Raw genomic sequence first — 109,958 nt, 5'->3', positions numbered from 1 at the left:
GCTGCTCTCCGGGCTCAACACCGTTGAAGGGGCCGTGTGCCATCCCGGTGTTGCCCGGGCCCTCGATGTGCCGCCGCGCCACCCCATGGCCTGCCTGCGCTAAGCAACGTGAATTAACGGCTGCTGAGGGGAAAGAAGAGATTCATCGCATCGTTCTGGCTTGGCCAAATCTCTGGATACACCAGGCGAGCACCCCGCCCGGCGCCCGTGGCCTTTCATCAAGCGGTGATTCCAACGCCCAGCGAAGATCTGGCGATTGATGTTCTAAAAGCCGCTGGCCTGAGTCCGGAATACCACCCGCAACTGCCCACCTTGATCTACGCGAGCGAAAGCTTTCGCCGCGGACTCAAGCCCAACCAATACGTCACGGTGATCTGCGACTGCTCCGATGCCGACAACCTGGGGGAATCTCTCCTGCAGGTGCGCAGCCATGAATTAATGGCCCAACGCAACACCCGCTGCGAGCAGATCTTCAACCAACTGCTGACGCACCTCAGCCCGCGCTGAGCGGCCGCATCAACGCCCGGGGGTCCAGTCCCTCGCGCCAAGCCAACACCAATCCAGCCGCGGAGCTGTAATCAGCCGCTGGCACCACATCAAGATCCAAGGCAGCGCCATCCACCTGCAACAGGCTGGAGTTGCTGCGCACCGCAACGATCGGGATGCCGCGATCGGCGCAGGCCAACACGGTTTCCCCGCCCAGGGCACCAGCGGGGGCCACCACCGCGCCCACCTGATCAATCGCCAGCTCCTGCGGGCGCCAGGGATCAGAGGCAGCGCAGAGATCAGGCGCCCGGCTCAGCCCCACCAGCACGCAGGGCAAAAAGGTGTGGCCCAACTCCTCAGCAGCAGCGCGCGAATCGAGCTCGGTCATGGGCTCGAGCGGCGCCAGGGCGGGGGCATGGGCACACGGGATCTGCAGCTCCCGCACTAGCAAATGACTGATCACCGCCTCAGCCCCAGCCAACGCATCCACACCACTGCCGCTGCGGTAGGCCTGCAGGGCATCGCTGCCGTTGTCATCAGGGAAACGCGCCACCACCGCAATCGCTGTGGCGCCCGCTTGCTTCAGGCGTGAACCAGCCCGCAGCAGCGCACCAGGCTGCTCGAGCTGGCCCCAGCTGCTGCCGCTGGAGGCCTGGCTGAGCCTGACGCCGAGGGGCTGATCGCTCACCAGCTCTGGGCCGATCTCCAAGCCCAAGGTGGCCCGTGCACCATCCAGCACCTGGCGATGGCGCAACAGCAGCTCGGGTTCAATGCCGGCATCGAACAGCACCCCAATGCGCTGGCGGCGCTGGGGCCGCAGCCGCAGCGAGCCCTTGGCGAAGGCATCCAGGCTCCAACCCTCCACGTAGTGGATGCGGGGGTCACTCCAATAGAGCGCCGCCCCATTCATCACATTGGGATGGGTGATCAGGCAGTCGCTGGCGGCAGCCAGCAGCCGCGCCACGGGCAAGGCATCACCCGCGAAGCCCCCCTGCTCGCAGCCGATTCCTGTGGGAATCACCAGCAGCGTGGGCAGCGGTTCGCTCACACCAGCAGCACGGCTTCCAGCCGCAACCATTGCCCCTCAGGGCGCTGCTCAGCCGCTGTGATCGCCCAACGCAAGGGCTCACCATGGGCAGCCAAGGCCTGGCGGCACGCCGCCACACGCCCTTGCTGCCAGCGCTGCGGCTCGATCACCAGTTCCAGCTCAAACGGCTGCAACCTCACTTTTGGTATTGACCAAATTGCGCCTCATAGAGCGCATCTTCCTGTCCGGCCAGCAGCTGCACATCACTGCGGGGCTGCGCCACACACAGCAAGGCAAATCCCCTCTGCCGCAGCTCCTCTTTGACACCCATGGCATCGGGCTGGTGCAACTCACCGGAACGAATGCTGGCGGCGCAAGTAGTGCACACGCCCGCACAACAGGAGCTGGGCAAAGTCAGATTGGCGGCCTCAGCCGCGGCCAAGACGGTCTGATCGCTTTGGCAAGGGAAGGTGTGCATTTGGCCTTCCAATTCCAATTGCACCTGAAAGGTGTCCGCCATCGCCATCAGTTGCTCAGCGGACCATCTTGACGCAACGAATCCCACTGGCTGGGGTGGGGCGCCAAATACTCCGGCGGAACGTCGCCCTGTGGTGCGGTGAGAGCCAAATCAAAGGCGACCGAAAGGCGTTCTTCATCGCTGCTGGTGTTGGCGGTCACCGCATGGTCGAGGGCAGCCGGGAACAGCAGCAACAAGCCAGCGGTTGGCGGAATATCGATCCAAGGGGCGTTCCAGTGTTGGGCGGCTGTTGAGTGCTGCTGCAACGGGCCGCCATGACCCACCGATAAACCCGGCACCAGCTCATTGAGGCTGTGGGGGGCAAACAAGCGCAGGCAACCACTGGCGCCAGTGCCATCGCCGGTGAGATAAACAATCGCGCTGAGATGGGCATTGGGGTGGTGATGCCGGCCAATGGCTTGCTCTGGCCCGCTCACCACAGGCCAGCTGCGTTGAATATGCAGCTCCACCTGGCTGTGATCAAAGCCCAGGGCGGCCACATAGGCGCGGGCGTGCTCAGCAACGGCAGCCACCAAGGGAGCAAACGCCTGGTGCTGGTGCAGTTGCCAGAGGCCATTGATGTCGCCGGTCCAGGCACAACCTGGTTCGGGATTGCCTTGCGCCTGGCCCCGCAGCTGGATCAGCTCCTGCATCCACTGGGCCAACTGCAACGGATCGAGCTGCAGCTGCACCCGGGCCAGGGCCAAGGGGAAAAGAGCTTGAAGATCCACGCCGGTGCTGAGCAAGCAGAGAGCAACCACAAAAAAACCGGCCCCAAGGGGCCGGTTTCAGCATGACGTGTTGGCTGAAGGTCAAGCCATGGCCGAAGCACCGCCCACCACTTCAAGGATTTCTTGAGTAATGGCCGCTTGGCGAGCCTTGTTGTAATCAAGGGTCAAGGCCTTGGCGAGGGCTTTGGCGTTGTCACTGGCGTTGTTCATGGCCGTCATCCGGCTGGCCAGTTCACTGGCAGCGGACTCCTGCAATGAGCGCAACACCTGGTTCTGCAGATACAGGGGCAGCAGCACATCCAGCAGCTGGCTGGGGCTCTGTTCAAACACCAGGTCCGACTTCAGCTTGTCCTCCTGGTTGGCGGCGCTGCTGCGCTCGACACCCAGTTCGCCTTCTTTGGTGACGAAACGGAAAATCTCGTCGTCAGCGCTGGCAATGCCCTGGGGATCCAGCGGCAGCAGGGTCTGGGACACGGGCTTGGTGCTGACCAAGTTGATGAACTTGGTGTAGATCAGCTCAACGCGATCGGTGGCACCACCAAGGAATTCAGCCTGAACCGCATCGGAAACCTGCAGGGCATCGGTGGAGGTGGGCAACTGATCCAAACCGGTGAAACTCGCCGTAATCGGGTAGTTGCGGTTTTGGAAGTAAGTGTCGACCTTGCGGCCAACCGTGATCAGAGCCACCTCATAACCCGAGGCCTTGAGCTCAGCGAAGCGCTGTTCGGTGCGCTTGATGATGTTGGCGTTGAAGCCACCGCAGAGACCGCGGTCGCCCGTCATCGCCACCAAGGTGATGTGACGGGGATCGCGCGCTTGAAGCAGAGGAGTGTCTGCCGACTCCAGGGCAATGCGGCTTTGCAGGCTTTCCAGCACGCGGGCCAGGCGGTCTGCGAAGGGGCGACTCCGCAGCACCAGGTCCTGGGCACGGCGCACCTTTGCCGCAGCCACCAGGCGCATGGCCTCGGTGATCTTGCGGGTGTTCTTGACCGATTTGATCCGGTCGCGGATCTCCTTCAGGTTCGCCATTGATCCGACCTCAGGCTGCGACCAGCAGTCCGGAGACCACCTGCTTGATGGCGTCCTTGAGGATGGCCTCAGAGGATTCGCTCATCACCTTCTCGGTCTGGATGGCGTTGATGAACTCAGGCTTGCTGGTCTTGAGGTAATCACGCAGTTCGCGGACGAACTCGGTGACCTTCTCAACGGGCAGCTCATCAAGGAAGCCCTTGGTGCCGGCGTAAACGATGGCCACCTGCTCAGCAAGCAGCAGCGGGCTGAATTGGGCTTGCTTGAGCAGCTCGCGCAGACGCTTACCGCGACCCAGCTGGGCTTGGGTAGCAGCGTCGAGATCGGAAGCGAACTGGGAGAAGGCCGCCAGTTCATCGAACTGAGCCAGCTCCAGCTTCAAGGTGCCAGCAATCTTCTTGATCGCCTTGGTCTGGGCAGCACCACCCACCCGGCTCACGGAGATACCCACGTTGATGGCAGGGCGCAGACCGGAGTTGAACAGGTCGGAGCTGAGGAACACCTGACCATCGGTGATGGAGATCACGTTGGTGGGGATGTAAGCCGACACGTCACCGGCTTGGGTTTCGATGATCGGCAGGGCCGTCATGCTGCCTTTGCCCATGGCATCGGAGAGCTTGGCGGCACGCTCCAGCAGGCGGCTGTGGCAATAGAAGACGTCGCCGGGATAGGCCTCACGGCCGGGCGGGCGACGCAGCAGCAGAGACATCTGGCGGTATGCCTGGGCCTGCTTGGTGAGGTCGTCGTAGATCACCAGGGTGGCCTTGCCCTGGTACATGAAGTGCTCAGCAATGGCGGCGCCGGTGTAGGGAGCCAGGTATTGCAGTGAGGCGGCTTCCGAGGCGCCAGCGGCCACGATCACGGTGTAGTCGAGAGCGCCACGCTCACGTAGCACTTCGGTGACCTGAGCCACGGAAGCGGCTTTCTGGCCAATGGCCACGTAGACGCAAACCACGTCTTCGGACTTCTGGTTGATGATCGTGTCGATCGCGATCGCGGTTTTGCCGGTCTGGCGGTCACCAATGATCAACTCGCGCTGGCCACGACCGATGGGGATCATCGCGTCGATGGCGGTGATGCCTGTCTGCATCGGCTCGTGAACCGATTTGCGCTGAATGATTCCAGGCGCGGGGTTTTCGATCAGGCGGGTATCGGTGCTGGCGATCTCACCCTTGCCGTCCATGGGCTGACCCAGGGGATTGACCACGCGGCCAAGCATGGCTTCACCAACGGGCACCGAGGCGATCTTGCCGGTGGCCTTCACGGTGCTGCCTTCCTGGATCCCGTAGCCCTCACCCATCAGCACGACACCCACGTTGTCGTCTTCGAGGTTCAGGGCGAGGCCTTCAGTGCCGTCTTCAAAGACCACAAGCTCACCGGCCATGACCTTGTCGAGGCCATAGACGCGAGCGATGCCGTCACCCACCTGAAGCACGGTGCCGACGTTACTGACAGAGACCGACTTGTCGTAATCCTCAATTTGCTGCTTGAGGATGGCGCTGATCTCGTCGGGACGGATGGAAACCATGGCTTGGAAGCGGTGAAGGGGGAAGGGGGAAGGGGATGGGGGTGATCAGGCCCGTGCCAGGGACAGGCCGAGTTGCCGCACCTGACCTCGCAGGCTGGCGTCGATCACTTGTGAGCCAAGGCGCACCACGAAACCGCCGATCAAATCGGGGTCAACGGACAGATCGATGTCTACCGCTGTGGTGCCGGCCACGGTCTTCACCTTCTCGGTGAGTTTGTCCTGTTGCTGCTCGCTCAGAGCAGTGGCCGAGGTGACGTAGGCCAGGGTGATGCCACGAAGCTCTCGGTAGAGCTCCAGGAATCGCTCCAGGACAGCGTCGAGCATGCCGATCCGCTGACGGTCGGCAAGCAGTTTGAGGAGATTGAGCATCGCCGGGCTGATGCTCTCGCTGAACAGGCTGTTCAACGCTTGTTTCTTGCCCTCGACAGAGAGCACCGGAGAGCGCATGGCGTCCTGCAGCTCCTGGCTGGATGACCAGGCGCTGAGCAGGGCTTTGGCTTCATCAGCCAGAGCATCGCTCTCTTTGCGGGATTCACCCACCTGCAACAAGGCGTCGGCGTAGGGGGTGGCAAGGGTGTTGAGCAGGGGCATGGCCTTATCCGAGTGCCTCGATGGAACGGTCAATCAGTTCGGCCCGCTTCGCATCGTTGAGACGCTTGGGCAGGGCAGCCAATGCCTTATCGATGGCCGTCCGCGCCGTTTCAGCGCGCAGGGCTTCAATCACACGGGCGGCTTCGGCGTTGAGGTTGGCGTTGGCATCTTGTTTGATGCGGGCCATCTCTTCGACCGTGCGCTTCTCGCCGTCCTCGCGGATCAGCTGAGCGCGCTGCTTGGCTTCGGCCAAGATTTTTTCAGCGGTGGACTTGGCTTGAGCCAGTTCACGCTGACCCTCTTCCAGGGCCTTGCTGGCGGTGACCAGACGCTCTTCAGCATCTTTGAGGTCCGCGAGGATCGCCTCGCGGCGACGCTCAAGGATGCCGCCGAGGAATCCCTTGAGGAAATACACCAGCAACGCGATCACGAGGACCAGGTTGATGAGGTTGGTCTCAAAGACGTTGAAGTTCAGGGCAAACCCGTGATTCGCCAGAACGAGAGGAAGTGACGTGGTCATCAGGCGGCCAGCAAACGGTCAACGATCAGGGAGCTGAGCTTGTCGGCTTGAGCATCGATGCCGGAGAAGGCCTTGGCCTTTTCGGCATCCACCTCGCCGCGAGCTTTCTCACGCACGCTGTTGGCTTCGCTTTGGGCAACAGCCAAGGCTTCACGGAAGAGGCGATCCACCTCTTCTTCGGCTTGTTGAATAACCGCAACCGATTGCTTGCGGGCATCCAGGAGCTGGGCCTTGAGCTCAGCCTCTAAACGCTCGGCCTGGGCCAATTTTTCTTTGGCCTGGGCGCGGCTGGTGCTGATGTAACCCTCACGGTCCTCCACTGCTTTGCCGACTGGGCGGAAAAACAGGGCGTTGAGGACGAAGGTGAGCACCACCACCTGGACCGCCATGAGGGGCAGGGTGGCATCGAGATCAAACAGACCACCCTTGGGGGTAGCTGCTTCGGCCAGCAGAAGCCAGCTGTGCATGGAACCTGAGGCGCTGGGACAGAGGAAAGGAAAGGGGATGGGGAGCGCTAGGGCGCTCCCAAGTCCTCAGATCAGCCGGCGAAGGGGTTGGCGAACAGGAGCACCAGTGCCACCACCAGGCCGTAGATGGTCAGCGATTCCATGAATGCCAGGGAGAGCAGCAGAGTGCCGCGAATCTTGCCTTCGGCTTCGGGCTGACGGGCGATGCCCTCAACAGCGCCGCCGGATGCGGTGCCCTGACCGATACCGGGGCCAATAGCGGCGAGGCCGACAGCCAGACCAGCGGCCACAACGGAAGCAGCGGAGGTAATGGAATCCATGTTGAGAGGAGTTATGGGGGGCGCTGCGGGAGCGCTGAGTGGGCGATGGGTGGGGTTTGTGACCCCATGGGCGCCTGGGACAACCCTTGAATCAGGGAAGGGCCCGGTCAGCAGCCGGACCTGCGCGCGAAGTGTTTAGCAGATCGCCGGGTTAGGGCGAAAGCCAAAGGGCTTAGTGAGCTTCCTCGTGAACGGCCTCACCGATGTAGAAGGCGGCGAGGGTCGCGAAGATCAAAGCCTGGATGGCACTGGTAAACAGGCCAAGGAGCATGACCGGCAGGGGCACAAGCAGGGGCACCAAGGAGGCCAGAACGGCCACTGCCAATTCGTCGGCAAGGATGTTGCCAAACAGACGGAAGGACAGGGACAGGGGCTTGGTGAATTCCTCGATGATCTTGAACGGGAGCATGATTGGAGTCGGCTCCACGTAGTACTCGAAGAACTTCAGACCCTTGTTGCTCAGGCCGGCATAGAAGAACGCCAAGGACACCAGCAGGGCCATGGCCACGGTGGTGTTGATGTCAGCCGTGGGCGCACCAAGTTCGCCGCTCGGCAGATGAACGATGCGCCAGGGGATCAGAGCGCCGCCCCAGTTGCTGACAAAAATGAACAGGAACAGGGTGCCGATAAATGGCAGCCAATCGCGGTAGACCTTTTCACCGATCTGATCACGGGCCAGATCACGCAGGTAGTCCCAGAGGAACTCCAGCAGGTTCTGGACTCCGCGCGGATCACGCTCCATCTTGCGGGTGCCAAGGACAACCACAGCAAGCAGGGCGCCAATAACGATCCAGGAGCTAAGAAAAACCTGACCGTGAATATTCAGATTGCCGATCTGCCAGTAGAGGTGGTGACCCACCTCGAGTTCGGCAAGGGGAAGGTGTAAGAGCACCGGGTCCTAGGCGTTTGAGGGCTTGGGATTGGATCGAAGATCCAAAGCGGTGGTGATGATCACCGCGGGTTTGTAGATCAGAAAACCGATCAGGGCTGGCAGCAGCTCAAGCAACGGCCAGCGGGTGGAGAGCAACACCAGAACCACGGGAACAAGCAATTGGGCTTTGCCCAATGACCTGCTCTGGGTTCCCAACTTCTCAACAGCACGGGAGAGAAGCAGGAGGTAGAGCCAACCAGCCGTGCAGCCAACCGCAACGCTCAACACGGTGGTTCCTGAGAACCAAACCGCACTGATCAGCACAGCGAAGGCTGCCAAGACCAGGGACATCAGCAGCGACCAACGTTGAAGACGTCGGTAGTCCGCCATGGGGTCAATGGTCATGGCCAAGGAAGCAACAACGCACCTGAGGAATGTGATCTCAAGGGTGTTGACGCCGCCAAGAGCCCGCGGAATCTATCACGTGAGTTCAGCGTCCCTTGGCGAGCAAAAGCACGCCTGCGGCATGCATCTCCCGAGCTGCTTTACAACGCTGCTGCGGCGTCAGTGTCAGCTCAAGGGTCCCCAGGTTCTGCTCAGGATTAACCGCCTGCATCAGGGCCAATTGCGCCTCACTGAGCTGCAGTGGCGCCATGTTGCGATCGAACAAATTCGGGCTTGGCCAGCCCCAGAGGCAGCGGCTACGCGTTCCGATGGCCGCCAGGAGCTCTTGTTCATCCGTCCACCCCTGGCGGGCGAGGGGCTGGTTGGAAAGGAAAAACTCCCAGTGGCTGATCTCGGGATCCAACGCCTCCATCAACAACCACTGCTGCTCTTGGGGCAACGCCTGGGCGCGCTCGAGCAGTTCACCCTGCAGCAAACGCCCGAGCTGCCACTGCTCTGGATTGCTGAAACCAAGGAAATGCAAATCAGCGGCGGCAACGAAGTCCCAGAGCCGGCGCAGGTCGTAACTGGTCTCCTGCGGATGCAAGTACATGTCCGCGAAATTGGGGTCGTGGGCGGTATCGATGGCCCAACGGGATTCATGGCGTTGGCGCAGGCGGTTGTCTTCGGGCAGCTCGCTCAAGAGAGCGCGTCCCAAACGCAGTCCGTCCTCGCCATAGCCAGCACCGAGCAAGCCCAAGGCGCGCTGCACCCGGTGGATCTCCCAGCGGCCGGCATCGGCATACAGAAATAGATGCAAGATGCCGCCTGGGGCGAGCAACGGCGCCAAGGCCTTCAATCCGGCCTGGGGATTATCGAGGTGATGCAGCACCCCAACGCTGTTGATGTGATCGAAGGGGCCTTCACCAGCTAGATCCAACAGGCTGCGCTGTTGAAACCGCACCGCGGCCTGCTCGATGGCGCCTGAGCGCTGGCAGCGCTCTTGGGCCATGGCCAGGGTTCCGGCACTGATATCGATGGCCAAAATCTCGGCACCTGGATTGAGGTGGGCGAGGTAATCGGTGCTGACCCCTGTTCCACAGCCCGCATCGAGGATCCGCAGGGTTTGGCGCTGGGGAGGCAACACGCCAGCACAGGAGCTGTAGGCATCGGCGTGGCTCCAGCGCCAGTTGTATCCAGGCGGTGGACCGTCTTGGATCGGATCGGCGGGGTAGGGGAAACGGTCGTAGAAGGCACTCACCACGGGGGTGGCGGAATCCGTGGGGTGGGGGCCTGGAGTCAACAGCCTGAGATCGGGCGCTTGGTGAGCCTCTCATCGCCGGCCTATCGACTGGATCAAGGCTGCAAACATTTGTTCATGCAGCCGGCAACGCCTACGAACTCAGCCGTAACCTGCACTGGCCCCGGCCGTGGCCGGTTGCCAGAGGAGCTTTTAAATGTCTGTGACCGCGAGTAGTGGCAGCCCAAGGGTCAGCCCCCAGCTGTACGACACCCTGCCCCTCTCGAGCGTCCGTCAGGCCGAGCAACAGGACCGCTTCCCCGACCGAGGTGAGCTGGACAACCTGATCAATTTTTTCCAAAGCGGTCAGAGCCGAGTTCAGGCCTCGAGGGTTCTGAGTGCCAACGCTCAGCTGATCGTGGGTCGTGCCGCCAACCGCATCTTTGTTGGCGGTACGCCGCTCTCCTACCTGGATGAGCCTTTGGCTCCGGTCACCAGCCAACAGGGTGAAGAGCGTCTAGCTGCTGACCAACAAGCCTTTGCAAGCTCTGTTCAAACCTTTGTTCAAGGCAGTGGCGGCAGTGGCTTCCTTGGCCGGATCCGCGAAGGCTTTTCAACCCCTGCCGACGTCAGGGTCCTGATTCCGGCAGGTTTTACTCCGATCAATATTTCCCGCTATGGCAACGAGCGGATGCGCAAATCCGTTCGGGATCTGGGCTGGTTCGTTCGCTACGTGGGCTACGCCTTGGTGGCGGGGGATCCCAGCATCCTGCGCGTCAACGCCAGGGGCCTACGGGACATCCTCGAAAAGGGTTGCTCGCTGCCGGCCACCAACCTGGCGCTTCAGGAAATGCGCGCCGCTGCAGCGGCCCTCTTTGAGGTGGGCAGCGAGGAGCGCAACCTTGTGATTGCCTGCTTCAACGTGCTGATTGAGGAGCTCGCAGTGGCGACCCCATCTGCCCGGCAGCGTCCTGGCAATCCGCAGCAACAGGGTCTACAACTGCCTGCCATCTATGCCTTGGCATCGGAGGGGCCGCAGCGCTTTGTGATCAAGCCCAACCTCTCCGGTGTGGAGAAGGCCGAGATCATCCGTGCCGCCTACCGCCAGGTGTTTCAGCGCGACATCGCCAAGGCATATTCCCAGGCTCCCTGCCCAGTGGAGGCCTCCCAGGTGGCCCAGGGCCAAATCTCGATGCGCGAGTTCATTCGTGCCCTGGGCCGCAGCAAGGAGTACCGCCAGCAATTCTTCAGCCGTTTTGCCAACACCCGCGCTGTTGAGCTGGCCTTCCGCCATTTCCTGGGTCGCGGCATCAGCTCCCTGGAGGAGTTCCGCAAGTATTTCTCGATCGTCAGCGAGCAGGGCCTCAATGGCCTGGTGGATTCCCTGGTCAACTCCATGGAATATGCCCGCGTCTTTGGCGAGGAAACCGTTCCCTACCTGCGTGATCTCGGTGAAGAAGCGCAGGAGAGTGCGGGTTGGGGTTCCAACCGCAAGCTGTTCCGCTTCAGCGCACCATTTGATGGGGCGCCCCAGTACCTCACCCTTTACGCCTCCTACCGCCAGCCTCTCGCTGACCAGCACGCCTATGGCGGCGGCAATGATCCGCTCGCACTGGGCTACGGAGCCATCTTCCCTTCACCCACGGCCTCGGTGAGGACTCGTCCAGCCCCCTATGGCTACAGCGCCCGCCGCTTGATGGTGGGCAACGGCCTGAACCTTTCCGGCCAGATCAATGGCCCCACGTTCAACTCCACCAAGCCCCGCAAGGTGGGCCCCAGAGTGGTGTCGATGCCCGCCACGGCCAATGAAGGCCGGCGCCCTGAGGTCAACGAAACCGCCAAAACCGTTCAAGCGGTGATCCGCGCGGCCTATACGCAAGTCATTGGCAACAGCGGTTACGCCGGCGAACAGCAGCGCTCCGCTGAATCGCGCCTGGCCAACGGCGAGATCTGCCTCAAGGAGTTTATCCGGCAGCTCGCCCGCTCGAAAGCCTTCCAAAAGCGCTATTGGGATGGCCTGTACATCACCAAAGCCATCGAGGTGATGCACCGGCGCCTGCTGGGACGCCCCACCTTTGGCCGCTGGGAAATCGACTCCTATTTCGACACCGCAGCGCGCAAAGGCTTCTTTGGCGTGGTGGACGCCCTGATCGACAGCGAGGAATACCAAACCGCTTTTGGCGACGACACCGTTCCCTTCGAGCGGTTCATCACGGCGTTTGACGTCAATAGCCGCAGGGTCCCCTCCTTCCGGCCAACCCTGGATACCGCCTCCCTTCCCACTGGAGCAAGATTCAGCACTACGGCCCGGCCCGAACCCTCGAAAAAAGCCGAACTGCGTACTCCCGGCAGCACCGTTCAGCGGAACTTGCAGAGCCGAGATAGCAGCGCAAATTTCGGGGCTCTGCCGCAAAACAGAACCACTGGCTTCCAGCCCGTCCGTCTTCGCGCAGGTGTCGATAGCAACGACGGTCCCACCTCTCAAGCCACGATGAAGCGGGTGCTCTCGGGCAGCAAGCCCGAAGCCCTGAGCCGGCGTGAGTCTGTGGGCTACGTGCCCTTGGAGCTATCAGACAACGCCACAGAGTCAGAACTGCAGGCCGTGATCGAAGCGGTCTACCGGCAGCTGCTCAACCGGATGCCCTTTGACGCGGAACGTTGCAGCGAGATCGAATCTCAACTGCGCAACGGTTCCCTAACAGTCTCTGGCTTTGTTGCCGGTGTAGCGGCTTCCGAGACCTACCAACAACGCTTAACCAACCTGCCGCCATTGCTAGCCGCGGCTACCGCCCACCTCACGCTGCTGGGCCGCTCACCCAAGCCTGAAGAAATCAGCAGTTTCATTCGCCAGCGCGCGGAACAAGGGCAACGGGCGGCCACCAACGCTCTGCTCGAATCCATCGATTACAACGATGCCTTCGGCAGGCAAACGGTTCCCTATCCCATTGGCCTACAAACCCAAGGTGGGTACCCCCTGCAGAGCCTCAACAGCACCGCTTCCTTGGTGCAGCCCAATGCCGGGCAGACCCCACCGCAACGCCCCGTCATCAGCACAAGGGGGCAACGCAACCGTGTTGGCCAAGAGGGCGCCAGTTCCGGTAGTCCCGCTGAAGCCAGTGGCTCACAACCCAGCCCCAGCCTCCAAGGGCGTAAACCAACTTTCAGCACACCACTCAGCCAATTCCGGAGTCAACAGGCAAGGGCAACCCGCTCTGGCGTTGGGATGGCCATAGGCGCTGATCTTCGCCTCAAAGCCCCCACCAGTGCCAACACCATGCTGGGGCTGATGGGCGGAGCTACTCCAAAAGCCCTGAGGGCTGGTGCCGCCGAGCTGCCTGCTCCGCTCAAATTGGTCGACAGTCCCAGTGAGTCCGAGCTGCAGGAAGTCATCGCGGCGACCTACCAGCAACTCATCGATCGAATCCCCTCCGACAGCGAGCGCCTGCTGGAAGCGGAAGCCCAGTTGCGCTCTGGAACAACAGGTGTTGTCGACTTCGTTGCTGAGATTGCATCCAGCGATCTCTTCCAAAAGCGCCTCTATGCCCTCCCTCCTCTGCAAGCAGCTGCGGCCGCCCATCTCGCCTTATTGGGGCGCGCCCCTCTGCCGGAGGAGATCAGCGTGTTTGTGATCAATCGCGCCGAGAATGGTCAAGTCCAGGCGGTTGCTGCTCTCATCGAATCAGACACCTACAGCAACAGCTTTGGGCGCAATGTCGTGCCGGGACCCATCGGCGTAACAAGCCAAGCTGGCGTTCCCTTGGTCACCCTGACCCAAACAGCACGCATGAGCCAAGGCAAAGCCGGCCTCAACCCAGCGCCGAGCAATACGGCCATCTGAGCCCACCAGCTGAGAGGTCAACGCTTCTGCGCAAAAATCACTCGAAATCACTAGCGCCGCCCAAATCGGCGCTAACTACTTATACTTTTTGCCGGCATATTGCAGTTTTAAGCAAAATAATTTTCTTGAACAGTTACTAACACCCACTCCTCTGAAACCCCTGTCGTGCAAAGGGATTCTTAAAACCTCTTAGGGGTAAAGAACTGTTACTGCAAAGCAGAGAGCATGAGCCCCCTGCCGCAGAATGACCCAGCGATCAGCCAGACTGATCCAGCCAAAGGGCTTGCCCTGCGGCAACACGCACCCAAGATTCCCCGGTCACCTCTCTGGCGGCCGCCTGTCCTCGAGGCCGAACTGCATGAGCATCGTCTCCAACTCGATCATCAACGCCGACGCCGAAGCTCGTTATCTCAGCCCTGGCGAGCTTGATCAGATCAAGGCCTTCGCAACTGGCGGGCAACGCCGTCTGCGTGTGGCCCAAATCCTTTCCGAAGGCCGCGAGCGGATCGTCAAACAAGCCGGCAGCGCGCTGTTCCAGCGCCGCCCTGACGTTGTCTCCCCAGGCGGCAACGCCTACGGCGACGAGATGACCGCCACCTGCCTGCGCGACATGGATTACTACCTGCGCCTGGTGACCTATGGCGTGGTCGCCGGCGATGTCACTCCGATCGAGGAGATCGGTGTGATCGGCGCCAAGGAGCTCTACCGCTCCCTCGGCACCAACCTGGAAGCCATGGCCCTCTCAGTGCGCGAGATGAAGAACGTGGCCATGGGTCTGCTGAGCGGCGAAGACGCTGAAGAAGCAGGCTTCTACTTCGACTATGTGATCGGCGCCCTCTCCTGAGGCCCGAAACAGAACCCACTCACCAACCCTCAGGAATCCATGCAAGACGCGATCACCAACGTCATCAACCAGTCCGACGTTCAGGGCCTCTACCTGGACACCAGTTCGATGGGCCGGCTGGAGCAGTACTTCGCCAGCGGCGAGCTGCGGGTCCGGGCCGCTGCCACCATCAGCGCCAACGCCTCCAACATCATTCGTGATGCGGTCGCCAAGGCACTGCTGTACTCCGACATCACCCGCCCCGGCGGGAACATGTACACCACCCGTCGCTATGCAGCCTGCATCCGCGACATGGACTACTACCTGCGGTATTCCACCTACGCCATGCTGGCCGGCGACACCTCCATCCTTGATGAGCGTGTGCTGAATGGTCTCAAGGAGACCTACAACTCCCTGGGCGTGCCCATCGGTGCCACCGTTCAGGCCATCCAAGCCATGAAGGAAGCCACCGCCGCTCTGGTGGGTGCTGATGCCGGTCGCGAAATGGCCGTCTACTTCGACTACATCTGCTCAGGCCTCGGCAACTGAGCCAGGAGCTCCCCTCCAACTAAGGAGCCCCATGCGCCTCTTCAAAGTCACCGCCTGCATCCCGAGTCCGGAGAAAATCCAGACTCAACGGGAAATCCAGAACACCTTCTTCACCAAGTGGGTGCCCTATAACAGCTGGTTCGCTGAGCAGCAGCGGATCATGAAACAGGGCGGAAAAATCATCAAGGTTGAGCTGGTCACCGGTCGCCGGCAAGCCAATGTCGGCAATTAGCTGTTGATCGCTCAAACGTCCTTCGCCCGGCCCAGTGCCGGGCTTTTTTTTGTCCTTGACCAGGTGCTTGCCAAGCCGCCACACGGCTCAATAGGCCATTAGGAGACTTGGCATGGCCCGGGGGACCCAGGGGCTCCTGACCCTTCCAATCAACCTCTGGCCCGCGGAAACCAGACTGCTGCTGGGCCTGATTGCGACTTGGAGTGTGTTCGGCCTGCTGGTGCTGGCCTCTGCCAGTTGGTGGGTGTCGCAGCAAGAACTCGGCGATGCCCTCTACACGATCAAACGGCAACTGATCTGGATGCTGGCCGGCTGGTCCCTGTTCTTTGTTGTGGTGCGCACGCCGCTCAAGCGCTGGCTGCAGCTGGCCGCACCGGCCCTATTGATCGGCACAGGACTGGTTGCCCTCACCTTGATCATCGGCACCACCGTGAATGGGGCCAGCCGTTGGTTGGTGTTGGGGCCGATTCAGATCCAGCCCACCGAACTGATCAAACCCTTCATCGTTTTGCAAGGGGCGGTGTTGTTCTCCCAGTGGCGGCGTCTGGCCCTGGATCAGCGGGTGCTGTGGATGGCAATTCTGGGCGGCATCATCCTCTTGATCCTCAAGCAACCCAACCTCAGCACCGCCTCGCTCACCGGACTGGTGCTGTGGCTGATGGCCCTGGCGTCGGGGCTTCCCTTGCACTGGCTGGTGGGCATTGCAGGGCTTGGGCTCACAGCCGGCACCACCAGCATTTTGATCAATGACTACCAGCGGCTGCGGGTCACCTCGTTCCTCGATCCCTGGCAAGACCCACTCGGTAACGGCTACCAGCTGGTGCAAAGCCTGCTGGCCATCGGATCAGGCGGATTGAGCGGCAGTGGCTACGGGCTCAGTACCCAAAAGCTGATGTACCTGCCGATCCAAACCACTGATTTCATCTTTGCCGTTTACGCCGAGGAATTTGGCTTTGTGGGCTCGGTGGTGGTGCTGCTGTTTTTGGCTGTCTTTGCCCTGATGGGCTTGCGGGTGGCGCTGCGATCAAGGGGGAATCAGTTGCGCCTTGTCGCGATTGGTTGCACCACGATCTTGGTGGGCCAGTCGATAATGAACATCGCTGTGGCCAGCGGTGCCATGCCCACCACCGGCCTGCCCTTGCCGCTGGTGAGCTATGGCGGCAATTCGCTGTTGGCCAGCCTGTTCATTGCCGGTCTGCTTGTTCGATGTTCGCTGGAATCCGCCGATCCTCTTTCGCTCTCCTCACAGGTCTCGCGCTCCTAACGGCCTGCGGCGCCGGGCGTCAAAGCGAAGCCATTGGCCAGGAGCCGCAGCCTCCACAGACCCAATACCCAGCCGGTGTGGTGGCCCCCAATGGCCGCAGTTACCCGAGCGTGCCCAAGGCCGCTATGCCGCTGGGTGAGCAGCTCAACCGCGTGGAAGACCAGCTCGCTGGGATGAACCCCAGTGCTGCCGGCTTTGCATCGTTGGCCCACCGCCAGCAGGTGCTCTACCGGCAGTGGTCACACCATCCCGACTGGGATGCCGCGGTGCTGCAACAAGTCAGCCCTGAGCTGCGGTCGGTGGCCCAACGCCAGGTGCAGGCGCGGCGTGAGTTTTTAGCGATGCACCGCAACAGCCCAGCTCCGGCCCAACTGCCGGCCTGGCGCATCAGCCCGCCAATCAGCGCCGATGCCTTGCTTGAGCACTACAAGCAGGCGGAACAAGACACCGGCATCGACTGGGCCACCCTGGCTGCCATCAACCTGGTGGAAACCGGGATGGGCCGGCTGCAGGGTCTCTCGGTGGCTGGGGCCCGCGGCCCCATGCAGTTTTTGCCCAGCACCTGGGCTGAGCCCGGCATCGGTGCTGGCTCGATTGATGATCCAGGCGATGCCATCGCCGCAGCGGCCCGTTACCTGGTGCGCCGGGGCGGACCGGAGAACATGCCCCAGGCGATCTGGGGATACAACAACAGCTGGAACTATGTGCGCGCCGTGCAGACCTACGCGGATTTGATGCGGGAGGACCCCAAGCGCCTGGCCCAATTCCATCAATGGCAAATCCACTACGCCTCGCCCAACGGAGACCTTTGGTTACACGAGGGGTATGAGCGCCAGCAAGCGATCCCTGTGGAGGCCTATCTGCAGCAGGCCCCATGGAGTGCCCCTCCTGCTCGATAGGGTGCACCGGTGAGCCTGTCTTTTTCGCTTGCCGACCTGGCCCAAGCCAGTGAACAGCTGCTGCGCAGCGGCCTGGAACACCCCACGCCCCTCACCTTGGTGCTGGTGTTCGCCGGCGGCTTACTCACCAGCCTTGGCCCCTGCAGTTTGTCGCTGCTGCCAGTGAGCGTGGCGTATTTGGCCGGCTTTGGAGAGGGTCCAGCCTGGCAGCGCAGTGCTGGCTTCTGCTCCGGTGTGGTGGGGGCCCTGGTGATCCTGGGCACCGCCAGCGCCATGCTCGGGCGCCTCTACGGGCAAACACCTGAAGGGATCTCCGTGGCGGTCGCCATCTTGGCGGTGCTGATGGGGCTGAATTTGCTTGGGCTGCTGCCGTTACGGCTGCCGGCCGGTCCCGACCCTGAGCGCTGGCGCAAATTTGCTCCGGCGGGCTTGGGGCCACCGGCCGCTGGTTTGGCCTTTGGCCTAGCCGCCTCTCCCTGCACAACCCCGGTGCTGGCGGTGCTGTTGGCCTGGATTTCGCAAAGCGGCAAACCGTTGGTGGGCATGGTGTTGCTCAGCTGCTTTGGCGCTGGTCAGGTGTTGCCGCTTCTGCTGGCTGGCAGCCTGGCCGCTTCGATCCCCAAGCTGCTGGCGCTGCGCGCTGTGAGCCAATGGATTCCTCCGATTAGTGGCGCTGTTTTGGTCGTCATCGGCGGCCTCAGCCTGGTCTCGCGCCTGACATGAAGAGCCTGGTTCTCAAAGCCGCGGCCTGGTTGTCCGACCTGCGCGTCGCCATCGTGCTGCTGCTGCTGATTGCGGCCTGCAGCGGCTTGGGCACAGCGATCCCGCAAGGAGAGCCGGCGGCCTTCTATCACGAGCGTTATGACGCCGCCCCCTGGCTGGGGGTGGTCAATGGCGATCAACTGCTCAACTGGGAGCTCGATCACCTCTACACAAGCAACTGGTTTTTACTGCTGCTGGCCTGGCTTGGCTTGGCCCTGCTGCTCTGCAGCCTGCGGCGCCAATGGCCGGCGCTGCGGGCCAGCCTGCGCTGGCTCGATTACACCAAGCCCAGACAGCTGAGCAAATTGGCTGTCGCCACCAGCCTGGACACCAGCGATTCAGCTGCAGCCATCGATGCACTGGAACAGCAGCTACAGCAACAGGGCTGGGCGGTGCGGCGTCAGCAGAACCGGCTAGCCGCCCGCCGCGGTGTGATCGGCCGGGTGGGGCCCTTGCTGGTGCACACCGGCCTGATCGTGTTCATGGTGGGCGCTGTAGTGGGAGCCTTTGGCGGCCAGCGGCTGGAGCGCTTCTTGGCGCCAGGACGCTCGCTGGAACTGCTCAACCCCCAAGGCGACACCCGACTGGAATTGCAACTCGATTCCTTTGCGATCCAACGGGATCCAGCTGGCCGGCCCGAACAGTTCTCCTCCCAGCTGCTGCTGGGCGATGGCACCGGTGCTCCAGCCGAGCCGGCGGCCGTGAGCGTGAATCACCCGCTGCGGCATCGCGGCATCACCGTTTATCAAGCCGACTGGGGCCTGGCGGCTGTGACGCTGCAACTGGGCCAAAGCCCCCTGCTGCAGCTGCCGCTGCAAACCTTCCCCGAACTCGGCGAGCAGGTTTGGGGCCTGGTGCTGCCCACCCGCCCCGATGGCAGCGATCCTGTGCTGCTGGCGCTGCAGAGCGAGCTGGGGCCAGCGGAGGTCTACGGCGCCGATAGCCAACAACTGGGCCTGCTCACCGTTGGCGGCGAAAGCCAGGAGATCCTGGGGCTGCCGCTGCGCATCGCCGATGTGATGCCAGCCAGCGGCCTTCTGATCAAGCGCGATCCTGGCGTGCCCCTGGTGTACGCCGGCTTTGCCATCACCCTGCTGGGTGGGGGCCTCAGCCTGATCGCCACCCGTCAGCTGTGGGCAATCAGCGAATCAGGCCGGCTCCACATCGCAGGGCTTTGCAACCGCAATTTGGTGGCCTTTGCCGATGAGCTGCCCAAGTTGGGCAGCGCCGCCATCACTGGCGCTCTCCATGACGCACGGTGATCACCGTGTGAACGTTGCCGCGGGGATTGAAATCCGCCACCAATTCCATCCACTGCGGTGCAGCGGCAGCCACCAAGTCATCCAGGATGCGGTTCACCACCTCCTCGTGGGAGATGGACTGATCACGCCAACTGTTGACGTAGAGCTTGAGCGCCTTGAGCTCAAGAACGCGGGGGCCGGGTTGATAGGTGAGCTGCAACTTGGCGAAATCGGGATACCCCGAAAACGGGCACTTGCAGGTGAACTCGGGCAGGGAAATCGCCACGTCGTAGGGGCGCCCCTGACGCGGGTTGTCGAAGCAGATCAGCTCCGCCTCAGCGATGGCCCGCTCGCCATAGGCGGGACGTTGGGTGCTGCTTGAAGAGGTCACAGGTGATCGATCGAAGGGCAGAGCCCAGACACTGAAAGACCGTAACGACCGTTACGCCTTCCCCAGGACTCGCTCGATGGAATGAGCCGGGGCCATAATCCTGTCAAAGGCCGCGCAGACCATGAAGAAAGTCGAGGCAATCATTCGCCCCTTCAAGCTGGACGACGTGAAAATGGCGCTGGTGAATGCCGGCATCGTGGGCATGACCGTCACCGAGGTGCGCGGTTTTGGACGCCAAAAAGGGCAGGTGGAGCGCTACCGCGGTTCGGAGTACACCGTCGAATTCCTGCAGAAACTCAAGCTCGAAATCGTCGTTGACGAGCCTCAAGTCGAAACGGTGGTCAATGCCGTGCAAGAAGCCGCCCGCACCGGCGAGATCGGCGACGGCAAGATCTTTGTTTCCCCAGTGGATTCGGTGGTGCGCATCCGCACCGGCGATCGCGACAACACCGCGATCTGAAGCCCTCAGGCATTGGTGCTCTGCACCACTTGCTCAATCAAAGCTGAGAAGGCGCTGGAGCCCAGCTCGGCTGTGGGGCCCAGCCACAGCAGGTATTCGTGATTGCCAGCGGCACCGGTAATTGGTGATCCCACCAGCCCCTGCGGGAACCACTGCAGGGGCTTTGCTGCGTCTGCCACCAAGGCAATGGCATCGGCGTGGGCTTTGGGGTCGCGCACGACGCCTCCTTTGCCCACCCGCTCGCGGCCCACTTCAAACTGCGGCTTCACCAGCAGCACCGCTTCGGCCTGCGGGCCGCCAGCCAGCAGCCCCTGCATGGGCTCCAGCACCCGCGAGAGGGAGATAAACGAGAGATCGGCCACCGCTAGATCAGGCTGCGGATCACCCGGGCCATAGAGATCCTCTGGCGTGAGGTGGCGCAGGTTGGTGCGCTCGCGCAACACCACTCGGGGGTCTTGGCGCAGGCTCCAAGCGGTTTGGCCGTAGCCCACATCAATCCCATAGATGCGGCTGGCGCCGTGCTGCAGCAAGCAATCACTGAAGCCACCGGTGGAGATGCCGGCATCGAGGCAGCAGCGCCCGTCCACTTGCACCGGCAAAGCCTCCAGGGCTGCCGCCAACTTCTCTCCACCCCGTGAGACAAACCGAGGCGGCAACGTCACCTCGGGAACCGCCTCCAGTGGAATCTCATGGCCGGGCTTATCGAGCACCGCATCACCGAGACGCACCTTGCCGGCGCGAATCAGCTGCTGGGCCTTCTGGCGGCTGGCCACCAGGCCCAATTCCACCAGCCGTAGATCAAGCCGCTGCCGACGTGCCATTTGCTGATTCCATCACAGATCGCAACACCAAATCCGAGGAAATCCAGACGGTCACCTGCCAGCTGAAAAATTCCGACGAAGATCAATTCGTTGCAGAGAGTCGATGGCTGATCCACTCCGCAAACTTGATGACGCCGGAGCCGTGGTGGCCTTCCCGGAGCGGCTTCTGCCGGGCAGTTTTGTGAAGCTGGACCAACACCCCACCGACTTGCCGGCCTTTGAACTTATTCGCTGCCAAGGGCGGCGCTGCTGGGTGCGTCAGCAGGCCTGGGGCCCAGCGATCCAATGGGAAGTGGCCCGTCGCAGTCTGAGCCCCGGGTAATTTGGTCGATTGGCCGAGCAAAACCCTTGATCGAGCGCTACACCCTGCCGGAGATGGGCGGGATCTGGACCGAAGACGCCAAATTCCAAAGCTGGCTGGACGTTGAAATCGCTGTTTGCGAAGCCCAGTCCGAGCTGGGCCGCGTGCCCGCTGAAGCACTCGCCACGATCAAGGACAAAGCAGCCTTCAGCCGCGAGCGGATCCTCGAGATCGAGGCCGAGGTGCGCCACGACGTGATCGCCTTCCTCACCAACGTGAACGAACACGTGGGGGATGCCGGGCGCTACATCCACGTGGGCATGACCAGCTCCGATGTGCTCGACACCGGCCTGGCCCTGCAGCTCAAGGCCTCGGTGAAGCTGCTGCGCAGCGAACTCGACAAGCTCGCAGAAGCCATTCGCGTGCAAGCACGGGCCCACAAAAACACCGTGATGATCGGCCGCTCCCACGCCATCCACGGTGAGCCGATCACCTTTGGCTTCAAGCTGGCCGGCTGGCTGGCTGAGACCGAGCGCAACATCAAACGCCTCAAGCGACTGCAGAAGGCCGTCAGCGTGGGCCAGATCAGTGGCGCCATGGGCAACTACGCCAACACCGAACCCCAGATCGAAGAACGGGCCTGTGAGCTGCTGGGGCTGCGGCCCGATCCAGCCAGCACCCAGGTGATCAGCCGCGATCGCCACGCTGATTACGTGCAGACCCTGGCCCTGGTGGGCACCGCCCTTGAGCGCTTCTCCACCGAAATCCGCAACCTGCAGCGCAGCGATGTGCTCGAGGTGGAAGAGGCCTTCGCCAAGGGGCAAAAGGGCAGCTCGGCCATGCCCCACAAACGCAACCCGATCCGCAGTGAGCGCATCAGCGGCTTGGCGCGGGTACTGCGCAGCTACACCGTGGCAGCTCTGGAAAACGTGGCCCTGTGGCACGAGCGCGACATCAGCCATAGCTCGGTGGAGCGCATGATGCTTCCCGATGTGAGCGCCACCCTGCATTTCATGCTGCGGGAGATGACGAAAGTCGTGAGCGGTTTGCAGGTGTACCCCGACACCATGGAGCGCAACATGAACCGCTACGGAGGTGTGGTGTTTAGCCAAACGGTGTTGCTGGCCCTGGTTGAAAGCGGCATGAGCCGGGAAGACGCCTACCGGCTGGTGCAGGGCCATGCCCATGCCGCTTGGAATGTGGAAGGCGGCAACTTCCGCAAGGCGCTCGAAAACGATCCCGCCGTCACCGATCGCATCAGCGCTGAGCGCTTGGCCGATTGCTTCAGCACCGATCGGCATCAAGCCCAGCTCGACACCATCTACGCCCGCTTGGCGATCTGATCAGTCGTTATTAGCCCGTTGGGTCGCCGGATTCAGCGAGTCATCCACAACGCCTTCCACCACCGCTTCCTTCACGGGGAAGCGGTTGATCATCTGCAAAGCGCGGCGGCCATTGCTGCGCAACTCCTCACTCACCGCTGGGCAATAGGGAAGCTGCGCCAACAGATCCACCGTGCGCCGCAGCAACCGCACCACATCGCCTTCATCCAGTGAGGTGTTGGCGATCAGATCGCTCCAACTCTCGCCCTCAGCCCAAGCTTTCACCAAACCCATTAGATCCGGCTCCCACCACACAGGGAACACCACTGCATGGATCTCCTGCTGGCGCAGCAACTCGCGGCGAAGTCCCCGCAGGTCGTGGAGTGTTTCTTCCGCCTGGGGCGGCGGCGGGTAGGCGCTCCAAAGATCCGGACGGCTCACCTCCGTCGAGATGGCCTCAAGCACGGCGGCTAAATCAGCCGGCGGCAGCTCATCGCAATGGCCGCTCATCAGCGACAGGCCGAGCCAGAGCTCGTTGTCACCGCGCAAGGCCGCCACAGTGCGGCCCACTTCGGTGGGTTCGAGCTCATCAAGGCAGCCAAAGTGCTGCAGGATTTCAATCAGAGATAGGAAGGTCTCCCAGTGGCGGTTGGCCCGCCGGTGCAACAGCTGCTGGCGCTCGGCGATCTCTTCCTCCAGCTCCTCCATGCGGCGGCGCTGTTTTTTGAGTTGCTTGCGGTCGCCCCAGCGGTGGGCTGGGTGCAACTCCAACTCCTCCTCCAGCCCATGAACCAACTCGGCCTGATCGCGCACTTCCCCAGCCAAGTCGTACTGGGGGGTGTGCATGTCATGGCGCTTGGCCATGGCGGCAACCGCCAAGGCCAAACCTCCGCTGGGCTGATCGCCATGGCGAAGCTCACCGGGCCGCTCCATGTCGGGGCTAGCCACATCGTTGACCTGCAGGCAGCTGAGTTCGGCATGCAGGCCAACAACCGCATTGCAGGGCACCACGATCCAAACGTTGTCTTCCGTGAGGCACTGCAACAGGGGAAATTGCCCCGGGCCATCGAGCTTGTCGACGATCACCGCAGCTGCCACTCCACCGCGCAGTTGCGGTGCCTTCAAGCTCACCAACGTGCCGGGGCTGGCGAACTGCAAAGCCAAGGTGAGCTCATGGGCCAGGGTTTCCTCAGCCTGTTGCTGCAGGATCCGCAGCAAACGGCGCTCCTCGCGCAAACGGCCGCGCTGCTTCTCGTAGTCCTCAAAGTCTTCCCACGGAACATCGGGGACGGTTTCCCCCAGCAGCTCCAGCTGCTGCCGCAATTCAGCGATACGGCTTTGATCTTCCGCCAGATCAAGGGTGGCCAGATAACGACCAAAGCTGCGCTCCACCAGCTCTTTGGCCTTGTAGAGCTCGTAGCGCTGCAGCAGGTTCAGCACCATGCCGTAGCTGGGCGTGAACTGGCTCACCAGAGGATCGGGCGGGCTGGTGGCGAGCTGGCCCGCTTCCCGCACGCCTTCAAAGCGGCTCTGCATCGTGACCACATAGCCCTGGGTGTCGAGACCGCGGCGGCCAGCGCGGCCGGCCATCTGCAGAAACTCACTGGCCATCAACGGCCGGTGGCCGTTTTCGGTGCGCTTGGAGAGCGCTGAAATCACCGTGGTTCGCGCCGGCATGTTGATCCCAGCCGCCAGGGTTTCGGTGGCAAACACCACCTTCACAAGTCCCCGCTGGAAGAGCTGTTCAATCAGTTCTTTCCAGGCCGGCAGCACCCCGGCGTGGTGGGCGGCCACACCGCGCAACAAGGCTTCGGCATGGATGCCATCGCGCACCGCTTCTGGAGAGGTTTGCGCAAACTCTTCGAGCGCCAAGCGCAATTCACGCGCTTCCTGCTCATTCACCAAGCTGGCCTTGATCAGATCGCGCACGGCCTTATCGCAGCCGCGGCGGCTGAACAGGAAAACGATGGCCGGCACCATCTGGCGCTCCACCAGCTGGGCCACCATGAAGCCCATCGAGGGCGGCTCTGGCTGGGGCGGCTTGGGGCTTTTGCCGCGGCGGTGATGCCCCTTGGGTGCGCGCCAAACCTTGCAGTTGGGATGCAAACCGGTGCCCTTGTCATTGAGCAGCGGGTGCAGGCCTTTGGCGCTGCAAAAGCTGAACTGCAGCGGCACCGGCCGGAAGTCGCTAACGATCAGATCGGCCGGGCCATGGACCTGTTCAATCCAGTCGGTGAGCTGCCCGGCATTGGCCACCGTGGCGGAGAGGCCCACCAGCTGAATCGCCGGAGGGCAGTGAATGATCGATTCCTCCCACACGGTGCCCCGCTGGGAATCATTCATGTAATGGCACTCATCGAGCACCACGGCTTCCACCCCTTCGAGGGGGTCATCACCGTCTTCGATCTCCGCATAGAGCATGTTGCGGAAGATCTCGGTGGTCATCACCACGATCGGGGCTTCGCGGTTGGCGGTGAGATCCCCCGTCATCAAGCCCACGCGATCAGCGCCGAACTGCTCGCGGAAATCCCGCAACTTTTGGTTCGACAGCGCCTTGAGCGGGGTGGTGTAAAAAACACGTTGGCCATGGGCCAAGGCGCGATGGATGGCGTACTCGCCAATCAAGGTTTTGCCCGATCCAGTGGGGGCACTCACCACCACCGAATGCCCCTGGTTCAAGGCGGCGACGGCTTCCAACTGGAAGTCATCAAGGGGAAACGAAAACAGCGCCGCCGGATCCAGTCCGTTGTTCGAGCTCAGAGCGACTCCACCATCCTGGGAGTCTGCAGTGGCGGCATTCATCGTTAGATCTTATGGGTGACCAGCCACCACAGCGAGTTCGGCGGCTGCGCACGTTCCAACTGGAGCAGCCCGGTCAGCTGCGCAGCAGCGCTGATCAGGCCCTGCTGGATCTGGCTAGCAACGACACCTTGGGGTTGCTGGGTCACCCAGATCTCAATGCCGCAGCCCAAGCGGCCATTGCCTCCAGCGGCGTTGGCAGCGGTGCTTCCCGGCTGATCAGCGGCAGCCGGCCGGAGCACGCGGAACTGGAGCACGGCTTAGCCCAATGGCTGGGGCGCGGCCGCGTGCTGCTATTCCCCAGCGGCTTTCAGGCCAACATCGCCGCCCTGCAGTTGCTGGCCGATCGCCACACGGTGGTGCTGGCCGACCGGCGGATCCACCACTCGTTATTGGTGGGCGTGCGGGCCTGCGGCGCCAAGCTCGAGCGCTTTGCCCACAACGACCTCCAAGACCTCGAGCAGCGTCTGCAACAGCGCAAAGGCAGCCGCTGCGTGGTGCTGAGCGAGAGCCTGTTTTCGATGGAAGGCAGCAGCCCCGATGTGGACGCACTGGCTGCGCTCTGCCAGCGCCACAGCGCCCCCTTGCTGCTGGATGAAGCCCATGCCCTCGGTGTTCTGGGCCCCGGCGGGCGCGGGCTGGGCCATGGGCTTGATGGGGTGAGCCTGCTGTGCGGCACCTTCGGCAAGGCCTTTGCCAGCGGCGGAGCGTTTTTGGCCTGCGGCGAATCGCTGGGGGAGGAGCTGCTGCAAACCAGCGGCGCCTTTCGCTACACCACAGCCCTGGCCCCACCGCTGGCTGCCGCGGCCGCCGCGGCCTTGCAATTGATTGCCTCCTCGGAAGGCGATCAGCGGCGCCAGCAACTGAACCAGCACGCCCAACAGTGGCGCGATTCCCTAGCCAGTGCTGGTTGGCCGCGCCCAGCCGGCGTTGGCCCGATCGTGGCGGTGAAGCTGGGGGATGACGGGCGAGCCTTAGAGGCCGCAGCAGCTCTGGAAGATCAGGGCGTGCTGGTGGTCGCCATCCGCCCGCCCACCGTGCCCGAGGGGGAGGCGATGCTCCGCTTCAGCCTGCGGCCGCACTTGCCCGAGCAGGCGCTGAGCCGGGTTCTGAAAACGCTGGAGGCCTTCAAACGGCCGTGATCAAAGATGGATTCCACACCGCATTGATGCGCCGTTGGGTTCTTCTTGGCAGCTGATCGGCATGCACGGCTGGGGCAGCGACCAGCGCAACTGGGACGCGTTTGAGCCCCACTGCCAGCAGCGGGGCTGGCCGCTGCAACGCCTCGATCGCGGCTACGGCCGCTTCCCAGAGCAAAGCGGCAGCTGGTTGCCGCAAGGCCGGCGCGCCCTGCTGGTGAGCTCTCTCGGCAGCCAGCTGGTGCCCAAGGACCTGCTTCAGCAAGCCGAGGCGGTGGTGCTGCTGGCCAGCTTTGGCCGCTTTGTGCCCAAAGGAGCAGCGGGGCGGCCCTTGCAGCAGGCCTTGCGGCTGATGGATGAACGACTGGGCGCTGGCGATCTGCTGGGCCTGTTTGCCGACTTCCGCGTCAAGGTGGCCGAACCCCAGCCCGTGGAGCACCTGCCCCCTGGCATCGAAGACGGCACGGTATCGGACCAGGGGATGCAGCGCTTGCGCCAAGACCTGGAGCTGTTGGGCTGCTGCGACGGCCTGCCCGATGCCTTCCCCAAGCAAGCGGCCGTGCTGATTGTCGAAGCGATGGCCGACACCATCGTTCACCCCAAAAGCCGCGCGGCCCTGCGCCAGGAATTGCCCCAGGCCGAGCTGATGGAGTTAGCCGGCGTTGGCCACGGGCTGCTGAGCCCTGGGTTATGCGAGCAGGTGCTGGGCTGGCTCGACGCGCTGCCTTGAACGCCTTTGCCCGAGGAGCGAGCTGCTACGCCCGCGACGCCCGACTGCAACAGGCTGTGGCCTGGCGCCTGGCCCGCCATTGCCGCGGCCTCCCCTTACCTGAGGGGCCCGTGGTGGATCTCGGTGCCGGCTCAGGCAATTTGAGCCGGGCCCTCACCGGCCAACGGCCAGGGCTCGACCCCCTGCTGGTGGACAACTGCCCGGAACTGCTGGGGGAGGCCGCCGCCCCGGCAAGCCGCTGCCGGCGGTGGGATCTCAACGCCGGGCTCCCGCCAGAAGCCCGAGAGGCAGCGCTCCTACTGAGCAGCTTTGCCTTGCATTGGCTCCAAGCACCCGAGCAGCAATTGCGGCACTGGTGCGAGCAGTTGCGGCCCGGTGGCTGGCTGGCGCTGGCGGTGCCGCTCGAGGGCAGCTTCGCCAGTTGGCATCAAGCCGCCGAGCGCGCTGATGTGGCGTGCTCCGCCCTGCCCTTGCCGCGCCAAGGGGATCTGCTGGCAGCACTGCCGCCGCAGTGCCGGCCGCAGCGGCAGCAGCGGCTGCGCTTCAGCTGCCGCTATCCCTCAGCGATGGCCTTCCTCGCTGAGCTCAAACGCCATGGCGTTAATGGCAGCGCCAGCGCCCAGCTCAGCCCCAGCGAACTGCGCCGGCTGCTCAAGCACTGGCCCATGCAGGAGCAGGATCAAGGGGTGAGCCTGAACTGGGATCTCTTGCTGCTGCTCGCCCGTCGTGATGACTCCTAAGCCTCGCCATCCCCATCAGCTGGTGGTGGTGGGCACTGACACCGATGTAGGCAAAACCGTGATCAGCGCCCTGGTGGTGCATGGGCTCGGCGCCCACTACTGGAAGCCGGTGCAGTGCGGTGATCTCGAGATCGGCGGCGACACAGGCCGTGTGGCCAACCTCTGCGGGTTGAGCGCAGAGCAACAGCAGCAGCGGCTTCTCCCTGAGGCCTACCGGCTCAAAGCACCGGCATCCCCCAACCAAGCCGCAAGAGAGGAAGGCTTTGCCGTTGATCCAGCGCAATTGAGCCTGCCGCCGGTTGATGGGCCTTTGGTGGTGGAAACAGCGGGCGGGCTTTTGGTGCCCCTGCGGGATGACTACCTGCAGATTCAACAGATCCAGCAATGGCAACTGCCGGTGCTGCTCGTGGCCCGCAGCGGCCTGGGCACTCTCAACCACACGCTGCTGTCACTGGAAGCCTTGCAGCGCCGCCAGATCCCGGTGTTGGGGTTGATCCTCAATGGCCCGCGCCATAGCGCCAACCACCAAACCCTCTCCGCCATGAGCGGCACCGCGGTGCTGGCGGAAGTGGAACCGCAGCCAACGCTGGATCAGCAGGTGTTGAGCCACCTGTGGAGCAGCAGCGGCCTATCCAAACACCTGCCAGCAGCCCTAGAGGCCCGGGCTTGACTGCATGATGCCGCCGTCGGCAAAGATGCTGGTGGCGGTGATGTAGCTGGCTCCATCGCTGGCCACAAAGGCCGCCACAGAGGCGATTTCTTGGGGCTCCGCCATGCGGCCGAGGGGAATCGCAGCATCCAATTTGTCCAGCAAGGTCTTGTTGCCGGCGTAGGAGGCATTGATCGGCGTATCAACGGCGCCAGGGCCAATGTTGACCATGGTGATGCCGTGGGGAGCCAACTCCACACCCGCGGTGCGGGTCAGCATGCGAACGCCTCCTTTGGAGAGGCAATAGGCGGTGTTGTTCGGCATGGGCCAGTCCTCATGCACCGAAGAGATATTGATGATGCGGCCGCCACCGCCTTGTTTGATCATCTGCTTGGCGGCGAACTGGGTGCCAAAAAAGGCACTTTTGAGGTTCACATCGAGAACCTTGTCGTAATCCTCTGGGCTGGTGTCGAGCACAGAGGTGCGCGTTTCCAAGCCAGCGTTATTCACCATGATGTCGAGCCGGCCGTAGCTGGAAACGGCCTGATCAACGACCGCTTGGAGTTGATCGAGATGGGTGACATCAGCTTGAGCGCCCATGGCCTCACCACCAGCGGCCTTGATGGCGCTGATCATCTCGTCGGTGCGCTCGGGATGGGAGCGGTAATTGACGACAACTTTGGCGCCGCGCTTGGCTAATTCTTCGGCAATGGCTTTACCAATGCCGGTGTTGGCACCGGTGACGATGGCCACCTTGCCGCTGAGGAATTGTTCAACCATGCGTCAACCGGTGGGAGTGATTCCCTAAGCCTGGAGGCTGCCGGCAATCAACAGGTTATCGAGAGAGAAAAAGCCACCACCACAAAACATCAACACCAGGCACATCACCACATACATCGAGGCTTTCTCCCAGCTCGGAGGTTCACCAACCCCCATGGGACCGGCGTAATCCCCCTCGGGAATTTGATAAGGGTCAGGGGCAATGAAGGGGGTACCGGCGCGAATTTCCAGCACCACGGCGTAGGCCATCGAGGTGAGGATCGCGAAGGCCGCCAAGGGAGTTAGAAGGCCCAACAGCAGGGCGATTCCAGAGGCCCACATCGAGAAGGCCGAGAGGAAACACAACCAGGCTGGGGTGTTCATCGCCGTGGACCAAGTCTTGAGATTGCGCAACTTCGGCCAGCCATGGCGGATGAAGCAAACACCCATGAACAAACGCAGAAGCAACAGGGTTGCTTCGGTAAAGGTGGAAGGCCCAGAAGGCAGCAAGATCTCAACTACAGAAAGGTCCACCGGCGTGCGATCGCAGATATCAAAAACGTAGCCATCGCCCCAAACAGTGCCAACAGACTGTCAAGCCCTCACAAATCACCCATCACGATCAAGCCATGGCCATCGGGGTCACGCACCGTGAAGGCCATCGGCGCACCCAGCAACGAAGGGGCGATGGCAACCAACGCAGAGCAGTGGTTGCTGGCTTGATCAGCCATCAGTTGCTGATGCAAGGCGCGCAGGTTGGAGCTTTTCAGCAGCAGCTTGCGATCACAAAGATCACTCCACAGGGGCTGCTGGCGATCACGTCCCCCACCGGGTGACTGGTAGTTGAGGAATTCAATGCCCATCGCACCAGCGCTGGGGCCGATTGCCGTGATGGCAACGCGGGTCTGCTGCAGACCATCCATGCGGTCTTGCTCAATGCCTGAATTCACCCCTTGGCCTTTGAGCGCAAAGCCCAACACATCGCGGTAGAACGCAAGGCTCAACTCGGTGTTGGCGATGCTGATAGCGGAATGATCAAACCCTTTGGGCTGGCCCGATGGAACCTGCACCTGGTGCCAGCGGGGATCGCCTTTATCAGCGGGGAACTGCAGCAACTCAAGCGGGTGCCCATCGGGATCTTTGAACTTGAAGGCTTGAATGCCAGCCGCCGCTGGATTCCAATCCGGCAACGTCTGCGGGGCAGTGGAGATCACCCCGAGCCGATCGGGGGCGATCGCCTCCACTTGAGCCGTGAGGTTGTCGCTCACCAGGCAAATGTGCTGGAACCAGCGGTCGTTGCCGCCCCAGGAATCGGGATAGGGGGCGCAGGCCCCAGCGGGCCATCCCCAGATTTGCAGCGTCTCCTCACCAAGCCGCAGGATCCAGCGCTGCAGGCTGGTGGACTCGGGCCACTGAAACAGCGCCGCGAGCTCTGGGCCTGTGAGCACATCGCTGGCGCTGCAAACAAAACCAAGCCGGGATTGATACCAAGCAACGGCGGCCTCGGCCGCCATTGAGTTTTGAATCACCGCCTCAACGGATTGAACAGCCATGGGTTTTCCTGTGGTGATGGGGCAGTGGGTCAGCCCAAGCGCTCAACCAGGTGCTCCGACACCCGGATGGCATTAGCAATCGCGGTGAGCGATGGATTCACCGCACTGATGCTCGGCATGAAGCTGGTATCGACCACATAGAGGTTGTCGAGGTCGTGGGCCTTGCAATTCACATCGAGCACAGAGGTGCGTGGATCATCACCAAAGCGGCAGGTGCCGGCCTGATGCCCCACGGCCTCAATCCCCATGGCCGAGCCGAAATAGATCTCCCGCTCAGCGAAGTGATGGATCCCGTAGTTCTTGTCGAGCACCGATTCCAGCCGGTGCTGCAGCTCCGCTGAAGCCCGCACATTGGTGGCGGTGTAGTTCAAGGTGATTTGGCCTTGGCCGTCGACGGTGACCCGGTTCTGGGCCAGCGGCAGATCTTCGGTTTGCAGCCAAAAATCCATCGAATGGGCCGCGATCTTGTCCATGCTCCAGCTGGGAGCCAGAGCGGTGAGGCGCGGCTTGTAGCCCTTCATCATCGCCCCATTGGTTTTGCCGGTGAGCTGCACATGGCCCATCGGAAAATCAAAGTTGGCATCACCGAAATACCAATCGTTTACTGCCGGCGTTTTCTGAAATACCGTGGGGTTCGGCTCATGGGTAACCGCCACCACAGCCTTGCTGTAGTGGAACATGTAGTTGCGGCCCACCTGATCAGAGCTGTTCGCCAAGCCACGCGGATGGTGATCATTGGCCGACATCAACAGCAACTTGGCGGAGTTGGCCGCACCACAGCTGATCACAACAAGATCAGCGCTGAACTCCAGCAACTCACCATCGCGCTCCACCAGCACCGAGGCGATGCGCCGGCCACTGGCATCGGTTTTGAGCTGCTTCACCATCGAGCGGGTCAGCAAGCTCATGCGTGAACCAGCCGCGGCCAGTGCCGGGCGAATCCCCATCGCCTCGCCATCGCCTTTGGCGGTGAGCACACAGGGGTAGCCATCACAGCGGTTGCACTTCACGCACGCGCTCTGGGGCAAATCGTTTTCCGTGAGGTTCACCCCCACCGGCATGTGAAAGGGATGCAGACCGGCCTGGCTGAACACATCCACCAGCTGCTGCATGCGCGGCTCATGGGCCACCGGCGGATGGGGGTAGGGACCGCTGGCGGGCGGTTCGGTGGGATCTTCCCCCCGCAACCCGTGGACGTGATACATCGCCTCGGCCTTGGTGTAGTACGGCTCGAAGTCGCCGTAGCGCACAGGCCAAGCTGGAGAGAGGCCATCGACATGCACCATCTCCTCAAAATCCCGCTCCCGAAAGCGGAAGTGCGCCGCGCCATACATCTTTGAGGCGCCGCCAACGAAGTAATGGCTCCCCGGCTGAAACGTTTTGCCGTGTTTGTCTTTCCAGAGATCGCTCGAGACGTAACGCCCCTGCTGAAAGACCGCCTCAGGCTCCCAGTTCTGCGGTTCACGAGGAAGCCAATCACCCCGCTCGAGCACCAACACCTCGCGGCCGGCTTCAGCAAGGCAACGGGCCAAGGTGCCACCACCGGCACCACTGCCGATGATCAACACTTCAACGTGTTTATCCATGGTTGGGCCTGGCGGTGAGCAGCAGCGCTACGGGGTGGAGTAACGCTGCAGTTGGGTGAGCAATTTGATGACCATGGCGGTCCATCCGGTCTGATGGCTAGCGCCAACCCCGGAGCCGTTATCGCCGTGGAAGTACTCGTTGAAGAGCAGCAGATCCTTCCAATGGGGATCGCTTTGAAACAGCTCCACCGCGCCATTGAATGGACGCTGGCCAGCCTCATTGCGGCGGAACAGCCCCACCAGGCGTTTCTCCAGTTCCAATGAGGCATCCCAGAGGGTGATCCAATTCCCAGAACGGGTGGGGAATTCCACCTTGAGGCTGTCGCCGTAGTAGTGACCAAACTTCTGCAGGGCTTCAATCAGCAGATAGTTGAACGGCATCCACACCGGCCCGCGCCAGTTGGAGTTGCCGCCGAACATCGCCACCGGGCTATCGGCTGGGCTGTAGGCGAGCGTTGCGGACGCTTCTCCTTCACAGAAGCTGTAGGGGTTCTTCTCGTAGTACTTGGAGAGCGAACGAATCCCGTGGGGAGAGAGGAATTCCTCCTCATCAAAGAGGTATTCACAAATGCGGCGCAGGTTCTCTTCCGGCACGGCGGCAAACAGGGTGCGGTCGTTGTGCCAAAGGCCGAAATGCTTGGTCAGCCAGGTGGGCTGAACACGTTCGCTGCTCAGCCACTTGAGATCTTCTTTGACATTGAGAACCGGCAACTTCTCAACCGTGTCCACCGAAAAGCTGGCCACCGCCAGCAGCGGGACCAACCCAGCGATCGAGCGGCTACGGAGGTATTCCCAGGAGCCATCGGGCCGCTTGATGACGTCGTAATAAAAGCCATCCTCCTCATCCCAGTTCTTGTAGCTGCGCAGCACCTTGGCCTTGGAATCAATCACCGCCTCGGTGTTCAACGTGGTGGCCAACTGCACGAAGTCGTAGAGGAAACGCTCGGCGATATCGGTGTACTCAGGCTCTTCCCGAGCCAGGGACACACTCATCTGCAGCAAGTTGAGGCTGAGGGTGGCCATCCAAGCGGTGCCGTCGCACTGCTCAATGCGGCTGCCATCGGGCAAGGGGTAGCGGCGATCAAAGACGCCGATGTTGTCGAGCCCCAGGAAGCCCCCCTCAAACACGCTGTCGCCGGAGCGATCGTTGCGGTTGGCCCACCAGCCGTACTCGAGGATGAGTTTGCGCATGGCGCTGCGCAGGAAGGGCAGATCACCAAAGCCCTTCTCGTTGCGTTCGATCTGAAAAATGCGCAAGGCCGCCCAAGCGCCGATGGGCGGATTGGGGTCCGACAGCGCCCACTCATAGGCCGGAGTTTGAGCATTGGGGGCGGTGTACCAGGGGCTGCGCAGCAACATGCTCTGCTGCTTGGCCATCCCCGGATCAATGCAGGCAAAGGCCACCGCGTGGAACATCAAGTCCCACTGGCAGAAGTAGGGATACTCCCAGCTGTCGGGCATGGAGATCACATCATCGGCATGCATCCGCCGCCAGTAGGCGTTCTCTGATTTCAGTCGCTCCGGTGGCGGTGAGGGATGGTTGGGATCACCACTGAGCCAGCGCACCACCGTCCAGCGGTAAAACTTTTTGCACCACAGCAGTCCACTGGCTGCCGAGCGAAAAATAAGGGCGTCATCGGCGCTGAGGCCAGGGGCGCAGGAGTCGAAATAATCCAGACATTCCTGTTCGCGCTGTTGCAACAGCTGTTCAAAGGAATCATCGAAAGGATCGGCTGGCAGCTGGCGGGCCAGCCGCAAATCAACCACCCACTCCTCGCCGCCAGCGATGCGCTGCTGCAACAACAACCCGGCTTTGGTGCCTTCTTGCGCCGGATTGACCGCCTCCTGCTCGCCATTCACCACATAGCGGTGGAAGGCATCTTTCACATAGGGCTGCTGGTTGGGCTGTTGATAGAGCCGCTCAGTGTTGGTGGCGTTTTCGGTGAACAGCCAGGTGCCCTGCTGACGGCAGGCCAATTGGTAGCTGCCAATGCCGTGAACATCAGGCGTTTTGATGCCATCGCCATCGCGGCAAATCGGTGAGCGTTGGCGCCAGTCCTCCTTGTAACCCCAGTCCCACAGATTGCGCAGCCAGAGCGTGGGAATCAGGCTGAGCTCCGCCTCATCGGATCCGCGGTTGACCACACGAATGCGGATCAGCAGGTCTTCCGGGCTGGCTTTGGCGTAATCAACAAAAACGTCGAAGTAGCGGTTGTCATCAAAGATGCCGGTCTCCACCAGCTCGTATTCGGGCTGATCACGGCCACGGCGGCCGTTCTCCTCCACCAGGTGCTGGTAGGGGAATTCCTGCTGCGGGTACTTGTACAACCCCCGCATGAAGCTGTGGGTTGGGGTGTTGAGCTGATGAAAGAAATAGTCCTTGAGGTCTTCGCCATGGTTGCCCTCGCCGTTGGCCAAGCCAAAGGGGCGCTCTTTCAAGATGGGATCACGGCCATTCCAAAGGGCGAGGCCAAAGCAGAGCAACCCCTTCTCATCGCTGATGCCGAGCAGACCGTCTTCTCCCCAGCGGTAGCAACGCATGCGGGCGTGCTCATGGGGGAAGGAACTCCAGGCATTGCCATCGGCGGAATAGTCCTCACGGACGGTTCCCCATTGGCGATCACTCAGGTAGCTGCCCCAACGCGACCACGGCTGATGGCCTTCATCGCGCTCGGCCATGCGCCGGTGTTCGCTGCTGATGGCATCAGAGGAGGTCACAGCAGAATCGCTCAAAGCACAGCCGCCAGCTGCTCGCCCAAGCGCAGAGCATTGGCGATCACCGTGAGCCCAGGGCCGATGCTGGGGCAGCTGGGAAACACACTGGCATCAGCGATGTAGAGGTTGTCGATCTCATGGCTACGGCCTTGGAGATCCACAACGGAAGTAGCTGGATTGCTGCCCATGCAGCAGGTGCCGCAGGCATAGCCCATCACGCTGATCGGGGCTTCCCCGCGGGGGTGGGTTGGCGCAGAACGCACCACATGGGTGTCGGGATCGGCCTCCACCGCCTTGAGCGTGTCGATCCAGCGGTAGACCAGGCGGTCGTGGGCCTCGCGGTTGTTGGGGATGTAGTTGATGCGCAGCTGATCCCCCTGCAGATACACCTTGTTGTGGGGATCGGGCAGCACCTCGCTCATGGCCCACCAGGCCACTGAGCGGGAGGCCAGCTCTTCAAGGCCGAAGTTGGGCATCAACCTCGTCACCAGAGAGAGCACCGGCGGCGATTCGGCAAACAGGGCGTCTTGCAAAACACCGCCGCAGCTCTGGATATGCCCGAGGGGAAAGCTCACGTTCTTATCGCCCCAGTAGTAGTCGTTAACGCCATAGGAGCGGTGGTAGCGGCCGCTATTGGGAGCTGCTGCCAGCTGCAGAATCGAGGTGAGCTGCGGCTTCATCAGGTTGCGTCCCACCTGATCAGAACCATTGGCCAACCCGCGCGGGTGGCTGTCATTAATCGAGCGCAACAAGATGGCCGGGGTGTTGACCGCACCGGCAGCCAGCACCACAACATGGGACTGGAACAACCAGTCTTGGCCGGCGATGGAGGCCTCCACGCCCTTGACCTCGCGGCCACTGGGATTCACATGCAGGCGCGTGACCCGAGCGCCACTGCGCAGCTGCACCGCAGCTGTTGCCGTGGCTGGCGCAACACCAAACAACTCAGCATCACCACTGGGGTCGTCTTTGTTATCAGACCAACTGATGGGGAGGTCATAGGGCTGAGCGCCGTGCCGCTCGAGGCAGCTGCGCAATTCCTGCAAAAAGGGCTCCACCGGTTTCGGTGCTGCGCTGAAATCGCTCTGCCGTGGGGGCTCGGTGGGATCCACACCGGCGCGGCCATGCACCTGATAAAGCTGTTCGGCCTTGTCGTAGTAGGGAGCGACATCGCCGTAGCTCAGCTCCCATTGCGGCGAAACACCTTCTTGCAGAGGCAGGGCGCCGAAATCCTTTTCGCGCATGCGCTCAAGCACCCCGCCCCAGATCTTGGTATTGCCGCCAAGGGCATACATCGTTTGCGGCGCAAAGGGGTCGCCGTCGGGGCCAAACCAGTTTTCTGTGGGGTGGAAGCGATCTTTGGAGCGCAGCAGCTCCACATCCGCCATGTTCTGATCCGCCAGGGGCATCGGGCCACCGCGCTCAAGAATCAGCACCGTTTTGCCTTGGCCGGCCAGGGAGCCGGCCAACGTGCCACCGGCAGCACCGCTGCCAATGATGATCACGTCGTACTGCTGGTCGTCGATGATCATGGGTCGTCTCCTAGTAGCGCTGCCAGACGTAGATCAAGAAGAAGAGGATGATCCAGATCACATCCACAAAGTGCCAAAAGAGGCTGACGGATGTCACACCCATGTCCCCTTTCTCATAATTTCCAGGCCGGAAGGAGTGGAACAGCATTAATCCCATCAGGCCGATGCCCGTGATCACATGCAGACCATGGAATCCAGTGAGCAGATAGAACGTGCCGCCAAAGACACCGCTGTCCAAACCAAACTTCAGGCTCGACCATTCGACGTATTGGCCATAGACGAAATAGGCGCCCATCAACATGGTGATGAACCAGACAATTCGGAAACCCCAGAGATTGCCTTTGTGCAGGTAGCGCTCAGCGAAGTAGGCCACAAAGCTGGAGCTCACCAACACGATGGTGTTGATCAAGGGCATCTTGACCTCAAGGCCATCAACACCCGCTGGCAACCACTCCGGCGAGGTGAGCTTGAACAGGGAAAACCCTGCAAAAAAGGCCAGGAAAATGATGCTTTCTGAGCACAGGAAGATCACAAAGCCCGTGAGGTTGTGGCCGTCATGCTTGATATGGCCAGGGGTGTGGTTGAGCTGCACAGATGGATCAGAACTAGTCATCGATCAGGCCTCCTGAGCGCGGCGGACATAGAACGCCTCGTCAGCCACCTGGGGCTGATCAAGGCCGTAGCCATAGGGGTTATTGAGCACTGTTGGAACGTCATCTTCGAAGTTCTCAGCCGGTGGAGGGGAGGGCAGCAGCCACTCCAGGCCAATGGCACCCCAAGGATTGGGCGGCGCCTTGGGACCACGGGCCCAGGAGCTCACCATGTTGAGGATGAAGGGGATCGCAGCCACCCCCAGCAGGAAGGCGCCCACACTGGCGATCACATTCCAGATCGCGAATTCAGGGTCGTAGGAGGCCACCCGCCGCGGCATCCCCAGCAGACCAGCCCAATGCAACGGTAACCAGTTCAGCGTGCAACCAATGAAGGTGAGGGCAAAGTGCAGCTTGCCCAAGCCCTCGTAATACATGTGGCCGGTGAACTTGGGAAACCAGTGATAAACAGCGGCGAACACACCCAGCACAATCGCGTTGAAGATCACGTAGTGGAAGTGGGCCACCACGAAATAGGTGTTGCCCACATGGATATCAATTGGAACGGTGCCGAGCATCACGCCGGTGATGCCAGCAAAAATGAAGTTCACCAAGCCGCCAAGACAGAACAGCATCGGCGTGGTGAGGCGCAACTTGCCGCGCCACAACGTGGCCACCCAAGCAAACACCTTGACGCCGGTGGGAACCGCAATCGTCATCGTGGTGAACATGAACAGGATGCGCATCCAGTTCGGTGTTCCCGTATAGAACATGTGGTGAGCCCACACGATCAACGACAGAAACACAATCCCGAATGAAGCCAATGCCACGAATTTGTAGCCAAACAATGGCTTGCGGGAATAACAGGTAAAGACCTCAGAGAAGATGCCAAACACCGGCAGCACCATCACATACACAGCCGGATGCGAATAGAACCAAAAGAAGTGTTGATATAGCACCGGATCACCACCACCTTCTGGCTTGAAAAAGCTAGTGCCGAAGCTCAGATCAAACAGCAGCATGATCGCGCCGCCGGTGAGCGCAGGCAGGCCAATCAGCTGGATGGTTTGCGCGCCCCACGCCGTCCAGCAATAGAGCGGCATCTTGAAAAAGCCCATACCCGGGGCACGCATGCGGATGATCGTGGTGACGAAATTGATCGCACCAAAGATCGATGAAATCCCCGACAAGGCCACAGCCAACAGCCAGAGCTGCTGACCGTTGAAGAAATGCCCCAAAGGGTTCTGAATGCTCACCGGTGGATAAGACCACCAACCGGCTTGAGCAGGCCCGCCAGGAACAAAAAAGCTGGCCATCAGCAAGATGGCGAACACCGGCACCAGCCAGAACGCCGCCGCGTTCAATTTGGGGAAGGCCATGTCGGGCGCGCCGATCATGGTGGGAATCAGCAGATTGTTCAGGCCATTGAGGACCGGGAACAAAAACAGGAACAGCATCACTGTTCCATGCATCGTGTAGAGGCCGTTGTAAACGGTGGGATCCACCAAATCCGCTTCTGGTGTGATCAATTCCCCGCGAACAATCATCGCCAGTAGTCCTCCCACCAAGAGGAACAACAGCGAAGTGGCGATGTATTGAATGCCAATCACCTTGGCATCGGTATTGATGCTGAAAAAGCGCTTCCAGTTATCGGGTGCCCCCGGAACAGGGTGGGGCGCCTTGAGGATGCGGGGATCGAAGTTGGTACTGGTCATGGTGCTCAGGCGTCGTGGGGGATGGAGGCATCGCCGGGGTCATTGACCATTGGGGGTGGCGCTGGCGGCACGGTGGCCCAGCCGCGATCCCCCCTCTCCAAACGCTTGGCGTAGAGCTCATTGCCCGGGCTTAAGCCCGGCTGGAGCGGTTGTTTCGCCGTTGTCTTGAGCCAGTCGTCGTAGGTCGACTGGGGCTGCACCAGAACATCGGTCTGGTTCTGGGAGTAGTAGGCCCCGCTGAAGTGGGCATCACGCAAGCGGAAGCGCCCTTCTTTGGTCGGCGTCACACTGAACGAGATGACGCTGCCCGGAACGATGTCCTGCTTGAGGCGGAACGCCGGCACATAAAAACTGTGATTGACGTCTTCACTGATCAGGCGGAAGTTCACCCGCTGGTTGATGGGCAAGTGCAGCTCTGAGCTGCGCACCCCATTGGGATAGACAAACTCCCAGCTCCACTGCCGAGCAATCACATCGATCGGCCCAACGGTGGCGCGGGGGTCTTCCACCGCGCCCACCAGGGGATCAGTCCCCATGGCGTATTTGTGTTTGGGGCCCAGGGCATCGAGCTTGTCGTTGACCTGCATCGAATAGATGGCGATGGCAAACACCACCACTGTTGGGATCAAGGTCCAGGTGATCTCTAGGCGAGTGTTGCCTTCGATCGGAGCGCCATAGCTCTCGTCGTACTTATCTGCCCGATCAAACAGCAGACTCCAGGCCATCACGCCGGTGCATCCCAAAAACACAAACGTGCCGATCCCGGTTTCCAGGGCAAACAGGTTGTCGACGTAGGGGGCAGCTGTGGAGGCCTGCGGCGGGAACCAGCCATAGGACCACTGGGCCATCAACCAACTCAGGGCGAGATTGGCGCCAATCGCCAGGGTGATGATCACGATGGCGCCGAGGTTGGGGCCTTTCTTGATCGGCGTTGTAGGGGTCATGGCAACACCTCCTGAACATTGGCGCCGGCGGCCAGCAGCTGATCGGCGGTGATGTGCACCCCAAATTCACTGGCCAGCCAAGCGCCGAGGCTGCCGTGCACGCCCATCACCACAAGGATCACGGCGCCGCAGGCCAGGTACAGCCAGCTGACCTGACGCCCGAGGTCTTTGCGCCAGATGAAACGCAGAAAGCCGCGCCAGATCGTCATCGCGACGATGATCAGCAGCAGGGCAACACCGCCAACGGCATGCCAGAGCATGGTGTCGATGGCGTTTTGACCCAGAACGCTGGTGACCCCAGGCAAGGGCACGGCCAGCAGCATTTCGTAGAAGCCGGCGGCCACCGTGAAAAAGGTGACGATGCTGCAGGCCAGCACGTTGTACCAGCCCACGTCATGGAAACCGACGCGGGTCACCGGCAGAGCCAGCAAGCGAAACACCCGCTTTTCCAGGGGGTAGAAGGCCCCGGCGAAATCAAACGCGATGCCGATCGAAAACAGGCCGATGGTGAGGTGCACCAAATTGGGATGCACCGGAATCGCATAGGGGAGATCGTTGGGCCCCAGGGAATCAACGATGTCGTTGATGGGGGAGACGATCGTGGCCAGAAGGCTCATGAGATCACCCCCTCACGGATGGCTTCCACCACCGGCACCGTGTGCAAGCCATAGACCCAAACCAACTTGTCGCCGAGGTACACCTGGGTGAACACCAAGGCCGCCAAAACCCCATCAATCACCAGGAAGCCCTTGGGCAAAACCCCTGGATCCTTTTGACGGACCACATAGCGCCAAGCGGTGAGCAGGCTGAGCACCCCAGCCAGCGACCAGCCAATGGTGCTGTGGTAGTTGAGGATGTCGCGGGCACCGCTGTAGGGGCTGGCCAGACCCGCCTCCACCTGGCCAAAAATGATCGCCACGAAGATGGCCACCGTGGCCACCAACAGGTTCCAAAAGCTCACCTCAAAGAGGTTGGGCTTGCGTGTGATCACGCCGATCAGATCAAAAACCACCGTGATCAGCGCCATCGCGATCACGAAGTGAACAACGATCGGATGGAGTACATCCATCCAGGGCAAGTTTTTGTCGTTCAGCGGCGGGAGCAGGTGCTCGAGCATCGCCGGACCCCAAGGCGCACATGAGTTAGTGGTAGGGGTGAACGATTAAGAACTCGTCAGGGCACTTTTTTGCTTTATGTCGGATCAGCACAGCCACACCGGTCAAACCTGGCGGCTCGAGCACGACAGCCTTGGTGATGTGCGGGTGCCAGCTGATCGTTACTGGGGCGCACAAACCGAACGGGCCCGGCATCGCTTTCAAATCGGCAACGACCCGATTCCGCTGGAGTTAATCCATGCGATCGCTTGCCTCAAGCGCATGGCCGCCCAGACCAACTATCAGCTCGGCGTGCTGGATGAGCAGCGCTGCCAATGGATCCGCGAGGCAGCCCGCGAGGTGGAAGCTGGAACGCTGGATGGGGAATTTCCGCTGTCTTGCTGGCAAAGCGGCAGCGGCACCCAAACGAACATGAACGTCAATGAGGTGATTGCCAATCGGGCCTGCGAACTGGCCGGCCAAGCTCGCGGCTCGAGGGAGGTGGTGCATCCCAATGACCACGTCAACCGCAGCCAGAGCACCAACGATGTGTTCCCCTGTGCCATCCATTTGGCTGCCGAGCGGCAGCAACGCCAAGCGCTGCTGCCAGCTGTGCATCAGTTGGTGGAGGCATTGGAGCGCAAAGCCGCCGCCTGGGATGGTGTCGTCAAAATTGGCCGCACCCACCTCCAAGACGCTGTTCCCCTAACCGTGGGGCAAGAGGTTGGTGGCTGGGCCGCCCAACTGCGCAGTGCTGGCGAACGGCTCGAGCAAGGACTGCTGGAATTGCGCGCCATTCCCCTCGGCGGAACGGCTGTGGGAACGGGGATCGGGGCCCCCAAGGGCTATCCGCAAGCCGTGTGTGAGCAGCTCAGCAGCTGTGAAGGCGTGCAGTGGCGCAGTGATGGCAACCGCTTCGCGCTGATGGGCAGCCACGACGCACTGGTGCAGCAAATGGCCCGGCTCAGGCTCTTAGCCGGAGCGCTGCACAAGATCGTCAACGACATTCGCCTGTTGGCCTGCGGTCCCAGGGCAGGGCTGGGGGAGCTGCAGTTGCCCGCCAACGAACCAGGCAGCTCGATCATGCCCGGCAAGGTGAACCCCACCCAATGTGAAGCGGTGGCGATGGCCACGACCCAGGTGATGGGCATGGATCAGGCGGTGGCGATTGGCGGTAGCGCCGGCCATCTGCAGATGAATGTCTACAAACCCCTGCTGGGACTCAATCTGCTGCGCGGCGGCCAAATGCTGATCGATAGCTGCCGCAGCCTGGAGGAGCACCTGGTGCGTGGCATGGACCTGGACCATTCCAAGGTGGGGCACTTCCGTGACCAATCGCTGATGCTGGTGACGGCCCTGGCTCCGGTGATCGGCTACGACATGGCCGCCAAAATCGCCCTGCATGCCCACAGTGAAGGGCTGAGCCTGCGGGAAGCGGCCCTGGTGCTGAATGCCATCGAGGCCGAAGCCTTCGATGAGGCCGTGAACCCTGGATGGATGGCCAAGCCCCATGACTGAGATGGCAACCAGCGGCTGGCATCCGCATCTCTGGCATCCCTTTACCCAGCCAGGCCGGGGGCCCGCTCCGATTCCGGTGCGCCGCGGCCAGGGCGTGTGGCTGGAGCTCGATGACGGCCGCCGCTTGATCGATGGCATCAGCAGCTGGTGGGTGACCCTGCATGGCCATGGAGAGCCCTGCATTGCCGAGGCCATTGGCCATCAAGCTAAAGAGCTCGAGCAGGTGATCTTCGCCAACTTCCGCCATGGCCCGGCCAGCACCCTGTCAACGCGGCTGTGCGGGAAGTGGGATGGGCTGGACCGGATGTTTTTCTCCGACAACGGCTCCACCGCTGTGGAAGTGGGCTTGAAGATGGCTTGGCAGCACTGCCAACGGGAAGCACCAGAACGGCAGCAGGTGATCGCCTTTGACGGGGCATATCACGGCGACACCTTTGGAGCGATGGCGCTGGGGGAGCGGGGCCTATTCAGCGCCCCGTTTGAACCCTTGCTGTTTGCGGTGGCCCGTGCCCCTTGGCCCGCCACCTGGTGGGGCGATGAGTCGATTGAGCAGAAAGAAGCCCAGGCCCTGCAACGACTGGATGAGCTGTTGCAAACCCCGACCGCTGCAGTGATTTTTGAGCCCCTGCTGCAGGGAGCCGGTGGCATGGCGATGGTGCGTGAGACGTTCCTGCAAGCCGTTGAGCAGCGGGCCCACGCAGCCGGTGCTCTGGTGATTGCCGATGAGGTGCTCACGGGCTTTGGCCGCAGCGGCAGCCTGTTTGCCAGCCATCGCGCCGGCATCGCCCCCGACATCGTGTCCCTCTCCAAAGGACTGACCGCGGGCTTTCTGCCGATGGGCGTGACCTTAGCCAGTGAACGGCTCTACCAAAGCTTTGTGGGCCCGGAGCCGGACCGTACGTTTTTCCATGGCCATAGCTTCACCGCCAACCCCTTGGGCTGTGCCGCGGCTGTGGCCAGCCTCGAGCTGCTGGAACGGGAACCCCAGCGCTACACCAGCATCGAAGCGCGGCATCGGCCGCACCTCGAGCGCTTGGCCGAGCACCGGCTGGTGACCAAACCGCGATTGCTCGGAGGGATTGCTGCTTTTGAGCTGCCAGGGGACAGCGGCTACCTGCAACCGATTGGCCTGGAGGTGCAGCGACTGGCCCTGGAGCAAGGGCTGTTTATTCGCCCCCTGGGATCGGTTGTCTACCTGATGCCACCGCTGGGGATCAACGACGGGGAATTGGCCCAGTGCTACGCCAGCTTGCAGACGGTGCTGGATGCCTTGCCGCTTTAGGGCCCAGCGAAGATGGCGGCTTCCAGATCAGCGCGGCTCAAGCCATAGGAGAAAGCCCGCTCGGTGCTGCTGCCCTGCTGGCTCCAGCTGATCACCAGGCCATCGCTTTGCAGCACAAGCTGGGCTGTCCACTGCGGCCGCTCCAAGCTCCACACACACACATCCTCGTCACTGCGCACAAAGCCACTGCTGCGCAGCCAGTCCTCCAAGGCCGGCAACGGATGGCTGTACAGCGGGGTATCAGCGCTGGGAAGCGGCATTGTCCATGCGTGCTCCACTCAGTCTGGACGACGCGGGGCTGCCCTCAACAGGGCTGCTCGTAGGCCCTTAGGGCTTGCTTGAAGATGGACTCGCGCAGCTGCTGCAGATGGCTGTCGACCAGATGCGTGCTGGAGACATAACAGCAGGCAGTGATGCCGCTTTCGGTCAAACAAACCCGCAGCGAACCATCTGGCTGCGTGGTGATTTCGGGGCCCATGATTTTCTTCTCCCTTCCTTCGGTACTCATCAAAGAAAAACCACAAGCCTTGTCAAGCCAAGTGCTGGAAAGCACGGAAATGCGTAAGCAAAAACACAATGCATTCCCGCGCTCAATGATGAAATCGACAGGGCATCGGGTGTGTCGTGATCAACAAGCGCCGCCGAGCAGGACACGAAAGAGACATCTTTCGTCAGAGCAAACCCGGTGGTGGCGCCAGGGTTTTCGGTTTTGTGCTGGGACTTCTTGCCATCGGTGTGACCTACGTGCTGGCGACCGACAGCCTCCAACCACCGGCAACCCCGCAAATCGACGTCCACAACAAAGCCACGCAACAAGGCGAGCAGCAGCCATGAACGATGCCAACGCCCATCAAGAGTTCATCGACTTCATGAATGGGCTGGTGAGCTGCTATGTGGTGACGCAATTTGCTCACCACCTCAGGATTTTCAACCAAGAGAGAGAGCGCAACGGCCAACCCCCGCTAGCGCACATTGATGCTGAATTGCTGATAGCGAAACACCCGCCCGTGGTGCAGCCGCCAGCTGATTTTGAAGATGTCTCTGAGCAGTTGGCGTTCAAGCAAAAGTATCTCGACAGCGACTGGGAAGCCTGAAGCGCTGCCTAAAGCAAGGGCGGGGCTTCCTGCAGCAGATCCACACCGCGCCACCAGGCCAGACCAACCCCGAGCACCAAGCTGAAGCCCAACGCCAGAGCCAGCAGCACCAGGGCGAACCATTCGCCGCCAGAGAGATCGCGCCGCGGTGGCGGATCGGTGTTGGGGCGCCAGGTGAAGCGTTGCGCCAAGCGCTGCTGATTCAGCTCGGCGGCCTTGAGACTGGCGTCATACAGACGCCGTTTCTGGGGATCCCCCAACACCACCATGGCTTCTTGCAGGGCCTGAAACCGGGCGGCAGCCAAGTCAGGCGGCAGCTCTGTGGTGTCGGGATGGAAGCGCTTACTGAGATTGCGAAAGGCTTGGCGCACCTGCTCATTGCTGGCCTCCTGGGGCACCTCCAACAGGGCATAGAGGCTGGCGGGAGCAGGGGCCAAAGCTGCGGCTGCAGACGCGGCTTGCGATCCTAGTGATGTTGCGCCGTTTGCACTGAGTTCAACTGCACCCTGGGACCAACTGGCCTGGCAGCCCTCCAGCGATCAGCTGCAGCAGTTCAACCAGCTGCAAGAGCTGCTGCGCGATTGGAACAGCAAGGTCAACCTCACCCGGCTAGTGGAGGGAGAGGACTATTGGATTAGCCAGATTTTCGACAGCCTCTGGCCGCTACAGCCCTGGCTGAGCACAGGCGAGCCACTCAAGGTGATCGATGTGGGCACCGGTGGCGGCTTTCCAGGACTGGCGATTGCCATTGCACTACCGCAAGCGCAGCTCACCCTGGTGGATTCGGTGGGCCGCAAAGTGCAAGCCGTGCAAGCCATGGCCGAGGCCTTGGGCCTCGCTGAGCGGGTGCAACTGCGCTGTGAACGGGCGGAGAAAACGGGGCGAGACCCCCACTGCCGCAGCCAATTCCAACTGGGCGTGGCCCGCGCTGTTGCCGCGGCCCCGGTGGTCGCCGAATACCTGGTGCCGCTTCTAAGCGCTGATGGCACCGCCCTGCTGTACCGAGGCCAGTGGAGCGATGAGGACCAACGCCAATTGCAACGGGCTGCGGCCCAGCTGAACAGCAGCACCGAAACGATCCAAGTTCAAGAGCTGCCAGCCGAGCGGGGCCTGCGCCATGTGATCCCGCTGCGCCCCAAAGGCGCATGCCCCAAGCAATACCCCCGGGCCGTGGGCGTACCCGCCAAGCTGCCGCTGGCTTGAGCTAAGGGCCCAGGCGCTTGACGGTTTTTTGACCCAAGCGCGCCTTCATTTGCCGCAGAATTCCCGGAATTTGCTGCTGCCAAGGACTGGCGCTAAGCGCCTCCAACAACTGTGCTTCGCTCACGGCGGCCGGCTCGCTGGGACCTGCCTCAAAGCGGTTGGCATTGCGGCCTGGGAACCAATGGCTGCCATTGCCGAGCAAGCCATAGCGGGCCTGGGCAAAGCTCTCGAGATCCCATCCCTGCAGCAGGGTGTGGAGCCAAAGCAGCACCGGCAGATTGATCTCACCTGGTGTGTTTTGCCAGCTCGGCAACCCCTGCTGCCAACTCTGCAGCCAGGTCTCACCCAAGCGCTCAGTGAGTCCCTGCTGCAAGCGCTGCTCAATCGGGCTCAGCAACTCCGGTGCCTGCTCCAAGAGATCCAGGGCCTGCAGATGCAAATCCAGATCGCTGGGGCGAGCGGCACCAACGCTGATGGTGTGCACGCGCGGGTCGCTGAGGCAAAACAGATCGTTGAACACGATCGGGTGGAGTGGCTCGCACAGCTCCAGCAATCGCGCCGAAGGGCTGTGCAAATGGCCGCCTTTATCGGTGGGACTGATCAGGAACACCCCCATGTCCCGCTCCCGCGCGGCCGTTAGGGCAGGGCCGTTGTCCTGGCGGATGTAATACCAATGCAGATTGATGTAATCGAAGGCATCGCTAGCGATGGCTTCGAGCAGGAGCTCCAGAGGGCCATGGCTGGAGAAGCCCACATGGCCAATGGCCCCGTCGGCCTGCCAGCGTCGCAGCACCTCCATGCAGCCCCCAGGCCGCAAGGTCTGCTCGAGGTGTTCAGGCAGGTTCAGGCCATGAACAGCCAGCAACTCAACCCGCTCTACGGCGAGCAAGCTGAAGCTGCGCTCTAGCTCGGCTTCAAAGGCGGCTGGATCGTCGCGCGGCGGAATTTTGGTTTGCAGGATGCGCTTGGGATCGGGGTGGCGGGCCAACGCCGGACCGAGCTGCAGCTCGGATGTGCCGTAGTAGCGAGCGGTTTCCACATGGTGAAAACCAGCCACCACGGCCGCCGCCAAGGTGGCCTCCAGATTGCGTTGGCTCTCCGCCTCAATCGCATCGGCTGCCAAATCGGTCCAGCTCTGCTGAAAGCGCATGCCGCCAAGGCTTAGCACCGGCATCGGCAGCTCCGTGCGGCCGAAACGGCGGGTGGGGATCATGGCCTGGGCAGGGTGCGTTTGGGCCGAACAGCATTGGGTAAGCCCAGGGGCAGGAGGTCTTGACCTTCCCTCTGGCGGCGTAAGTCGTCGAGATCTTCAAAGCCAACCCAATGGATGCAATCCACCGGGCAGGTGTCGATCGCCTCTTGGATGCGCTCAGTGCTGTCGCCGTCTTGGCGAATCACGCGGGAGCGTCCGTAGTTCGGCTCCACCACGAAGGTGTTGCACGCCACGTGGGCGCAGTAGCGGCAGCCAATGCAAACGGCTTCATCCACCCACACCGCTTGTTCCCGCAGAGCCCCTCCGAGTAGAGGCTCCATGCCATTGGAGGCTGCCTCTGCCGCTGGGGCAGGGGCAGCGCGAAAAGCCAGTGAAGGATCGAGGCCGCTCACCCCTGCCAGCGGGTCACCACCAACTCAATGCTGCCGTCAGCCTGTTGGCGTTGTTCAGCCACCTGATAGCCCTCTTCAGCGCTGCTGCGCAGGATGGACTGCAGCGCATAACGCTGGGTCAGCTGGGCCAGGAAACGCTCCACCGGAACGGTCTGCTTCCAGAGATCGAGGTCGGTGACCAATTCGTAGTGCTGCTCAGCGCTATTCCAGCGGAACCCAATATCACCACCCTCGATTTGCGGGCAGCAGAGATCCGCTGTCACGGTCTGACCGCGATAACCACGCACAGGCTGCTCACCGGTGCTGGGCTCTTGACCCAGATCCCGCAGTGCGGCCAGCAGCGATTCCCGATCGCGGAGTTCAGTTTTGACCGTGCTGAAGTGAGACATGGTTGTCCTGCTCTACGGAGGTATTGGCGCTGGCCTGGAAATGCTCAGCCGTCAGCTCGCGTGAGCTGACATGTCCCAAACGCTGCTCAATGGAGCTGGTGAGCTCCTGGCAACCGGCGCCTTGAACCCCTTCCACCATCTCTTCCACACGACCATCGGGCCGAATGCGGAAGCGAATGCTTTGCAGGGGCACTGAGAAGCAACCGAGGAGGCCTGATGTTAACCAAATTCTTCAGATCTCAGCGGAATTCAGACAATCAGGCCGTCTTCCACCAAGGCCTGCAACTTGGCCAAGACGTCCCCATCCCCCAGTTGCTCCAGGGCTGAGCGGGCATCTTGGCGAACGCCGAAATCGTTGTCATTCAGCAGGGTTTGCAGCAAGCCATGCACCAGCTCCTCTTGGGCCGCAGGGGGCAAGACAGGGTGCAATCGGCCCAGTCCCCACGCGCAATTGCTGCGCACTTCCGCCTGACCATCCACCTGAAGAGCCAGCAGCAACTCACGGGTCACGGTGTCGAGCTGCTGGGGCTGAGCCAAAGCGGTGTCAGCCAAAGAGCCGGCAGCCCAAAGGCGCACCGCCGCGTTATCGAGGCGCAGGGCATTGAGCAGATCGGGCACCACCTCAGCCTCGGGGTAGTTGCCCAAGGTCCAGGCCAAGGCCTTGCGCACAAAGCAGTTGCTATCAAGCCGAAACAGCTGCTGAAGCTGGGGCAAAGCCTGGGGATCAGGGTTGCGGCCCAAGGCATACACAGCACTCATCCGCAGGATCGGGCAGCTGCTACCGAGCAGGGGCCTTAGCAGAGGCTGGCTGCGGGGGTCGCGATGCTCACAAAACACCTTGAGCCCTTGAAGCTGCTCCTCTTGGCTGCCCTGCAGCTGGCGCAAGGCGTCTTGCAACAGCGCTTCTGGCACGGCCTCAGCCTGATCGCAGTCATCAATCAGATCAAGGGGATCAGGAGCGTCCTCCTGCTGCAGTTCCCCCTCGAGAAGAGACAGATCAAATGGCAGATCGTTGCTCTGGGCCATGGCTTAACCAATGGGGGCCGGAGCGGCCATGTCTCCGGGTAGCCAGATGCGCGCACTCACAGCAAACAAGGCGAGAGAGAACACCAACAAGATGGCGGCCGGTAGCAGCTTGGAACGGAAAAAAGACACAACGAAAACAAGCGTTCAACCATTCTGGGGCCCAACCGCGGCTGCCGACTGTCGCCAGTCACGCCGTAAGGGCTGCAAACAGAGCGCCGCAATCGCCAAACAGATCCAACCGGCCCGCTGTTGATGCAGCAAAAAGCCGCCGGTGGCCAGTAATCCGCCAAAGAGCAGGCCGGTGCTGAGCACAAAGCGGCGCAGCAATCGATCCAGGCCCTCGAAGGGCACCACGCCAAGCCGTTGGCGCCAGCGGCTCCAGCCAGGGCCCGGCGGGTTGACCTGCAAAACAAAGCGTTCCAGCACCTCCGGCGATTCCGGTGGCGTGGCCACCAGCACACCCAGCCAAATCAGTGCCGAAAGCCCGGTGGTCACCATCAAGCGGATGCCGTAGTCATCGATGCGCAGCACGGGCACCACCGAGGTGGAAAAACCCACCAAAAAGCCGCTGAGCATGGCGGCCAGCTCCGCCGCCGCATTGACGCGCCACCAGAACCAGCGCAACACCAGCACCACGCCAGGGCCTGTGCCAATGGCAATCACCAAACGGAACACGGTGCCAATGCTGTCGCTGATCAAGGCCGTGACCACGCCCAGCAACAACAGCAGCACTGAGGTGAGCTGGCCCACCAGCAGCAATTCCTTTTGGCCCGCTTGGGGCCGGCAAAAGCGCTGATACAGGTCGTGGGTCAAGTAGCTGGCGCCCCAGTTGACCGCGGTGCTGACCGTGCTCATGAAGGCGGCCACCAACGACACCACCACCAGGCCCAAAGCCACGGGCGGCAGCAACGAGACAGCCAGCGCCGGATAGCCGAGCTCGAGATCCTGCTGCGCCGGCAACAGCACCAAGGCCGCCAGGGCCACCACCACCCAGAGCCAACTGCGCACCAGGTAATTCACCACCAAAAACACCCAGCCCGCCACCTGGGCTTGGCGCTCATCCTTGGTGGCCAGCATGCGCTGAATGAATTCACCGCCGCCATCGCTGCGGCGAAAACTCCACCACTGCAAAGCCAGATACGCGCTGAACATGCTGATGCTGATGCCGCTGCCCTCAATCCAGCTGGGCCCCTCGCTGCCCCACTGCCAAGGGAAGAGCGACAACAGTTCGGGGCGATCCATGGCAGCCAGCTTCTCCAGCAGTTGATCCATGCCACCAACGGCCTGCAGCGCAACCACCGCCACCGCCAAGGCACCAGCGAGGGCGAGCAGCAACTGCAAACCGTCGGTGACAACCACAGCCCAAAGGCCGCCGGCCACCGTGTAGACGAGCACCAGGGCGGCCACCACCAGCAGCAGCCAAACCGTGTCGGTGAGGCCAGCAAAGGCCTGCTCACCACCCACGATCCCCAAGGCTTCCACCACCTTGCGCATCGCTAAAAAGGCATAGCCAATGCCGATGCAATTCACAGGCAAGGCCAGCAAAAAGGCCTTGATTCCCCGCAGCCAAGCGGCCGCTGAACCGCCATAACGCAGCTCCGTGAAAGCGGCATCGGTGAGCACCCCGCTGCGGCGCCAGAGGGGCGCGAACACCACCGCCATGGCCACATGGGCCAGGCCAAAACTCCACCACTCCCAGTTACCCACTAAACCGCGACTGCCCACCAGACCGGCCACGTAGAGGGGCGTATCGATCGAGAAGGTGGTGGCTGCCATAGAGGCCCCGGCCAACCAGCCATTGAGGCTGCGACCCGCCACGAAGTAGTCGTCTTCACTGCGGTTACGCCGCGCCAACCACAGGCCCAGCGCCAAGGTGAACAGCAGGTAGGCCGCCAGCAAGATCCAATCAATGGGGGCCATTAGCGGCCTCCCTGACGCTGACGACGCAACTGACCACAGGCGGCGTTTTGATCCAAGCCGCGGCTGGCGCGCACGCTGACAGCCACACCCCGCTGCTTTAACGCAGCCGCAAAAGCATCGACGCGCGCTGGCTCAGGGCGCTGAAACTCCTCTTCGGCAATGGGGTTGTAGGGAATCAGATTCACGTGGCTCTGGAAACCTCTGACCTGCTCCGCCAGAGCTTGGGCCTGACGGGGGCTGTCATTGAGGTTGCCAAGCAAGATGTATTCAAAACTCACGCGCCGGCCACTGATGGCGACGTAGTGACGGCAATCCTCCAGCAGTTGCTCATAGGGGTAGGCCCGTGCCGTGGGGATCAGCTCTTCGCGGAGGGCTTGATCAGGGGCATGCAGGCTCACCGCCAAGGTGAACTGGGCCCGGCCCAGGCGCTCAAGCGCTAGCTCCGCCAGCCTGGGCAGCGTGTTGGGCACACCAACGGTGCTGACGGTGATCTGGCGCATCGCCATGCCTAGATCACGGCTGAGGCAATCAATCGCCGTCAGGACATGGTCTGAATTGAGCAGCGGCTCACCCATCCCCATAAACACCACATGGGAGGGGCGGCGCTGCATCACCTCGCGCACGGTGAGCACCTGATCAACGATTTCATGGGGCTCAAGCGAGCGCTGCAGACCCTCTTTGCCTGTGGCACAAAAGCGGCAGGCCATGGGACAGCCCACCTGACTGCTGACGCAGACGGTGAGGCGATCGCGCGTGGGAATGCCAACGGTCTCCAGAGAAAGGCCGTCGTCTGTGGCAAGCAGCAGTTTGAGGGTGCCGTCCTGTGCGAGGTGGCGCTCAAGCTCGTTGGAGCGCCCCAGGGGCAGCGGCTCCTGCTGACGCAGGGCAGCGGGCAGCACCGTGATGTCGTGCCAGTGGCGGGCACCTTTGGCGTAGAGCCAATCATGCAATTGCCGGCCGCGAAACGGCGGCAACCCTTGATCTTTGGCCCAGGTTTCAAGCTGAGCCTGACTCAGGCCCAGCAGTGCCTTTAGGGCCAAACCAGCAGGCCATGGCCCAACCACTGCTCAGCAGCCAGCAGAGCAAAGAAGCCGAGCATGGCCATCCGGCCATTGAGACGCTCGCAATGGGTATGGAACCCAAAACGGGGGAGGCGCCGCTGGGGCACCAGCCGTGGCTTGAGCGGCGTTGAGGCGGTGGGCACTGGGGAAGCGGCAACCATGAAGATCAGCTGTCTTGGCTGAGCAGGCCTTCTTCCTGGAGACCCTCAAGGGCACCGGGATCAGGGACATGCTCTTCGGCGAGTTCCTCACCCGCCTCAGGGCGAGCAAAGGCTGCGAGGTTAGTGCGATCTTCGATGCCATGGCGGCTGCGGGTGGCCTCCAGCTCGGTATCGGATGGATCATCCAGAACCGCAGTATTCGACTGAGGCAGCGGCATCTCCACGGTGTAATCCGGGCGCAGGTTGGTGGCGCGGCGGTAGCCGGCATTTTCCTCGCCAAGGATGTCGGGATGGGGCAGAGCCTCCGCCTTGAGCTGCTCGTCGAAACCACTGAAGCCAGTGCCGGCCGGGATGAGGCGACCAATGATCACGTTCTCCTTGAGACCGCGCAGCCAATCGCTCTTGCCCTCAATCGCGGCTTCCGTCAGCACACGGGTGGTCTCCTGGAAGGAGGCCGCCGAGATGAAGCTGTCGGTGTTCAGAGAGGCCTTGGTGATACCCAGCAGAACCGGTGTGAATTCAGCCGGAGCCCCACCGGTGATCGCCATCGCCTGGTTCACCTGATCCACCTGGCGCAGCTCAATCAGCTCACCGGGCAGCAGGGTGGTGTCGCCGGCATCTTCAATCCGCACCTTGCTGGTCATCTGCCGCACGATCACTTCGATGTGCTTGTCATCGATGGTGACGCCCTGGGACTTGTAGACGTTCTGCACCTCTTGGACCAAAGCGGTCTGCAGGCGTCCGATCGCCTGGTTAGCCGCATCCATCGTTGGCAGGGGGCCGCGCAGGTCTTCGAAGATCACCTCCAACAGTTCGTGGGGGTTGATCGGACCATCGGTAAGCAGGTCACCCGCTTTGACCTCTTGGCCATCGCTGACCATCACGGTGCGGCCCAGCAGGATTGGGTACTCGGTGTGCAGCTCTTCGCCTTCGTTCACCGACACGGTGGGGTTGTCCTCCCCTTCGGGCTGCTCAACCTTGATGGTGCCGGCCTTACGGCAGAGCACAGCAGATTCACGGGGACGACGGGCCTCGAGCAGTTCCTCAATACGGGGCAGACCCTGAACGATGTCACCGGTCTTGGCCCGCTCAAACACCAACTGGGCCAAGGTGTCTCCGCGGAGCACCAAGTCGCCATCGCGAACGTGCAGGATCGAGTCGGGGGAGACCATGTAAGGACGTCCAACCCGCAGGGTGAGGCTGCTGCCTTTGACCTCTTCCACCTGACCGCTATGGGGGCAGGTGAGACCGCCACCAAGGTCATCGCCTTCCACAACACGTTCGCCAGCCTTGAGGCTGTGCTTGCTGCTGCCCAGATCCACATTGATGGTGTCGCTGGGGCGCTCAACGATCAAACGGCGAATCGGTTCGTCGTCGTTGCGATCTGGCAATTGAGCCACACCATCGTCCTTGCAGAGGATCTGAACGGTGGCCACCACATCACCGCGCTTGATGTTGTCTCCATCGGCCACCTTCACCTCGGTGTGGGTGGAGCCATGGCTGGCATCGGAGAGGGTGTCGCGCCGCACCAGATGGGTTTCCAGGATGGTGAGCTGCAAACGCTGGATGGTCTTAGCGCGCTTGTCTTGAGCTGATTCCACATCCACCGTCATCTGGGGAGTGGTGTCGAAGGTTTCCAGCAGCAGCTGGGTGCGCAGCAGTTCCACACCCTCAACGGACTTGACCAGTTCGCCGTCTTTGAAAGCAAGACGCTGAACAGCCTTCAGTCCCATGGAGGGGCCATTGGCCTGCTTGACGGAGCCGAGCTCCGGCATGTGGGCCTCGTTGGGAATGGCGTACTCCTCAACAGGGCGAAGCAGCAGCGCACCACCTTCAGGGGTGTCGACAGCTTCCACCATGTGCATGGCCTCAGCCTTGAGGCCTGGGGCGATCTCTTCGCCGGGGTTGACCATCTTGCCGCCACCATCGGTGTAGCGAGCCAGCACCTTGCTGTCGGAGACCAGGTGCAACTGGCCGGAGCGCACGATGATCTCGCGAAGAATGTCGTTCTTCTGGGTGACCGTGACGATGCCGGCGGTCTGGCTGAAGATGTCCTTAACGACCTCAGTGCCGGCCTCAATCCACTGGCCGTCCTCGATCATCAACAGGGAGATGTCCTTGTTGATCTCGTGGGTTTCCTGCGGAATCCAAAGCAGGGTGCCGCCTTTGTTGACTTCAAAGCCGTTCTTGGCGCTGCGGGCCTTTTTGATGGCCAAGCCAGGAGCGAATTTGACCAGACCACCGGTTTGGGTACGGAAGCGGTCGTCAGCCAGCTCGGCAATCACTTCACCATTGGCGATCTTGGTGCCGGGCTCGGTGTTGAGGCGGTAGCGGGTGCTGTCCTTGCTCTCGAGGTGCCAGATCTGACCGCTGTGGGTCGTGGTGGCAATCAGCTTGCAGTCTTTGAGGGTGAGGCTGCTGGTAACGATCTCCACTTCGCGGGAATCACCTTGGGATTCACGCAGGCGCACGGCACCACCAAATTCCGAGACCTGGCGGCTTTCTGCCAGCACTTCTCCGGTTTTGACGTTGGCGCCGCCTTTGACGACCGGCATAGCGTTGGGCGGCAGGTTGTAAACGTCGCCGCTGAACACCCACATGCGGCCGAGACGCTGGGCCTTGAGGGTGATGTTGCCCTGGCGGTCGGGCACCTCCTTGGGCTGAATGACGTCCTCGTAACGGACCTGACCAGCCAGATCGCAGACCACATCTTTGGTGGCTTTCTCAACGCTCTTCTTGACCGCTGAACCACTGGAAATCTGGGCCAGGATCGTGTCGTTGGGGACACTGCCCCCGGCATTGACGAACAGGATCGAACCGGCGGTGACATCCAGCTTCTGGGCTTTGCCCTTGCCGCTGGGCTTCACGGTGAGCGCGAAGTCGGTCTCAGCCAGCTGCGCTTCGACGCCGTGCGGGGTGCGATGGGGACGAACCTTGGCCTTGGCACTGAATTCAACAGAGCCTTCCACCAACGAGCGAACCACACCCGTTTCAGCGGTGGACACACCACCGGTGTGGAAGGTGCGCATGGTGAGCTGCGTCCCTGGCTCACCGATGGACTGGGCCGCGATGATGCCCACGGCTTCTCCCAGGTCCACCAGTTCGTTGTGGGCCAGAGCCCAGCCATAGCACTTGCGGCACACCGAGCGGGCCGCCTCACAGGTGAGCGGAGAGCGCACCTGCACCTGGGCAATGCCAGCCGCCTCGATGCGCGCACTCAACGGAGGATCCACCTCGGTGTTGCGGGTGGCGATCACCACGCCAGCGCCGTCGACGACGTCTTCAGCCAGCAGGCGACCCACCAGGCGGGATTTGTACTTGCCGTTGTCATCCGCGGCAACCTTGATGCTGCGGGTGGTGCCGCAGTCTTCTTCACGGACGATGACGTCTTGGGCGACGTCGACCAACCGGCGGGTCAGGTAACCGGAGTCCGCGGTGCGAAGTGCGGTATCCACCAAGCCCTTGCGGGCGCCGTAGGAGGAAATGACGTACTCGGTGACCGTGAGGCCTTCGCGGAAGTTGGTGCGAATTGGAAGGTCGATGATCTCCCCTTGCGGGTTTGCCATCAGACCGCGCATGCCCACCAGCTGACGCACCTGGGACATGTTTCCCCGGGCGCCGGAGTTGGCCATCATCCACACCGAATTGAGTGGATCGTTCTCGTCAAAGTTGCGGCGAACGGACTGAACAAGACGCTCATTGGTCTCAGTCCAGGTGTCGATCACCTTGGTATGACGCTCCACCTCGGTGATTTCACCAAGCCTGTAGCGCTCCTCGGTCGCCGTGATCTGGTCTTCGGCCTCCTGCAGAAGAGTGCTCTTGTCCTCCGGAACCCGCAGGTCATCGACAGAGATCGAAACCGCGGCCTGGGTTGCATAACGGAAGCCCAGATCCTTGAGATCGTCAGCCAGCGCTGAGGTGGCCGCGGTGCCGTGGTGCTTGTAAGACCAGGCCACGAGCGAGCGCAGGGCCTTTTTGTCGATCACCTTGTTCTGGAAGGTGGGCGCTTCAAGCGACAGCTCATTCGTGGGTGCTGCAGCCGCTTCAGCTGCCTTGCTGGCTTTCGACTTCGATTTAGAGGTCTTCCGGGCGGGCTTGGAGGAGCTGGTCATGACCGGGGACAGATTGGGAGGAGAGAGAACAGAAAGAGAGAAAAGATCAGAGGAGCGTCACCTGGTGACCACCGCGTCGATGATGGTGCGGTTCATCACCACACGGCCGGTGGTGGTGAGCACATAACGGCTAATCAGAGCTCCGTCCTCGTCGAGACGATCACGGCGGTACTGCCACTGCTCCACGCGGGTGCCATCGCTGAGGGTTTCACTCTTGATGGGCTCTTTGGCGTCGTCCTCATCGTCAACGGCACCGTTAAAGCGCACCCACACCCAGTCATGCAGGGAGATTCGCTTCTCTTCAAAGGCGTGGCAAACGTCTTCGAGGTTGGCGTAAGTGCGGGAACGATCTCCAAACTCAGGCTTGCTGCGTTCTTGGCGTGTTGCGGTCAGGTAGTAGGCGCCAAGCACCATGTCCTGGGATGGCGTGATGATCGGCTGGCCGGTGGCCGGCGAAAGGATGTTGTTGCTGGCGAGCATCAACATGCGGGCCTCGGTTTGCGCTTCAAGGGCCAGGGGCACGTGGACAGCCATCTGGTCACCGTCGAAGTCAGCGTTGAAAGCTGGGCAGACCAGGGGGTGCAGCTGGATGGCGCGGCCATCAACAAGCTTCGGCTCAAAGGCCTGGATGCCAAGACGGTGCAGGGTGGGAGCACGGTTGAGCATGATCGGGTGACCATCGATCACCTCCTGCAGCACCTGCATCACTTCATCGTCGGCGCGTTGGATCAGCTTCTTGGCCGCCTTGATGTTGTTGACGATGTTTTGGCGGATCAGGCGGTGGATCACGAACGGCTGGAACAGCTCGATCGCCATCTCCTTAGGCAGACCGCACTGATGCATCTTCAGCTTCGGTCCCACCACGATCACCGAACGGCCGGAGTAATCAACACGCTTGCCGAGCAGGTTCTGACGGAAGCGACCCTGCTTACCTTCGATGATGTCGCTGAGTGACTTCAGCGGACGGTTGTTCGCACCCACCACAGTGCGCCCGCGACGGCCGTTGTCGATCAGGGCATCAACAGCTTCCTGCAGCATCCGCTTCTCGTTACGGACGATGATTTCAGGAGCCAGGATTTCCTGAAGCCTTGCCAAGCGGTTGTTGCGGTTGATAACACGGCGATAGAGGTCGTTGAGGTCACTGGTGGCAAAGCGACCGCCATCGAGCTGCACCATCGGGCGCAGATCGGGGGGAATCACCGGAATGGCATCGAGCACCATCCACTCAGGGCGGGCATCGGTGGCGATGAAGTTATCGATCACGCGCAGACGCTTGATCAACTTGGCCCGTTTTTGACCCTTGCTGCCGCTGATCTCTTCGCGCAGCTGCTCAGCAATTTCATTGAGCTCGAGATCTTCCAGCAGAGCCTTCAGGGCTTCAGCACCGATACCCACTTCAGGCTCGGTCTCAATTTCTGAATCTTCCGCGTAGATCTCGTCTTCGATCTCCAGCCACTCGTCTTCGGTGAGGAGCTGCTTGTACTTCAGGGTCTTGTGGTCGCCTGGATCCAGCACCACATAGCAATTGAAGTAAACGATCTGCTCGACATCACGCAGAGGCATGTCGAGCAGGATGGCCACATAGCTAGGAATGCCCTTGAGGTACCAGACGTGAGACACCGGCGCCGCGAGCTTGATGAAGCCCATGCGGTGACGGCGCACCCGGCTCTCGGTGACCTCAACGCCACAGCGCTCGCAAACGATGCCGCGGTGACGCACCCGCTTGTACTTGCCGCAGTGGCATTCCCAGTCCTTGGAGGGACCAAAGATCTTTTCGCAGAACAGCCCGTCCATCTCGGGCTTGAGCGTGCGGTAGTTAATCGTCTCAGGCTTGGTCACCTCACCCACCACTTGCCCATTGGGCAGGGTGCGTTGACCCCACTCCCTAATGCGCTCAGGGGAGGCCAGCTTGATCTTGACGTAATCGAAGTGGCTCTCGGTGCGGGTGTTGCTGTTGGTCATGGCCTGAGATCGATGGGTCGCGGATGGTCGTCAGATGGCGGGCTGGGCCGCCCTAGAACTCAGTCCTCGTCGTAATCGGCGACGCCGAGGGATTCGTAGGTGGGGCGGCTGGGGGTGCTGCGGCGGGGATTGACGTCCTGCATCAGATCCACTTCGGCGCCTTCGTCTGTGTAGACAGCGATGTCGAGGCCCAAGGACTGGAGCTCTCGCATCAACACCTTGAAGGACTCAGGGGTGCCCGGACGGGGGATTGGCTTGCCCTTGACGATGGCGTTGAGCGCCTCGTTGCGGCCCTGCATGTCGTCGGATTTGACCGTGAGCAGCTCCTGAAGCGTGTAGGCGGCGCCATAGGCCTCAAGAGCCCAAACCTCCATCTCACCAAGACGCTGACCACCTTGCTGGGCTTTACCGCCAAGGGGCTGCTGGGTGACCAGGGAGTAGGGGCCAGTTGAGCGGGCGTGGATCTTGTCGTCCACCAGGTGCACCAACTTGAGGATGTAGGCCCGTCCAACGGTGACCGGCTGATCAAACGGCTCGCCGCTGCGGCCATCGATCAACTGGATCTTGCCGGGGTTCTCGGGGTCATACACCCACTCACGCCCTGGCTGCTTCGCCGCTTCTTTGAGGTAGCCCTCAACGGTTTCACGAGACTTTTCAGCTCCGTGCATCTCGTCGAACGGAACGATCTTGAAGCGGGAATCAAGGTTGTCGGCGGCCCAGCCCATGAGGCACTCAAAGACCTGTCCGACATTCATGCGGCTCGGCACACCCAGGGGGTTGAGCACGATGTCGATTGGCGTGCCGTCGGGCAGGTAGGGCATGTCCTCCAAGGGGAGGATGCGGCTGATGATGCCCTTGTTGCCGTGACGGCCGGCCATCTTGTCGCCGACCTGGATCTTGCGGCGCTGAGCCACGTAGACCCGCACAACCATGTTGGCGCCCGGCGGCAGCTCGTCGCCCTGTTCGCGGGTATAAATCCGCACGTCAACAACGCGGCCGCGTTCGGTGTTGGGAACGCGCAGGGAGTTGTCGCGCACATCCCGGGCCTTCTCACCAAAGATCGCGCGCAACAGCTTCTCTTCTGGCGGCTGATCAGATTCGCCTTTGGGGGTCACCTTGCCCACCAAGATGTCGCCGCTCTCGACGAAAGCACCGATGCGAATGATGCCCATCTCATCGAGGTTGCCCAGGCTTTCCTCGGCAACGTTGGGGATCTCCCGGGTGATCTCCTCAGGACCCAACTTGGTTTGACGAGCCTCGATCTCGTACTTCTCGATGTGCACCGAGGTGTAGAGGTCGTCGCGCACCAGGCGCTCACTCACGAGGATGGCGTCCTCGTAGTTGTAGCCCTCCCAGGGCATGTAGGCGATCAGGCAGTTCTGGCCCAGGGCGATTTCGCCCCCTTCACAGGCCGAGCCATTGGCCAACACCTGACCGGCGATCACCTGGTCGCCCTGCTGGACGATCGGTCGCTGGTTCAAGCAGGTGTCCTGGTTGGAGCGCTGGTATTTCTGCAGCAGGTGGTAGTGATCCACGCCCTGGTCATCGCGAACGATGATCTGGGTGGAGTCCACAAACACCACCTCGCCGTTCACGCGGGTGATCGGCACCATGCCGGAGTCGCGAGCCACCTGGGTTTCCAGGCCCGTGCCCACCAGGGGACGCTCCGGACGCAACAGAGGAACCGCCTGACGCTGCATGTTGGAGCCCATCAGAGCGCGGTTGGCATCGTCGTGCTCCAAGAAGGGAATCAAAGACGCGGCCACAGAGATCACCTGCACCGGTGAGAGCTGCACGTAGTCGACCTGGTTCGGCGGAACCGTTTCGAAATCAAGGCGGTAGCGAACGGGGATCAGCTCGGCTGTGATGCGCCCATCGGCATCGGTCGCCACATCACCAGGGGCAACGCGGCATTCGTCTTCCAGATCAGCGGAGAGATAGATCGGATCGCCGCTCTTATCGACCACGCCATCGGTGACCTTCCAGAACGGGGTTTCGATGAAGCCGTACTCATTCACCCGAGCGTGGGTCGCCAGCGAACCGATCAGGCCAGCGTTGGGGCCTTCAGGCGTTTCGATCGGGCAAATGCGGCCGTAGTGGGACGGGTGGATATCCCGCACCGCGAAGCCAGCCCGCTCACGGGTGAGACCACCAGGGCCAAGGGCACTGATACGGCGCTTGTGGGTGAGCTCAGCCAGGGGGTTCGTCTGATCCATGAACTGGCTCAGCTGGCTGGAGCCAAAGAACTCCTTGATGGCAGCCACCAGAGGCTTCGGGTTGACCAACTGAGCCGGCGTCAGAGAATCGGTTTCGCCGACGGTCATCCGCTCTTTGATGATCCGCTCCAGTCGGTTCAAGCCAACCCGCACTTGGTTTTGCAGCAGTTCACCAACCGAGCGAACCCGGCGATTACCCAGGTGGTCGATGTCGTCGAGGCAAGCCCCACCCACATCGAGCTCCAGGTTGATGAGGTAGTCGAGGGTGGAGAGAACGTCCTCGGGGGTCAGCGTGCGCACCGCATCGGGGATGGTGAGGCGCAGCTTCTTATTCATCTTGTAGCGACCGACCCGTCCGAGGTCGTACCGCTTGGGATCGAAGAAACGGCTGTGCAGCAGTTGCTGACCGCCACTGACGGAGGGGGGCTCACCGGGACGCAGCTTTTTGTAGAGCTCCAGCAGGGCCTGGTCTTCTGAGGAGATGCCCTCCTCGTTGGCCGCATCAATGGACTTCTGGTAGTACTCCGGGTGGCGCAGCTTGTCGAGGACATCGTTGTCCGACAGGCCGATGGCCCGCATCATCACGTGGGCGTTGATCTTGCGGGTTTTATCGACCCGCACATGCAGCAGGTCGTTTTTATCGGTCTCAAACTTCAGCCAAGCACCACGGTTAGGGATCAGGCTGGCGTTGTAGGTGCGGCGACCGTTTTTGTCCTGCTCATCTTTGAAATAGACACCAGGGCTGCGCACGATCTGGTTCACGATCACGCGCTCAGCGCCGTTGATGATGAACGTGCCCCGTTCGGTCATCAGCGGCAGCTCGCCGATGAAGACCTCCTGCTCTTTGATTTCGCCGGTCTCTTTGTTGACCAGGCGGCAAGTGACATACATCTGCGACGCAAAGGTGGCGTCGCGGCGCTTGGCCTCTTCCACATCGTGGCGAGGACGCTTCAGGCGGTATTCACTGCCGACAAAGTGAAGCTCAAGCTTGCCGGTGTAATCGGTAATCGGCGAAAAGCTCTCCAGCTCCTCGATTAGGCCTCTATCCAAAAACCACTTGAAGCTCCCCCGCTGCACCTCCACAAGATCAGGGAGGTAGGTAGCGGTCTTGGCGACCTGAATCGCGCTGCTCATTCGGAGACCTGAACGGATTGAGGAAGAAGCTGCTGTCCGCACCATCAATCTCTGCCTGACCACACCAACGGCCGCCCCCAGCAAGCTGAGAAGCGGCCCCGTGAAGGCTTAATCAGAGGCGAGAGATCAAGAGAAACGCCAGCAACACTGACCTACCAGCTACGGCAGGGCAATGTTCGATCTTACCCAGCCAGGTCCAACCTCTGTCAACCTTCTTGACTGATGTTGGCAGGCTCCGCTTGAGCCTGGTAAGGCAGCGCAAACAGTTTGCTGGCATTGGCGCTGCTGCGGCGTGCCACCTGCGCCAAGCTCTGGCCCCTTAACTCGGCCACCCGCTCAGCCACATGGCGCACCATCGCGGGCTCATTGCGCTTGCCCCGCCTGGGTACCGGCGAGAGGAAGGGGCAATCAGTTTCCACCAAATACCGGTCCTCAGGCACCTGTTGGGCGCACTCATGGGTTTCTGTGGCCTTCGGGAAGGTCACGGTGCCGCTGAAGCTGATGTAGAGGCCATAGGCCAAAAACGCATGCATCTCAGCTGGGGTGCCTCCCCAGCAATGCATCACCCCTTGAATGCTGTGGCCAGCAGCTCGGCGCTTCTCAAGCAGGGCCAGCATCGGCTCAGCCGCATCGCGGCAATGAATGATCACTGGCAGCCCGAGCTCTTCAGCCAAATCAAGCTGGGGCACCAGCATGGCCAACTGCTCATCGAGGTTGGTGGCTCGAAACAGGTCCAAACCGAGTTCACCAATCGCCACCACGCGCGAATCAGCACCCGCCGCTTCACGCAGCACCTCAGGAGTGTCGGCTTGCCAATGCTCGGTATCGAGGGGGTGAACCCCCACCCCATAACGCAATTCAGGGAAACGATCAGCCAGCGCCCGGATCCCAGGGATCTCGGATGGCTCGACGCAGGCATGCAATAACGATTGAACGCCCGCTTCGCGCCAGCGGGCTGCGATCACATCAAGATCATCGTCGAACTGCCGAAAAACGATGTGGCAGTGGCTATCGATCAGAGGTGGGGCAGCACTCACCGGATCTGGGCGGGTTCAGCTGCCAGTTTGACCGATGAAATCAGGCCTTGGCCGCAGGAGCCGGATCAATGGCCTTTTTGACAGCAGCGCTCAGGCGTGACTTCTGGTGAGCGCCGGCATTGCGATGCAGTGCGCCCACCTTGACAGCCTTATCAATCTTGCTGAAAGCAGCGTTCAGACTCTCTTTGACGGCTTTCTTGGCCGGCTCCCCGGGCTCACTGCCATAGCTTTCACAGGCGGTGAAGCAGCGCTTCATCAAGGTGCGCAGCGCCGACACATAGCTGCGGTTGTGCAGGCGGTTGCGCTCAGCAATCTCGATGCGCTTACGAGCAGACTTGTTATTCGCCACAGGAAGTTTCGGGGCCGCAGATCGACAAACAAAGATCCTAACTCCACAGCCTTCCCTAGAGGTGGCTTAGCGTCAGTTGTTGTCTCGACAGACGCCATGATGCAGCTGCTCAACGACCCTGACGCGGCCGTTGATCGTCTGCGGCAAATCGAAGCGAGAACCCACTCCAGTGGCGTCTCCGCAGCGCAAGCCACCGTGGATGCAGTGCTGGATGCCGTCAAAGAGCGCGGCGATGCAGCTCTCAAGGAGTACACCGAGCGTTTTGACGGGGTTTTGCTCGACTGCCTGCGGGTGGATTCAGCAGCGATAGAAGCGGCCTGGCAAAGCGCTCCCCTGGCTTTGCGCGACGCCCTGCAACTGGCCCATCGGCGCATCAGCGCTTTTCACCGCAAACAGCTGCCGCAGGACATCGAGCTCAAAGGTCCCCATGGGGAACGCCTTGGCAGGCGCTGGCGGCCGGTCAACAAAGCGGGGCTGTATGTGCCTGGCGGCCGCGCGGCCTACCCCAGCACGGTGTTAATGAACGCCATCCCCGCGCAAGTGGCGGGGGTGAAGCAGGTGGTGATGGTCACCCCGCCAGGGCCAGACGGGCAGGTCAACCCCGCCGTGTTGGCGGCCGCCCACGTGGCCGGCATCGATGAGATCTACAGCGTTGGCGGTGCCCAAGCCGTGGCAGCGCTGGCCTTTGGCACCGAGTCGATCCCGGCGGTGGATGTGATCACCGGACCTGGCAATTTGTTTGTGACCCTGGCCAAAAAAAGCGTGTATGGCCGGGTTGGCATTGATTCGCTGGCTGGGCCCAGCGAGGTGTTGGTGATCGCCGATGACAGCGCCTCAGCCGAACTGGTGGCGGCGGATTTGCTGGCCCAAGCCGAGCACGACCCCCTGGCTGCAGCGATCCTGCTCACCACCAGCAGCCGCCTGGTGCAAGAAGTGCCCGAGGCGATTGCCACGCAACTGGAGGACCACCCCAGGCGCGAGGTGACAGAAGCGTCCATTCGCGATTGGGGCTTGATGGTGCTCTGCGATTCGCTCGAGCAAGCCGCCCAGCTCTCCGATCGCTTTGCTCCTGAACATCTGGAGTTGTTGGTGCAAGAACCAGCCGCGCTGGCCGAACGCATTCAGCAGGCCGGCGCGATCTTTATGGGACAACACACCCCAGAAGCAGCAGGCGACTACCTCGCTGGGCCTAATCACACCCTGCCCACCTCGGGGACAGCCCGCTTTGCTGGCGCCTTGAGCGTGGAAACATTCATGCGCCACACCAGCTTGATCAACTTCAACCGCCAGGCACTTGAAGCCACGGGCGCCGCAATCATGGAATTAGCAGCCCATGAGGGATTGCACAGTCACCGCGAGTCGGTGCGGCGCAGGCTGCAGGCTTAAGCCCTGGGGAGATCCCTCACACCAGCCACACCGTCATTGATCTCGCCAACCAGCACCTGATCCGCGAGCCCCACAAACAAGCCGTTCTCCAACACACCAGGGATGTTGTTGATGGTGGCCTCCAGCCCAGCGGGGTCGTTGATCCCACCAGCGAAGCTCACGTCCAGCACCAAGTTGCCCTGATCGGTGACGACCGGACCTGCTTTGCGTTGGGCCATGCGCAAGTCAGCGCTACCACCCAGTTGCTGCAACTCAGCCTGCACTTGGCGCCAAGCGCCTGCCAGCACCTCCACCGGCAAGAGGAAGCCAAGGTTGAGGCGCTCCACCAGCTTGGTGCTGTCGACCACCACCACGAAACGCTCAGCGCGGCGGGCCACCAACTTCTCCTGCACGTGGCAAGCGCCACCGCCTTTGATCAATTCAAAAGCGGGATCCACCTCATCAGCGCCATCAATGGCCAAATCAATCCGATCGATGGCATTGAGGGATTGCAGTGGGATCCCCAGTTCGGCCGCGAGAACCTCGCCTTGAAACGAGGTGGTGACGCCGACGATGTCGCTGAGGCGGCCATCGCGCAGCCGGGCTCCCACCTCCTGAATCATCAGGGCCGCTGTGGAGCCTGAACCCAGACCCAGCACCATGCCGTTCTTGACCTGATCGGTGGCAGCCAAGGCCACGGCCTGCTTCATCTGGGTCTGCAGGTCAGCCATCGGGTCACCTCAATGTCGCGGGAACCTAGCAATGGCCCGCTGAGCGCGTCATCCGGCTTGGCTCATCGGCAGCGGAGCTGGCTCAATCGACAACTCCATCTGCTCAGCGCCGCGCAACACCTTGAGCTGCAGGGGATCACCCAGAGACGACGCCTCCACCACGGCAAGCAAATCGGCGGGGGCGCGGACATTGCGCTCACCGGCCGCAATCACCAAATCGCCTCGGCGCAATCCAGCCGCCACAGCAGGACTGTTCTCCAATACCTGCTGGACGAGGGCACCGTCGTGTTCTGGCAGCTGCACCAAGGCATTGGGGTCAGCGTTGTGCTCTTTGGCGCGGCGAATGGTGAGCGGCACCAGCTGCAGGCCGAGATAGGGGTGCACCACCTCGCCGCCACTGGACAAGCGCTCAGCGACGCCCTTGGCCAAGTTGATTGGAATCGCAAAGCCCAGTCCTGCTCCAGGGCCGGCACGAACCAAGGTGTTGAGGCCGATTACTTCACCAGCCTCATTAATCAGTGGCCCACCAGAGTTGCCCGGGTTGATCGCCGCATCGGTTTGGATCAGCTCAAGGCGCTTATCGGTGAAGCCAAGGCTGCTGATGTTGCGGTGCAGGCTGCTGACAATGCCAAGGGTCACGGTGCTATCGAGCCCATAGGGATGGCCCAAGGCAATGGCCCAGTCGCCAGGCTCGAGCGCGTCGGAATCACCCAGTGGGGCCGCCTTGAGTTTTTGAGGCGTTGAGGCCAAGCGCACAACGGCTAGGTCGGTTACCGGATCACTCCCCACCACTTCGCCATCGCACTGGGTTCCATCGGCCAGGCTGACCTGAACGCGATCAGCCCCCTCGACCACATGGGCGTTGGTCAACACCAACCCATCGCGGCCAATGACCACCCCAGAACCCTGGCCATTTTCGCGATGGCTACTGGGCAAATCCCCGAACAGCTCTTTGAGAAGTGGGTCGTCCAAACCCGGATCGAGACCCGACATCAACACCTGCCGCTCAGTGTCGATGCGAACCACGCTGGGGGCCACGCGGCCAACGGCCTGAGCCACAAAGCCATGGGCCGCGAGAACCGGCTCAACGCCGAACGACAGCGCAGCCACTAGAGCCACCATGGCTGCCCAGAGCCCTCGCCAGCGTCCCATCGACTGCAGCCAAAGCCCGAGCCTAGGGAGACCAGCGCAGTCGGTGGAGATCAGCAGGACTGAATCGATTCACACCATCAAGGCTGAACAGACTCACTAGGGTCTGGCCCCGCTGCCGAGCGATCTTTGGACACCTGCGCCCAAGTCTGTCCGCTGTGCAAAGTCACGATTGACGCCAGTGCTTCGGCCAACGTCGAGGTGATTTTCAGCACTGGGCAACCATCAACCCGCGCCCGCCTTTGGGCGCGGGTCTGCCAATACGCCAAGGGCAAGGGCTGCATTAACACCGATCCCTCCTTGCGCGGCACTCCTGGACCACGCGACGGGTACAGCGACGCGCCTGAGATGGACCTTGGTGGCGCGGCCTAAAGGCCAGGCATTAATGTGAAAGGGTGCCCGGCGGGCATGCTTCTCGCTTGCGAGAAGGCAGTCGTACCAATCAGACGATTGCAGGGCCGGGCCGGCCCTCCGCACCACGAGCCTTGGCTCATCCCCCGCTGGACCCCATCGAAGCCCTTGCCTCGGCAACGGCCCAATCCCTTGGTTTTCTCGTTGAGAGCGTGGTGCTGCATAGCCATCGCGCTCCCCAAGCGTTGATCGTGGCTGTGCGCAAGGGCGATGGCAGCGACGTGAATCTCGACGACTGCGCCAGCTTCAGCCAAGCCTTCGGGGAGGCCTTGGAGACCGGTGAACTCATCACCGGGGCGTATGTTCTGGAAATCACAAGTCCAGGGCTTGGAGACGTTCTCCAGCAGGACCGGGACTTTCGCAGTTTCCGCGGTTTCCCCGTCTGCGTTCGGCAGCGGGATGCCAAGGGAGGCGAAATCCAGCGCGAGGGAACCCTGCTTGGCAGAGATGCCGATGCGGTCGAACTCAACCTGCGGGGGCGCATTCAGCGGATTCCACGCAGCGATGTGCTCGAGGTTCGCCTGAGCTCACCCAGCGCCTAACGGCACGCCCACCTTTCTGTTCACTGCTTCAACGGATCACCCATGGCACTCGTGATGCTCCCGGGCCTCTCGGCCCTCATTGAAGACATCAGCGAGGAGAAGAAGCTGCCCGCCAACGTGGTGGAAGCCGCCCTGCGCGAAGCCCTTCTCAAGGGCTATGAGCGCTATCGCCGCACGCTCTACATCGGCATTAGCGAAGACCCGTTCGACGAGGAATATTTCAGCAACTTCGACGTGGGCCTTGACCTTGATGAAGAGGGCTACCGGGTTCTGGCCTCAAAAATCATTGTTGAAGAGGTTGAAAGCGAGGACCATCAAATTGGTCTGGTAGACGTGCAGCAGGTGACCGACGACGCCCAACTGGGCGACACGGTGGTGCTGGATGTGACCCCGGAAAAAGATGATTTCGGGCGCATGGCAGCGGCCACCACCAAGCAGGTGCTGGCCCAGAAATTGCGGGAGCATCAGCGCCGCATGATCCAGGAGGAATTCGCCGACCTAGAAGATCCGGTTCTGACCGCTCGCGTGATCCGCTTTGAGCGCCAGAGCGTGATCATGGCCGTGAGTTCTGGACTCGGCCGCCCGGAAGTTGAAGCCGAACTGCCTCGGCGCGACCAGCTCCCCAACGACAACTACAGAGCCAACGCCACCTTCAAGGTCTTCCTCAAAGAGGTGTCTGAAATTGCCCGCCGCGGCCCCCAGCTCTTCATCAGCCGGGCCAACGCCGGGTTGGTTGTCTATCTATTTGAAAACGAAGTCCCCGAGATCCAAGAAGGGTCTGTTCGGATCGTGGCCGTTGCCCGTGAAGCCAACCCACCGTCTCGAGCTGTAGGACCTCGCACCAAGGTGGCGGTCGACAGTGTTGAGCGGGAAGTTGACCCGGTTGGCGCCTGCATTGGCGCGCGGGGCTCCCGGATTCAACAAGTGGTGAACAAACTGCGCGGCGAAAAAATTGATGTGATCCGCTGGTCGCCTGATCCCGGCCAGTACATCGCCAACTCCCTCAGCCCAGCACGGGTCGACATGGTGCGTCTGGTGGACCCAGAAGGTCAGCACGCCCACGTTTTGGTTCCGCCCGATCAACTGAGCCTGGCCATTGGCCGCGAGGGCCAAAACGTGCGCCTAGCTGCACGCTTGACCGGCTGGAAAATCGATATCAAGAACAGCGAGGAATACGACCAGTCCTCCGAGGACGAACAGGTGGCCGAGCTGATCGAGCACCGCCGCGAGGAGGAAGCACTGCAAGCGGAAGCCGAAGCTCGCCTTGAAGCCGAACAAGCCGCGCGTGCCGAGGAAGATGCCCGCCTCAGGGAGCTGTATCCCATCGAGGAAGACGAGCTTGAGGACTACGGCGATGAGCAACAACCCATCGCAGAGGCCGAAGTCGAAGCAGAGGCAGAGCCAGAGCCTGCAGCGGAAGCCGTCAGCGAAGAGCCCGTAGCCAGCGAGGACGAGGCCAGGTGAGTACTCAGCCCACCCTGCGCCGCTGCGTGAGTTGCCGGGAACTGTTCGACCGTCGTCAGTTGCTGCGCATCATCCGGCTCGCAGGGGGTGCCGGCGTTGTGATGGATGAAGGAATGGGCCGCTCGGCCTATGTCTGCGCCTCACATGCCTGCGTAGAAGACGCCCGCAAACGGCGAAAACTGCAACGCGCCCTCAGGGTCCCGGTTGCAGACAGCGTCTACGACGCCCTGGCCAAACGGCTGGAACCTGAAGCCTGACGGCCTTTCAGGCAAGATGACATTGTTGGAGTCATGCATGACGAGCGGCGGCAAAGTCCGGATCTATGAGCTGTCCCGGGACCTCGGTCTCGATAACCGCGACGTGCTCAATGCCGCGGAGAAGCTTTCGATTGCGGCCAAGAGCCACAGCAGCTCCATCAGTGATGGTGAAGCGGCCAAGATCAAAGCCCTGCTCAACAGCAACGGCAAAGCGGCTGGTGGCGCCAAGTCAGCTGCCAAACCTGAGGCTGGCAATCAGATCCTGTCGCTGAAGAAAGCGCCGAGCACGCCCAGCCAATCTGCGGCAGCTCCCCCTTCGGCACCACCGAGCCGCAAACCAGAAATCGTCGCCAAACCGGCCGCTCCGGCAAGCCCCGCCAAGCCAGCCCCGAGCGCGCCGCCGAGCCGCAAACCGGAGGTGGTGGCCAAACCGGCCGCTCCGGCAAGCCCCGCCAAGCCAGCCCCGAGCGCGCCGCCGAGCCGCAAACCGGAGGTGGTGGCCAAGCCGGCACCCAAACCGGTGGCCAAACCCGTCGCCAAACCGGCCAGCGCGCCAGCCCCAGCACGGCCTGCCCAACCGCTGCGTCCCCAAGCGAGCAACCGTCCACCGCAGCAGCCCAGCAACCGGCCGCCGGCCAAACCCACCGGCAAACCACCGGTGGTGATGAGCAAACCCACCGCTCCGCCGCCAAGGCCGGCCAGGCCGGCTGCCCCAGCGCCTCGCCGCGACCAAAACAGGCCAGCGGTGCCAATGCGCCCGCCCAACCAGCAGCAGCGTCCGTCGCCCCAGCGCAGTGGTCCGCCCCGCAGTGGCGCCCCGGTTCGCCCTGGCGCACCCCAACGCCCGGGAATGCCTGGTCGCGGCGGTGCACCCCAACAACGGCGCGGTCCAGGAGGGCCCGGAGGTGGCCGTCCCCCGTCCTCGCTTGAGCTGGTCGGCAAGCCGATCCGGCGCGAACCCAATGCGCCCCAGGGCCGCCAAGGTGGCGGTCCCAGCCGGCCTGGTGGTCCTGGCGGCATGCGCAAGCCGGTGTCGCCCGGCGAGCTCATGCAGCTGCAGAAGCCCGGCAGCCGGCCCACCCCTGGTGATGGTCCCCGGCGTCCACCCACCCGTCCCGGCAGTGAGGCACCGCGCCGACCCGGTGAAGCCCCCAACCGCCCCAATGCGCCCACAGCGCCGCCGCGGCGTCCTGGCTATCGCCCTGCCGCTGCTCCCGGCATGGCCGGGCGTCCGCGTCGCCCGGATTGGGATGACAGCGCCAGGCTCGATGCCCTGCGCAGCCGCTCGCCCCAGAAGCAGCGCCAGAAGGTGCACATCATTGGGGAGAACGACGATTCCTTGGCCGCACAGACCGGCGGCTTCGCCGGTGGCCAAGAGGCCCTGGTGCTGCAGGCCAGCCTGGCCAGGCCGAGCAAACCCAAAAGTCTGGCGGGCAACAAAGGCGCACGGCCTGTGGCCCTACGCCGCCGCAAGAAGGAAACCACCCGTCAACGGCAACGCCGCCGCGCTATGGAGCTGCGGCAAGCCAGGGAGGCCAAGCAAATCCGGCCTGAAATGCTGGTGGTACCCGAGGGCAACCTCACCGTTCAAGAGCTGGCCGACAAGCTGAGCGTCGAGAGCTCCGAGATCATCAAATCCCTCTTCTTCAAGGGCATCATTGCCACGGTCACCCAGACCCTGGATCTCGAATCGATCGAGAAGGTGTCCCAGGAATTTGGTGTTCCTGTGCTGCAGGACGACATCGAAGAAGCCGCCAAGAAGACCGTCGAGATGATCGAGGAGAGCGACCTCGATCACCTGATCCGGCGCCCGCCTGTGGTCACCGTGATGGGCCACGTCGACCACGGCAAAACCAGCTTGCTCGATGCCATCCGCAAAACGCGTGTGGCTGCAGGCGAAGCTGGCGGCATCACCCAGCACATCGGCGCCTATCAAGTCGATGTGGACCATGCCGGTGCCAGCAAGAAGGTCACCTTCTTGGACACCCCGGGCCACGAAGCGTTCACCGCCATGCGCGCCCGCGGCACCAAGGTCACCGACGTGGCGATCCTGGTGGTGGCCGCCGATGACGGCGTTCGGCCTCAAACCCTGGAAGCCATCAGTCACGCCCGAGCGGCGGAAGTGCCGATCGTTGTGGCCATTAACAAGGTCGACAAAGAAGGCGCCCAGGTTGATCGCGTCAAACAGGAGCTCTCTGAGCAAAGCCTGCTAGCAGAAGATTGGGGCGGCGACACCGTGATGGTGCCGGTGAGCGCCATCAAGGGCGAAGGCCTCGACAAGCTGCTGGAGATGATCCTGCTGGTGACCGAGGTCGAAGATCTCAAGGCCAACCCTGAGCGGATGGCCAAGGGCACCGTGGTGGAAGCTCACCTCGACAAGGCCAAGGGCCCCGTGGCCACGCTGCTGGTGCAAAACGGCACCCTGCGCCCCGGCGACGTTGTTGCCGCAGGTCCTGTCCTGGGCAAGGTCCGGGCCATGGTCAGCGACAGCGGCCGCCGCGTGAAGGATGCGGCCCCCTCCTCTGCCGTGGAGGTCTTGGGCTTCAGCGAGGTTCCAGCCGCTGGCGACGAGTTCGAGGTCTACCCCGACGAGAAAGCCGCACGCTCGGTGGTGGGCGATCGCGCCAGCGAGGCGCGCGCCACTCGCTTGGCTCAGCAGATGGCCTCTCGCCGCGTCTCGCTGACGTCGATGTCTGGCCAGGCCAGCGAAGGGGAGCTCAAAGAGCTCAACTTGATCTTGAAGGCCGACGTTCAAGGCAGTGTCGAAGCCATTTTGGGAATGCTCGAACAGCTGCCCCAAGGCGAGGTTCAGGTGCGCGTGCTGCTCTCTGCACCAGGCGAAGTCACCGAAACCGACGTCGATCTGGCGGCGGCATCGGGCGCTGTGATCGTTGGCTTCAACACCACCTTGGCCTCCGGCGCACGCCGAGCAGCTGAATTGGCTGGCGTTGACGTTCGCGACTACAACGTCATCTACAAGCTGCTGGAAGACATCCAGGCCGCCATGGAGGGTCTTCTAGAACCCGAGCTGGTGGAATCGCCTCTGGGCGAAGCCGAGGTGCGCGCTGTCTTCAGCATTGGCAAGAGCGCTGTGGCTGGTTGCTATGTCACCAGCGGCAGCATTCAGCGCAACTGCAAGATCCGCATCCATCGCGGCAAGCAGCTGGTGTTCAGCGGCGATCTCGATTCGCTCAAGCGAATGAAGAACGACGTCAAGGAAGTGAACACCGGTTTCGAGTGCGGGATGGGCTGCGATCGTTTTGCCGACTGGCAAGAGGGCGACCGCGTTGAAGCCTTCGCGATGGTGACCCAGCGCCGCACACTGGCCACCTAAATGGAAGCCTGGCTCCCACGGCTCAGCCTGGCGCTGCTGCCGCTGGAGCTGTTGTTGCTTCAGCTGGTTCTCGCTGGCGGCAATCCTGGCCCAGCTCCACGGCTGGAGATGGTGTTGCTGTGGGCCTTAGCGGTGCTATTGCCGCAGCTGCGCCCGCCCTGGGCGCTGCCGCTAGCCCTGGCGAGACCCGTGCTTGCTGTGCTGCAGCTGCCGCTGCTGTTATGGCTCGATCAGCGGGCAGGGCTTGCCACTGCGGTGAGCCCTTGGGCTGACCAGAGCCGGGTGGCCTGTTTGCTTTGGGCCTTGCTGTTGCTGCTAGCGATGCAATGGCAACTGCGCTCAGCTCTCGGCACGGTCTCGATTGCGATCCCACCAGAGCAGAGCGCCACTGATCAACAAAGCGAGCCCTTGAATTCCGAGGTCGGAGAGGGGAACGACACCACCACTGGAGGCGCGCAAAGCCATGGTGGCGGCACCGACAGCAGCGGAAGCGAAGAGGGCCAGCCAGAGGGCACGGCGTAGCCCACGCCACGGCGTACGCGCTTCCTGCAAAAGACGAGCTTTGAGCTCAGGATCCAGTTGGGATGCGGGATCTGCCATGGACAGTGAGCTCAGCTCAAACCTGCGCCGATGCTAATTTGACGCCCGCGCCGGTGTAGCTCAGGGGTAGAGCAACTGATTCGTAATCAGTAGGTCGTCGGTTCAATTCCGATCACCGGCTTTCACAAACACCCCCCGCAGAACACATTCCTCCACTGCGGTGTCTCCCCTAGTACAGAAGAAGCTCCGCCGATGCCGTCAGTGGCTAGAAGGTGAACTCAGCTGGAGCGAGTGCTGGGGAAGAAGTAGTTATCCAAAAGACCCACCAATCCAGGAGAAAAGCTTGCAGGGATGACCCAATGAACTGCTAGGAGATAACACCAACAAACTGCCTGGTCAAAAGAGAGACCACCACGGGCAATGTCACCACTGAGAGAATCGTTGTTCCAGCAACAGCAGCCTCGGTTTCTTCTACATAAACATCATGAGATCGAGCGACTGCGTACTGGCATTTTGCTGTTGAGACAGCGGCACAGACAACCACTGCCACGCTGGGAGCGGGGGGCAGGCGAGCCAAATCGCATACATACCAAGCAATCACTGGCATCAGAAACAGCTTGAAAAACGTGCATTCAGCAACGATTCTTGCGTGATGGCGGAATAGGCCAAAATTCAACTGAGCACCAATCGCAAATAATGCGACAGGAGCCGTAGTAATGCCTACAGCGTTTAGCGATGCCTTAATCGGCATTGCAAGCTTGACATCAGCAAAAGAGAGGATCAACCCGATGACCATGGCAATGAAGTAATTTGCCTTCATTGCATGCAAAAAAGAAGACAGGACTTTACGAAGACTCATACCCTTCCCTTTTGAGCTGCAGTACTCATAAATAACTGATGTAGTTTGTAGACCAATAATCAAAACAACAACTCCAAGGACCCCAAAAGTTGCACCACTGACTGGCAGGAGAATTGCCAATACAGGAAGAGCAATCATGCAGGTGTTCGAGAACACAGCTGCCCCAGCAAAATAAGAGCCAATCAACAGGTCCTTACGCTTAATAAATCTCCCGTAGACATAGGCAAGGCAAAACAGAATGAACGATGTCAGTAAATATCCGCCGAAGAACTCAATGTACTGCCTGTATTCACTCAGCATATCCTGGCTTGTCATGTCAATGATTATCATGCAAGGTATAGAGATATTCAAAACCCAATTAATCAGTATTCCGCTATTTTTAGGGTCGAATTTTTTGGTCAGCCTTGCTATGTACCCAATTACAAGGAAAGCAATGATTGGGAAGATTGCCCTGATCAAGGGAGACATCTAGTCATCGCCGATTAATCCACCAATAACTCGCGCCTGCCAAGCAAAGGCCAAACGGCTGAATGTATTCACACCCCTTGTCACTTCAGCATTGCCATCAGGCTGCTGACTTTGTACTGGGTCCGCGCTGATTCTTTTTCCAGATAGCGATTGGGTCCTCTCCCAGCCGCCGCCGGCGAAACTCATCGACGCTGCCGAAATTTCGCCCCCACCAAGCTGCCGAGCGCCGAACCAGCAGCGTGATCGTTGGCGGCAACCCGGAGTTCCTTTGAGCCATCAAGCACTGAAGATCCCAGCCAAAGCGACTGTTGCTGCCCACAGCAGCAACGCGAAGAGATACAGCCGCCCTTGCTTCAGGTCTGACCACTTGAGCCTGTGATCGCTGGCCCAAATCACGCCATGCGCGATGACGTTGGCGATCACTGCGCCATACAAAACAAACCCCGCCGCGAAAGCCAAGTTGTGTTGCATGCCCGCATGAGCCAGCTTCATCCGACACTCAAGCCCAAGCCATTGGCTGTGTCCGTAGACCCCACCAGGTTCGTAATGACGACGCAAGCTGGGAAGGCTGGCAGAGCTGGCTTTGCATTCAGTCGCCCAAGAGAAAGCGGGCTCTAAAGCCCGCTAGACCTCAAAAACCCCTTCAGTTTTCTGCGCTTAGGCCGAAGCGTTTCAAGCGCCAGCAAGCTGACGACGAGCCAAGAGTTTGCGAGCCGCTTTCAGGCTGATGACCTTCTTGGCGCGCAGGCGAATGATCTTCTTGGCACGCTTGCGAGTGATTTTCAGTTCGTTGGTCATTGGTCCTGCGCTCAACTGGGCTTGGTCTACGCCTCTCGCTGAGCACAGCCGATACCTGAAACCGCACAACGGGGTTCGGGTTTGCGTCCCAACTAGATGGGATAGTCACGAAAAAAGGGCGGACCCCTCACAGCCGCCCCAGTATCCGACGCACCGTGAATCCCCATTCACGGTGATCAAACGCTATGTATCCGCCTGAACTTTTTTTGTGCTCAAAAGCACGATCTATGTATCCATCTGAACACTTTGGGTGGTGCCCCACCTCGACGGGACGGCCTTAGACGAAGACCCTTGGTTCATCTATGGGTGTCCGGCGCACGCCCGTCAGAACCTTCAGGCCCACCACTATCGCCATCTGATTGCAACCGCTTACGAACGAGAGGGTTATTCGGTCCAGCTAGTCGAACGCGAAGACACCAGGCTGGAGCGCCAGCGGTGTTCAACACAGAAGGCCCAGACGGACGCCGCCAACGAAAGAGAAGCGGGCCACGTGGCAGACGCTTCTCCACCCTCAGACGATCAGTCACCTGAAGCGAGTGCCGTGGCCAGGAAGAAAGACCAAATCTGCAATCGCTTCAACATCGACCCTTCTGAACTGACCGCCCAGCATGTACTCGACATAGGCAACGCTTTCCCCGCTTTGAGGAATCGGCTGCTGTACGACAACACGACCGCGCTTGGCTTGTTTACTCATGTCCGATTAGAGCAATTAGGGGACGCTTACCTCCTAGACCGAGCGCGCATTGCCAAATTGCATCTACAGCTGCATTGGATAAAAGAACTGACTACCCAAGGCTGTGCCGCAGATTTACTCACCAAAACAGATTGGTTTAGTGCCAACGACGACTGGGTGAATGGTTTGCATCGCCTGGTGGTGGAAGACTCTTGTGCCAAGCGTTACCTAGGCAGCCGCCAAAGCAACTTCAACTGTCCCATTGGTGTTATGCAGGCAATCCTGCGAATTTTCGGATTGCGTACTGCGATCAAGAGGCAATGCGTTGATGGCGAAATTGTCCGCTTCCATCGCATCACTGACCCGCTGCACCACTTCAACCCCGAGAGTCTGCTGAAACGCTGGGAAAGCAGGCCAGAACTGATTTTAGGCGACCTGGAAGCTGCTGACAGCGACGCAGCTGTGACGGATTATTCGTAATAGAAAGCGCAATGCAGATAATCCGACACAAGAACGAATAACCGTCCCTTCTAAACGGTATGGTTCGCTACACCACCTGCATTCAGCGATTGCAACATTGGGAATATCCCGCATGGTTTTGCAGGACTATCGCGGGTCAGCATCGCCCCAGCACTGGTGAATCAGCTGGGGCTTTGTTGTGTCCGCAGAAATACTTAAATACTGTCCTATCTAGACGGTACGGGTGGACACCACTTCGTCAGCAGGGTTTCATCCGCTTAAGGAGTTAACGCTCTACCTCACACAACCACCCCTCGGCGGACACGTCATTCGTCGGGGCTTTGTTGTGTCTGATAGGTACTAATTACTGTCCCTTCTAGACAGTACAGCTCGATACATCATTGGTATTCAGCAGCTGATTGATTAGGTGCATCCCGAAGGTTCCTAGAGATAACGCGAGCCGACGGGTCAGCATCGCCCCAGCATTCCTCACACAGCTGGGGCTTTGTTGTGTCTGGAGATATGGCTAATCACTGCCTGAAGCCAAAGGAATGATGAGAAGCACCTGAACCAGAGGCATCACTCAATTGGGGATTGATCCGACCACAGCCTGGGAACCCAGAGTTTCGTTGAATCAGAGGCGCCCCACCTAGAAGGGACAGTGGCACAAGAAAAAGCACCTACTTACGACCAAGCAGGTGCTGAGCCAACAACCCGGGAAATTCCCAGACCCAGGAAGCGCTTCCTTTCCCTGGCGGGGGACAGTGGAACGCTTCTTTCAGTCTTATGAACTGGTTGTGGCAGCGCGCCTGAGCAGAAGCGCCGTTGCGGGATGCGTTGAACTGTTGCGGCTCCGCAGCATTCGCATGGAGCTACTGGCCGAACTCGATCGAACCTGAGAACAGTGTTCTCAATCTTGCGGTTTATGACGCCTGCACGTGCATGCACCGTTGTTAGTTTCGCGGCCAAGAGCCCCTGCCACGACTGGGAACCCGTTGTAGCCGCTGAGAACGATATTTGATTAGTAATCAGTAGGTCATCTGCTCAATTCCGATCACCGGCTTGCTTTAGCCAAGCGTGAAGGATCAATAAGTTCTCCTAGGCAATCAGATGTTAACTCGGCAGAGTTTTATCGGATTTTTGAATAGCAATGCTTAGGTTCTTACTTCGCGACGGCAACATCATCAACGCACCTGTTGAGCTTGATGATGAAGAGGTGCTCACCTATGAAGACGGAGACGGCCACACGACACATGCTTTGCTGAGTGACGAGGCTGAGGCGAGGCTGATGGCCCTCCTCTCTGTTACCCATCTCAACGCTGCATAAGACTCAAGGCAAACGCCTCTGGAAATAAGTGCTATGGCTTTGGATTAATGGCCCGTTATTGCTGCGAAGCCGGTGGAACCCACCACATGGAACAGACCACTGAATGGGTCAGCGGCGAAGGAATGCTGTCTTCAGTCAACCAAGTCTGGTTTTGCCACAACTGCGGAAGCATCTGGCTGAGGGAGAAGGACGAATGGCCCAAGACCGAGCCGGCCAGATGGAATCTCTGGTTCAAAGCCAAGCAACGACGTCAACAGAACACAAGAAAGAAGGCAATGGATCAACAGTTACTGGTGAATCTCTGAAACCAAAGAACTACCAGCAGGGATGCTTGCTACAAGACTTAACTGCTCGACTTTTCTCCTATTAAGAGGGGGTTTGCCCCTCGGGTTGTCCTCTGTCTATTCATCACCTGGAGCTTTTCCTACTTCCATCACTCGCGCGCTACGAGAAGAGATATTCGGCAGAAGTGACACCTCATCTCCCATGACAACCTCGGCTCGCCCAAAACAAGGATGCCAAATGCTTTGGCCTGAGGTACACCGCAATCACGACCGATGATCATCCCAGGCATCTCCTATCGAACCATCAACGCGCCTTACCAAAACACTGCGACAGGTCGCATACGTCGCGGCATACAAGCCATCAGGCTGCCCCTGTAAGCCTCATTGAGTGTCATCTTTGGAAGACCAATGCTGAAATTGAACGTTTTCCCTATCAAGAATTGTCGAGTCATTATTATCTGAGTTATTAACCATTTCCCATTCCAACGCATTTTTCATCATCTCAAGAAATTCAGAATACTTCCTGGAAAGATCTTCAGTATGTGGATTCGATACACTCCAGATTCCATAATGACTAATACCCAAGGCGAGCTGGTCCGAAAAGGCCTGCTTGCAAGGGTGAACTCCATTTCCCTGCATAAATACCTCAATCTCCTAACCAATATCTAACACAGTCGTCAATTGAGACCCCCAAAAGCGAACGCAGATAGCCAAAAGAATCATAGGGCCTTGCTCACATGCCCAGAAAGCATCTTCAAGAGCGAGTTTTCACCTAAAAACTCTTGAGCCACACCATGCTTGACGAGAAATTCCTGACTTAGCGTAAAAAGTCTGACCTGAGTTACATTTTAAGCTCTCACTAATTTCAAAAATTCACAACAATCAATCAACTGATTGAAAAGCAGTGGTATCTCTTCCATCACTTGGCAACACTTGATCTCTGAGCCTCAAATCTGCAGCGAGAACCCGCAGGCGCATCAGGACTGAGGAAGCCGGAATGGACCGCATTCCAATAACATGGGAAACACTGATTGAAAGTGATGGATTACGCCCGCACAAAAGTTTGGGTGTGGTTTAAAGGTGGCCTGAACGGCGGCGAATGGCGTGGCGGGTTTGTGGCCAGCACCACAGAGAAAGGGGTCCTCTGTCAGCACGGTGATTTCAAGGATTGCGTGGTGCCGGAGTGGCGGATCAGTCGAGAAGAGCCAACCGACCTAAAAAAGTGCCGCCCATTCCTAATGGTGCGGCTTGGATCATTACATAAAGCCTCGGCCTAAGCAGATGCACTCCTTGTTGGCCCCTTGGGTATTAGCAGTTCTGCTAGTACCCAAGTTGATTTAAAGCCCAAGGAACATCGCAGGAATTCGGTCTAACGCATGAATGCCGGCCATTTGCGAGAGAACGTTGACGAGCATTCCAGCCAGGTGCGCCCCACCCACTAGAGCAAGACCACGCCAAAGCTTTTCATAGTTAGCAGGCGGTCCACTTTTCCAAGTTGAAGATTGATTCATCACGAAGAAAGTTGCTATGGACAATCCTGACTAATGAAGTGCTTCCCACCGGACTTCTGTAACGCATCTCTGCATCACCTCATGATCAAACCCGTGCTTGTTTGCGGTCGGTTCGCAGCAAGGGAGTCCAGGATCACCCGTCTCGACCAACCCGAGCCGGACCCGAGAAGGCTCTGAGAGCCCATTCGAGTGGCAACCATCACATGACCTGGCAGGCAATAAAAAAGCGGCCAACCCCTTGATCAACCGCCAACGAAGCCAGAGCTTCCATTGATAAAAACTGGCTTTTTGCTCGCGGCAAAGCCATACGAGGAGCTACCAATGGATGACAGGGTTCCCGAGCATGGGCTCTGTCGCTCCTTGGGCCTAGAGGTGGGCGCCAAGGATTTTCTACTCGACATCCCCAAGAGAACCACCGAGCTGCAACGGTGATTCATGGAACTTTGGCGTGCTTCATCACGATTGGCGTGCTGAAAAGCTTGAATTTGACCAGCCCCATGCCAGCCAGGGGCGCAACCAAACAGCACCACCTGAAAACCATGACTCCAATCCAGGGGATTCATTTTGATTTGGTTGCGGATTGCAAGGGATGCGCTGCTGGCAGCACCTGAGCCACGCTGTAGGAATCCTGAGACAAGCCGATGTTCATCGTTGTTTCTGCTGCCGTAGCGGCTGTTGTCTCCATCGCCGCTGCATTCGCTTTTCGAGTGGTCGCCCAAGGGCTGAACGCCGGTCAGCAGCGCTAACGCACGCAACGCTGGCGGGAGATTTTTCTATCGTTAACGACCGCCATGGCTCGATGACGATTCCTTTTGGCGAACCTGAGCCGTCAGACGATCTTTTGAACCAATCCATGTGGTCAACACGCCTGAGGCGATGGCTGGACACCCGCCTGAGGACCTTGGCGGCAGATCAGAGAATTCAAGATGCCAGGGCCCTGCGCAATGAATTTGTGATCGATTGAGCAGACAGCCAAAACAAGCACCGCCGAGTAGAAATAGTACAAAACTACTATTTTGACGATACCTGAAAAATCCTGGGGCCAAGGCTTCCTCATGGCTGAGCTGCCAGCCGAACAGCCATGGAAGCGCTGCCTTTACTGCGCAGGCTTTGAGCTCTGGGAAGGAACGCTGGCCCGCTGCCAAACCAGAAAAATGGTGCTTGCGCCGAAGGCCCACTACAACCGCCGCTGCAACAGTTGGGCACCGAATGCCTACTGCAACGCCAGGCCCGACTGGAGCGCCGAACCGGCCGCCGAGATCATTGCTGGCCACTACTGAGAGGGCAGAACCAAGCAAAACAAAACCCCCGACCAGACGGGGGCAAAGAGCGGGCCGGAGACAGCAGGCTCAGTCGCGCTGCTTTTTGAAAGCTGGAAGATCCGAAGGCTGACGCAAGACAAAAACGACAGCAGCTGTGATCACCGCCGTGACGGCGATCAGGCCGTAGATGGCCATTGTGTAGTCGGTCATCAGTTGCAGCCGAAGGCGCCGAGGGTGATCTGACTGACGATGCCATGACCGGTAATGACTTCTGTCAGCACACCGATCACAAAGCCGAGCATGGCCACACGGCCATTAAGGAGTTCAGCCTTTTCAAGTCGCTCCGACTTGATTTGGGCAGCAGCAGCATCCTGATACCAGCTGTCGGTGGAAGCGGATGAGGTCATCTGAATTAGGCAGATGAAGAAATGTTAACCCATTTGTAACAAAGCGCTAAGCAGCCTGGGAAACAGGCGCGTGGCTCAGGAGTCTTTGAAAATTCGCTCCAACGACCGCTTGAACTCGCTCTCGCTCATCGGCCGGGCCAAATCGTGCTGGCGGTTGCGGCGCAACGTGCTGCCAATCCACCAAAGCTGCAGCCCAGCAAACACAAGGGCCACCAGTCCCAGCTGCCAATAGCCCGCATTGAACTGATCCATCGGCTCAGCCTGCTCGATCAACAGCTGGAATCAGACAAAAAAAAGGAAGGCCCTCCCACAGGCCCCCCAATTGCTCGACGCGTCCCCGGTTTCCCGCCAGGGATACGGCAATTTTTAAGCCATGAAATGAACTTTATTGTCAGAACGGGCACGGTTTGGGGATTAACCCTTACCGAACCAAAATTGGAAGCTAACAACCCACAGCCAGAGCAGGGTCGCGCCAGCATGTAACGGAATCGTTACAAACCAATGACTCTCGGTGAAGTGTTTTTGGAGTCGATCTCCACTGGCGTGATCACCATCCAGGAGATGGCCTGGGTGGGTGCCCACCAAGACAATTTCAGCCGCGCCGAAGTCGCGACCGCAGTCCGGCTTGGCAGGTTGATCGATGAAGGGCAGGTCAACCTCGGCTGCCGTGTCGCCTAGTCAAGTGCTGTTTTGTATCTGGCAGCCACAGCCAGAGCGCAGCCTGGCAAGCATGGATTGAGCCGAACGAGATCGTTGAAAAGCAACGCCACCAATCCCGTCGGCCAAGCCGTCGAAACTCTGCTCGCCCGCAGCGTTCAGAGGATTCTGGACCAGGAAGCCACTGAGCTCCAACAGCAGAAAGTGCTTCTTGCCATGCGCGGGGACACCATGAGCCCTGAGATGGAAATGGCTGTCTTGCAGGCCTGCCAAATCCTGCAGGACACCACCGAAGAGCTGGCCTGTGAACTGATCAATACAGTTCTCATCCACACCGACAGCTGAGCGGTCCTGGCGCGCTTCAACCCTGAGCCTTGAGCTCAGCCTCCGTGAAGTTGTAGCGAACAGGATCACCATTGTTGTCGCTGCACTCAACCCAAAATCGCAGGTCGTCCGTGGTGCTGGTGCTGGCCACTTCCACCATGGAAATCACCTTGCAATCCGGATCGGCTGCAGCAGCGTTGGCCGCGAGCTGGCGGAAGACTTCCACCTCATCGAGCCGAGCGGAATAGCGGTTGATGAGGTCAGGCTCTTGGTCCTCGCTGTACGGAGTGAGGGCACCAGGCTTGATCGCCGCTTGATGCACCGGAGCTGAGGGCTTCTCCGGGGGACTTGAGATTTCAGGCGCAGGCTTTGGAGGATCTGGCGCAACGGGTGGAGCAGGATCTGTGGATTGGTTTGCGCAAGCAACCAGCAGGGCCAAGCCAGCGAACACCAGTGGATGGTGGATCCTCACAGGGTTTGTGCAATCCGGAGACACTGCATCATCCCGGTCAAGCGCCAGGGATGGAAGGGCCTCCCGGCCATTTCAGAAGAAGCTATCGAGCTCAAGATGCCTCGGCGTCATTAATTTTGCGCTGAGCTTTTTCAGCCTTGCGAATGATTTTCTGGGCCTCCTGACGGGTCAAGCACTCTTCGGCCTTTTGCTCAAGCCTGCGCAACTTCTTTTCCTGCTTAGACAGATCCACAGGACGGCGTCCGCTTGGATGTGGAGCATTTTATCCAACCTTTCCAGTGCTCGTTGCAGCACCGAACGGAACGTTCAAACCAGCGCCACGGACTGAGATCGGTAGCTGACAAGCTGTTCTTCTAACCCGCTATCAATCGTGGCTAGGACGGCCAAGGTTGCAGCTCGTTTTTGACCCCAGACACCACGGCGCTCAGAGATCTCAGCCACCTCGATCTAGTGCGCAGCGGCATGGCGCTTCAAGCCGTTGGCTCCCAAGGACTGAGCTGGAGCGACTGCGAAGAAGCCAGTTGGGTCACCTTGGCTGCGATGGTTGCCTACGACGAAACCTGGGTTGACTACCTGTTCAGGGAATCGGGGGAACTGCATCACCCGAGCGTCATGGGGCAGCACGGCAAAGGCCAACACCATTGGGTCGAATGGCGTGAAGAGGGTGTTGAACCCTTGGTGATTGATCCTTTGTTCTGCAAGTTTTTGGTGGATGGCTATGACCCCAGAGGCGTTGTTTGGGAGCTCAAAGCCTTGAGCCCTAGCTCAGCAGATCCAACGGCATAACGTCGATCGTCGGATCATCGGGGCAGAACGCATCGCGATAAGCCTCAGCCTCTGCTTGCGAGGGAAACGACGCGATCAGATGCCATTGCAACGAGCCCTCACATGCGGTGCCAGAGCTCTGGGCTACAGCCCAGGTTTGCTGATCCATCAGTGCCCCCTCAGACAGGGGAAACAATAGTTTTGTGGTTCACAAATTCCTGCATTCCAAGCCGGCCCAATTCACGACCAAAGCCGCTGTCTTTCATCCCGCCAAAAGGAACGCGAGGGTCACTTTTAACAAAATCATTGATTGCGATTGAACCTGATTCGATGCGCTCAGCAGCAAGATGCTGCGCATGGTCTTGCCGTGCTGTGAAGATTGCAGCCCCCAAGCCAAAGCGACTCTCAGCAGCCAGCTCTAAGGCGTGCTCTTCATCGCTGGCACGAATCAAACACACAACCGGGCCAAACACCTCATCATCAAAAGCTGGAGTGCCAGGCACAACTCCTTCCAACACGGTTGCTGGATACCACCAACCTGGCTGATCTGGAATCGCTCCACCACGGAGCAAGTGACAACCAGCAGCGATGCTGGCAACAACCTGGGCATGCACCTGATCACGAAGATCTTGTCGCGCCAATGGGCCAAGACGACAAGCTTGCTCTGAGGGATTAGCCAAGGGATAGGTGTCGAGCAGCTTTAGAACCTCACCCCTGAACGCGTCGTAAACCGCATCAACAACGATCAACCGTTTAGCGGCAATACAAACTTGGCCAGAGCAAAGCATCCGGCTTTGCACGCACTTTTGCGCCGCCAGGGCAATGTCAGCATCAGCCAGGACGATGTAAGGGTCTTGACCACCCAATTCGAGAACGCATTTTTTGAGATGAGTGCCAGCCATTGCTGCAACTGCGCGGCCAGCGGCTTCACTCCCAGTCAGGGTCACACCACGTACCAATGGATTCGCAATCACCCTCTCAATCTCAGAGGCGTGAATCGGCAAGTTGGTGAGCAAGCCAGCAGGAACGTCGAGTGATGCGAGAAGTTGGGCAATCGCTCGGCTACATCCAGGCACATTGGAAGCGCCTTTAAGAAGCATCCCATTTCCCACCATTAAGGCTGGAGCCAAGGCTCGGAAAACCTGCCAAAACGGAAAATTCCAAGGCATGATCGCCAAAATGACGCCCAAAGGCCTTGAGACAACTGAGGCGATTGATCCATCCAGTTGAATCTCATCGGCCCGCAAAAAAGCCTCACCCGATTCAGCGAAATAGCGACATACCCAGGCACATTTATCGATTTCAGCTTCTGCCTGAGCCAGGGGTTTACCCATTTCCCCAGTAATTAATCGTGCGAGGTCATCACGCTGATCCTCAAGCCGGCCTCCTAGGCACTGAAGAAGTTGAGCCCTCTGCTGGAAGCCAACAATCTCCCAAACTTTATGGGCCCGGTGACACCCAATAACTCTCGTATCGATCTCGTCGAGATCTAGAACCGGGTAGTGATCAATGGTCAATCCCGTTGCCGGATTGATCGCAACTAACGCTTCACGGAAAGTCATGGAGAGATTGCGCGACTCCGTGTTAAGCCATCCTGGCAAACAGGATCAGTGATGCGCATCGCCTAGTTGCCGATGTCTCCCTTGCACTCGACATCCAGCTGTGGCTGACTCGTGGTGATCGACAAGCACAGGCAGATGAGCGAACTGCAGATTGCCTTGAATCAAGTGGACGTCGCCATCGCTGAGCATCAAAGCCTGGTGGATGGCCTCTTTAATGACGGACATCGCCGGCTCTGGGAGACGGCCAGCCGCAAGCTGCAATCCCTGCGGACGATTCGCCGTGAATTACAAAGCGAATTAGCCGGTAGCAACGGTTAAGGTCTGAGCCACTGGAGCTCTGACCATGAACGGTGACTACACAGTGGCCATCTGGGCCACGATCGGTTTAACCGTGCTGTTCACTGTTCCTGTGGTGTGGCAGTTTCTGCAGCCCAACGACGACGATTTCGGCGACATCACCAAACGGCCGAAGTAAGCCCAAGCTCAGCGTTGCGCTGGTGATCGTTAATCCAAGTCGTTGTCTTGGAATTGCTCAGCCACGCTCAGCAATTGAGCCGTGCAAGCCCTCATGGCATCAGCCACGGCAGCTGATTGGGTGTGATCTTCAAGCCCAACAGTGCTTTCAATCGCGACGGCCACCAAGGCCTGCAACGCGTCAGCCAAGTCAGGGTTCATGGCTCAGATGTCAGTTTGCGCCCGCTGAATCTTTCGCTGAGCCTTCTCAGCCTTGCGGATGATCTCTTGGGCCTGATCACGGCTCACGCAGAGCTCAGCCTTCTCTTTCAGCTTGACCAGTTTTCGTTGCTGCTTCTCCAGGTTCAAAGGGATTTATTGATTAACGATCGATTAAGAATAGCGCAAATTGCCGTGCCCCACGCCCGCCTAGCGGCACGGCAACAAAAAAGCCCCCGCTTCAGCGGGGGCCATGGTGGTTCAGCCTTTGGGCCTGATCACTTGGCGTAAGACACGCCGCGGTAGGTCAGAGCTGGCTTTTGTTGATCAACAGCAGCCTTGGATTGAACGTACTGCTGGCCGCGATAGGTCAGGGTCATGGAAGGTTCCTCTGAGTCAGTCCAGGTCCCCGTTCCATGGCCTGGATCGAACTGCGCCTCGCCAAGCGAGGTGAACGTGTTTGTAGCGGTTGCTACGCCCATGTTTTATCCAGCGGGAACAACCCTCTGTCGTTCAGCTCGATACACAACGCAAAAATTGGCCACAATCGCCGAAACAGCACCATGCCCACCCCTTCTGGCGACCTTGGCTCAACAACGCTCGCCGAGCTGCTTGAACGTGAAGCGCAGGCCCGCAGCCATGACGGATCAGGGATCCAAGCAGCTGCGCTACTTGGGGAGTGGTCACCCCATCGGCTCTGGGGCAAGGGGGAACAGCGCGAGAGCCAAAGCCAAACCAAGCTGCTGCAATGGCTCAACGCCCGCCTCTCCATCAGCCGCGCTGAGGCTGATCAGCGCAGTGATTTCAGCATCTGCAACGCCGTCAGCCTGGGCCCCCTGAAGCTGCGCTTCAACGGACCTGGCTGGCTGCAGGGCAAACGGCCCTTACTGTGTTTTCGCTTCGAAATGCTCACCCTGGAGCTGGGCGAAAGAACCCTGCTTCAACGACCACTTCCAGCCCCCAAAGCCAAGCGAACACCGTTTTTTGCCTTGATCGCCGTCGAGCAGGGCCAATGGCTTGCCGCCAGGGGGCGGGGCGGCGGCTTGGCCCTGTGGAGCGCAACAAAAAACCCCTGACTAAGCAGGGGCAAAACGATTCAGTGGCCGCTGTAGCTCAAGCTGCGCGCCGTTCCTCAAAGAGCTCAACAACGTTGGAGCTGCCTCCATTGACCGACTGCTGCGCTTGGAACACCCGAGTCCGGTAGGTGTTGCCGCGATAGGTCAGCAGGCGGGACTGCCCTCCAAAAACTTTTTCACCGCTGTGCTGGCAAGTGCGGTACTGCAGATCGGACATGGGAGGAAGCGCCGGAGCAGTGGTTGTACGAGGCCAGCCTCTAACGAGGGAGTTCAGGCGAAAACACAACAGCAAGGCCTGATCACCCAACGCCCATGGATATCGAAACCAAATCTCAGCAGTGGCGTCACTGGCCCAACGCCTCTTGCCAAATAGACCCGAACGCCGGATCGCCGTTGCCGCTCAGCGGCGCTCCTCGTCGGTCAGGTATTCAGCAATGATCGGAGACTCCTTGCCGCTCTCGAGGGCCTCGATATCGCGCTTGATGTTGTCGATAAAGAGCTGGTTCCCGTTTTTCTCAGCCACCGCCAGGACCATCTTCAACTTTGACAATTGCTCCTCTTTGGGATCAACCATGGCGGGCAAGAAAGGCCACCATCATGGCGCCGCTGAACGCACAAAAGACAAAAAAAGCCCCGGGCTAGCCGGGACGTCTCGCATTGAAATCATCAAGCCAAGATCAATCGCCTTAAGGCGCCTCACTTAAACTTTTCACAATCAAGCACACTTGATGACATCAGCCTCTTTTGATACATGAATCACGATGAGCGCTGGTTGGTGATGGCACCAACAGACAGCGAGGGCATCTACCGGGAAGTTGCCACCTTCAGCAGCGAGGCAGATGCCACTGAGTTTTGCGAGCAAGAAGGTGATGGGGACTGGCAGGTGCTCGACGCCAGCGAGATGGATATTGAATAAATCAGGCTCTTAAGCAAAGAGGGTGGATCTATTGCGGTGGCTGGAAATTCTTGGGAATTGCCTTCAAGTAAGCCTCAGGTCCACTCAACTCCGAGTCCAAGCCTTGAGGTAACTCTGGCAATTCCATCCGAGGCTCGCGCCCCTCCAGCGCAGCCTTGAGGGACTCCACCATCAAGGGATTGCCCTTGTCTTCGATGGCAGCCAGAGCTGCCTGCAAACGCTGTTGGCGTGACACTCCACCAGTGCCATCAGTAACAGCAGTTGTTGTGGTGGCTGCTGCACGCACGCTGTCGAGTTGGCGCGCCAGGTTTTCCCAGAGCAAAGGCATGGGGCACTCTCAGGTCACTTCACACTAATGAACACCAATACCAGGGCTTGATCCCTCAGCATGGAGGCAAGCACAGGGGTGGATAACGGCTTAATGACTAACAAAGTGTTTCTGACCCCAGAGCCGGTTCCCCTGCTGGAAAGCCATGGCCAGAGCCTCATCGCGCTGGTTCCAAATCACGTGATCAGCGAACTGCAGCGCGATCGCGATGAGCAGCTGCTGCATGTGCTGGAGAGCGTGAGGCATCGCGGCGGGCAGTGCCTGCCCACCCCTTGGACTCCCCACGATGAGCAGTGCCATGCCATCGCACTGCAATGGAGTGAGGAGACCCGCCCCCACAGGCTCGATAGCAACTGTCAGCCCTTCAGTGGTGATGAGCTGCCTGCCCAAAGCGGCGAGCTGGTGCGGCTTGCCATGCAGCAAAAGCCCTATTTGCAGCAAGACGGGATGGGCTGCGGAACAGTGCTGCGTTTAATCGGAATTCAGTACTGCAGCACCCCATCAACACCGAGGGAGCCGAGCTTTGAAGCAGTTGCTGATCTATTTCGCCAAAGCGCCAGCAACCGCTCCACAGGTGAGACATTGCTGCGCTCACAATTTGTGGCGTCGTTTTTATGAGCTTCAGCTAAAGGGCTTATTCAGCAGCCAGAGCACCACAGCAAAAACCAGGGCAGTGATTGCCGAGTTGCGATTGATGCAAGCGATTTTGCCGGTGAGTGCAGCGCCATAGGCGGCTCCGTACACCACGCAAAAAATCACGGTGTAGAGCAGCAACAAAAAGGGATTCATCACAGACAAGGGCCAAGATGCCTGTCATAGCTCTGGGTTAGAGCTTGCAGGCACCCTCTGGTGGCAAGCCAGCCCACTGCAAGAGCTCGGGCCAGCTGCGCAGCCGCTCAAAAATCCAACGGTGGCCGTCGCTATTGCAATGCAAACCATCGGGACTGAGGCGGGCGAGCCAGGGTGCTCCAACCTCATCGCCATCCCACAAGCGCAAAAACGGCACGTCTTTCTCAAGGCAGGCCTCTTCGATCAAGCGATTCGCCCGCGCCACATCGCCATTGCCATACCAAAGGCAGCCGGCATAGGGCATGGCCTCTTCGTTCACAGGCGTCAGCCCCAGCACAAACACCGGAGCCAGTTGCACCGCTTGGCTGAGCAACTGCTCCCAACCAAACAGGAAAGCCTCAGGCTCCAATTGCAAGCGGCCATCGCAGCGACCCACTCGGGCGCAATCATTGAGGCCCACGCCCAACAACATCCCTTGGGGCTGCTGACGCCTGAGCTCTCCGCGCACGCTGAACTCCTGCTGGAGCCTTGCGGCCACCCGCTCAAGCCCATCTCCGCGTACACCGAGGTTGTACACCACTGGAGCCTCAGGCCTAGGCATCCAATGGCAGCGCAGCCGCTCTGCCCAGCCACCAGCCTCTAGATCACCCCAACCAAAGACACCGCTATCACCGAGTGCGATCAGCTTGGGGGGGACCTCCATCAGCACCAACTCGCGCGAGGGCTGATGTTACGGAGCCGAATCAATCCAATTGGATCTAACGCGCTGAACCACTGGCAGCGGGCTGATGCCAAGGGGCGGGCTGGGCCCGGCCCACCTCCAACTTCGGCTTGGGCGCCAAGGGCACATTGACCAACCGGGTTTGACGACCCTGCGAACCAGCCAGGGCCAGGTCTTCGCGCAGCGATGCAGAACAGCTCAACAAGCGCGACCAGCAGGGCAATTGCAGCGAGACCGGCTGCTGCAGGAACTGATGCATCCCCGGGCGGATCAAGTTGGCAAATTCATGCACCGCCAACTCTTCGCCATGGCGGTCGTAGGGCAAGCCATTCACGCTGGAATCGAGGCCGTGCTGACGCACGCGATCTTCACCAACGCGGCGATAGAGAACCTCCAAGGCGGGCACATGGGCTTCGGCCAAGGCCACACCTTCGTGCTCCATCAAGCCCCGCAGCACCGTGGAGAGAATCTCGCCGCACATGCGCTGCAAGCCCTCTTTGGGCGTGTTGCCCAGTTCTTTGTGCTTGTGATCAAACAAACCCAAATCCACCTGCGCAATCCGGCTGATGGCGACCTGGCGATAAACCTCTGAGAGCAGGCCCACTTCCAATCCCCAATCGCTGGGGATGCGCAGGTTCATGGCGAGATCGGTGGTGAAAGCGAATTCACCGGCCAAGGGGTAGCGGAATGCGCGCAGATAGCGCAGATAGTTGAGCTCACCCAGCATTCGCTCAAGGCTGACCAGGAGCGGATTCACAAATAAGCGCGTCGCGCGGCCCTGCAAGGCACGGGTTTCCAGCGACAGACGGCTGTAAAAGGCTTTGACGTAGGCAATGCCTTGGGAGGGGTCCAGCAGAGGCGCCAACATCCGCGCCGGGTACTGCGGGGAGAAGGTGCGGATGTCGGCATCAAACAGGCCGACCACCTCGGCTTGACGGGTGGCAACGCCAAGTCCCTGCCAAACAGCCCAACCCTTGCCCGGCGGGCCCATCACCTCGAGATTGAACTCTTTCAGCGAAGCGAGCAGCTCCTTCACCGCGGGCCCATTGGTCCAGTGCACCCGCACCGGGAACGGCATATCGGCAAAGAAGGCCTCCGCCTGCAACACCTCTTCAGCTGTTCCAGCCGAGAGGGCGATGACCAGCTCCTGCAGGCCATCGAGCTCACGCAACACCTCACGAATCAGCCCCAATGCCGGCCGGCTGAATTCCTCCATCAAACAGGGGATCAACAGGCTCGTTGGCCGCTGCTGCAATCCCTGACGCAACAGGCCTGCCGCATCAGCGTCGGTGCCGTAGTCATGGATGGTGGTGATGGGTCCCTGTTGGAAATCCACTCGATGGTTCGTGCGACAACAGCGAAGAGCTCATTTCTCCATACCGTGTAGGCAAGGAATGGAGCAGTGAATGCAGGGGAGTGCCCTACACAGCGGCCAATTGGACGCACTCCTAAGCGAGCTCTATCGCGATGAGTCTTCAGAGTTCATCCAAGAGTTGTCGTCTCAATTGCTGCAATCTCTGCAAATCAGCACAAAGCAGGGAGCACAACAACCCCGCTGGGATGCCAGCACCGCCGTTCTGATCACCTATGCCAACACCTTGCAGCGGGAGGGCGAAAGCGGCCTGGCAACTCTCAAGGACATTCTCAATCGCCACTTCAGCGCTCTCGATGCGGTGGTGCACGTGTTGCCCTTCCTCAAGGCCAGCAGCGATGGCGGCTTTGCCGTAGCCAGCCACAGCGAACTAGAGCCAGGCTTTGGCGAATGGACCGATCTAGCTGAACTTGCTGCAGGGCGAACGGTGATGGCCGATCTGGTCTTGAACCACGTCTCTGCCTCCCACCCCTGGGTGCTGCAATTCCTGCAGCGCAGCGAGCCTGGGAGCCGCTGCATCCTGGCCCCTGATCCAGAAGCCGGCTGGGCCAACGTGATTCGCCCGCGCAGCACCAGCCTGTTCACCACATTGGCCACCGATGAGGGGCCAAGGCCGGTGTGGAGCACGTTTGGCCCAGATCAACTGGATCTCGATTGGAGTGAGCCGCAGGTCTTGCAGGGCTTCAGCGAACTGTTGGGGCGGCTGAGCCGTCATGGGGTGAGCTGGCTACGCCTCGATGCCGTTGGATTTGTTTGGAAAGAGGCCGGCACCACATGCCTGCATCGTCCAGAGGCCTACACGGTGGTGCGCATCCTGCGGCAACTGCTGGAGACAGTCAGTAGCCGCGGCGTTGTGGTCACCGAAACCAACGTTCCCGAGCAGGAGAACCTCTCCTATCTACGGAGCGGCCAGGATGCCCATCTGGCCTACAACTTCCCTTTGCCCCCGCTGCTGGTGGAGGCCTTGATCAGCCGCCGCGCTGACCTGCTGAATCAATGGCTGGCGCGCTGGCCACAACTTCCGGCCGGATCGAGCCTGCTGAACTTCAGCGCCTGCCACGACGGCATTGGCTTGCGTCCACTCGAAGGCCTGATGCCGCCCGAGCGTTTGCATGAGCTGCTGGTGGCATGTGAGCGCCGCGGCGGTTTGGTCAGTCACCGGCGCCTCGCGAGCGGCAAGGAATCGCCCTACGAAATCAACATCAGCTGGTGGAGCGCCATGGCTGATGGCGGCGTGGATCCCTCCCATCTGCAGCTGCAGCGCTTCCTGTTGAGCCAACTGCTGGTGATGGCCCTACCTGGAGTTCCAGCGTTTTATTTGCCGGCCTTGCTCGCCGCCGCCAACGACATGAAGCAGTTCCGCAGCACCGGGCACCGCCGCGATCTCAACCGCCCCAAATTTCAAGCGGAGCGCTTGGAACGCCAACTCGCGGATCCCGACCAACCAGCCAGCAAGATTTTGAAACGGCTGCAGGCGGCGATGCAGCTGCGCAGCCAGCGGCCTGCCATGGACCCCGAAGCGCCGATGGAGCTGCTGAGCAGCGAGCGCAGCGATGTGGTGATCTTGAAGCGTGGAACACCAAGCCAAGCGCTCTGGGCCGTGCACAATTTCAGCAACCGGCGCGTGAGCTTCCCGTTGGCACGGATGCTGCAAGTGGACTCAGACACCACCACCTTGAGCTGGTCTGATGTGCTCAATGGCACGACGATCAGCAGTCCCTATCTCGAGTTGGAGCCATTCGCCGTGCATTGGCTGGAGCTGGGTTGATGACGCGCTGGGTGGTCACCGATCTCGACGGCACGCTGCTGGATCACAACTACAGCTGGGAGCCGGCTCGCAGCACCTTGGCCTCTCTGAAGCAGCAAGGGGTGCTGGTGATTCCCTGCACCAGCAAGACCGCTGAAGAAGTGCGGGCATTTCGCCAAGACGCTGGCCTGAGCGATCCCTTCATTGTCGAAAACGGTGGAGCCATCTATGGCAACAACGCCGATGGCAGCGAATGGGTGGTGCCTTTAGGAGCAGCCCACAGCATCTTGAGGCCGCAATTGGATGAGCTCAGCCATGCATTAGGCCATGAGCTGGTGGCCCTGGAAGATCTCAGCGCGGAGCAAGGCGAGGCTTTAACAGGCTTGCGCGGTGAGGCGCTCGCTTCAGCGCAGCGCCGCGAATGGAGCGTTCCCTTTCTCACAGCCCCTGAAGCCCTGCGCGAACCACTGCGGCAGTTGGCGGCTCAGCATGAGCTGCTGGTGGTGCAAGGCAATCGCATGAGCCATTTGCTCAGTGGCGGCAGCCACAAGGGCCGCGCGGTGGAGGTGCTCAAGCAGCATCTGCAGCAACCCGATGTTGCGGTGCTTGGGCTTGGCGATTCTCCCAATGATTTGCCGATGCTCGAAGCCGTGGATCAAGCCGTTGTGGTGCCCGGCGCCCAAGGGCCACACCCGGTGTTCCAAGAGGCGATCGCCAGTGGCCATTTTCAGTTAGCGCCAGCTCCCCATGGGGAAGGCTGGGCCTTAGCCGTTATGGCCTGGCTCGCCAACGCGAGCTAATAACGAAACAACAAAAAGCCCCCTCCGAGGAGGGGGCTTTCCGATTCAGTTGATCTGAACCGTTTGTTGATTCCAGATCAACCGATGGCAGGAGCCTGGAGAGCCACAGGGGCGCTCTCGGCAGCAGCCAGGTCGAGGGGGAAGTTGTGAGCGTTGCGCTCGTGCATCACTTCCATGCCGAGGCCGGCACGGTTGAGGATGTCAGCCCAGGTGTTCAGAACACGACCCTGGGAATCCAGGATGGACTGGTTGAAGTTGAAGCCGTTCAGGTTGAAGGCCATGGTGCTCACGCCAAGGGCGGTGAACCAGATGCCAACCACAGGCCAGGCAGCCAGGAAGAAGTGAAGGCTGCGGCTGTTGTTGAACGAGGCGTATTGGAAGATCAGGCGACCGAAGTAACCGTGGGCAGCCACGATGTTGTAGGTCTCTTCCTCTTGGCCGAACTTGTAGCCGTAGTTCTGGGACTCGCTCTCGGTGGTTTCACGCACCAGGGAGGAGGTCACCAGGGAGCCGTGCATGGCGGAGAACAAGCTGCCGCCGAAGACGCCTGCCACACCCAGCATGTGGAAGGGGTGCATCAGGATGTTGTGCTCGGCCTGGAACACCAGCATGTAGTTGAAGGTGCCAGAGATGCCCAGGGGCATCGCGTCAGAGAAAGAACCCTGACCGAAGGGGTAGACCAGGAACACTGCGGAAGCAGCAGCCACAGGGGCGCTGTAAGCAATGCAGATCCAAGGGCGCATGCCCAGGCGGTAGGAGAGTTCCCACTCACGGCCCATGTAGGCATAGATGCCGATGAGGAAGTGGAAGATCACCAGCTGGAAAGGACCGCCGTTGTACAGCCACTCATCGAGGGAAGCGGCTTCCCAGATGGGATAGAAGTGCAGGCCAATGGCGTTGCTGGAAGGAACAACAGCACCGGAGATGATGTTGTTGCCGTAGAGCAGGGAGCCGGCGACAGGCTCGCGGATGCCGTCGATATCAACCGGGGGAGCGGCGATGAAGGCAACGATGAAGCAGGTGGTGGCAGCCAGCAGAGTCGGGATCATCAGAACACCGAACCAACCCACATAGAGGCGGTTGTCGGTGCTGGTGACCCACTCGCAGAACTGCTGCCACGCAGAGGCGCCGGAGCGCTGCTGAATGGTGGTTTGCATGAGTCCGTGAGGGAATCAGTAAATAAGGCGGGAGCTCCGCCTCGCTGATTGTAACGAAAGATTGCCCAATGTGTGGTTTCTCTAAGGAGCGTCGGCTTGGCCGTAGCTCAATCCGGCGAATTGCCGCTCCACAGCTGCGATTTGCTCACCACTCAGCAGAGGGGGATCCCCCAGCAAACGGGCCTGCAAATACATCCGCGCCAAGGTTTCCACCTCAATCGCCAAGGCGAGCGCATCAGGCAGCGAGGCCCCCAAGGCCACCTGACCGTGATGGGCCATCAGGCAGGCACTCCGATCTTTTAAGGCCGCCAACGCCAAATCCGAAAGCTGCTGGGTGCCAAATGTGGCGTAATCCGCGCAGCGGATATCAGCTCCACCAGCGGCCACAACCATGTAGTGAAAGCTGGGAATCGCCAGTCCATGACAAGCCAAGGCGGTGGCATGCACTGAGTGACAATGCACCACGGCATTGGCATCAGGGCGATGACACAACAAATCGGCGTGCAGACGCCACTCCGATGACGGGCGCCGTTGCCCCTCAACCAGGGGCTCACCCTCGAAGCTGATCGCCACCAGATCAGGCGCTTCCATCTGCTCATAGGGCAGCGAGCTGGGCGTAATCAGCAGCCCGCCCTCAATGCGCAGCGAGAGGTTGCCGCTGGTGCCTTGATTCACACCACAGGCATTCATCTGCCGGGCCACCTCCACCAGCTGTTGGCGTTGCTGCTGCACCGGCTCGGCTTCCACTGCGCCCATGGCTAGCACCACAGCTGCGGCTGCCGCTCACCGGGCAAATACAACGGATGCAAGGGGGCCCCCTGGCGGCTCAGCCCAAGGCAATGCCAAGGGCCCAGCCGTGCGCGCACCGACTCGGCGCGGTTAAACCAGCCCCCTTTGGTGCCCCAAGCCGCCAGCACCAGATCAGCCCCATCAGCCAACTGCTGCAGCCACTGGTCGTTATCGGGGCCAATCGGATCACGAACACGCCGCAGCTGAGCTGGATCGCGGGCGCGCCAGGCAAACAAATTGGCCAAGCGCAGGCCTTGAAAACCCCAACGCTGGGCAAAGCCCATGCAGCGCCTCAGAGTTGGATCATCAACGCGAGCATCGGCCCGGCTGGGGTTGAGCCCTACCACCAACAGCTCGCCGCGGCCCTGACGCCAGCGCCGGCGCAGCGCGTAGCGATAACGCCCGCAGGCGCTCATCACCGCATCGGCCTCAAGCCACGGTTCCATACAAGCCTCGGAGGCCCGCTTCGCTGGCATCTGCCACACCGCGTTCTGTGATCAACGCTGTCACCAAGCGGGCTGGAGTGACATCAAAGGCTGGGTTGAACGCCGGGCTCCCCTCGGGGATCAAGGCGAGATCCTGAATGTGGCTCACCTCCCGCGGCGAGCGGGCCTCGATGGGAACCTCAGCCACTCCATCCCCCAACGTCCAATCAATGGTTGATGCCGGCAGCGCCACATAAAACGGCACCTGGTTGTCATGGGCCGCGAGCGCTTTGAGGTAGGTGCCGATCTTGTTGCAAACGTCGCCGCGGGAGGTAGTGCGGTCGGTGCCAACGATCACGGCATCCACCTGGCCGTGCTGCATCAAATGGCCGCCGGCGTTGTCGACGATGACCGTGTGGGGAACCCCCTCACGCCCCAACTCAAAGGCGGTGAGGCTGGCGCCCTGATTGCGGGGGCGGGTTTCATCCACCCACACGTGGATCTTGAGCCCAGCTCTGTGGGCTTTGTAAATCGGAGCCAACGCCGTGCCCCAATCCACCGTGGCAAGCCAACCGGCATTGCAGTGAGTCAGCACCTGAAACGGTTCGCCCTGGCGCTCAGCGGGGCGCGCCGCGGCCAGCTGTTGAAACAGCTTCAAGCCATGCTCACCAATGGCTTCGCACATCGCCACGTCCTCATCGGCGATGCGGGCTGCCTCCTGGCGAGCGGCTTCAGCCCGCTGCTCTGGCGGCAACGCGATCACTAGATCCCGCACGCGATCGAGCGCCCACTGCAGGTTCACCGCTGTTGGGCGGGTCGCCAACAACAAGGCATGGGCCGCCGCCAAGGCCGCATCACTGGGGTCGGCCTGCAACGCCAACATCAAGCCGTAGGCGCCGGTGACCCCAATCAAGGGAGCCCCACGCACCACCATCGTGCTGATCGCCGCCGCCGCCTGCTGGCAGCTACTCAAGGTTTTGGTGCCAAAGCTGTAGGGCAAGGCGGTCTGGTCAATCACCCAGACCGAGCGGCCATCCGGTTCCAGGCCAATCGTGCGCCAGGGGCGGCCATCAATATTCATCCGCGAAGCATCCATTGCACCGCTGCCATGCTGCCTGCCAACCGGAATGGCAATCTGCCCTCAGCGCTCCCGATGCCATGAAGCTGTTCGATGTCTTGGTGGCCTTCGCCAGCCTCAGCCTGCTGCTGCTGATCGGCATGGCCCTGCGGCAGCGGCTGCGCTGGTTGCGCCAACTGGGCATTCCAGAGGCTTTGGTCGCTGGCCTGCTGGGGTTGCTGGTAGGCCCCTTTGGCCCATTCCCGATCTTTCCTGAGCAGGTTTACAAGGTGTGGGGGCAAACCCCTGGCGTGCTGATCAGCCTGGTGTTCGCCACCTTGTTTTTGGGCCAGCGCCTACCCAGCCCTGGGGTGATCTGGAAACGCGCCGCCGGCCAAACCGCCTTTGGCATGGCCTTGGGCTTCGGGCAGTACCTGGTGGGGGGCCTGCTGGTGCTGGCCATCCTGCAACCACTCTTCGGCACCAATCCCCTGATGGCCGCCCTGATCGAGGTGGGCTTTGAGGGGGGCCATGGCACAGCCGCTGGCATGGGCGCCACCTTCCGCGAGCTGGGCCTGGAGTCAGGCGAAACCTTGGGTCTGGCCATGGCCACCGTGGGCGTGCTCACCGCTGTGGTGATCGGCAGCAGCTTGGTGGTGATCGGCCGGCGCCGTCGGTGGCTGGCCCAAAAAGAGCGTGGGCTTGAACCAGCTGATCCCAATGCAGCGCTGCTGCAACAGCTGGCCGACGAGGACCCCTTCTCAGCCGGAGAGCGGCTAGCGATCGAAACGGCTGCCGGCACAGCCGAGCCGAGCCAGGAGAACTCACTCACGATTGATGCGCTGACGATCAACCTGGCGTTAGCCGGTGGTGCCGTTGGCCTGGGCATCCTGCTGAAGGCGCTGATCACATCAGTGGGCAACAGCCTGGGCGGGGCTGAAACAGCCCGGCTATTGCAAGCCATCCCGGTCTTCCCGCTAGCGATGGTGGGTGGCCTGATCGTTCAGGTGGCGCTGCAACGCAGCCGTCAGACGTCCTTGGCCTCCGCCTCAGCCCAGGCCAGCGTGGGCTCAGTGGCGATGGATCTGCTGATCACCGCGGCCATGGCCAGCCTCAACCTGCCGTTGCTGGAAGAGAACTGGCTGCCCTTCATCGCCTTGGCGATCGCCGGATTGAGCTGGAACATCGCGGCGTTCTTCCTGCTCGCTCCAAGGATCTTCAGCGACCACTGGTTTGAACGCGGCATTGCTGATTTCGGCCAAGGCACCGGGGTCACCGCCACGGGCCTGTTGCTGCTGCGCATGGCCGATCCCTACGGCCGCAGCCGCGTTATGGAAGCCTTCTCGTTTAAGCAACTTGTCTTTGAACCGTTCCTTGGAGGCGGGCTGATTACAGCCCTATCGCCCCTGTTAATCGCCGGCTGGGGACTGCCCCGCTTCAGCCTGGTGGCCCTGGTGCTGACCCTGCTGTCGATCGGCTTCGGCCTCAGGCTGGGACGCCGAGCTCAGCTGAGCTGAACCTTGCGATCGATCTGGAGATAGCCCCACCAGTCGGGCACTTGGGGCTGAGAGCCACCACTGGGATTGGGACTGAGCTGCACATGCCAGCCCTGCAGCAGATCCAGCGGCAAGCAATCGTCGACGGCATGCAGATCGTCTTTGTGGCGCTGCTGGGCATCAGGCAGCAGACGCCGTTTGGCGCGCGCTTTGGCCGCCGCGGCCGATGGGGCCACCACCAAGCCAATTTGATGCAACTCCAGCAGGTCACTGGGGTTGTAGCCCCCCACATTCACAAACCAAAGCTTCTCCACCGAGTCAGCAGGTGTTGGGCTGAGGTGGATGGCATAGCCATCGATTTGGCGCACCTGCATCCAGCTATCGAGATGCAGACCGCGCCGCCGGCCCACCCACTGGCGCTGAAGCTCGGGAATCGTGGCCTCAATGCTGGAGCCCACCACAAAACGCACGTCGTGGAGTTCCACATGGCAGCCCTCGATACGGCCGCCCAACACAACGAGAAACAGCTTGGGCTGCTCAGGCGTGCTCACGCAGGAATGCAGCTGTTGAAGCCAACTCCTCCAAGAACGAGTCGATCTCGGCTTCGGTGGTGGTGAAACCAAGGCTGGCGCGCGCCGATCCACTCAGGCCGAGAAGCCGATGCAGGGGCTGGGTGCAGTGATGGCCGCTGCGAATGCAAATGCCACTGGCATCGAGCAGGGCGGCCAAGTCATTGGCATGCAAACCATCAACAACAAAAGCAGCCAAAGCACCGCGATCGGGCTGTTGCTCGGGGCTCGGCCCGAGCAAACGCACCCCATCAATGCGGCTCAAGCCCTGCCAAAGCCGGGCCGTGAGGCACTGCTCCCACTGGTGGATCGCCCCAAAACCCAACGCCTGGATGTAGTTGATGGCGGCAGCCATGCCGATGGCTTCTCCAATAGCTGGGGTGCCCGCTTCGAATTTGTGGGGCAACGCAGCCCAGGTGCTGCGCTCAAGGAACACCTCATCAATCATTTCGCCACCACCGAGGAACGGTGGTGCCTGCTCCAGCAACTCGCGCCGCCCCCAGAGGAAGCCCATGCCTGTGGGGCCACAAAGCTTGTGGCTGGATCCCACCAACCAATCGCAATCCAGCTGCTTCACATCAACCGGCAGATGGGGAAGGCTTTGGCACGCATCCACCAGCACGCGGGCGCCAACGGCGTGGGCGAGAGTCACCACCTCTGCGATGGGATTGAGGCAGCCCAGGGTGTTGCTGACATGCACCAGCGCCACCAAGCGAGTACGCCCGTTGAGCTGAGCGCGCAGATCATCGAGATCCAACTCACCGGTGGCGGTGAGGCCCACATGGCGCAACACGGCTCCCGTCCGTGCCGCCACCATCTGCCAGGGCACCAAGTTGCTGTGGTGCTCCATCACCGTGGTGAGGATCTCGTCTCCGGGTTGGAGCTGATCGAGCGCCCACGTCATAGCCACCAAATTGATGGCTTCAGTGGCATTGCGGGTGAACACGATTTCAGCTGGGTCAGCTGATCCCACAAAGGCCGCCGTTGTGTTGCGGGCCGCTTCAAAGGCATCGGTGGCGCGCGCACTGAGGCTGTGGGCACCGCGGTGCACGTTGGCGTTGTCGCAGCGGTAGTAGTGAGCCAGGGCTTCAAGCACCTGACGCGGCTTCTGGCTGGTGGCCGCGTAATCGAGATAGATCAGCGGACGGCCATGGATCTGCTGATCGAGCACAGGGAAATCCCCGCGGGTTCGCTGTGCCAGATCCAGCCCAAGAGCGGCAGCTGTCATCGCGCCAAGCTCCCTTGCCATGGATGCCAACCCGCAGCCAGCGGCGGCAGCTGATTCAAGACCTCCAAGCAGAAGCCCCGGCGCAGCAGCTCGGTGGCGGCAGGGCGATCAATGCCGCGGCTGCGCAGATAAAACAGCTCCTCATCGGCCAGGCTGCTGACGGTGGCGCCGTGGCTGCAGCGCACGTCGTCAGCAACGATCTCCAGCTCTGGCTTGGTGTCGACCCAGGCCTGCTCACTGAGCAGCAAATGACGACTGAGCTGGGCGGCATCAGTGCCTTGGGCTGCGCGGGGAACCTTCACGGTGCCGTTAAAGATGCTGTGGGAGCGGCCATCCACCAGCGCTTTTTGCAGCTGATCCAGGCGGCCATCAGGGCCGTCGAATCGCACCAAGCTGTGCAAATCAGCGATGGCCGTGCCATTGAGCACGGCCAAATCCCGCAGACATGTTTCTGCGCCGCCAGCGCATTGCAGCAACTCAGGCTCCTGGCGTGCCAGGGCCCAACCCTGAACCACGGCCGTGCGGCTGTAGAAGCTGCCGGGCTGCTGGCGAATTGAACTCCCTGCCATCAACACCGCGCCTGCATCCCCTTGGAGCCATTGGCCCTCCACCAACCTGGCGCCGCTGGCCAACTCGGCTTCGAGCCAAGGCAAGCAGAGGCTCGAGGCGCTGCTGCTGATCCGCAACGCCAACTCCAACTCGGCGTTCTCCGCCAACAGGAAACGCAACCGCGGCGCCAGCAGCGCGCAAGCAGCCTCAGGCTGCAGCCACAACTCCAAACGCAACCGGGCGCCAGCAGCCAAAACCAGTTGCAATTGCGGGCCCGCCACAGAGGCATGCAGTCGACAGGGCAAGCCGGAGGCCGCTCCAGGCTCGACGCCGGTCAAAACGGCATCCTCGGGCAAGGGCTGGGACCCCGGAGCCAAGCTGAAGGTCAGGCCATCAGCACCAAGCTGCAGCCGCACCACATCGGCTTCCGGCACCGGCCAGGCAGCACTGGCGGCGCTGCCGCAGGGCTTCAAAGCGCGTGGATCCAGCTGCAACAGCGGTGCCAGATCGGTGAACCGCCAGTCCTCCTGACGGCTAGGGGGCAGGGTGAGTTCAGAGGCACCAAGCCCATGGCTCGCCCTCAATCCATCAAGCCAGCTTTGGCGCTCCAGCACCGCGCTGCTCATGCCAACACCTCAGGGCTGCGCGAGGTGACGCCAGCTTCAGCATCCACCCAGTCGTAACCGCGGCGCTCCAGCTCAAGGGCCAATTCCGGACCACCGGTGCGCAGGATGCGGCCATGAGCCATCACATGCACAAACTGCGGGGTAATGGCATCAAGCAGGCGCTGGTAGTGGGTGATCAACAAGGTGGCGTTGTCGGGACCGGCCAGGTGATTCACACCTTCAGCCACGATGCGCAGGGCATCGATATCCAGGCCGGAATCGGTTTCATCGAGGATCGCCATCACCGGCTCCAGCAGAGCCATCTGCAGGATCTCGTTGCGCTTTTTCTCACCGCCTGAGAACCCCTCATTGAGGCTGCGCTCCAGGAACGATGGATCCATCTGCACCAGCTCAAGGCGTTGCTGCAGATGCTCTTCAAAGCTGAAGGTGTCGAGCTCTTCGAGGTCTTGGGCCTGACGGCGCGCGTTGGTCGACACCCGCAGAAACTCCAGGTTGCTCACACCAGGGATTTCCACCGGGTACTGGAAGCCCAAAAACACACCGGCCCTAGAGCGCTCTTCTGGAGCGAGCTCAGCAATGTCCTGACCACGGAACCGAACGCTGCCACCGGTGATGGTGTAGCTGGGGTGGCCGGCAATCACCTTGGAGAGGGTGCTTTTGCCGCTGCCATTGCGGCCCATCACCGCATGGATTTCACCAGCACGGACCGTGAGATTGACCCCACAAAGAATCTCCTGATCGGCGACCGAGGCGCGCAGATCGGTGATCTCAAGCAGGACAGGGGACTCAGACACAACGAATTAGGGAGGTGGGCAAGCAGCGGGTTAACCGACGGAACCCTCGAGCTTGAGGGCGAGCAGCTTGTCGGCTTCAGCAGCAAATTCCAGCGGGAGCTGGTTGAACACATCGCGGCAAAAACCGCTGACCATCATCGACACCGCCTCTTCAAAAGCGATGCCACGGCTCTGTAAATAGAAGAGCTGATCTTCCGAGATCCGGCAGGTGCTGGCCTCGTGCTCGACGGTGGCCTGGGGTTGCTGCGAGCGGATGTAGGGATACGTGTTGGCGGCCGCTTGATCGCCGATCAACATCGAATCGCATTGGCTGTAATTGCGAGCGCCAATCGCTTTGGCCCCCATTTGCACGAGCCCCCGGTAGCTGTTGGCGGAGCGGCCAGCACTAATGCCTTTGCTGACGATCGTGGAACGGCTACGGGGACCAACGTGGACCATCTTGGTGCCGGTATCAGCCTGCTGGCAGTTGTTGGTCAGAGCCACGGAGTAGAACTCGCCAACGGAATCAGCACCAGCCAACACACAGCTGGGGTACTTCCAGGTGATGGCTGAGCCGGTCTCCACCTGGGTCCAGCTGATGTGGCTGCGGGCGCCCTTGCAGATGCCGCGCTTGGTCACGAAGTTGTAGATACCGCCTTTGCCGTTCTCATCGCCGGCATACCAGTTCTGAACGGTGGAGTACTTGATCGAAGCGTCATCAAGCGCCACCAACTCCACCACGGCAGCATGCAGCTGATTGGTGTCAAACATCGGAGCCGTGCAGCCCTCCAGGTAGCTCACCGACGCCTCCTCTTCAGCAACGATCAAGGTGCGCTCGAACTGACCGGTATCACCACTGTTGATGCGGAAATAGGTCGAGAGGTCCATCGGGCAGGTGACGCCCTTAGGAATGAACACAAATGAACCGTCGCTGAACACCGCTGAATTCAGCGCAGCGAAATAGTTATCGGCGATTGGAACGACGCTGCCCAAGTAGCGCTCGATCAACTCGGGATGCTCTTCAACCGCTTCACTGAAGGAGCAGAAGATGACGCCGTGCTCGGCCAGCTGTTCTTTGTAGGTGGTGGCAATCGAAACACTGTCGAAGACAGCATCCACCGCCACATTCGAAAGACGCTTCTGCTCACTCAGCGGAATCCCGAGCTTGTCGAAGGTCTCGAGCAATTTGGGGTCCACCTCATCAAGGCTGGCCTTCTTCTGCTCCTGCTTTGGAGCGGCGTAATAAACGATGTCCTGGTAGTCGATGGGCGGATAGCCCAAAGCAGCCCAATCGGGCTCAGCCATGCGCTGCCACTGGCGGAAGGCACGCAGGCGGAAATCCAGTAGGAACTGGGGCTCCTTCTTTTTGGCCGAAATCAGCCGAACAACCTCTTCACTGAGGCCCTTGGCGATCTTCTCCGTTTCAATGTCAGTGACAAAGCCGTAGCGGTAGGGCTGGCTAACCAGGTCACTGACATTGCTGGAGGCCACTGGCGCGTCCAAAGCATTCACAGGCGGAGTGGCACTCATCCAGAGGTATGGGCCTGGATTTCATCCAGGGTGATGCTCTGTTTCTCACCGCGGAATGGGTTGTCCTCGGTCAGGAACAGCATGCAGTGGCAGTCCTTGCGCTCGCGCATTGGCACGCAAGGGCAGTTCCAAAACGCTTGAGAGACTTCAGCCTCTTTGTCTTCGTAGTGGCGGCAAGGACAGAGGGCGCCACCAAGCTCATCCTTGTGGCGGGCTAACCCCTCCAGCACCACTGCTGTAACGCCAGGGTCACTGCAGAAGTAAGTCCCCGTGCGCTGGGCATAGGTTTCCGCAAAACGGCGGATGACTTCAAGGCTGTCTGAAGCTGCGGGCTGTTGCGCGTCGTCTGCCATAGGGGCCGGAATTACGAAACACCTTGGTTTCCTTTCCAAGGCTAGAGCAAGGGTATGCCCTGCAGTGGCACCCCCAAGCCTTAACTGACATCTCCGTGCGGCGTTCATAGCTTGCGGGGAACCTCCCCTGGATCCCGTGGTGACTCTCTCTGATCTGCAGCAGCGGCCCGTGGACGAGCTGTTGGGCGATGAAGCCGACCTTTTATTGCGTACTCAGCCCAAGGTGAGCCGCGACCGGCTGCACCTGCCCGGCCCGGATGTGGTCAGCCGGCTGTTTGAAAGCTCAGACCGCAGCCCTCAGGTGCTCCGCAGCCTGCAGCAGCTCTATGGATCTGGCCGGCTGGCCCACACCGGCTACCTCTCGATCCTGCCGGTGGACCAGGGCATTGAGCACTCAGCGGCCCACTCCTTCGCCCCCACCCCGGAATACTTCGACAGCGAGGCCATCGTTGAACTGGCCGTTGAAGCTGGCTGCAGCGCCGTGGCCTCAACCCTGGGTGTGCTGGGGTCGGTGGCTCGCCGCTGGGCCCACCGGATCCCCTTCCTGGTGAAGCTCAACCACAACCAGCTGCTGACAGCCCCCAACGTTCATGAGCAGATCCTGTTTGCCTCGGTGGATCAGGCCTGGAACATGGGCGCCGTGGCCGTTGGCGCCACCATCTATTTCGGCAGCGACGACTGCAACCGGGAGCTGCAACAGATCGCTGCACTGTTTGAGCAAGCCCACAGCCGAGGCATGGCCACGGTGCTGTGGTGCTATCTGCGCAACCCGGTGTTCAAGCAGCCCGAGGCCGACTACCACCTCGCCGCCGACCTCACCGGCCAGGCCAACCATCTCGGGGTGACCATCGGCGCCGACATCATTAAGCAAAAGCTGCCCGAGAACAACGGCGGTTACGGCGCGGTGGCCCGGGCTCTTGGTCAGTCCTATGGGATGACCGATGAGCGCATCTACGACGAGCTCAGCAGCGCCAACCCCATCGACCTCTGCCGCTATCAAGTTCTCAATTGCTATGCAGGCCGCATCGGTCTGATCAACAGCGGCGGGGCCGCCGGCAAGAACGATGTGCACGACGCCGTGCGCACCGCCGTGATCAACAAGCGTGCTGGCGGCTGCGGTCTGATCATGGGGCGCAAGGCGTTCCAGAAGCCGCGCCAAGAGGGAGCCGCTCTGATTCAACGGGTTCAAGACGTCTATCTCGACCCAGCGATCCCCATCGCCTGATGCCAGGCTGGGGAGACGATGACGTCCTCACCCGCCTCCACCCACGAAGCTGCGCTCACCTTGCTGTTGCGGCAAGGTGAGGCGTCGGCTGCTGAGCTGGCCGAGCAACTCGGGGTGTCTGTTCAGGTGATGCGACGCCACCTGCGCAGCCTCGAACGCGATGAACTGGTGGAAGCCAGCCCACAATCCGGCGGTCCCGGTCGGCCCAGCAATCGCTGGCGCCTGACGGCCAACGGCCGTGGGCGCTTTCCCGATGGCAGTGAGCATTTCGCCCTTGGCCTGCTGCAGTCACTCAGCACCGCTTTGCCCCCAGAGCAAGTCAAAGACCTACTGAGCACCCAGGCGGATTGCCAGGCCGGGCGCTACCGCGACCAACTCGGTGATGAGCCCCTCTCGGGCCGGCTGGAAAAACTGGTGGAGCTGCGGCGGCGCGAGGGCTATGTGGCCGACTGCCGCCAAGATCCCGACAGTTCCGCATGGCTGCTGCAGGAGTACCACTGCTCGGTGTCACGGGTGGCGGAGGCTTTCCCTTTGATCTGCGATCAAGAGCTGCAGGTGATGCGGCGCACCTTCCCCGATTGCAGCGTTGAGCGGGTGCACTGGAAGCTCGATGGCGATCACACCTGTGGCTTCCGGCTCACCCCCCGTGCCTGACAGCCCGCTCAGCCACGACGAAGCCGCAGCCATCGATGCCCTGCCCTGGCCGCTGCTGGAGCGCCAACGCCTCCGGCTGCTCGCCCACAGCCTGCGCAGCCTGCAGGCTGCTGCTGGACGCCGCGATGGCGACCTCCCCACCAGCAAAGAACTGGAGACCTGGGCCATAGCCCAGCCGCAGCTGCAACAGGAGCCCAGCTTTCGGCAGCTGCTGATCGAGCAACTCAATGGCGCCGGCAGACGCCTGAGGCAAATTGCCGAGAGCCAAGCGCCCGAGCAAACCCCGCTCAGCCTCAGCCTTGAGCAGCTGATACGAGCATCAACACCCCCACAAAACCCAGCCCCCCAGCCAGCGCACCCGGCCAACCCGGTTGATCACCCTCCAAACGACTGAGGGGAAGGGCCATCAACGGCGCCGTTGCCAGCAAGCTCACGGCCAGCCCAACCGGCAGCTGCTGCAAGCTCGCCTGCTGCAGCACGATTCCCAAGCTGGTGCCCAGCAAGGTGGCCAGCAGCACCAGGGGCCAGCGCGCCGTGGCCGGGCGGGGTTGCTGCTTGGAGGGCAAGCGCACCCAAGGCAGCATCACCGCCAAAGCCGCCAGCAAGCGCACCGCCGCTGCCGTGAGCGGCTGCCAGCTGCTGCCAGCCAAGGCCCAACGCGACAGCAACGCCCCCGCCAAACCGCAGAGCAGCCCCAAGGCGATACACAGCAATCCCAGCCCCTGTTCCCGTGCGGGTGCTCCCCCCGGCGGGGCTTGCCGCGCCACGATCAAGACCGCCAGGCTGATCAGCGCAATGGCCAGCCACTGCTGCAGCTGCAGGGATTCCGCCAAGGTCAGCTGGGCCAGCAGCGCTGAGAGCGCGGGCCCACCGGCATCGAGCGTCAAGCTGCGGCGGGTTCCCAGACGCCGCAGGGCTGCGAAATAAAAGCTGTCGCCCAGGGCAATCCCCAGCGCCCCGCTCAGCATCAAAGCCAGCAGGGTGGGCGCGGAAACGCCCTGCCAGGCCCCAGGCCAGAGCAGCACAGGCAGCAAGGTCAAGCTGCCGATGAGGTTTTTGAGCAGATTGAGCTGCAGGGCGCTGAGCGAGGTGGGCACCCGTCGCCAGAGCCCACTGGCGATCGTCCAGCAGAAGGCCGCCAACAGGGCCGCCATCACACCGATCAACATGGGGATCGACCCGGCAGGCTGGACGCCATGGATTGCATCACCGACGCCCTCAGTTTCTTTCGCCAAAGCTGCGGCCGCTGGCGCTCGCAACGCTCCCAGCACCACCTCTTGCACCGCCGGGCAGAAGCCGGCGCTTCATTGGTGGAAGTGGCGATGGTGGAAGCCGATGATCCCCGGCTCACCGCCTTGGCCGAACTGCACAAGATGGACCCCAGCGCTGTGGTGGGGGGCTGTCATGTGCGCTGGAGCGGCTCGATGGCCTGGGATCGCGCTGGGGAAAACCACGACAGTGAAACGGTGTTTGCCCTGCTGCCTGAAGACTCCAAAGGCTGTGAGGGATTTCTGCTTCGCGACATGGGCTACTCGGTGAAAGAGCCCGTGGCCGGGCGTTTTCGCCTGGATGAGGAGAAAAGCCTCTGGCTGAGCACCAATTACGAAATGATGGATAGCGGCGAATGCTTTTGGTTCGCCGGACCCAACACCAGGCTGCGCACCAGCACGGTGCAGGGCCTCTCCAACACTGCCTCGCTCTGCATGGAGACCCGAGTTCTAGATGGCTATCAGCCGGCACCCGCCAACCAGGCAGTTGCCACGACGAGCTCACTGCTGGGCTGGTAACAAATACCTAGAAAACTCGTGCGAAAAGTTACGGACTGTGATTGCGGTTGAAAAGATTCGGCTGTCTTCCGGGCCCCACTTCTACGATCAGCGTCGTCGGATGCTGACAACTGAGTGGCTATTCCCCTCCTGCCTTACGCGCCCATCACCCAGAACGCCCGGGTGGAGCGCATTCGCGTGGGCTCGGATGAAGACCTCAAGGTTGTAGCCCTCGACCAGTCGATGGACGCCGACAACCTCAAGACTGTGATTGAGGCGGCGTATCGCCAGATCTTCTTCCACGCGTTCAAGAGCGACCGCGACCGCTTCTTGGAATCACAGCTGCGCAACGGCCAGATCACCGTGCGCGATTTCATTCGCGGCCTCTGCCTCTCCGACACCTTCACCCGCACCTTCTACGGGTTCAACAGCAATTACAAGGTGGTGCGCCACCTGGTGGAACGCCTGCTCGGCCGTAAGACCAGTGGCAAAGGCGAAGAGCTGTCCTGGTCAATCGTGATCGCGACCAAAGGTGTCGCCGGCATGGTGGACGCACTCCTCGACAGCGAGGAATACCTCGACAATTTCGGCTACGACATCGTTCCTTACCAGCGCCACCGCGTGCTGCCTGGCCGGGACCTTGGTGACACCCCCTTCAACATCACCACCCCCCGCTACGACGAGTACCACCGCGACCAACTGGGATTCCCCCAGATTGTTTTCACCGGCGACATCAAGCGTTTGCCCGAACGCGCTCGCGTCAAGCGCGGCGGCAATCCAGCCGATTACATGGCCTGGGTTAGCGGCATTGCAGCCGTGAACATGGGCAGGGCTCAGGCCAAAACAACCGACGACTACATGTCGCGTGTGCCCTATCGCAGCATCAGCCGCTGATTGATCGCTGTCAGAGCTCCTCAGGCACCCCTTTCAGGGGTGCTTTTTTTGTGCCGCTCCCGCATCTGGCCGACCAAGAATCAGCAATTGCTGACGGGTGAAGAGATCTCGGTTGTGACTTTTGCCTAGTGGATGCAGAGTGATCCCAAACGGAATCTTTAGCGGTGAATCAGTCCTTGTCTTCGCTTGCGCGTCTGACTCTTCGACAACTGCGCCGCGTTGCAAGCGACCTGGGTGTGGCTCTGTACAGCCGCAAATCCAAGGACGAGTTGCTTGATGCCATCAGCACCAAACAGGAGTTCAGCGCTGGCGAGAAGCGCATTGAAACCGCCATCTCCCTAGCCGAGATGGAGGCTGGATTTGGCAACACCCCCCTGCCTCTACCTGAAACTCGGGTGGTGTTTCTCCCCCGTGATCCCCAATGGGCCTACGTCTTTTGGGAGATCGCGGCTGATAGCCGCCGTTCCGCTGAAGCCGCTGGAGCGCGCCAGCTTTGCCTGCGGGTGAGCGATGTGACCGGCCTGCACGATGGCTCCAGCCATCCCCACACCCTGCAGGAAGTGGTGGTGGATGCCGGCACCAGTGAGTGGTATCTGCCCGTTCCCCTCAGCGATCGCGACTACCGCGTTGAGCTGGGCTTCCGCCTCAACGATGGCGGTTGGTTCTCCTTGGCCTTCTCGGCTGTGGCCCGCGTTCCGGCCATGCACCCCAGCGAGCAGATTCTTGATCAGTTCGTGCCCTTCTCCTTAGAAGCCACCCCCAGCACCCTTCCCACCCCAGCCGATGCTGGCGACAACAACCTGCACGAGTGGCTCTATCAAACCGCCACCGTGCGCTGGCGCCGACTTGGCCGGGGCTCTGAAGCCTTCCATGAGCTGGGTGATTCCGACGCTGCAGCTCGCGGCCTCAATGATTCCGGTGTTGGTCGCTGGGCCAGCGGCCGCAGCGAGAGCGGCATCGGTGGCGTAGCTCCGCGTCAACGGTCCTTCTGGCTGGTGGCTGACGCCGAACTGATCGTTTACGGCGCCACCGACCCTTCCGCCACCTTGACCATTGGCGATGAAGCGGTGCCCCTCTCAGCCGATGGCACCTTCCGCGTTCAGGTTCCCTTCCGCGATGGGCATCAGCTCTATCCGATCAAAGCGGTTGCCGCCGATGGTGAGCAAACCCGCAACATCACCCTCGAGTTCGAGCGCAAGACCCCCCAGGACAACACCAACACGCCTGAGCAAGCCAAAAACGAGTGGTTCTGAGCCCTTGGCTCTCAAAAAAGCTCTGGTCCTCCTCCTGCCATTGGCAGGCTCTCTCACTCTGCCCATTGCTGTGCCGCTCTTAATGCGAACAGCTGGGATCGGTGCAGGTGTGGCCTTGGTACTCGTGGTGAGTTGCCTCTGGTTTGCAGTGATGCTGCGATTTTCCGAAATGCCCGGACATGACTAATCAGCCGTTAAAGAATGCTTGCGATTGGTTGACCATTTAGGCCAATTCTGTCACCAACAAGAACCCCCCAGTCCTAGGTTTTGGCGTCAAAAATTTTGTTTCAGGGGCTGCAGCACAAGCCTCGGAGTAAGTAAATCAACGTAGTGTTCTTTCAAAG

At 60.9% G+C, this 109,958-nt stretch carries 122 protein-coding genes and 1 tRNA gene (1 of these 123 cut by a window edge); 50 read left to right on the top strand and 73 right to left on the bottom strand.

Features of this window, described 5'->3' with window-relative positions:
- Positions 1–103, top strand: partial view of an alanine dehydrogenase gene (ald, locus tag SIB46_RS11720; protein WP_413296302.1) — the final stretch only. Its footprint begins 1,037 nt before the window's first position; the window shows 103 of its 1,140 coding nt (coding positions 1,038–1,140); the start codon falls outside the window, past its left edge; it ends in the stop codon at positions 101–103.
- Between the two features lie 104 nt (positions 104–207).
- Positions 208–507, top strand: a complete 300-nt coding sequence (locus SIB46_RS11715) for a hypothetical protein (protein ID WP_413296301.1) — start codon at positions 208–210, stop codon at positions 505–507.
- Here SIB46_RS11715 and SIB46_RS11710 read toward each other — a convergent pair.
- The 13 genes from SIB46_RS11710 to SIB46_RS11650 form a co-directional block, all read right to left on the bottom strand.
- The gene (locus SIB46_RS11710) at positions 494–1,564 is read right to left on the bottom strand and encodes a DUF3326 domain-containing protein (RefSeq protein ID WP_413296300.1); all 1,071 of its coding nucleotides are present in this window, start codon (positions 1,562–1,564) and stop codon (positions 494–496) included. The two genes, SIB46_RS11715 and SIB46_RS11710, sit on opposite strands and share 14 nt — an antisense overlap.
- Entirely contained in the window at positions 1,531–1,713 is a 183-nt protein-coding gene (locus SIB46_RS11705; RefSeq protein ID WP_011936290.1) for a hypothetical protein, read from the bottom strand. Before SIB46_RS11705 ends, SIB46_RS11710 begins: the two co-directional genes overlap by 34 nt.
- Positions 1,710–2,039: a 2Fe-2S iron-sulfur cluster-binding protein gene (locus SIB46_RS11700; protein WP_413296299.1), complete on the bottom strand. Its 330-nt coding sequence runs from the start codon at positions 2,037–2,039 to the stop codon at positions 1,710–1,712. Before SIB46_RS11700 ends, SIB46_RS11705 begins: the two co-directional genes overlap by 4 nt.
- Positions 2,039–2,761 carry a TIGR02466 family protein gene (locus SIB46_RS11695; protein ID WP_413296298.1) on the bottom strand — a complete coding sequence of 241 codons (723 nt, stop codon included), beginning with the start codon at positions 2,759–2,761 and terminating at the stop codon, positions 2,039–2,041. The genes SIB46_RS11700 and SIB46_RS11695 overlap by 1 nt, the downstream gene beginning before the upstream one ends.
- A gap of 81 nt (positions 2,762–2,842) precedes the next feature.
- Positions 2,843–3,790, bottom strand: coding sequence for a F0F1 ATP synthase subunit gamma (locus SIB46_RS11690; protein ID WP_413296297.1), 948 nt, complete (start codon positions 3,788–3,790; stop codon positions 2,843–2,845).
- A gap of 10 nt (positions 3,791–3,800) precedes the next feature.
- The gene (atpA, locus tag SIB46_RS11685) at positions 3,801–5,318 is read right to left on the bottom strand and encodes a F0F1 ATP synthase subunit alpha (RefSeq protein ID WP_413296296.1); all 1,518 of its coding nucleotides are present in this window, start codon (positions 5,316–5,318) and stop codon (positions 3,801–3,803) included.
- Between the two features lie 45 nt (positions 5,319–5,363).
- Positions 5,364–5,909 carry an ATP synthase F1 subunit delta gene (atpH, locus tag SIB46_RS11680; RefSeq protein ID WP_413296295.1) on the bottom strand — a complete coding sequence of 182 codons (546 nt, stop codon included), beginning with the start codon at positions 5,907–5,909 and terminating at the stop codon, positions 5,364–5,366.
- Between the two features lie 4 nt (positions 5,910–5,913).
- Positions 5,914–6,429, bottom strand: a complete 516-nt coding sequence (locus SIB46_RS11675) for a F0F1 ATP synthase subunit B (RefSeq protein ID WP_413296294.1) — start codon at positions 6,427–6,429, stop codon at positions 5,914–5,916.
- On the bottom strand, positions 6,429–6,896 hold the full coding sequence (locus SIB46_RS11670) for a F0F1 ATP synthase subunit B' (RefSeq protein WP_413296293.1): 468 nt from the start codon (positions 6,894–6,896) through the stop codon (positions 6,429–6,431). The genes SIB46_RS11675 and SIB46_RS11670 overlap by 1 nt, the downstream gene beginning before the upstream one ends.
- A 71-nt stretch (positions 6,897–6,967) precedes the next feature.
- Positions 6,968–7,216, bottom strand: a complete 249-nt coding sequence (gene atpE, locus SIB46_RS11665) for an ATP synthase F0 subunit C (RefSeq protein ID WP_006851467.1) — start codon at positions 7,214–7,216, stop codon at positions 6,968–6,970.
- A gap of 172 nt (positions 7,217–7,388) precedes the next feature.
- On the bottom strand, positions 7,389–8,108 hold the full coding sequence (gene atpB / locus SIB46_RS11660) for a F0F1 ATP synthase subunit A (protein ID WP_011936298.1): 720 nt from the start codon (positions 8,106–8,108) through the stop codon (positions 7,389–7,391).
- Between the two features lie 6 nt (positions 8,109–8,114).
- Positions 8,115–8,492 (bottom strand): hypothetical protein, encoded by a 378-nt coding sequence (locus SIB46_RS11655; protein ID WP_413296292.1) that lies wholly within the window; start codon positions 8,490–8,492, stop codon positions 8,115–8,117.
- An 85-nt stretch (positions 8,493–8,577) separates the two neighbouring features.
- Positions 8,578–9,774, bottom strand: a complete 1,197-nt coding sequence (locus tag SIB46_RS11650) for a class I SAM-dependent methyltransferase (RefSeq protein WP_413296291.1) — start codon at positions 9,772–9,774, stop codon at positions 8,578–8,580.
- Between the two features lie 154 nt (positions 9,775–9,928).
- On the opposite strand from SIB46_RS11650, the gene SIB46_RS11645 reads away from it, so the two are divergent.
- The 8 genes from SIB46_RS11645 (at position 9,929) to SIB46_RS11610 (ending at position 19,340) form a co-directional block, all read left to right on the top strand.
- Positions 9,929–13,549: a phycobilisome rod-core linker polypeptide gene (locus tag SIB46_RS11645; protein ID WP_413296290.1), complete on the top strand. Its 3,621-nt coding sequence runs from the start codon at positions 9,929–9,931 to the stop codon at positions 13,547–13,549.
- A 358-nt stretch (positions 13,550–13,907) separates the two neighbouring features.
- Positions 13,908–14,393 (top strand): allophycocyanin, encoded by a 486-nt coding sequence (locus tag SIB46_RS11640; RefSeq protein ID WP_413296289.1) that lies wholly within the window; start codon positions 13,908–13,910, stop codon positions 14,391–14,393.
- Between the two features lie 39 nt (positions 14,394–14,432).
- Positions 14,433–14,921, top strand: a complete 489-nt coding sequence (apcB, locus tag SIB46_RS11635) for an allophycocyanin subunit beta (RefSeq protein WP_413296288.1) — start codon at positions 14,433–14,435, stop codon at positions 14,919–14,921.
- Between the two features lie 31 nt (positions 14,922–14,952).
- Entirely contained in the window at positions 14,953–15,153 is a 201-nt protein-coding gene (locus SIB46_RS11630) for a phycobilisome linker polypeptide (protein ID WP_413296287.1), read from the top strand.
- Between the two features lie 112 nt (positions 15,154–15,265).
- Positions 15,266–16,417, top strand: coding sequence for an FtsW/RodA/SpoVE family cell cycle protein (locus SIB46_RS11625; protein ID WP_413296286.1), 1,152 nt, complete (start codon positions 15,266–15,268; stop codon positions 16,415–16,417).
- Positions 16,360–17,316 (top strand): transglycosylase SLT domain-containing protein, encoded by a 957-nt coding sequence (locus tag SIB46_RS11620; protein ID WP_413296285.1) that lies wholly within the window; start codon positions 16,360–16,362, stop codon positions 17,314–17,316. Before SIB46_RS11625 ends, SIB46_RS11620 begins: the two co-directional genes overlap by 58 nt.
- A gap of 15 nt (positions 17,317–17,331) precedes the next feature.
- The gene (locus SIB46_RS11615) at positions 17,332–18,039 is read left to right on the top strand and encodes a cytochrome c biogenesis CcdA family protein (protein WP_413297786.1); all 708 of its coding nucleotides are present in this window, start codon (positions 17,332–17,334) and stop codon (positions 18,037–18,039) included.
- Positions 18,036–19,340 (top strand): cytochrome c biogenesis protein ResB, encoded by a 1,305-nt coding sequence (locus SIB46_RS11610; protein WP_413296284.1) that lies wholly within the window; start codon positions 18,036–18,038, stop codon positions 19,338–19,340. Before SIB46_RS11615 ends, SIB46_RS11610 begins: the two co-directional genes overlap by 4 nt.
- Here the strand turns inward: SIB46_RS11610 and queF are convergent.
- A complete protein-coding gene (queF, locus tag SIB46_RS11605; protein ID WP_413296283.1) occupies positions 19,312–19,710 on the bottom strand; it encodes a preQ(1) synthase in 399 nt (132 codons plus the stop codon). The genes SIB46_RS11610 and queF overlap by 29 nt on opposite strands.
- A gap of 121 nt (positions 19,711–19,831) precedes the next feature.
- Between queF and SIB46_RS11600 the strand changes: the two genes are divergently transcribed.
- Entirely contained in the window at positions 19,832–20,170 is a 339-nt protein-coding gene (locus tag SIB46_RS11600; RefSeq protein ID WP_011936310.1) for a P-II family nitrogen regulator, read from the top strand.
- Between the two features lie 5 nt (positions 20,171–20,175).
- Here the strand turns inward: SIB46_RS11600 and SIB46_RS11595 are convergent, their stop codons facing one another.
- The gene (locus SIB46_RS11595; RefSeq protein WP_413296282.1) at positions 20,176–20,991 is read right to left on the bottom strand and encodes a TlyA family RNA methyltransferase; all 816 of its coding nucleotides are present in this window, start codon (positions 20,989–20,991) and stop codon (positions 20,176–20,178) included.
- Positions 20,992–21,094: 103 nt separating this feature from the next.
- Here SIB46_RS11595 and SIB46_RS11590 point away from each other — a divergent pair, with 103 nt between their 5' ends.
- A complete protein-coding gene (locus SIB46_RS11590) occupies positions 21,095–21,313 on the top strand; it encodes a hypothetical protein (RefSeq protein ID WP_413296281.1) in 219 nt (72 codons plus the stop codon).
- Positions 21,314–21,339: 26 nt separating this feature from the next.
- Positions 21,340–22,635, top strand: coding sequence for an adenylosuccinate lyase (gene purB / locus SIB46_RS11585; protein ID WP_413296280.1), 1,296 nt, complete (start codon positions 21,340–21,342; stop codon positions 22,633–22,635).
- On the opposite strand, the gene SIB46_RS11580 is transcribed toward purB, so the two are convergent.
- Positions 22,636–25,416, bottom strand: a complete 2,781-nt coding sequence (locus tag SIB46_RS11580; protein ID WP_413296279.1) for a DEAD/DEAH box helicase — start codon at positions 25,414–25,416, stop codon at positions 22,636–22,638.
- An 11-nt stretch (positions 25,417–25,427) separates the two neighbouring features.
- On the opposite strand from SIB46_RS11580, the gene SIB46_RS11575 reads away from it, so the two are divergent.
- From SIB46_RS11575 to bioD, 4 genes are read left to right on the top strand one after another with little or no spacing between them, the layout of a single operon-like run.
- Positions 25,428–26,555 (top strand): aminotransferase class I/II-fold pyridoxal phosphate-dependent enzyme, encoded by a 1,128-nt coding sequence (locus SIB46_RS11575; RefSeq protein WP_413296278.1) that lies wholly within the window; start codon positions 25,428–25,430, stop codon positions 26,553–26,555.
- Positions 26,556–26,589: 34 nt separating this feature from the next.
- Positions 26,590–27,282: an alpha/beta fold hydrolase gene (locus SIB46_RS11570; protein WP_413296277.1), complete on the top strand. Its 693-nt coding sequence runs from the start codon at positions 26,590–26,592 to the stop codon at positions 27,280–27,282.
- On the top strand, positions 27,279–28,022 hold the full coding sequence (locus SIB46_RS11565) for a methyltransferase domain-containing protein (protein WP_413296276.1): 744 nt from the start codon (positions 27,279–27,281) through the stop codon (positions 28,020–28,022). The genes SIB46_RS11570 and SIB46_RS11565 overlap by 4 nt, the downstream gene beginning before the upstream one ends.
- Positions 28,012–28,692 carry a dethiobiotin synthase gene (bioD, locus tag SIB46_RS11560; RefSeq protein WP_413296275.1) on the top strand — a complete coding sequence of 227 codons (681 nt, stop codon included), beginning with the start codon at positions 28,012–28,014 and terminating at the stop codon, positions 28,690–28,692. Before SIB46_RS11565 ends, bioD begins: the two co-directional genes overlap by 11 nt.
- Here bioD and SIB46_RS11555 read toward each other — a convergent pair.
- The 11 genes from SIB46_RS11555 to SIB46_RS11505 form a co-directional block, all read right to left on the bottom strand.
- The gene (locus SIB46_RS11555) at positions 28,675–29,451 is read right to left on the bottom strand and encodes an SDR family NAD(P)-dependent oxidoreductase (RefSeq protein ID WP_413296274.1); all 777 of its coding nucleotides are present in this window, start codon (positions 29,449–29,451) and stop codon (positions 28,675–28,677) included. The genes bioD and SIB46_RS11555 overlap by 18 nt on opposite strands.
- A 24-nt stretch (positions 29,452–29,475) precedes the next feature.
- Positions 29,476–29,964, bottom strand: coding sequence for a DoxX family protein (locus tag SIB46_RS11550; RefSeq protein WP_413296273.1), 489 nt, complete (start codon positions 29,962–29,964; stop codon positions 29,476–29,478).
- Between the two features lie 68 nt (positions 29,965–30,032).
- Positions 30,033–30,983 carry a VOC family protein gene (locus SIB46_RS11545; RefSeq protein ID WP_413296272.1) on the bottom strand — a complete coding sequence of 317 codons (951 nt, stop codon included), beginning with the start codon at positions 30,981–30,983 and terminating at the stop codon, positions 30,033–30,035.
- A gap of 29 nt (positions 30,984–31,012) precedes the next feature.
- Entirely contained in the window at positions 31,013–32,569 is a 1,557-nt protein-coding gene (locus SIB46_RS11540) for a GMC oxidoreductase (protein WP_413296271.1), read from the bottom strand.
- A gap of 27 nt (positions 32,570–32,596) precedes the next feature.
- On the bottom strand, positions 32,597–35,248 hold the full coding sequence (locus tag SIB46_RS11535) for an MGH1-like glycoside hydrolase domain-containing protein (protein ID WP_413297785.1): 2,652 nt from the start codon (positions 35,246–35,248) through the stop codon (positions 32,597–32,599).
- 50 nt (positions 35,249–35,298) lie between these two features.
- Complete coding sequence (locus SIB46_RS11530) at positions 35,299–36,816, bottom strand: GMC oxidoreductase (protein WP_413296270.1); 1,518 nt, start codon at positions 36,814–36,816, stop codon at positions 35,299–35,301.
- Between the two features lie 10 nt (positions 36,817–36,826).
- Positions 36,827–37,429 (bottom strand): heme-copper oxidase subunit III, encoded by a 603-nt coding sequence (locus tag SIB46_RS11525; RefSeq protein ID WP_413296269.1) that lies wholly within the window; start codon positions 37,427–37,429, stop codon positions 36,827–36,829.
- Positions 37,430–37,432: 3 nt separating this feature from the next.
- The gene (locus SIB46_RS11520; protein ID WP_413296268.1) at positions 37,433–39,121 is read right to left on the bottom strand and encodes a cytochrome c oxidase subunit I; all 1,689 of its coding nucleotides are present in this window, start codon (positions 39,119–39,121) and stop codon (positions 37,433–37,435) included.
- 5 nt (positions 39,122–39,126) lie between these two features.
- A complete protein-coding gene (locus tag SIB46_RS11515) occupies positions 39,127–40,065 on the bottom strand; it encodes a cytochrome c oxidase subunit II (protein ID WP_413296267.1) in 939 nt (312 codons plus the stop codon).
- On the bottom strand, positions 40,062–40,682 hold the full coding sequence (locus SIB46_RS11510; RefSeq protein WP_413296266.1) for a DUF2231 domain-containing protein: 621 nt from the start codon (positions 40,680–40,682) through the stop codon (positions 40,062–40,064). Before SIB46_RS11510 ends, SIB46_RS11515 begins: the two co-directional genes overlap by 4 nt.
- Positions 40,679–41,182, bottom strand: a complete 504-nt coding sequence (locus SIB46_RS11505; RefSeq protein WP_413296265.1) for a DUF2231 domain-containing protein — start codon at positions 41,180–41,182, stop codon at positions 40,679–40,681. Before SIB46_RS11505 ends, SIB46_RS11510 begins: the two co-directional genes overlap by 4 nt.
- 76 nt (positions 41,183–41,258) lie before the next feature.
- Here SIB46_RS11505 and SIB46_RS11500 point away from each other — a divergent pair, with 76 nt between their 5' ends.
- Both SIB46_RS11500 and bioA read left to right on the top strand, forming a co-directional pair.
- Entirely contained in the window at positions 41,259–42,677 is a 1,419-nt protein-coding gene (locus SIB46_RS11500) for a class II fumarate hydratase (RefSeq protein ID WP_413296264.1), read from the top strand.
- Positions 42,670–43,959, top strand: coding sequence for an adenosylmethionine--8-amino-7-oxononanoate transaminase (gene bioA / locus SIB46_RS11495; protein ID WP_413296263.1), 1,290 nt, complete (start codon positions 42,670–42,672; stop codon positions 43,957–43,959). The genes SIB46_RS11500 and bioA overlap by 8 nt, the downstream gene beginning before the upstream one ends.
- Here bioA and SIB46_RS11490 read toward each other — a convergent pair.
- Together SIB46_RS11490 and SIB46_RS11485 are read right to left on the bottom strand one after the other, a co-directional pair.
- Positions 43,956–44,219, bottom strand: coding sequence for a DUF3143 domain-containing protein (locus SIB46_RS11490; RefSeq protein WP_413296262.1), 264 nt, complete (start codon positions 44,217–44,219; stop codon positions 43,956–43,958). The genes bioA and SIB46_RS11490 overlap by 4 nt on opposite strands.
- A gap of 44 nt (positions 44,220–44,263) precedes the next feature.
- On the bottom strand, positions 44,264–44,512 hold the full coding sequence (locus tag SIB46_RS11485; protein ID WP_413296261.1) for a hypothetical protein: 249 nt from the start codon (positions 44,510–44,512) through the stop codon (positions 44,264–44,266).
- A gap of 71 nt (positions 44,513–44,583) precedes the next feature.
- Here SIB46_RS11485 and SIB46_RS11480 point away from each other — a divergent pair, with 71 nt between their 5' ends.
- The gene (locus SIB46_RS11480; RefSeq protein ID WP_413296260.1) at positions 44,584–44,793 is read left to right on the top strand and encodes a hypothetical protein; all 210 of its coding nucleotides are present in this window, start codon (positions 44,584–44,586) and stop codon (positions 44,791–44,793) included.
- Entirely contained in the window at positions 44,790–45,053 is a 264-nt protein-coding gene (locus SIB46_RS11475) for a hypothetical protein (RefSeq protein ID WP_413296259.1), read from the top strand. The genes SIB46_RS11480 and SIB46_RS11475 overlap by 4 nt, the downstream gene beginning before the upstream one ends.
- An 8-nt stretch (positions 45,054–45,061) precedes the next feature.
- On the opposite strand, the gene SIB46_RS11470 is transcribed toward SIB46_RS11475, so the two are convergent.
- Entirely contained in the window at positions 45,062–45,490 is a 429-nt protein-coding gene (locus tag SIB46_RS11470) for a J domain-containing protein (RefSeq protein ID WP_011936360.1), read from the bottom strand.
- A 52-nt stretch (positions 45,491–45,542) separates the two neighbouring features.
- Here SIB46_RS11470 and rsmG point away from each other — a divergent pair, with 52 nt between their 5' ends.
- Positions 45,543–46,256 (top strand): 16S rRNA (guanine(527)-N(7))-methyltransferase RsmG, encoded by a 714-nt coding sequence (rsmG, locus tag SIB46_RS11465; protein ID WP_413297784.1) that lies wholly within the window; start codon positions 45,543–45,545, stop codon positions 46,254–46,256.
- 1 nt (position 46,257) lies between these two features.
- On the opposite strand, the gene SIB46_RS11460 is transcribed toward rsmG, so the two are convergent.
- The 13 genes from SIB46_RS11460 to rpsT all read right to left on the bottom strand — a co-directional run bounded on the left by SIB46_RS11460 (position 46,258) and on the right by rpsT (position 63,228).
- On the bottom strand, positions 46,258–47,469 hold the full coding sequence (locus SIB46_RS11460) for an aldo/keto reductase (RefSeq protein ID WP_413296258.1): 1,212 nt from the start codon (positions 47,467–47,469) through the stop codon (positions 46,258–46,260).
- A complete protein-coding gene (locus tag SIB46_RS11455) occupies positions 47,466–47,861 on the bottom strand; it encodes a ferredoxin (RefSeq protein WP_413296257.1) in 396 nt (131 codons plus the stop codon). The genes SIB46_RS11460 and SIB46_RS11455 overlap by 4 nt, the downstream gene beginning before the upstream one ends.
- Positions 47,858–48,250, bottom strand: coding sequence for a DUF1257 domain-containing protein (locus SIB46_RS11450; protein WP_413296256.1), 393 nt, complete (start codon positions 48,248–48,250; stop codon positions 47,858–47,860). The genes SIB46_RS11455 and SIB46_RS11450 overlap by 4 nt, the downstream gene beginning before the upstream one ends.
- Positions 48,222–48,443, bottom strand: a complete 222-nt coding sequence (locus SIB46_RS11445) for a DUF2997 domain-containing protein (protein WP_413296255.1) — start codon at positions 48,441–48,443, stop codon at positions 48,222–48,224. Before SIB46_RS11445 ends, SIB46_RS11450 begins: the two co-directional genes overlap by 29 nt.
- 56 nt (positions 48,444–48,499) lie before the next feature.
- Positions 48,500–49,276, bottom strand: coding sequence for a HEAT repeat domain-containing protein (locus tag SIB46_RS11440; protein WP_413296254.1), 777 nt, complete (start codon positions 49,274–49,276; stop codon positions 48,500–48,502).
- 144 nt (positions 49,277–49,420) lie between these two features.
- Positions 49,421–51,196 carry a sodium:solute symporter family protein gene (locus SIB46_RS11435; RefSeq protein WP_413296253.1) on the bottom strand — a complete coding sequence of 592 codons (1,776 nt, stop codon included), beginning with the start codon at positions 51,194–51,196 and terminating at the stop codon, positions 49,421–49,423.
- The gene (gene rlmN, locus SIB46_RS11430; protein ID WP_011936369.1) at positions 51,196–52,236 is read right to left on the bottom strand and encodes a 23S rRNA (adenine(2503)-C(2))-methyltransferase RlmN; all 1,041 of its coding nucleotides are present in this window, start codon (positions 52,234–52,236) and stop codon (positions 51,196–51,198) included. The genes SIB46_RS11435 and rlmN overlap by 1 nt, the downstream gene beginning before the upstream one ends.
- Positions 52,227–52,418 (bottom strand): high light inducible protein, encoded by a 192-nt coding sequence (locus SIB46_RS11425; RefSeq protein WP_413296252.1) that lies wholly within the window; start codon positions 52,416–52,418, stop codon positions 52,227–52,229. The genes rlmN and SIB46_RS11425 overlap by 10 nt, the downstream gene beginning before the upstream one ends.
- A 5-nt stretch (positions 52,419–52,423) precedes the next feature.
- Positions 52,424–56,530, bottom strand: coding sequence for a DNA-directed RNA polymerase subunit beta' (locus tag SIB46_RS11420; RefSeq protein WP_413296251.1), 4,107 nt, complete (start codon positions 56,528–56,530; stop codon positions 52,424–52,426).
- A gap of 57 nt (positions 56,531–56,587) precedes the next feature.
- Positions 56,588–58,492 carry a DNA-directed RNA polymerase subunit gamma gene (locus SIB46_RS11415; RefSeq protein ID WP_413296250.1) on the bottom strand — a complete coding sequence of 635 codons (1,905 nt, stop codon included), beginning with the start codon at positions 58,490–58,492 and terminating at the stop codon, positions 56,588–56,590.
- A gap of 59 nt (positions 58,493–58,551) precedes the next feature.
- Positions 58,552–61,842 (bottom strand): DNA-directed RNA polymerase subunit beta, encoded by a 3,291-nt coding sequence (gene rpoB, locus SIB46_RS11410; RefSeq protein ID WP_413296249.1) that lies wholly within the window; start codon positions 61,840–61,842, stop codon positions 58,552–58,554.
- Positions 61,843–62,048: 206 nt separating this feature from the next.
- On the bottom strand, positions 62,049–62,879 hold the full coding sequence (locus tag SIB46_RS11405; RefSeq protein WP_413296248.1) for a TatD family hydrolase: 831 nt from the start codon (positions 62,877–62,879) through the stop codon (positions 62,049–62,051).
- A gap of 40 nt (positions 62,880–62,919) precedes the next feature.
- Positions 62,920–63,228 (bottom strand): 30S ribosomal protein S20, encoded by a 309-nt coding sequence (rpsT, locus tag SIB46_RS11400; RefSeq protein WP_186548242.1) that lies wholly within the window; start codon positions 63,226–63,228, stop codon positions 62,920–62,922.
- A 96-nt stretch (positions 63,229–63,324) separates the two neighbouring features.
- Between rpsT and hisD the strand changes: the two genes are divergently transcribed.
- Positions 63,325–64,614 carry a histidinol dehydrogenase gene (hisD, locus tag SIB46_RS11395; RefSeq protein WP_413296247.1) on the top strand — a complete coding sequence of 430 codons (1,290 nt, stop codon included), beginning with the start codon at positions 63,325–63,327 and terminating at the stop codon, positions 64,612–64,614.
- Here the strand turns inward: hisD and rpiA are convergent.
- Together rpiA and SIB46_RS11385 are read right to left on the bottom strand one after the other, a co-directional pair.
- Positions 64,611–65,324 (bottom strand): ribose-5-phosphate isomerase RpiA, encoded by a 714-nt coding sequence (gene rpiA / locus SIB46_RS11390; protein ID WP_413296246.1) that lies wholly within the window; start codon positions 65,322–65,324, stop codon positions 64,611–64,613. The two genes, hisD and rpiA, sit on opposite strands and share 4 nt — an antisense overlap.
- Before the next feature lie 48 nt (positions 65,325–65,372).
- Entirely contained in the window at positions 65,373–66,476 is a 1,104-nt protein-coding gene (locus SIB46_RS11385) for a trypsin-like peptidase domain-containing protein (protein ID WP_413296245.1), read from the bottom strand.
- Positions 66,477–66,674: 198 nt separating this feature from the next.
- On the opposite strand from SIB46_RS11385, the gene SIB46_RS11380 reads away from it, so the two are divergent.
- The 5 genes from SIB46_RS11380 to infB all read left to right on the top strand — a co-directional run bounded on the left by SIB46_RS11380 (position 66,675) and on the right by infB (position 72,481).
- Entirely contained in the window at positions 66,675–66,845 is a 171-nt protein-coding gene (locus tag SIB46_RS11380; protein ID WP_413296244.1) for a hypothetical protein, read from the top strand.
- Positions 66,846–66,958: 113 nt separating this feature from the next.
- Positions 66,959–67,426: a ribosome assembly cofactor RimP gene (locus SIB46_RS11375; RefSeq protein WP_413296243.1), complete on the top strand. Its 468-nt coding sequence runs from the start codon at positions 66,959–66,961 to the stop codon at positions 67,424–67,426.
- Positions 67,427–67,468: 42 nt separating this feature from the next.
- The gene (nusA, locus tag SIB46_RS11370) at positions 67,469–68,890 is read left to right on the top strand and encodes a transcription termination factor NusA (RefSeq protein WP_413296242.1); all 1,422 of its coding nucleotides are present in this window, start codon (positions 67,469–67,471) and stop codon (positions 68,888–68,890) included.
- Entirely contained in the window at positions 68,887–69,147 is a 261-nt protein-coding gene (locus SIB46_RS11365) for a YlxR family protein (protein WP_413296241.1), read from the top strand. The genes nusA and SIB46_RS11365 overlap by 4 nt, the downstream gene beginning before the upstream one ends.
- Positions 69,148–69,184: 37 nt before the next feature.
- Positions 69,185–72,481, top strand: a complete 3,297-nt coding sequence (gene infB / locus SIB46_RS11360; RefSeq protein ID WP_413296240.1) for a translation initiation factor IF-2 — start codon at positions 69,185–69,187, stop codon at positions 72,479–72,481.
- 339 nt (positions 72,482–72,820) lie between these two features.
- On the opposite strand, the gene SIB46_RS11355 is transcribed toward infB, so the two are convergent.
- The gene (locus SIB46_RS11355) at positions 72,821–73,081 is read right to left on the bottom strand and encodes a DUF3493 domain-containing protein (RefSeq protein WP_413296239.1); all 261 of its coding nucleotides are present in this window, start codon (positions 73,079–73,081) and stop codon (positions 72,821–72,823) included.
- 49 nt (positions 73,082–73,130) lie between these two features.
- On the opposite strand from SIB46_RS11355, the gene SIB46_RS11350 reads away from it, so the two are divergent.
- A tRNA-Thr gene (locus SIB46_RS11350) sits at positions 73,131–73,202 on the top strand.
- A 186-nt stretch (positions 73,203–73,388) separates the two neighbouring features.
- On the opposite strand, the gene SIB46_RS11345 is transcribed toward SIB46_RS11350, so the two are convergent.
- The 3 genes from SIB46_RS11345 to SIB46_RS11335 form a co-directional block, all read right to left on the bottom strand.
- Entirely contained in the window at positions 73,389–74,348 is a 960-nt protein-coding gene (locus SIB46_RS11345) for an AEC family transporter (RefSeq protein ID WP_413296238.1), read from the bottom strand.
- A gap of 276 nt (positions 74,349–74,624) precedes the next feature.
- Positions 74,625–74,807, bottom strand: coding sequence for a hypothetical protein (locus SIB46_RS11340; protein WP_413296237.1), 183 nt, complete (start codon positions 74,805–74,807; stop codon positions 74,625–74,627).
- Positions 74,808–75,020: 213 nt separating this feature from the next.
- Positions 75,021–75,146, bottom strand: coding sequence for a hypothetical protein (locus tag SIB46_RS11335; protein WP_413296236.1), 126 nt, complete (start codon positions 75,144–75,146; stop codon positions 75,021–75,023).
- Between the two features lie 253 nt (positions 75,147–75,399).
- On the opposite strand from SIB46_RS11335, the gene SIB46_RS11330 reads away from it, so the two are divergent.
- The 4 genes from SIB46_RS11330 to SIB46_RS11315 all read left to right on the top strand — a co-directional run bounded on the left by SIB46_RS11330 (position 75,400) and on the right by SIB46_RS11315 (position 80,680).
- Positions 75,400–76,299 (top strand): hypothetical protein, encoded by a 900-nt coding sequence (locus SIB46_RS11330; RefSeq protein WP_413296235.1) that lies wholly within the window; start codon positions 75,400–75,402, stop codon positions 76,297–76,299.
- A gap of 1,353 nt (positions 76,300–77,652) precedes the next feature.
- Positions 77,653–77,910 carry a hypothetical protein gene (locus SIB46_RS11325; RefSeq protein WP_413296234.1) on the top strand — a complete coding sequence of 86 codons (258 nt, stop codon included), beginning with the start codon at positions 77,653–77,655 and terminating at the stop codon, positions 77,908–77,910.
- Positions 77,911–78,929: 1,019 nt separating this feature from the next.
- A complete protein-coding gene (locus tag SIB46_RS11320; RefSeq protein ID WP_413296233.1) occupies positions 78,930–79,166 on the top strand; it encodes a hypothetical protein in 237 nt (78 codons plus the stop codon).
- 1,289 nt (positions 79,167–80,455) lie between these two features.
- Positions 80,456–80,680 (top strand): hypothetical protein, encoded by a 225-nt coding sequence (locus SIB46_RS11315; RefSeq protein WP_413296232.1) that lies wholly within the window; start codon positions 80,456–80,458, stop codon positions 80,678–80,680.
- 69 nt (positions 80,681–80,749) lie between these two features.
- On the opposite strand, the gene SIB46_RS11310 is transcribed toward SIB46_RS11315, so the two are convergent.
- The 3 genes from SIB46_RS11310 to SIB46_RS11300 form a co-directional block, all read right to left on the bottom strand.
- Positions 80,750–80,872: a hypothetical protein gene (locus tag SIB46_RS11310; RefSeq protein ID WP_413296231.1), complete on the bottom strand. Its 123-nt coding sequence runs from the start codon at positions 80,870–80,872 to the stop codon at positions 80,750–80,752.
- Positions 80,872–81,069, bottom strand: a complete 198-nt coding sequence (locus tag SIB46_RS11305) for a chlorophyll a/b-binding protein (RefSeq protein ID WP_413296230.1) — start codon at positions 81,067–81,069, stop codon at positions 80,872–80,874. The genes SIB46_RS11310 and SIB46_RS11305 overlap by 1 nt, the downstream gene beginning before the upstream one ends.
- Before the next feature lie 75 nt (positions 81,070–81,144).
- The gene (locus tag SIB46_RS11300) at positions 81,145–81,342 is read right to left on the bottom strand and encodes a hypothetical protein (RefSeq protein ID WP_413296229.1); all 198 of its coding nucleotides are present in this window, start codon (positions 81,340–81,342) and stop codon (positions 81,145–81,147) included.
- A 228-nt stretch (positions 81,343–81,570) separates the two neighbouring features.
- Here SIB46_RS11300 and SIB46_RS11295 point away from each other — a divergent pair, with 228 nt between their 5' ends.
- Both SIB46_RS11295 and SIB46_RS11290 read left to right on the top strand, forming a co-directional pair.
- Entirely contained in the window at positions 81,571–81,747 is a 177-nt protein-coding gene (locus SIB46_RS11295; RefSeq protein ID WP_011936398.1) for a hypothetical protein, read from the top strand.
- A 195-nt stretch (positions 81,748–81,942) separates the two neighbouring features.
- Positions 81,943–82,071 carry a hypothetical protein gene (locus SIB46_RS11290; protein WP_413296228.1) on the top strand — a complete coding sequence of 43 codons (129 nt, stop codon included), beginning with the start codon at positions 81,943–81,945 and terminating at the stop codon, positions 82,069–82,071.
- A 16-nt stretch (positions 82,072–82,087) separates the two neighbouring features.
- Here SIB46_RS11290 and SIB46_RS11285 read toward each other — a convergent pair whose 3' ends face one another.
- Positions 82,088–82,372, bottom strand: coding sequence for a hypothetical protein (locus SIB46_RS11285; protein WP_413296227.1), 285 nt, complete (start codon positions 82,370–82,372; stop codon positions 82,088–82,090).
- A gap of 552 nt (positions 82,373–82,924) precedes the next feature.
- Between SIB46_RS11285 and SIB46_RS11280 the strand changes: the two genes are divergently transcribed.
- Positions 82,925–83,308 carry a hypothetical protein gene (locus tag SIB46_RS11280; RefSeq protein WP_413296226.1) on the top strand — a complete coding sequence of 128 codons (384 nt, stop codon included), beginning with the start codon at positions 82,925–82,927 and terminating at the stop codon, positions 83,306–83,308.
- Positions 83,309–83,466: 158 nt separating this feature from the next.
- On the opposite strand, the gene SIB46_RS11275 is transcribed toward SIB46_RS11280, so the two are convergent.
- Complete coding sequence (locus SIB46_RS11275; protein ID WP_413296225.1) at positions 83,467–84,849, bottom strand: NAD-dependent succinate-semialdehyde dehydrogenase; 1,383 nt, start codon at positions 84,847–84,849, stop codon at positions 83,467–83,469.
- Positions 84,850–84,984: 135 nt separating this feature from the next.
- On the opposite strand from SIB46_RS11275, the gene SIB46_RS11270 reads away from it, so the two are divergent.
- Entirely contained in the window at positions 84,985–85,167 is a 183-nt protein-coding gene (locus SIB46_RS11270) for a hypothetical protein (RefSeq protein WP_413296224.1), read from the top strand.
- 25 nt (positions 85,168–85,192) lie between these two features.
- Positions 85,193–85,324: a hypothetical protein gene (locus SIB46_RS11265; RefSeq protein WP_255445387.1), complete on the top strand. Its 132-nt coding sequence runs from the start codon at positions 85,193–85,195 to the stop codon at positions 85,322–85,324.
- Positions 85,325–85,353: 29 nt separating this feature from the next.
- On the opposite strand, the gene SIB46_RS11260 is transcribed toward SIB46_RS11265, so the two are convergent.
- Entirely contained in the window at positions 85,354–85,524 is a 171-nt protein-coding gene (locus tag SIB46_RS11260; RefSeq protein ID WP_413296223.1) for a hypothetical protein, read from the bottom strand.
- 275 nt (positions 85,525–85,799) lie between these two features.
- On the bottom strand, positions 85,800–85,901 hold the full coding sequence (locus tag SIB46_RS11255; protein ID WP_413296222.1) for a DUF4278 domain-containing protein: 102 nt from the start codon (positions 85,899–85,901) through the stop codon (positions 85,800–85,802).
- Between the two features lie 183 nt (positions 85,902–86,084).
- Here SIB46_RS11255 and SIB46_RS11250 point away from each other — a divergent pair, with 183 nt between their 5' ends.
- Positions 86,085–86,597 carry a hypothetical protein gene (locus tag SIB46_RS11250; RefSeq protein ID WP_413296221.1) on the top strand — a complete coding sequence of 171 codons (513 nt, stop codon included), beginning with the start codon at positions 86,085–86,087 and terminating at the stop codon, positions 86,595–86,597.
- 37 nt (positions 86,598–86,634) lie between these two features.
- Here the strand turns inward: SIB46_RS11250 and SIB46_RS11245 are convergent, their stop codons facing one another.
- Positions 86,635–86,814 carry a hypothetical protein gene (locus tag SIB46_RS11245; RefSeq protein WP_413296220.1) on the bottom strand — a complete coding sequence of 60 codons (180 nt, stop codon included), beginning with the start codon at positions 86,812–86,814 and terminating at the stop codon, positions 86,635–86,637.
- 183 nt (positions 86,815–86,997) lie between these two features.
- The gene (locus SIB46_RS11240; protein ID WP_413296219.1) at positions 86,998–87,171 is read right to left on the bottom strand and encodes a hypothetical protein; all 174 of its coding nucleotides are present in this window, start codon (positions 87,169–87,171) and stop codon (positions 86,998–87,000) included.
- A gap of 177 nt (positions 87,172–87,348) precedes the next feature.
- Here SIB46_RS11240 and SIB46_RS11235 point away from each other — a divergent pair, with 177 nt between their 5' ends.
- Complete coding sequence (locus SIB46_RS11235; RefSeq protein WP_413296217.1) at positions 87,349–87,513, top strand: hypothetical protein; 165 nt, start codon at positions 87,349–87,351, stop codon at positions 87,511–87,513.
- Between the two features lie 28 nt (positions 87,514–87,541).
- On the opposite strand, the gene SIB46_RS11230 is transcribed toward SIB46_RS11235, so the two are convergent.
- Entirely contained in the window at positions 87,542–87,841 is a 300-nt protein-coding gene (locus tag SIB46_RS11230) for a hypothetical protein (RefSeq protein ID WP_413296216.1), read from the bottom strand.
- Positions 87,842–87,901: 60 nt separating this feature from the next.
- Here SIB46_RS11230 and SIB46_RS11225 point away from each other — a divergent pair, with 60 nt between their 5' ends.
- The gene (locus SIB46_RS11225) at positions 87,902–88,459 is read left to right on the top strand and encodes a hypothetical protein (protein WP_413296215.1); all 558 of its coding nucleotides are present in this window, start codon (positions 87,902–87,904) and stop codon (positions 88,457–88,459) included.
- Between the two features lie 3 nt (positions 88,460–88,462).
- On the opposite strand, the gene SIB46_RS11220 is transcribed toward SIB46_RS11225, so the two are convergent.
- From SIB46_RS11220 to SIB46_RS11210, 3 genes are read right to left on the bottom strand one after another with little or no spacing between them, the layout of a single operon-like run.
- A complete protein-coding gene (locus tag SIB46_RS11220) occupies positions 88,463–88,630 on the bottom strand; it encodes a hypothetical protein (protein WP_413296214.1) in 168 nt (55 codons plus the stop codon).
- Between the two features lie 37 nt (positions 88,631–88,667).
- Complete coding sequence (locus SIB46_RS11215) at positions 88,668–89,333, bottom strand: GDSL-type esterase/lipase family protein (protein WP_413296213.1); 666 nt, start codon at positions 89,331–89,333, stop codon at positions 88,668–88,670.
- 55 nt (positions 89,334–89,388) lie between these two features.
- On the bottom strand, positions 89,389–90,687 hold the full coding sequence (locus tag SIB46_RS11210; protein WP_413296212.1) for a glycosyl transferase: 1,299 nt from the start codon (positions 90,685–90,687) through the stop codon (positions 89,389–89,391).
- 70 nt (positions 90,688–90,757) lie between these two features.
- On the opposite strand from SIB46_RS11210, the gene SIB46_RS11205 reads away from it, so the two are divergent.
- Together SIB46_RS11205 and SIB46_RS11200 are read left to right on the top strand one after the other, a co-directional pair.
- Entirely contained in the window at positions 90,758–92,491 is a 1,734-nt protein-coding gene (locus SIB46_RS11205) for an alpha-amylase family glycosyl hydrolase (RefSeq protein WP_413296211.1), read from the top strand.
- Positions 92,491–93,270, top strand: a complete 780-nt coding sequence (locus SIB46_RS11200) for an HAD-IIB family hydrolase (RefSeq protein WP_413296210.1) — start codon at positions 92,491–92,493, stop codon at positions 93,268–93,270. Before SIB46_RS11205 ends, SIB46_RS11200 begins: the two co-directional genes overlap by 1 nt.
- Positions 93,271–93,347: 77 nt before the next feature.
- On the opposite strand, the gene psbA is transcribed toward SIB46_RS11200, so the two are convergent.
- The 4 genes from psbA to mtnA all read right to left on the bottom strand — a co-directional run bounded on the left by psbA (position 93,348) and on the right by mtnA (position 96,722).
- Positions 93,348–94,427 carry a photosystem II q(b) protein gene (gene psbA / locus SIB46_RS11195; RefSeq protein ID WP_011935857.1) on the bottom strand — a complete coding sequence of 360 codons (1,080 nt, stop codon included), beginning with the start codon at positions 94,425–94,427 and terminating at the stop codon, positions 93,348–93,350.
- 81 nt (positions 94,428–94,508) lie between these two features.
- Positions 94,509–95,183 carry a class II aldolase/adducin family protein gene (locus SIB46_RS11190; RefSeq protein WP_413296209.1) on the bottom strand — a complete coding sequence of 225 codons (675 nt, stop codon included), beginning with the start codon at positions 95,181–95,183 and terminating at the stop codon, positions 94,509–94,511.
- Between the two features lie 2 nt (positions 95,184–95,185).
- On the bottom strand, positions 95,186–95,662 hold the full coding sequence (locus SIB46_RS11185; protein ID WP_413296208.1) for a DUF1643 domain-containing protein: 477 nt from the start codon (positions 95,660–95,662) through the stop codon (positions 95,186–95,188).
- Positions 95,646–96,722 (bottom strand): S-methyl-5-thioribose-1-phosphate isomerase, encoded by a 1,077-nt coding sequence (mtnA, locus tag SIB46_RS11180; RefSeq protein ID WP_413297783.1) that lies wholly within the window; start codon positions 96,720–96,722, stop codon positions 95,646–95,648. The genes SIB46_RS11185 and mtnA overlap by 17 nt, the downstream gene beginning before the upstream one ends.
- A 77-nt stretch (positions 96,723–96,799) precedes the next feature.
- On the opposite strand from mtnA, the gene SIB46_RS11175 reads away from it, so the two are divergent.
- Positions 96,800–98,215 carry a sodium/glutamate symporter gene (locus SIB46_RS11175; RefSeq protein WP_413296207.1) on the top strand — a complete coding sequence of 472 codons (1,416 nt, stop codon included), beginning with the start codon at positions 96,800–96,802 and terminating at the stop codon, positions 98,213–98,215.
- On the opposite strand, the gene SIB46_RS11170 is transcribed toward SIB46_RS11175, so the two are convergent.
- Genes SIB46_RS11170 through SIB46_RS11145 form a run of 6 tightly spaced genes read right to left on the bottom strand, consistent with a single transcriptional unit; the run spans position 98,203 to position 103,822 of the window.
- The gene (locus SIB46_RS11170) at positions 98,203–98,745 is read right to left on the bottom strand and encodes a DUF1543 domain-containing protein (protein ID WP_413296206.1); all 543 of its coding nucleotides are present in this window, start codon (positions 98,743–98,745) and stop codon (positions 98,203–98,205) included. The two genes, SIB46_RS11175 and SIB46_RS11170, sit on opposite strands and share 13 nt — an antisense overlap.
- The gene (locus SIB46_RS11165) at positions 98,732–99,991 is read right to left on the bottom strand and encodes a SufS family cysteine desulfurase (RefSeq protein WP_413296205.1); all 1,260 of its coding nucleotides are present in this window, start codon (positions 99,989–99,991) and stop codon (positions 98,732–98,734) included. Before SIB46_RS11165 ends, SIB46_RS11170 begins: the two co-directional genes overlap by 14 nt.
- Positions 99,988–101,166, bottom strand: a complete 1,179-nt coding sequence (locus tag SIB46_RS11160) for a SufD family Fe-S cluster assembly protein (protein ID WP_413296204.1) — start codon at positions 101,164–101,166, stop codon at positions 99,988–99,990. Before SIB46_RS11160 ends, SIB46_RS11165 begins: the two co-directional genes overlap by 4 nt.
- Positions 101,163–101,960, bottom strand: coding sequence for a Fe-S cluster assembly ATPase SufC (gene sufC, locus SIB46_RS11155; RefSeq protein ID WP_413296203.1), 798 nt, complete (start codon positions 101,958–101,960; stop codon positions 101,163–101,165). The genes SIB46_RS11160 and sufC overlap by 4 nt, the downstream gene beginning before the upstream one ends.
- A gap of 30 nt (positions 101,961–101,990) precedes the next feature.
- The gene (sufB, locus tag SIB46_RS11150; RefSeq protein ID WP_413296202.1) at positions 101,991–103,469 is read right to left on the bottom strand and encodes a Fe-S cluster assembly protein SufB; all 1,479 of its coding nucleotides are present in this window, start codon (positions 103,467–103,469) and stop codon (positions 101,991–101,993) included.
- Entirely contained in the window at positions 103,466–103,822 is a 357-nt protein-coding gene (locus tag SIB46_RS11145; protein WP_011936433.1) for a ferredoxin-thioredoxin reductase catalytic domain-containing protein, read from the bottom strand. The genes sufB and SIB46_RS11145 overlap by 4 nt, the downstream gene beginning before the upstream one ends.
- Positions 103,823–103,961: 139 nt before the next feature.
- Here SIB46_RS11145 and SIB46_RS11140 point away from each other — a divergent pair, with 139 nt between their 5' ends.
- From SIB46_RS11140 to SIB46_RS11130, 3 genes are read left to right on the top strand one after another with little or no spacing between them, the layout of a single operon-like run.
- A complete protein-coding gene (locus tag SIB46_RS11140) occupies positions 103,962–105,047 on the top strand; it encodes a class I fructose-bisphosphate aldolase (protein ID WP_413296201.1) in 1,086 nt (361 codons plus the stop codon).
- 18 nt (positions 105,048–105,065) lie between these two features.
- A complete protein-coding gene (gene sufR, locus SIB46_RS11135; protein WP_413296200.1) occupies positions 105,066–105,701 on the top strand; it encodes an iron-sulfur cluster biosynthesis transcriptional regulator SufR in 636 nt (211 codons plus the stop codon).
- Positions 105,694–106,095, top strand: a complete 402-nt coding sequence (locus SIB46_RS11130) for a hypothetical protein (protein ID WP_413296199.1) — start codon at positions 105,694–105,696, stop codon at positions 106,093–106,095. Before sufR ends, SIB46_RS11130 begins: the two co-directional genes overlap by 8 nt.
- Here the strand turns inward: SIB46_RS11130 and SIB46_RS11125 are convergent.
- On the bottom strand, positions 105,995–106,870 hold the full coding sequence (locus SIB46_RS11125; RefSeq protein WP_413296198.1) for a DMT family transporter: 876 nt from the start codon (positions 106,868–106,870) through the stop codon (positions 105,995–105,997). The two genes, SIB46_RS11130 and SIB46_RS11125, sit on opposite strands and share 101 nt — an antisense overlap.
- A gap of 27 nt (positions 106,871–106,897) precedes the next feature.
- Between SIB46_RS11125 and SIB46_RS11120 the strand changes: the two genes are divergently transcribed.
- The 3 genes from SIB46_RS11120 (at position 106,898) to SIB46_RS11110 (ending at position 109,614) form a co-directional block, all read left to right on the top strand.
- Entirely contained in the window at positions 106,898–107,488 is a 591-nt protein-coding gene (locus tag SIB46_RS11120) for a phycobiliprotein lyase (RefSeq protein ID WP_413296197.1), read from the top strand.
- 114 nt (positions 107,489–107,602) lie between these two features.
- The gene (locus tag SIB46_RS11115) at positions 107,603–108,361 is read left to right on the top strand and encodes a phycobilisome rod-core linker polypeptide (RefSeq protein ID WP_413296196.1); all 759 of its coding nucleotides are present in this window, start codon (positions 107,603–107,605) and stop codon (positions 108,359–108,361) included.
- A gap of 164 nt (positions 108,362–108,525) precedes the next feature.
- Positions 108,526–109,614: a DUF4912 domain-containing protein gene (locus SIB46_RS11110; RefSeq protein ID WP_413296195.1), complete on the top strand. Its 1,089-nt coding sequence runs from the start codon at positions 108,526–108,528 to the stop codon at positions 109,612–109,614.
- The last annotated feature ends 344 nt before the right edge of the window (positions 109,615–109,958 follow it).

This window comes from Synechococcus sp. MIT S9452 (genome assembly GCF_047304245.1).
Classification (GTDB): Bacteria; Cyanobacteriota; Cyanobacteriia; order PCC-6307; family Cyanobiaceae; genus RCC307.
Note: the sequence above shows the minus strand (reverse complement) of the source record. Positions and strands in the feature narration are given on the sequence as shown.

Excerpts from the sequence above, each read along its gene's own strand:
- SIB46_RS11235 (WP_413296217.1), top strand. The coding sequence starts at position 87,349 with ATGAATCACGATGAGCGCTGGTTGGTGATGGCACCAACAGACAGCGAG.
- SIB46_RS11590 (WP_413296281.1), top strand. The coding sequence starts at position 21,095 with ATGGCTGATCCACTCCGCAAACTTGATGACGCCGGAGCCGTGGTGGCC.
- SIB46_RS11250 (WP_413296221.1), top strand. The coding sequence starts at position 86,085 with ATGCCCACCCCTTCTGGCGACCTTGGCTCAACAACGCTCGCCGAGCTG.
- SIB46_RS11260 (WP_413296223.1), bottom strand. The coding sequence starts at position 85,524 with ATGAACCCTGACTTGGCTGACGCGTTGCAGGCCTTGGTGGCCGTCGCG.
- SIB46_RS11555 (WP_413296274.1), bottom strand. The coding sequence starts at position 29,451 with ATGGTTGAACAATTCCTCAGCGGCAAGGTGGCCATCGTCACCGGTGCC.
- SIB46_RS11270 (WP_413296224.1), top strand. The coding sequence starts at position 84,985 with ATGAGCGAACTGCAGATTGCCTTGAATCAAGTGGACGTCGCCATCGCT.
- SIB46_RS11290 (WP_413296228.1), top strand. The coding sequence starts at position 81,943 with ATGCGCGGGGACACCATGAGCCCTGAGATGGAAATGGCTGTCTTGCAG.
- SIB46_RS11415 (WP_413296250.1), bottom strand. The coding sequence starts at position 58,492 with ATGACCAACAGCAACACCCGCACCGAGAGCCACTTCGATTACGTCAAG.
- SIB46_RS11165 (WP_413296205.1), bottom strand. The coding sequence starts at position 99,991 with ATGACAGCTGCCGCTCTTGGGCTGGATCTGGCACAGCGAACCCGCGGG.
- bioA (WP_413296263.1), top strand. The coding sequence starts at position 42,670 with ATGACTGAGATGGCAACCAGCGGCTGGCATCCGCATCTCTGGCATCCC.
- SIB46_RS11310 (WP_413296231.1), bottom strand. The coding sequence starts at position 80,872 with ATGACCGACTACACAATGGCCATCTACGGCCTGATCGCCGTCACGGCG.
- hisD (WP_413296247.1), top strand. The coding sequence starts at position 63,325 with ATGATGCAGCTGCTCAACGACCCTGACGCGGCCGTTGATCGTCTGCGG.
- SIB46_RS11630 (WP_413296287.1), top strand. The coding sequence starts at position 14,953 with ATGCGCCTCTTCAAAGTCACCGCCTGCATCCCGAGTCCGGAGAAAATC.
- atpE (WP_006851467.1), bottom strand. The coding sequence starts at position 7,216 with ATGGATTCCATTACCTCCGCTGCTTCCGTTGTGGCCGCTGGTCTGGCT.
- SIB46_RS11275 (WP_413296225.1), bottom strand. The coding sequence starts at position 84,849 with ATGACTTTCCGTGAAGCGTTAGTTGCGATCAATCCGGCAACGGGATTG.
- SIB46_RS11500 (WP_413296264.1), top strand. The coding sequence starts at position 41,259 with ATGTCGGATCAGCACAGCCACACCGGTCAAACCTGGCGGCTCGAGCAC.
- sufR (WP_413296200.1), top strand. The coding sequence starts at position 105,066 with ATGACGTCCTCACCCGCCTCCACCCACGAAGCTGCGCTCACCTTGCTG.
- SIB46_RS11320 (WP_413296233.1), top strand. The coding sequence starts at position 78,930 with ATGGATTACGCCCGCACAAAAGTTTGGGTGTGGTTTAAAGGTGGCCTG.
- SIB46_RS11215 (WP_413296213.1), bottom strand. The coding sequence starts at position 89,333 with ATGGAGGTCCCCCCCAAGCTGATCGCACTCGGTGATAGCGGTGTCTTT.
- infB (WP_413296240.1), top strand. The coding sequence starts at position 69,185 with ATGACGAGCGGCGGCAAAGTCCGGATCTATGAGCTGTCCCGGGACCTC.
- SIB46_RS11345 (WP_413296238.1), bottom strand. The coding sequence starts at position 74,348 with ATGTCTCCCTTGATCAGGGCAATCTTCCCAATCATTGCTTTCCTTGTA.
- SIB46_RS11580 (WP_413296279.1), bottom strand. The coding sequence starts at position 25,416 with ATGAATGCCGCCACTGCAGACTCCCAGGATGGTGGAGTCGCTCTGAGC.
- SIB46_RS11125 (WP_413296198.1), bottom strand. The coding sequence starts at position 106,870 with ATGTTGATCGGTGTGATGGCGGCCCTGTTGGCGGCCTTCTGCTGGACG.
- SIB46_RS11200 (WP_413296210.1), top strand. The coding sequence starts at position 92,491 with ATGACGCGCTGGGTGGTCACCGATCTCGACGGCACGCTGCTGGATCAC.
- SIB46_RS11600 (WP_011936310.1), top strand. The coding sequence starts at position 19,832 with ATGAAGAAAGTCGAGGCAATCATTCGCCCCTTCAAGCTGGACGACGTG.
- SIB46_RS11440 (WP_413296254.1), bottom strand. The coding sequence starts at position 49,276 with ATGGCCCAGAGCAACGATCTGCCATTTGATCTGTCTCTTCTCGAGGGG.
- SIB46_RS11515 (WP_413296267.1), bottom strand. The coding sequence starts at position 40,065 with ATGACCCCTACAACGCCGATCAAGAAAGGCCCCAACCTCGGCGCCATC.
- SIB46_RS11520 (WP_413296268.1), bottom strand. The coding sequence starts at position 39,121 with ATGACCAGTACCAACTTCGATCCCCGCATCCTCAAGGCGCCCCACCCT.
- sufB (WP_413296202.1), bottom strand. The coding sequence starts at position 103,469 with ATGAGTGCCACTCCGCCTGTGAATGCTTTGGACGCGCCAGTGGCCTCC.
- rpoB (WP_413296249.1), bottom strand. The coding sequence starts at position 61,842 with ATGAGCAGCGCGATTCAGGTCGCCAAGACCGCTACCTACCTCCCTGAT.
- SIB46_RS11420 (WP_413296251.1), bottom strand. The coding sequence starts at position 56,530 with ATGACCAGCTCCTCCAAGCCCGCCCGGAAGACCTCTAAATCGAAGTCG.
- SIB46_RS11620 (WP_413296285.1), top strand. The coding sequence starts at position 16,360 with ATGTTCGCTGGAATCCGCCGATCCTCTTTCGCTCTCCTCACAGGTCTC.
- SIB46_RS11655 (WP_413296292.1), bottom strand. The coding sequence starts at position 8,492 with ATGACCATTGACCCCATGGCGGACTACCGACGTCTTCAACGTTGGTCG.
- SIB46_RS11595 (WP_413296282.1), bottom strand. The coding sequence starts at position 20,991 with ATGGCACGTCGGCAGCGGCTTGATCTACGGCTGGTGGAATTGGGCCTG.
- SIB46_RS11185 (WP_413296208.1), bottom strand. The coding sequence starts at position 95,662 with ATGGAACCGTGGCTTGAGGCCGATGCGGTGATGAGCGCCTGCGGGCGT.
- SIB46_RS11700 (WP_413296299.1), bottom strand. The coding sequence starts at position 2,039 with ATGGCGATGGCGGACACCTTTCAGGTGCAATTGGAATTGGAAGGCCAA.
- SIB46_RS11645 (WP_413296290.1), top strand. The coding sequence starts at position 9,929 with ATGTCTGTGACCGCGAGTAGTGGCAGCCCAAGGGTCAGCCCCCAGCTG.
- SIB46_RS11675 (WP_413296294.1), bottom strand. The coding sequence starts at position 6,429 with ATGACCACGTCACTTCCTCTCGTTCTGGCGAATCACGGGTTTGCCCTG.
- SIB46_RS11535 (WP_413297785.1), bottom strand. The coding sequence starts at position 35,248 with ATGGCCGAGCGCGATGAAGGCCATCAGCCGTGGTCGCGTTGGGGCAGC.
- SIB46_RS11475 (WP_413296259.1), top strand. The coding sequence starts at position 44,790 with ATGAACGATGCCAACGCCCATCAAGAGTTCATCGACTTCATGAATGGG.
- SIB46_RS11575 (WP_413296278.1), top strand. The coding sequence starts at position 25,428 with ATGGGTGACCAGCCACCACAGCGAGTTCGGCGGCTGCGCACGTTCCAA.
- SIB46_RS11245 (WP_413296220.1), bottom strand. The coding sequence starts at position 86,814 with ATGTCCGATCTGCAGTACCGCACTTGCCAGCACAGCGGTGAAAAAGTT.
- SIB46_RS11225 (WP_413296215.1), top strand. The coding sequence starts at position 87,902 with ATGGAGGCAAGCACAGGGGTGGATAACGGCTTAATGACTAACAAAGTG.
- SIB46_RS11295 (WP_011936398.1), top strand. The coding sequence starts at position 81,571 with ATGACTCTCGGTGAAGTGTTTTTGGAGTCGATCTCCACTGGCGTGATC.
- SIB46_RS11355 (WP_413296239.1), bottom strand. The coding sequence starts at position 73,081 with ATGGCAGATCCCGCATCCCAACTGGATCCTGAGCTCAAAGCTCGTCTT.
- rpiA (WP_413296246.1), bottom strand. The coding sequence starts at position 65,324 with ATGGCTGACCTGCAGACCCAGATGAAGCAGGCCGTGGCCTTGGCTGCC.
- SIB46_RS11610 (WP_413296284.1), top strand. The coding sequence starts at position 18,036 with ATGAAGAGCCTGGTTCTCAAAGCCGCGGCCTGGTTGTCCGACCTGCGC.
- SIB46_RS11625 (WP_413296286.1), top strand. The coding sequence starts at position 15,266 with ATGGCCCGGGGGACCCAGGGGCTCCTGACCCTTCCAATCAACCTCTGG.
- SIB46_RS11220 (WP_413296214.1), bottom strand. The coding sequence starts at position 88,630 with ATGAATCCCTTTTTGTTGCTGCTCTACACCGTGATTTTTTGCGTGGTG.
- SIB46_RS11175 (WP_413296207.1), top strand. The coding sequence starts at position 96,800 with ATGAAGCTGTTCGATGTCTTGGTGGCCTTCGCCAGCCTCAGCCTGCTG.
- SIB46_RS11710 (WP_413296300.1), bottom strand. The coding sequence starts at position 1,564 with ATGGTTGCGGCTGGAAGCCGTGCTGCTGGTGTGAGCGAACCGCTGCCC.
- atpH (WP_413296295.1), bottom strand. The coding sequence starts at position 5,909 with ATGCCCCTGCTCAACACCCTTGCCACCCCCTACGCCGACGCCTTGTTG.
- SIB46_RS11490 (WP_413296262.1), bottom strand. The coding sequence starts at position 44,219 with ATGCCGCTTCCCAGCGCTGATACCCCGCTGTACAGCCATCCGTTGCCG.
- apcB (WP_413296288.1), top strand. The coding sequence starts at position 14,433 with ATGCAAGACGCGATCACCAACGTCATCAACCAGTCCGACGTTCAGGGC.
- SIB46_RS11525 (WP_413296269.1), bottom strand. The coding sequence starts at position 37,429 with ATGACTAGTTCTGATCCATCTGTGCAGCTCAACCACACCCCTGGCCAT.
- SIB46_RS11205 (WP_413296211.1), top strand. The coding sequence starts at position 90,758 with ATGCAGGGGAGTGCCCTACACAGCGGCCAATTGGACGCACTCCTAAGC.
- SIB46_RS11120 (WP_413296197.1), top strand. The coding sequence starts at position 106,898 with ATGGATTGCATCACCGACGCCCTCAGTTTCTTTCGCCAAAGCTGCGGC.
- SIB46_RS11265 (WP_255445387.1), top strand. The coding sequence starts at position 85,193 with ATGAACGGTGACTACACAGTGGCCATCTGGGCCACGATCGGTTTAACC.
- SIB46_RS11315 (WP_413296232.1), top strand. The coding sequence starts at position 80,456 with ATGGCTGAGCTGCCAGCCGAACAGCCATGGAAGCGCTGCCTTTACTGC.
- SIB46_RS11385 (WP_413296245.1), bottom strand. The coding sequence starts at position 66,476 with ATGGGACGCTGGCGAGGGCTCTGGGCAGCCATGGTGGCTCTAGTGGCT.
- SIB46_RS11530 (WP_413296270.1), bottom strand. The coding sequence starts at position 36,816 with ATGATCATCGACGACCAGCAGTACGACGTGATCATCATTGGCAGCGGT.
- SIB46_RS11240 (WP_413296219.1), bottom strand. The coding sequence starts at position 87,171 with ATGGTTGATCCCAAAGAGGAGCAATTGTCAAAGTTGAAGATGGTCCTG.
- nusA (WP_413296242.1), top strand. The coding sequence starts at position 67,469 with ATGGCACTCGTGATGCTCCCGGGCCTCTCGGCCCTCATTGAAGACATC.
- SIB46_RS11460 (WP_413296258.1), bottom strand. The coding sequence starts at position 47,469 with ATGATCCCCACCCGCCGTTTCGGCCGCACGGAGCTGCCGATGCCGGTG.
- SIB46_RS11335 (WP_413296236.1), bottom strand. The coding sequence starts at position 75,146 with ATGACCAACGAACTGAAAATCACTCGCAAGCGTGCCAAGAAGATCATT.
- SIB46_RS11255 (WP_413296222.1), bottom strand. The coding sequence starts at position 85,901 with ATGACCCTGACCTATCGCGGCCAGCAGTACGTTCAATCCAAGGCTGCT.
- SIB46_RS11545 (WP_413296272.1), bottom strand. The coding sequence starts at position 30,983 with ATGGCTGTTCAATCCGTTGAGGCGGTGATTCAAAACTCAATGGCGGCC.
- SIB46_RS11230 (WP_413296216.1), bottom strand. The coding sequence starts at position 87,841 with ATGCCTTTGCTCTGGGAAAACCTGGCGCGCCAACTCGACAGCGTGCGT.
- SIB46_RS11640 (WP_413296289.1), top strand. The coding sequence starts at position 13,908 with ATGAGCATCGTCTCCAACTCGATCATCAACGCCGACGCCGAAGCTCGT.
- psbA (WP_011935857.1), bottom strand. The coding sequence starts at position 94,427 with ATGCAAACCACCATTCAGCAGCGCTCCGGCGCCTCTGCGTGGCAGCAG.
- SIB46_RS11425 (WP_413296252.1), bottom strand. The coding sequence starts at position 52,418 with ATGGTTGCCGCTTCCCCAGTGCCCACCGCCTCAACGCCGCTCAAGCCA.
- bioD (WP_413296275.1), top strand. The coding sequence starts at position 28,012 with ATGACTCCTAAGCCTCGCCATCCCCATCAGCTGGTGGTGGTGGGCACT.
- SIB46_RS11540 (WP_413296271.1), bottom strand. The coding sequence starts at position 32,569 with ATGGATAAACACGTTGAAGTGTTGATCATCGGCAGTGGTGCCGGTGGT.
- atpA (WP_413296296.1), bottom strand. The coding sequence starts at position 5,318 with ATGGTTTCCATCCGTCCCGACGAGATCAGCGCCATCCTCAAGCAGCAA.
- SIB46_RS11505 (WP_413296265.1), bottom strand. The coding sequence starts at position 41,182 with ATGCTCGAGCACCTGCTCCCGCCGCTGAACGACAAAAACTTGCCCTGG.
- SIB46_RS11670 (WP_413296293.1), bottom strand. The coding sequence starts at position 6,896 with ATGCACAGCTGGCTTCTGCTGGCCGAAGCAGCTACCCCCAAGGGTGGT.
- SIB46_RS11450 (WP_413296256.1), bottom strand. The coding sequence starts at position 48,250 with ATGTCTCACTTCAGCACGGTCAAAACTGAACTCCGCGATCGGGAATCG.
- SIB46_RS11305 (WP_413296230.1), bottom strand. The coding sequence starts at position 81,069 with ATGACCTCATCCGCTTCCACCGACAGCTGGTATCAGGATGCTGCTGCT.
- SIB46_RS11160 (WP_413296204.1), bottom strand. The coding sequence starts at position 101,166 with ATGAGCAGCGCGGTGCTGGAGCGCCAAAGCTGGCTTGATGGATTGAGG.
- SIB46_RS11435 (WP_413296253.1), bottom strand. The coding sequence starts at position 51,196 with ATGGCCCCCATTGATTGGATCTTGCTGGCGGCCTACCTGCTGTTCACC.
- SIB46_RS11190 (WP_413296209.1), bottom strand. The coding sequence starts at position 95,183 with ATGGGCGCAGTGGAAGCCGAGCCGGTGCAGCAGCAACGCCAACAGCTG.
- mtnA (WP_413297783.1), bottom strand. The coding sequence starts at position 96,722 with ATGAATATTGATGGCCGCCCCTGGCGCACGATTGGCCTGGAACCGGAT.
- SIB46_RS11145 (WP_011936433.1), bottom strand. The coding sequence starts at position 103,822 with ATGGCAGACGACGCGCAACAGCCCGCAGCTTCAGACAGCCTTGAAGTC.
- SIB46_RS11510 (WP_413296266.1), bottom strand. The coding sequence starts at position 40,682 with ATGAGCCTTCTGGCCACGATCGTCTCCCCCATCAACGACATCGTTGAT.
- SIB46_RS11690 (WP_413296297.1), bottom strand. The coding sequence starts at position 3,790 with ATGGCGAACCTGAAGGAGATCCGCGACCGGATCAAATCGGTCAAGAAC.
- SIB46_RS11325 (WP_413296234.1), top strand. The coding sequence starts at position 77,653 with ATGGCCCGTTATTGCTGCGAAGCCGGTGGAACCCACCACATGGAACAG.